This window comes from Fictibacillus barbaricus, from assembly GCF_014635025.1.
GTDB classification, from domain to species: domain Bacteria; phylum Bacillota; class Bacilli; order Bacillales; family Fictibacillaceae; genus Fictibacillus; species Fictibacillus barbaricus.
The window spans coordinates 115343-230685 of sequence record NZ_BMCE01000002.1; the positions used below are offsets into that span (position 1 = coordinate 115343).

Consider the following 115343-nt stretch of genomic DNA (forward strand, 5'->3'; position numbering starts at 1 on the left):
TTTTGACCTACCTGAAAATCGTATACTTATAGGTTTATGCCGTGACAAGCCTTTCAAGTTTTACATATGGATAACTACTTGATAATAAACAGAAAGGCGATTCTATGAAAATTCTTTTCCTTGAAAGTCATCCTATGTGGATTTATGGTTTACCATATGGTTTAAAAGAGCTTGGTCACACGGTAATTATTTCAGGTCCAGTTAGCCGAGAGAATATTTTAGATATGATTGCTAAATATGAACCTGATTTGATTCTATCTATGGGATGGACACCTGAGCATTCAAAAGAAAAACAACCTTGGATACGTGATGCCGCTAGGTCTGCAGATATACCTTTAGTTTACTGGTCCACTGAAGACCCCCTTCACACAAAGAACTTTACCTTGCCTCTAATTTGTACCATGCAGCCTGATTTTGTGTTTACGGTCACGCGTACTTTATGTGAAACGTATGAAACATTAGGAATTAAAGCAGCACACCTCGATTTTGGTTTTCATCCAAGAGTTCATAACCATGCGGGAACATATAGTAAATACACTGCTGATATTGCGGTTGTTGCAAACGCATATCCTGATTACCTTGAACAAAATCCTGATGTATTTCGTTCTGCTTCATTTAAAAATCTGATCTTGCCTCTATTAGAGAAGAAGATCCGAGTAGATTTTTGGGGCAATCATTGGCAGCAATTGTGTAGTCAATTAGGAATGCGTATCCCTTCAGATTGGTTCCATGGTTATCTCAATTATACGAAAGCTAGAAAAGTGTATAGCTCATCTAAAATCATTATAGGTTTGCAAAATTGTACAGACCAATTGTCTCAAAGAACTTTTGAGGTTCTCGGTTCAGGAGGTTGTCTCCTAACATCGGACACGGAAGCAGTTCGAGAAAAATTTGTTCCTGGACGTGATTTGATCGTCTCTTCCACACCAGAAGAAACGATCAAGAAAGTTAAATATTATTTAAATAACTCAAAACAAAGAGAAGCCATTCGAAAAAATGGAATGACTGCTGTTAAACCACACTCTTACAAACATAGAGCTGAAGAAATGATTCAAGTATTAATCAACAGAGGAATAATCAGCTCTAGACTAGAGTCAGAAGATACCGGTAAGTTAATTCATTACACGGAGGTACTTGAGAGAAGGTACAATCTTCATTATGTTCGTTTTGGGGATACGTTAGGACAAATCTCTAAAAGATATAAAATTCCCTTACAACAGATCATGAAGATTAACAAATTTACATCTGATCAAATTTATGCTGGCCAATTAATAAAAATCAATAAGAAATAAGCTAATAAAAAAAACAGACCGCTTTACAAACGGCCTGTTTTTTTTACTTTTTCTTCAAATATCTTCTGATTATTAATCAATCTCAAATCGTGAGGGAAATAGTTTAAAGCGATTTTATTATGTTCACAAGCCTTCTTAAAGTCTCTTATTTTATAATAACAAACAGTTAATTGCAGATGTGGAAGCCACGTCCAAGAAGGTATATGATAATGGCCCATACAATTTTGATCCCATTTTAATTTAGAAGCATATTCATACCAATAAACAGCTTTCTTAAGTTCATTCTTTTTATAAAAATGATTTCCTAACCTGCAGCAAATATCTGCACGTGGACGGTCATAGTGAAACGATTTATAGAGTATCTCCTTTTCTTTTTCAAGATTACCCGTCATTCCATAACAATCTGCTAATTTACCACAAGCAATTATTTTGTCTTCCTTCCATCCTTCTTTATGATTTAAATATAAAGTATAGAATGTAATGGCTTTTTGAATGTCATGATGACAAAGAAGCTCGTTTGCATAATAAAAGAGATCTCTTGGTGTAAATATTTCGCCTTTTTCTAACTGTTTTTCGTAAATAAATAGATTGCGCTTTGATGTATCCGTTCTATCTTTAACATGATGAATGCTGATATCACTGTGGAAAATAGGACCATTTACTTCTAAATATTCATGAACTGCCCCATTCCATTTAAATTGACAATTGGTTTTAACTAACCTATTTCTTTTTATGATAAAAGAAGGATTATTCATTGAATCTGGGTTTACTAGATATTTCATGGTAACGGAATTTGTATTTTGTCTTAATTTTCCTTTCAGCTGTTTTAATAACATCCTGTTTTGTGTATTTATCACATCGTCGGCATCTAACCACATTGTATATTGTTTAGTAGCGAACCCAAAAGAGTAATTACGGGCAGAACTAAAATGATCTGCCCATTTATAATCATAAATTTTATCTGTAAATTGACTAGCAATACGCTTGGTTTTGTCATTTGAACCGGTGTCGACGATTATTATTTCATCCATTAAATCGTGTATAGAAGTTAAACATCTACCAATTGTGTCTTCTTCATTTTTTACAATCATACATAAGCTAATGGTGATCAAGAACGATACCCCTTTCAAAGGTATATCAAATTATAAAGAAATGATCGATGGAATATAATAACCCTTAGGTGAACTAAGTCTCTTAGGATACCCTTTAACACGAAAAACAGGAATAGCTGCTTTTGCTGGTTTCTTTCTGCGCGTGGGTGCATAATCTCCGTTTTGCACAAAACGACCACTGAATTCATAGTCTCCAGTTGGAACAAATCCGCCCGTACCGCCAGTCTGTTCAAAATCTCCAGTTGGTACGTAATAGCCTATTAAATCAAAGTCTCCAGTTGGTACACATCCACCAGTCGAAACATAGTATCCTGTCCATTTATTTTCTCCAGAAGCTACGTATCCTCCAGTTGGTACATAATCCCCGGTTAAAATGTAACCTGGGATCTCATTACTATCAGTTGCGAGGTTTTCTTCTAATGGGTTAATAAATCTCTTTCCCAGGGTTCTTTCTTTTTTACTTTTATTACTTTTCACTTATTCACTTCCTATTTAATGAGCTTGTATTACATTACTAACATATGAGCTTAACAAAAAATTTGTTCCGAAGTATAATCTTTTCTTTCAAAAAAAGAGCTTCCACATAACAATGTGGAAGCCCTTTCTTTATCTATTACTGAGGATGTACAACTTCTTTTTGAGTTTTTTGCAGCTGTGGCACTGTAACTTTCGCTGCTCTGGCGTTAAAAAGCAGATTCAACAGAATAGCCATCAAACTGCCTGCTACTATCCCGTTTTCTGTCAAGATTTGAACACTTTCAGGAAGTTTGCTGAATAGTTCTGGCTCTACCGTTACACCTAAACCCATTCCAACTGAACAAGCAATAATTAATAGGTTTTCTTGCTTAGCAAGGTTCACTTCACTAAGCATTTTAATACCTGAGGCAAAAACCATACCAAACATCGCAACCATTGCCCCGCCCATTACAGGAGTTGGAATTAAGGTTGTTAGAGCTGCAACCTTTGGAATCAAACCGAGAAATACTAACATACCTCCTGCTACATATATGACTTGTTTCGACTTAACACCAGAAAGTTGAACAAGTCCCACGTTTTGTGAATAAGTCGTGTATGGAAAAGCGTTAAATATTCCGCCCAGTATGATGGCTAGTCCTTCTCCACGGTACCCTTTTGTTAAATCTTTAGGTGTCAGGCTGCGGTCACATATTTTTCCGAGAGCCATGAAAACACCTGTAGATTCGATTAAGCTCACAGTCGAAACCAGAATCATCGTAAGTATAGCGCCTGCCTCAAATGTAGGTACTCCGAAGTAAAACGGCTTTGGCATGTGTACCCAAGAAGCTTTCAAAACAGGTGTAAAATCAACTAATCCCATTGATGCAGATGCAACAGTACCTGCAATTAATCCGATTAAAATGGATACTGAACGAATAAAGCCTTTAGAAAAACGGTAAAGAAAAAGAATAAAACCAAGAACACCAAAAGACAAAAGCAGGTTTTGAGCAGAGCCGAAGGTTTCACTCCCCGCACCGCCAGCCATATCTTTAATGGCTACTGGAATTAATGTGATTCCAATAATGGTAACAACAGTTCCGGTCACGATCGGAGGAAACAGCTTAAGTATTTTTCCGAATGCACCAGCAAAAATGACAACAAAAAGGCCTGCAGCAATAATAGCACCATAAATAGCGCTCATTCCATATTGACCGCCAATGGCGATCATCGGTCCTACTGCCGTAAACGTACATCCTAATACAACCGGTAGACCAACCCCGAAGAAGCGGTTTTGCCAAACTTGAAGAATTGTAGCTAATCCACAGGTTAAGAGGTCGATTGCCACTAAATAAGCAAGCTGTTCAGGTGATAACTTAAGTGCTCCACCTACGATCAATGGAACGATGACGGCTCCGGCATACATAGCTAGAACATGCTGTATACCGAGTGAAAATACTTTACCTTTTTTCATGAAGACATCACCTCGCTTTGAATAAATGTAATCCCGTTTGTGTTCATCTCTTTGACTCTTGCGAGGGATTCAACTCGGTAACCTTTTTCTTCAAGCTTTTTCCGGCCTTCCTGAAACGATTTTTCAATAACAATCCCAAACCCAGAAATGTGGGCATTTGCTTTTATTACGAGATCTGCAAGTCCGAGTGCTGCTTCCCCATGTGCTAAGAAATCATCAATGATCAAAACTTTTTCGCCTGGATGCATAAATTTTTCTGCAATCGAAATCTCGTTCTGTTCTTGTTTTGTAAAAGAATAGACTTTCGAAGTTAACAAGCCTTCTGTTAATGTTAAGGATTTTTTCTTTCGAGCAAAAACAACTGGGACACCTAGTTCCAATCCCGCAAATACGGCTGGGGCAATGCCGGATGATTCAATGGTCAATATTTTAGTAATTCTATCAGATTTATATCGATTTGCTATTTCAATCCCGATCAATTTCATAAACTCAGGGTCGATCTGATGGTTTAAGAAAGAATCTACTTTCAATACAGATGAAGATAATACCAAACCTTCATCACATATTTTCTGTTCTAAAAAATTCATTGGTCCACCTCTTAATGTTTTTTAAAATAAAAAAACCGGAGAACCACTTCTCTCTGTTCGAGTGAAGCAATTCTCCGGTATCGTAAACGGAATAAAAACAAGCCAATACACCCTATGAAAAAGGGCGATTGAAATTTTGCGTCACTCGTAGTCAAACCCTTAACGGGGGTTTGGTAGAAACTTGCAGGCCATATCCCTGCGATTATACGAGCTTATGAAGTTAATTCACATTATACGGTAAAGCAAACAAAAAGAAAACCTCTTTAAGCAGCTTTACTATCATTACTTTTCTTAACTGTATATTTATTAAAGATCGGATACACAATAAATCCTAAGAAAAACAAACCAATTCCTAAAGTGAATGTTTTCGCATCCGATGTACCTGAAATAATAACCCAACTCGAGTAGATGAGAGCAAATAATGCAATCGCTCCGTCTCTTACACGTGATCCTTTGATCTGATCATATGTTTCACCTTTATACACAAGCTTTAAGAAATAAAGAGCTGAGATCAGATACGGTATCAAATAAGCAAGTGTAGCTGAAGTGGTTAGGAACGCGTAAGCTTCGCCGATTGTACCTGAAATCGTAGAAAAGATAAAAATCTGCGACATGATATTCGTGACAGATAAAGCATTAACAGGACTGCCATTCTTATTAACTTTGCCAAAGAATGCTGGAAAAACACCAGATTTTGCAGCTTGATAAGGTACCTCAGAGCTTAACAGAATCCAACCGAGGGTAGAACCGAATAAAGATATAACAGCTAATAGACCCATGAATGAAGCACCCGTGCTTCCAATTAATTCAGATAGTACATCGACAAATGGTTTGTCTGACGTCATTAATACTTCTCTTGGAAGTACATTCATCGTTAATAAAGTAGTGATCATATAAATGCTTAAGGCAATAAGTAAACCAATGATTGTTGCCTTTTTCACGTCTCTTTGAGATGAAGCTCTGCCTGACAAGACAACAGCTGACTCAATACCTACAAAGGCCCATAGTGTTGCAATAGCGGCCATGTTGATTTGACTTCCAATTCCGTGTGAAACACCTGCGTCATCCACTACTGGGAAATAAGCATCGGCAAATAAGGAAGATTCCACCGCGAATAATGCAGCAACAATAAACAACATAAATCCGATTACTTTTGAAGCGGTCGCAACGAAGTTCAGCTTCCCTGCTCCATTAATACTTTTAACTAGAATAAAATGAGTAAACCAAAGCAATACAGTACAAACAATAAATGTAATCAGTTTTCCAAGCTGAATTTCTTGATTTAATACGTTTCCTACTACTTGTGTACTTTGCATCATTGGGAAAAAGGTTGATAAATATCCTGCAAAACTCGTGATGATTGCAACGTTGCTTATCCAGTTTGCTACCCAATATCCCCATACCATACTAAAACCAGCTACATTCCCTTTTTTACGGTCCGAGAATAGTGCTCTAGCATAACTTTGCGGACCTGCAGTGAGCTCTGGTTTTCTGATAGATAAAGAACCAAAAACCAGTGCTATCATCAAAACGCCAAATCCAGTAACAGCCCAAGCTGCGGTTACTCCTAAAGGGCTTGCTGTTTGAGCTAAAGTATTTGGCAGCATAAATATACCTGATCCTACCATGTTGCCAACAACAAATGCGGTTAAGAGCCATACGCTCCAATTGTTTTTTTTCATGATGAAAAACCTCCTGTTGATTTTAAGCCAATAAAAAAACACGCATGGATAAGCCCATACGTGTTATAATCAGCTCCCCACAATAATCCCTGATAGCTCAACGCAGAAAATTCTGCGACAGTTCTGCACCTATTAAATGCAGCCCCAACGAATTCTTATAGTGGACAAGAATCCATTTCGGCATCAATTCCTTTCAAACTGTTCTCATAAGCACCACTTGCCTCTTACAGTTTTACTCTTAATCAACGCGACCTCTACCTCACCGAGATTTATGTGAGGACTTTATATTAAATTCATTCCGAGTTGTAGAATACCAAAAACATTAGATTACGTCAAATGGAAACTTATACCTTTATTCTTATTTGTAATCAGAATTTTGTTTTAAGGTGTTATATACTCTCTCTCCGATTAACGCATACCCTTTTTCGTTTGGATGCAGTTTATCAGAAAAATAGACCTGCTTGTTCTTTTGGATGAATAAATCATCTGTACGAATAAATGCTGTGTTCTTGTGCTTTTTTGTTACTTCTATCGTTGATCGATTCCAATTTAAAACCGCTTCATTGACAGGGTTCTTATCATTTACTTTGGGATTATATATTCCTAGAATATAAATGGTTTTGGGATTTTTTCGATTTTGTAGTTTACTAATAATTTGGTTCAAGTTTTTTTTATATATTTCCTCATTTTTATCAAGCTCTTCTTGATTAAATTTTGTTAAATGATCTGTACTTTTTAGAAAATCGTTAGTCCCTATGTTGATAAAAATAATATCCGACCGTTTAGCTTTTACTGCAATTTCATTGTTTTTTAAGCGTCCAAGTAAATCTGTGCTTGTATCATTAGGGACACCATAATCATGAACAATTAATTCTTTATCTGTATCAGTTTCATAGCGATGCTGTACGTCTCCTATATATCCATTATCATTTGTGTCACCTAATCCGTAAGCTAGTGAGTCACCAAGAGCTGTTACTACCATTTCTTTTTGATTATACGAATATAAAAATAAACCGGCTAATAAAATTGTTAAACACACTGCAATTTGTAATGAACTTTTTTTCATACTCCTAACCACCAGCTTTCCTGTTGATAAACTAAGCATGTTTAAGTGCAGTTTTTATAGTATTTTGTAATCATACCTGTTTTACAGAACTTCAAAACCTCGTGAGAAGCTCGTGTAGTCTCTGGTGGGTTCGATTCCCACACGGTCCCGCCAACCCTTATACTTTAAAGAATATATATTTCTTAACTACTTTGTTGGTCTCCTTCTTGTTAAACATAAAAAAGAGCCCCCCACTTTTCAGGAGAGCCGTTTTAAATAGTGATCGTTTAACCATAAGGTTGCCACAGCAATAAATTTTTCTGCTGCCGGAGGCAGATGTTTCAAGGTTAAACTGCCAATACCAATCCACACAGATTCTTCATCAACAGCCAGAGGTAAAATTTTTACTCCTTTAGGTATGCTATGCAGAGCTATCTCAGGAAGGATCGCCACTCCCATTCCATTTTTTGCCATCGAAATAATGGCCTGTTCGTCTTCTAAATGGAAGGCTACATCAGGTGTCAATTTCTTCCCTTTAAAAAGTTTATACATGATCTCACGTGTGGAATTTTGCAGTAGGATCTTCTCATCCTTTAACAGCTCAATATATATACTATCTTCTTCACTAAGTGGATGAGATTCAGCCATCACACAGAAAAATAGCTCCCTTTTTAAATGAAGAACTTCGAAGCTTTCGGCAGCAGGCAATAACATAAAACTAAAATCCACTATACCCTGTGTAATCCATTGTCCCAGTTCTTCCTGCTTTCCTTCCATTATTTCGACTGTAATATGTGGATATTGCTCCATGAATTTTTTTGCAATACCTGGAAGCCAGACAGCTGATACTGAAGAAAAACTGCCCAGCCTTACTATGCCAATTTCCAGCCCTTTGATTTCCCCAGCTTCCTGCCGCATTTTCTCGTTTATGTATAGAATATCTCTTATGTATAAAAGCATTCTTTCTCCGTTAACCGTGAGCTTGATGCCTGTTTTGTTACGTGATAACAAAGAAAAGCCCATTTCTTTTTCCAGACTGGAAATGGCATGGCTGACACCCGATTGAGATATATTTAGAGCAGCACTTGCTTTTGTCAGGCTCCCAAGCTCCACCACTGTATGGAAAATTTCGTACTTCCCAATAGACAAACTCATCCCTCTTCACATTACTTTTTTTCATAATATAACATAAAACATGAATAATTTTCATTAGTCGACATATATACACAAAGTTCTGTTTCTTGTCTGTTGATTTCGACTCCTTGCACTCGCTTTCCGCGTAGGTCAGGGAGACTCCTAGGGGTTATACACCTGCAGGGTCTCCCTTTACCCGCTTTTCCCGCAGGGGTCTAGCGCCTGCAACGAAGATCAACATCTAATGACCTTTAATAGCCATATACAAAAAAAGAGGACTGCAGCCCGCAGCCTCTCTCCTTCTATTTAGGGTAAATGATTTCATCGATTATACCATATTCTTTCGCTTCTTCTGCACTCATGAAAAATAAAAAGCAGCAGAATAAAGAATTCTGCTGCTTACAACTACGTTAATTTTTTTGAAATTAAGTTTGCGACCAGGATATATCGTTCGGGTGATGCTCCAATGAAATCAAACGGATAGCAAGTCGAAACCGTTAATGTTGCTCGTGGTTTTGGAACAATAACCGTCCGGTCATCTTTATCGACAATTCGAACATTCTTAACTCTATAGGTAAATGTTCCAGTAGAAGTCTCGACAATTAAAAGATCCCCTTTTCCAACTTCACCAAGTTTGCGGAAGACCGTATCCCGATGTCCTGAAAGTACAGAATTATCCTCTTCCCCTGGTAATACGCTTTGTGCATAATGACCTACGCCTTTTTCCAGTTCTTCTTCATCGGTTCCATGAAAGATTGGGAGTGATGCATCCAGCTTAGGAATGATTAGCTTACCTATATTTTCACCCTTTGTCGGGCGGTTTAGATAAAGAATTTCCTTTGATTCATCTGGTTCTTGTTCAACAGGTTTTTTGTGAATCTCTTTTGCCTCAATCTGTCCGCTTTTGAAAATCAAATACCCTTTTATAAACTTAAAAGCATTAGTGCTGCTAAACCAAGCTCCAAAAAGAATAAAAGCGATAGAAAATGTTAGAAGAACAATCCGCAGTTTACTTCTTCGTTTCATTAGATGTTTTTCACTCTCAATCGTCTAAACAGGAAGAAACCGGCTGCTACAACCCCAATTCCAACGATCATATTTTCAACGTAATCTGTAGACGTTTTAGGCAGTTCTCCACCTTTTATCGTTTTTACTGGTGGTTTTGCTGAAGTTGGCATTTCTTTTACAATCTTTTCAACTTCTTGAATGTCTTTCCCTGTTTCTTGAATCATCTCTGACCCAATCATCTCTGCTGTGATACGAAGATCAGCTAGCAGTTCACCATTTATGTTGTAGATTTCCATGATTAAGTCATTACCATTTGTAGTTTCCATTGTCATCAATGCTTCCATTGAAAGTGGCTGTTTTTGACCGTCCACTACAAGATAATATTTAGTCTCAATTTGTAAAAGCTGCTTCATTTCTGAAAAAATGTCAAATATCTCAGCAATTTGTTCAGCAGAAAGTTCCTCGGCTGTTTCAAATTCCTCAAACGCCATCATTCTCTCACTAAGCGCCATCATTTGGTCAAGAAAAGCTGGGTCTTCCCAGTTGAGAGATTCGAAATGGGCAAAAAGCTTTTCCATCTCTTCCTCAGTTAGATCAATTTGAGTAAACAAGTCTGAAATTTCTTCTTCGATGTTTTCTTCACCGTTAATATAAAAATCAACAGCCCACTCCAGATCTTCAATATACTCATAATTTTCTAGCGCATCATCATTTTCTTTTAATAACGCCTCTAAATCTTCGATTGATCCTAAGTTATAGTCTTTTAACAATTGTTGAAGATTCTCGTCATTTATAGGAGTACCTTCCCAATCGTCACCATTAATATAAAGATCTACAGCCCACTCAAGATCCTCAATGTATTCATAGTTATCAATTGCATCGTCGTTCTCTTTTAATAAAGTTTCTAATTCTTCAATAGAACCTAAGTTATAATCATTTAATAATTGCTGAAGATTTTCATCATTTATTGGAGTACCAATATATAAATCAAGAGCTTCTCTTAACTCTTCTTCAAAAATTAGCCATGACCCGTCTAGAACGTCTTGTCCTTCTTCGATATCTCCGTATTCCACAAGCAATTCATTTAATTCTTCACGGCTTAAGTCAAATTCTTGCATAACAGATTTTACACCTTCTTCTGTTAACGGTGTTCCTAATTCATCAACAGATACAAAATCCCCTAATGACCAATCTTTGCTTTTTAAGTAATCCTCATAATCTTTAGATTCCCAGCCGATCTCTTTCAAGAACGCTTGATAATCCTTGTTAATTGGCTTTATTGCAAACGCTGACACTGGCAGCATGCCAAGGCTAATCGTGATAGCCAATAGAAGTGATAGTAACTTTTTCATCCCTGACCCCCAAAGGTGTTTTAATATAATTTCTAGAAAATTATACTTCCAAGATCTTCTTTTGCATACAGTTTTTTTTTACCTTTATTTAATCATGGTAGAATATTGTTCAAATAAATAATTTTCGTTTATAAATTCGTGTGAATAAACGATTTTATTCAAAAATGTTCAATATTTCTTCATTGTAAAAACATCTAATTTTGTATACGATACTAGTAACTTCTTTTTATATAGTAAAAATTCTATGAGGTGAAAAATGGGTAAACAAAAAAAGAAAAATGCAAAAGCCGTATCAACAAAGAAAAAGAAAAGTTCGTCCCCTGTTTGGCTGTTTTGGACAATTGGAATTTTAACGATTGGGTTAATTGTATTTATGTTTAGTGGAATGCTTGATAAAGATTCCTCAAATACTGCGATTTCTTATGCTAATCAGCCTTACTTAGGAAAAGAAGAGGCACCGGTGAATATTATTGAGTTTGGAGATTATAAATGCCCAATATGTAAGGACTTTAATGAGTCGTTTTTCCCTTTAATCGATCAAGAACTTATACAAACAGGTAAGGTTAAATTTTATTTTCTAAACTATCCTTTTATAAACGTTGACTCAGAAAGATCAGCTCTATTTGGTGAAACAGTATACAAAGAACTAGGTAACGACACGTTCTGGAAGTTTCATAAACTTCTTTATGAAAAACAGCCAGAAGACCAAAGCCTTGAACGGAAAGATATCTTCACAGAAAAATTCTTGCTTGAGACTTTAGGTGAAACAACTACCGAGGAAAACGTAAAAAAAGTCAGCGGACAATTAGAAAACAATGAAAGTGAAGAAGCTGTAGAAACAGATGAAGCGCTTGTAAGTGATTTAGGGGTAACTGGAACTCCTACCCTTTTTGTTAACGGCAAAAAGTTTGAGGGTTCTTCCATTGAAGACCTTAAGATGATGGTTGATGAAGCTGAGAAGGAAGTAAATAAAGGTGACAAATAAACCTATTTTGATCGCCTGGTTAGCCGCGATCGTTTCTACACTAGGAAGTCTGTTTTTTAGTGAGGTCTTAAAATTTATTCCATGTACGTTTTGTTGGTATCAGCGAATTCTTATGTACCCTTTAGTCATTTTGCTTGGAATTGCTTTTTATCATCAAGATGATAAAATAACCCGCTACGTCCTCCCGTTTTCTATACTTGGAATTCTAGTTTCAGGTTATCACTATGCCTTGCAGAAAATACCTGCACTAAAGGCGTTTGAGATGTGTACATCAGGTGTGCCATGTTCTGGACAATATATTAACTGGCTGGGTTTTGTTACAATTCCACTGCTAGCGTTCATTGGATTTACAACGATCACTTTATGTATGATATTCATTAGAAAGCAGCCGAATTAAACGGTTGCTTTTTTCTATTAAAACATTGTTGTTATTTAACCGGAAAGAGAGAAGTGGTTGAATTTCAGCTCCAGGATGCTTGCTTTCCGCGGGGCAGGCGGTGAACCTCCTCGACTCTCTGCGCCTACGTCCCACCAGTCCCGCTGCTCCCGCAGGAGTCTCGCACCTTTCGCTCCTATCAACTTCTTGCACATCAGGTTGCTTTTACAAAACCTACTAAAAAGACACATCCTTAGAAAAGAGCAAAATTAAAAAAGCAGACCCGTTTAACGGACCTGCTTCTTCTTTACTCTCCTAAATCTACGTTGTGATAGACTTGTTGAACGTCTTCTAGATCTTCTAAAGCATCGATTAGTTTTTCAAACTGAACTTGCGCATCTTCTGGAAGTTCCAAATCATTTTGTGCTAGCATTGTTAGTTCAGCTACAGTAAATTCTGTAATTCCTGCATTCTTGAATGCTTCTTGTACCGCATGAAATTGGTCTGGCTCAGCATAAACGATTACTGAATCATCTTCTTCAATAACATCACGTACATCTAAGTCTGCTTCCATAAGCAACTCTAGTACTTCATCTGCTGATTTGCCCTCAAGTCCGATTACAGCTGTTGCATCAAACATATACGCAACTGCCCCGGATACACCCATATTTCCGTTGTTTTTATTAAAAGCAGAACGAACCTCTGCGACCGTACGGTTTACATTATTTGTTAGTGTATCTACAATAATCATCGAGCCGTTCGGACCAAATCCTTCATAGCGAAGCTCGTCGTAGTTTTCCTCTGAGCCGCCTTTTGCTTTTTCAATTGCACGGTCAATGATAGTTTTAGGTACACTGTACGTTTTTGCCCGTTCAAGAACTACTTTCAATGATTGGTTTGATTCTGGATCTGGTTCACCTTGTTTAGCGGCTACATATATTTCGCGTCCGAATTTTGCATAAATACGACTTGTATTTGCGTCTTTGGATGCTTTTTTTTCTTTAATATTGTTCCATTTACGTCCCATTACGTTCACTCTCTTTCAACATTAAATCTATGTAAGTTATTATACATCAAACACAGCGGGTGTTACGAGTATAATAGCCAAAATGAAAAGCAATCCTTCTTCAAGAAGAATTGCTAAGGAACACACTTCTTAATTCTTTCAATTTTTAACCATTGCCATATTTATAGATTCTTTCAGGCCTGCCTACGCCACCATACGATATGTCAGCTGTAGCTTTTTGTTCTGAAACTAAGTATTCTAAATAACGTCTTGCGGTCGTTCGGCTAGTACCAATTCGTTCACCGAGAACTTCAGCAGTATACCCTTTTTTGTATTGAGTCAGCATCGATATCACCTTCTCTAATGTAATGGGATCAATGCCTTTTGGCAGATAAGACGGTTCGATCTCTGCCTTTTCACGTTTCAGTATAGAATCAATCAGGTTTTGGTTGATCTCTTTGTCAGCCGAAAGTTGAAGAATAGACTTTTTATATTCATGAAAATTCAATAATGTGTCCTTAAATCTCTGAAAGATAACAGGTTTTACAATGTAATCGAATACACCGTCTGAAAGTGCATGTTTAAGCGTATCCACCTCGGTTGCAGCTGTTACCATTATAACCTCTATCCCGCGAAATTCGCTCCTGATCCAGCGTAAAAAATCCAATCCGTTCATATCAGGAAAAAATATATCCAATAGGACCAAGTCAGGTTTAAGGATAGCGATTTGCTCTTTTGCTTCATCTTCATTCAGAGCAATACCGCATACTGAAAATCCTGGTACTTTTTCTACAAATTTTCGGTTGATCTCAGCGATTCTGATGTCATCTTCTACGATAAAAACTTCCCATGAGTGCATGATTCTTTAAACCTCTATTCTTTCGGGATGATAACTGTAAAGAGTGTTGTATCCGCTTTTGTTCTTTCATAAAAAAGTTCTCCGTTTAACAGTTCGACCGATTGCTTAATTAAATATAAGCCATAACCACGATCTGGACCTTTTGTAGAGAATCCCTTTTGATATAATTTATTAGCGATTGAGTCACGAATTCCTCCCCCTGTATCTTCAACTTCTATAATGAGCTGGTTGCCAAAATCCGAAAGGCAAACCTTTACTGTTTTTTCTTTATGGGTGCATTCAGCTACCTCATCAATCGCGTTATCCACGAGATTACCGATGATGGTAACCAATAATTGTCGGTCAACCTCTCCTCGTAAATTCCTAAAATGACTTGAAGGCTCTATAATTAATTCAACTTGCATCTCTTTAGACCGATTAAACTTACCTATTAAGAGGCCGCCGATAAAAGGATCCGAAATCCGTTTCATGATAAATTGTGTGAAATTCTGATGAACGTTAGACTCTATTGCTATTACATCTAATGCTTCTTGATACGATCCTAACTGAATTAACCCAGATATCAAGTACAATTTATTAGAGAATTCATGTGTTTGTGCGCGAAGTCCCTCACTATAGCCCTTTACTTGGGCTAATTCTTCATTCAGCCTATAAAGTTCATGTCTGTTTCTAAATGTCGCAACGGCTCCAATAACCTTACCGTGATCATCCAGTATCGGGACACGATTTGCTACTACTTTTGTATTGCCTAATTTCATCTGTTCGTCAAATTCACTCTTACCTGAGGCGATCACATCTACTAATCTCGTATTAGGGATGGCTTTTAAAACATTATTTCCGATTAGTGCATCATTCTCTGTCTCTAGCATCTGAAGAGCTGTTTGATTAGCAAGCGTAATGTCACCCTCACGATTGACGGCAATAACCCCTTCTCTTATTGCTTCTAGAATTGCGCTCTTTTCTTTATAAAGTAATCCGATCTCTTTGGGTTCTAACCCATGAGTGGCCCTTTTTACTCCATTAGCTATCAGTACAGACCCGATGATTCCTAGGATAAGTGTTGAAATACCAATAATTAATATCTTTAATTTATATGGCCATATATCCTCGTTAATACGATCAGTTAAGAAGCCGACCGATACCAATCCTATAATTTCCCCATCATTATTAATAATGGGTGATTTGCCTCTAACAGCTGGACCTAGTGATCCTGTTGCTTCTGTGATACTTGGTTTACCAGATAAAGCTAACTGATTATCTCCACCAACCATCTTTTTCCCTATCCGTTCTTCTAACGGATGAGAATATCTGACCCCCTCCTTGTTTCCTACTACAATATAATGAGCTCCTGTTTTCTTTCTGATCTCCTCCGCATAAGGCTGAATCCATTTTGAAGGATTTTCTGTTTTAAATGCATCTATAACGAGTGGATTATTGCTTACAGCATATGAAACACTCAGCGCTCTTTCGCCCATCTCGTTCTTCATTGTTTCTTCAAACATTCCTTGAAAAAGAACGGCTAAAATGGTGATCACTAAAAAGATAAGGGAACAGCTGATGAGAATTAATTTTGTTTGCAGTTTCATAGTTTCCCTCCAAGACAATAGAAAAGACTTTCCTAAATTGAAAGTCTTCTCTGCCAAGCTTTATTTATCCTTCAATATTAACTACAACATTTTTACCTTTTAACCTTAGAATAAATGGCACTAAGATCCATAACAGAGAACATACTAGGAAAAATGCTGAGATCGGCTGTTGAATAAATACCGTAAAATCACCATTTGATGTTGTTAATGCACGGCGCATATTGTTTTCAATCATCGGTCCCAATACAAGACCAAGTACAAGAGGTGCGAGCGGATAATCGTTCTGTGCTAATAAATATCCAGCTAAACCAAACCCTATTAAAAGAAATAGATCAAATGTTGTAGCTTGAACAGCATAGACTCCAAAAACGGATATGGCAATAATGATTGGCAATAAATATTTTGCTGGTGTTTCAATAATTTTGGCAAAGATTTTAACGAGTGGCATATTTAAGATGAGCAGCATCAGGTTTCCGATAAACATAGAGGCGATTAAGCCCCAGGCAACATCAGGATGATCGCTGAATAATAATGGACCTGGCTGAACATTGTACATAATTAGAGCACCCATTAAGATTGCTGTAGTACCAGAGCCAGGGATTCCAAGAGTTAAGAGCGGGATCATAGCTCCGCCGGAAGCTGCATTGTTAGCGGATTCTGGAGCTGCTACCCCTTCAATGGCTCCTTTCCCAAATTTCTCCGGGTTTTTACTTAACTTCTTCTCCGCTATATAAGAAAAAAATGAGGCGAGCGTTGCACCCGCGCCAGGTAAGACACCAATAAAAAAACCAAGTAAAGATCCGCGGGCAATAGGTGCAGCGCTTTGCTTTAAATCAGACCTTGTCGGAACGACTCTGCCCACTTTTGCTATTTTTTCTCCATCCTCTTCTTTGTGAAGAATGGTTTTAAACACTTCTCCTAGTGCAAACAAACCTACAGCAACGGTTAAAAACTCGAGTCCTCCAAAAAGGACGGGAATATCATATGTGAAACGGGCAACTCCTGAAACAGCATCAATTCCAATTGTAGCGAGCAAAAGACCTGTTGCAGTCATCATCCATGCTTTTGTGATCGAGCCGCCTGCAAGGCCGCTGACAGCCGCCAGTCCTAACAGCATTAACGAAAAATATTCAGCTGGTCCAAACTTTAAGGCCATTTCAGAAAGCGGTTCTGCTAGCAGCACCAAGCCCGCGATAGACACAATTCCTGCAAAAAAAGAACCGATCGCTGCGATTGATAAGGCTGAACCTGCCCTGCCTTGCTTTGCCATCTGGTAGCCATCAATTGTTGTTACAACTGAAGAAGATTCACCGGGTGTGTTCAGCAGAATGGAGGTGGTTGATCCACCATACATAGCTCCGTAGTATACACCTGCTAAAAGGATAATCGAACTAGTTGCAGCTGCTGATGGATCCATTCCTCCAGTTAGTGTTGCTGTTACGGGTATTAATAGAGCGACACCGCTCATTGGTCCGATCCCTGGCAATACCCCAACTGCTGTCCCGATTAACACACCGATAAAGGCAAAAAATAAATTCTGCGGCTGAATAGCTGTTTGAAATCCTTGTATTAAAAAATCCATTACTCCCATGCTTTTCCCTCCTAACTAAACCATACTGGCAATCCTGGCAATGAGCCTTTTAAAACAACTACAAACAAGTAATATACACAGAATGAGAATGAAGCAGCAACAATGCTATTTTTAATCCAGTTTCCTTTTTCCATAGCTTGAAACGAAATAAACAAAAATAAGAAGGTACTGATTAAGTAACCGAACATCCCTAAAAAAGCTGCATAGAGAATACTTGAGACCAAGATGATCAAAAACCTTTTGATCTGTAATGGGTTCTGAGCATTTGGTTGTTTTTGAACGGTCTTTACTGTTTCTAAAAATAATTTCACACTTAATAAGATCAGAATTAGTCCTAATAAGAAAGGAAAAACATTGGGACCAATTTCACTGCCATATGCACTGTCTGCAATGTTTCGGCTTTCTAATAAGAAAACCGCACCGAGAAGTGCAAAAAGAATACTTGCATATCGGTCAAAACTTCCTGTTCGCACGATGCCCCACTCCTTTAACAACATTATTTATTTTAAAAAATGGAGAAGTAGTTTTTACTCCTCCATCTTGACTCTATTTATTCATGTCTAATGACTTTAATAAGTCTTCTACCTGTTTTTCTTGTTCCTTTAGGAAAGATTCGAATTCTTTACCATCTTTAAACTCAGATTCCCAGCCGTTTCGTTTTAATTCATCCTGCCATTCCTGACTATCATTTAATTTCTTTAATGTCTTCTCCCAATACGATTTAGCACTATCTGACATTTCTTTAGGGCCAAAAATACCTCTCCATATCGTGAAATCTGCATCAATTCCTTCTTCTTTAAAAGTCGGAATGTCTGCCAGGTCACCTTTTAAACGCTCAGTCGAAGAAATACCAAGTACCTTTACTTTCCCAGCTTTTAAATATTCTCCAACCGCAGAAGCGTCTGTAGCAATATAATCTGCATTTCCACCTAATAAAGCAGCAATGGCTTCCCCGCCGCCATCATAGGAGACATATTTAACTGACTTTGGATCAATATCTGATTTGAAAGCGGGTAAAACGGCTACTAGATGATCCATAGAACCTGGTGCAGATCCTCCGGCAGCAGTTACTGACTTTGGATCCTTTTTTACTGCATCCATCAATTCTTTAAGGTTGTTATATTTTGAATCAGCTTTTACAACGATTGCACCAAAATCCTTGGTTAACTGTGCAAGCGGTGTAGTGTCTTGATATCCGTATGGACTGTTTCCTTCCTTCTTAAGATTATTGATTAAAATTGGAGGGGAGTTGACGTATAGTTTATAATCATCCTTTTTGTGCTGTGTTGCGTATTCTGCTAAATAAACAGCTCCTCCTCCACCTGGTTTGTTCTCAACAGTTAGTGTCTGATCCACTAATTTTGCTTCCCCGAGCACTTTCGTTAAGGAACGAGCAGTTAGATCCCACCCGCCACCAGCTCCAGATGGTGCAACAACTGTTATCGCTTTTTTGGGATAATCAGAATCCCCTGTATTGGTTCCTCCAGATCCTGAAGTACTGCAAGCGGTTAATGAAGTCATTAATACGCCAGCTAATAACCAATTTTTCCATTTTACGTTCTTCATCATGTACCTCCCATTAATTAAATGATAGCGCTTTCACAATCCTTTTTATCATCCTATCACCCTTGTACGAAATTGGAAGATTAACCACATAAAGAGCGTTTTGTTCATAAAGTTCATGAAAAAAGACCCCTGAATATTCAATATTCAGAGGTCGTACACATCTTATAGGTGATTTGGAGGATTAATATTTCTACCATAGAAGATTTCATCCATTTCCGCTTTTATTCGTTTAGAAATTTGCTTTGCGCTTTCGGTGTCTAGTGAATCTTTTGTGTAACCAAATAAATAATTATTAAGTTCAAAATCCTTTAACCTGCATTTTGTGTGAAAAATATTTTCTTGATAGATATTCGTATCAATCATGTCGTAAGTATTTTTAATATCGTCAGAAAGATAATTTTGTATGGAATTAATATCATGATCGATAAATAACTTTTGGCCTTTAATATCGCGTGTAAACCCTCTTACTCTATAATCCATTGTTACGATATCCATATCAAATGAATTGATTAGGTGATTTAATGCTTTTAGTGGCGAGATCTCACCGCATGTAGATACATCAATATCTGCTCGAAACGTACTGATTCCTTCCTCTGGATGAAATTCGGGATACGTATGTACAGTAAGATGACTTTTATCAAGCTGCATAACAACGGATTCCGGCATTGCTGTAGCTGAGTCTTCGAATGAATCTGTTGGTACTTCCACAATGGGCCCTTCAGAAACAAGAACGGTTACACTAGCTCCCTGTGGCACATAATCTTGTTTGGCAACGTTTAAAACATGAGCCCCTATAGTATCAGAAACAGTCTGCAGAATATTAGTAAGCCTTTCTGCGTTATACTGTTCATCAATATATTCGATGTATGCTTCCCGTTCTTCTTTTGTTTTTGTAAAGCATACATCATACAAATTAAAGCTTAAAGACTTTGTCAGGTTATTAAATCCGTGTAATGTAATACGTTGGTCTCGTGAAATGGTCATATCTGATTCCCCTTATGATTAGACGTACGTGATCAGTATTCGAAACTTAAATATTTCTATAATACCCATATCCGCTTTATAAAAAACGGGTGATCGTATAACAGAAATCAAAATGAATGAAAAAAACAGCAGGAAGAGTCTCCAGCTGTTTTTTAGGATTTTTGTAGCTCTGTTGGCGGTACAGATCTTTGTCTGATCATTGGCAGCATCGTTAGAATACCAAGGGCAAATAATAATGCAGCCCCTTCAAACATTACAACAAGTGAGAATGTTTCTTTTAGCCATCCGCTTATGGACATTGTTATAACCATAGCCCCCATAAACAGAGGATTTAATATCCCGTTCACACGCCCAATGAATTTTGATTCCGTACTCTGCAAAATTAAGGTATTGATACCAATGTGAATGCATGGCATGAATAGACCGCTTAGAAATTCTGCTGATAGTGTTAACCAGAATTGATTAGAGATCCCCATGATCATAAATCCTAATGCACTTGCACCCATACCAAGTGCCAGCAGAAGCTGAGGCTTCACCTTGCTTGCAATCCCGATCGTTAATCCCCCACCCAAGATCATTCCTGCACCAAAAGCAGCCATAAGCCATTGCAATTGTTCTTTAGGAAGTCCAAGCTGTTCTGTAACTAAAAAGACAGTTAACGGCTGTGTTAAGCCTAATGCTAATCCGGCTACAGCAAAACATGCCCCAAGAAGAGTCAATGATCTTCTGCTGAGCACGTAACTGAATCCTTGTTTCATCTCCGCCCAGATGGAGGTTTTTTCCTCGGTTTTCTCTACTTCTTCATCTGGTGGGAGGAACATGAGGATAACAGCTGATAATACGAAAGCTATTCCCATGATTCCGATTGCTGCATTGATGCCAAATTGCTGATATACGTAAGTACCAACGATAGGACCGAGAATCATGAATATAGCGAATAGTGTTTGATACATAGACATCCCGAGCTGGACCATCTCTTCAGGAACATGAATCTTGAACAGCTTCATACCGCTCGGCTGTGAGAATTGAGATAAGATCGACGATACAAGTGTGGCAAAAAATATTACTTTCCAGCTTCCAAACAAGAGGGTTAATAGTACAACAAAAATGGAAGCTCCACTCAATAGATCACACCAGATCATCGTTTTCTTTGGTTTCCATCTGTCAGCAAACGTGCCCCCTATAAAAGAGAACAGAAAAATTGGGGCAAACTCTGCTACTGATATTAAAGATACAGCGATTGGATCTTCGTTGGTTTTCTCAATAACGTACAAAAGAATCGAATAGTTACGCACCCAGATTCCAATTTGTAAAAAGAATACCGAAAAAAGAATCGTTCTGATCACTTTGTTTTGAAATAGCTCCCCCATTGATATTTTGGATTTACTTTGTTCTGCTTCCACCTAAAAATTCCTCCCTTTACGATGAGGTGCTTACTTCCATTCACCAAACCAAATATTCCATCTATTTAAAAGTATATCCTTTAATGGTGGATTTTCCATTCCTTTTTGTTTTTTAAATTCATTATAACTAGCAAAACCGATCAGTAAGATTCCGGTCAATAGCAGATAAACCCACCATGGCATTTTGCCCCAATATGGACGAGTTTGAATCAGAACATTCAAGAGTAAAACGATCAAACCTGTAAAGAAGTAACTCTTCTGTTTTGAGATAAACCCATAAATAATACTAATAAATGATAAGGTGCCAAGTATGATGGCATCCATAACTTGATAACTTTGCATTGCATCGATCATTAATGTAATTCCAATCATTCCAAGCAAGAAATATTGAATTATATTAGCTGTTCGCTCAGGCAGTTCCCATGTTTTTCTTGTAATCACATAACTTAAAGCAATCCAAGGCAGTACATTGAGCTCTGTTTGAATAATCTCTGCTATTTCAAACTGATCCATAAACGAATAATAGGCGAAAAGAACAAACAAACTTGATAGAGTTTGAAGTATTCTTTTTCCAATTGGCACATCCTTGAATCGTCTTGCATGCACATAAAAAAGTACAGCAATCAGAATTAAACCGATTGTTGCTATCATGTATTCAGAACGGCTCAGTCCGGTAAATACATAAATAATACCGAATACAGCAAAAAAATCAATCTGAACAATAAAAGACTTGAAATAAAGTTGTTTAAAATAATAAATTCCTGCAAGCGATATCAATATCCCTGCCATAAACCAAATAATTGAATTAAGATCTTGAGAGATTCTGTATACGATTAACATCTCGTCTAGATCAATCATCAAGTAACCTAGAATCATGACAGATGCATATTTCCAGTACCCCTTTAATGACTGATAGAAAAGAATAAAACCTACTAAGATAGCAGCATGTAAAAGTAGATAAAGATCATTCGTGACACGGCTCGTCATATATTCTCCAAGGAAAATCAGTGAAAACGGAACGACATAAAGTTGCAGCCGCTGCTTCCACTCTTTATTCAATAGGAAATATAGACCGACAAGAATAACGCTGTAAATCACTGGTCCTTCGTTTGAAAGCCATTCTTTTATCGCATAATGGAAACCTATAGCTAACAGTGTTAATCCTGCGTAATAATTAAATCTAATTTCATATTCTATACGTGTACGGAACATGTAGAGGCCATACAGAAAAGCAATAAGTAAATATGGTATAGCTGCTCCAGTAATCAATAAACAATAAATAAACGTTAATAAAATAACTAAATGAGACACAGCTTTAATAGGGTATTCACTTTTATAATCAATCCGCTGAAAAACTTCCCCACTCACAAACAACATATATGAAATCAAGATATACACATATGTAGATGGCTCTTCTGTTAATAAAAGACCAAGTAGCTGTGCGGTATAGTACAATGCAAAAAACAATCCAATCTGAATTCCTGCATACCCTGCTTTTAGTTTGAAGTGCTGAGTGAAAAACCATAAAACTACCATTAATAAAACAGACGATAACAATTTAACCCATGTTATATCTCCACCGAATGAGATATCAAGAAAATTTAAGACTGTCGTTACAGTTGCGGTTGAAATAAAAGTTGCAGAGAATCGCTCACGTTTCTTTTGCCAAATATAGATGACTAATAATGTAATGCACCCTGCTATCATTGATAATGATAAAGTGGGTTCTGGCAGAAACTTCATTCCTAAAAAGAAGATCGAAAAAAATAAAAACGAAGGAATCAGCCAAGCTGTAATCTGTTTTTCTTTTACACTTCCTATTAAGAAATGACGAATAGAAAGTACGGTTAAGATGACAGAAACTACACTTGCCTGCCCATAGTGTTCAGTTAAAGAGGTTAATAGAAAACTAAGCAGTGCACATCCGCCTCCAACAAAAAGACTGGATCTGTGCAAAGGATTAAGGAATTGCCCAATCGTATAAGAAAGAACGGCTGATATCCCAATCGCTAAACTAATATAGTCTACATAGGTTTTACTCATCAAATGATACACTTCCATAAATGCACATATGAGATAAAAAGGAGCCAAGTATTTAAAGAATGAAAATGTTGAGTGGTAACTTAAATAAATAAAATTGGATGCTAGCACCAAGTAACCTAGCAGAAGCCATACACTGCCTTCTCCTATGGATAACAGGATACCCTCGAAAGTTATATATAAGAATGCAAGAATCGAAATGGCCCCATTGGCCATTTGGTAATAAGAATGCAGCTTTTGATCCGAAAACTTTCCAACCAGAAGTAAAACAAGTGGTACGATAACGACTAGTAATAAATGATATTCAATTAATATAGAGTTTTGAATCAGTTGATACAGTCCGTATGTGATAAATCCAATAAATAATAGCTCGTATTCTTTTCTTTGATTAACCATCCTCATCGCTAAATATAAAACAGCAGTTAAAATGATATTGAAACTTTGATAAAGTTGGTTTTCAAAGATAATAAGAATAAAAACAGTTGATAGAATAAGATTCGCTTGTATAAACACAGGTAATATTTTTAAAAATATGTTTTGACTTTTAGTTCTTTTAACGTGATATAGAACAATAAACGCTACATTTCCTAAGGCATAGACAAAATAAAAAGTTTCTTTTGTCAAACTAAATGACAATATTAAATACGCATACCCAATCGCACTTGCAATAAAAGTTAACCAACTAAATAACCTTGACTGAAAGTACGTGCCAAAACAAAAATAAATCGGAATACAAACTACTGTTGTAAGGACACCTAAAACATATCTTCCCTCACCGTAAAAACTGAGCCATACACCAAATAACTGAAAAAACCCTGCTGAAAGAACAGTTATAGGGATGAACAGTGCAAACAGAACAAAGAATGTAAAAGCCGTTTTTCTTATTTGAAGTATTCTCTCGGAAAGCGCACCTAAACCCCCGAATAAAATAGCGATACCTCCAACAAGCATCGTTTTGGTTAACGAACTAAAAACTTCCCAATTGCTTGTTGCAAGAGTAAGCCCTCCTAACAAAAGAAGGATTACTCCCGCTGCCATGAGTGTTGTAATATTTCTCTCTCTTCTTTGTTCAGGAGTTATTTCGACTCTTGGTTTCGGTACTATTACAGGTTTTACAGGCTTTGGCTTTGGTTCTGGAATAATTGTTTCTGTCAGTTCCATTGCTTCTATTATCTCTTTTCTCCGCAGATCATCTCTAAATCTGTAATAGCCATCAAGAACGGTAATGTAATCTTTTTCTTTTACATATCCACCATCTTTTAACTCGTTTAGATCTCTTATAAATCTGGACTGGTCCATTCTATAGCCTCCTAGAAAAACCCCTCTGTTGAATGTATGTAACAAAAAGAAAAGAGATAACATGCGTTACCTCTTTCTAATAACTCATTTATCATAGTAATAATTTTACATTAATTCCAATTATCTGTCACTACAACACTGGTAAAAAATAACTTGCAAGGCCATCTTTCATTTTGGAAAAACAAATTTATGTGAATACTGTTAGAGCAAAAATGTTCTCATGAAGGTGGGTCAAAAATGGATCGGATCTACTCCGTTGACTATATTAAATTTTACGCCATTTTTGCTGTAGTTGTTATACATGTCTTTCCTTTAGATGGATTTACCGGTTATTTTGTTATCGATAATATGGCTAGGTTTGCTGTTCCATTTTTCTTTGCTGCTTCTGGCTATTTTTTTGCTCTAAAGATACAACGGGAGGAGGTCCCTTTTCTTTATTTTAAAAACTTTATAATAAAGCTGGTGAAACTATATGTTGTTTGGCTTATTTTTTATGTGAGCTATGATGTTTTGTTCATCCTATTAGATAGTGTTAATGTTCAGGAGAAACTAATCACATATTTTAAACAAATTACATTCCTAAACCTTCTTTATTATGGAAAAGGAACTAGCGGATATCAGTTGTGGTTTCTAACAGCACTGATTTGGTCTATGATCACAGTTTTTATATTTATAAAGTTAAAACAAATCAATGTATTATTTTTCATTAGTTTTGTTTTAAACCTACTTGGACTTTTCGGACAAGCGTACACGATGTTTTATAAATTTCCCATTAGCAGCACACGTGATGCAGCATATTTTGGTTTGTTCTATACAACACTGGGTGTATTGTTTGCGCTAAATAGTCGTCTTAGCAGCCTGAATAAATTAAGCGGACGCATTTTTTTAGGGTTAGCCCTTATCGGTCTATTTGTACAAGCCATGGAAGGGTTTATCTTGGATAAGATTCTATCCGGGAGTCATGGTGAATACTACTTCTCAACGATTCTTTTAACTGCTTTTCTGTTTTTGTTTGCACTAAATTATAAGAAGTTAGGAAAAGGCTTATACATAACAAAAGTAGGTGCTAATGCTTTAGGCATATACATCATTCATGTGTTTTACTTAGATCTGTTTAATAAGTTCATTAAATTTATAGACTTGAAACATCTGTCAGAGAACTTTATTTGGAATGTGGGTTATTCCATTTTCTTATTCACCATTTCTTACTTAACATATGATTATCTTCAAAAAATAAAACGCGGCATACTACAGTAAAAGTTCCTCTCACCCCTTCTTTTTCTCATCATATCCTGTATTACATGACGAAAGGGCTAATCACCCATTTCACAGGGGAGGAATACAGATGGGCGTTGAATTAACAGCGCTGCATTGGATTTATGTTGTGTTTATCGGTTTGATCATAGGTTTTATGGTGAAAAGACGCGATACTACTTTGATCTGTATCGTTGGTATCTTTTTGATCGCCATAACTGCCACAGGTTCATTAAGTGGTTCGGTAAGCAGTATTTTTAATAGTTTCATTTATGCCATTACAGAGCTTCTTCCTACGATTCTCGTTATCTCTATTATCGTTGCCATGAGCAGAACACTAACAATTACAGGAATCAATGACGTGATGATCTCACCATTTTCAAAACTTATACGTACACCTGCACTTGCTTATTGGACGATAGGTATTGTGATGATGGTGATTTCCTGGTTTTTTTGGCCTTCTCCAGCAGTGGCACTTATGGGTGCGGTACTTCTTCCAGTAGCCATTCGAGTTGGTCTTCCCGCGTTGGGAGTGGCTATGGCCATGAACTTGTTTGGCCATGGAATAGCCCTATCAGGCGATTATATTATTCAAGCTGCTCCAAAATTAACAGCTGATGCTGCTGGGCTTAAAGTGGGTGAAGTAATTGATGCTAGTATTCCGCTCGTATTTGTGATGGGATTAGTGACAACAGCAGCTGCTTTCTACTTTTTAAAGCGGGATATGAAGTCTGGGAAGTTGAATGCTACTACTGGTTTAACAGCAGAACCGGTAAAGCAAAATACTGAACAAGAATTAGGTTTGTTGTCACAGGGGCAAAAGCGTTTCTTTGCACTTTTTATTCCGCTGATGTTTGCGCTTGATGTAGCTGCCATGTACATTCTTAATCTGCAAGGCGGAGATGCGACAGCGCTTATTGGAGGAACGTCAGTTTTTATCCTTTTAATAATTACGATGGTCAGTCATAAGAATAAGGGATTGGAAAAAGCAACTTCTTATATGATTGATGGTTTTCAGTTTGGGTTTAGAGTTTTCGGACCTGTAATCCCGATCGCTGCATTCTTTTATCTTGGTGACTCAGGTTTTACTAAGATTATTGGTGAGTTCCTTCCGAAAACTTCCCATGGAATCGTAAATGATCTTGGTGTTGCATTAGCTTCTGTTGTGCCGTTGAGCAAGGAGATCGGTCCGGTAACATTAACAGTCGTAGGAGCGATCACTGGTCTTGATGGATCTGGTTTTTCAGGAATCTCGCTAGCAGGCTCTGTTGCGAATATATTTGGAACGGCCATTGGAGCGGGAGCTGCTACTTTAACAGCATTAGGTCAAATTTCAGCCATATGGGTTGGTGGAGGAACATTGGTGCCATGGGCATTGATTCCAGCAGCAGCGATTTGTGGAGTTGATCCATTTGAACTTGCAAGAAGAAACTTAAAGCCGGTTGCCATTGGCTTGGTTGTAACGACGATTGTAGCGATTTTCTTGATTTAATAAAAAGAGGAGTGTGGCATATTGCCTCACTCCTTTTTATGTTTCAACCATTTTAAAATTTTTCTTATTTTTGTCCGATCAGATGTTATTCACTAGATTTTGGCTAGCGAATTCAACGAATCTAAACATATCTTCCTTTGTAGAGAAGCCAGCTTGAGCTGATTTATCACTTCCGCCGCCTTTTCCGTTAAAAGAACAGAGGTGTTCTTTAAAAAACTTACCGCAAGAAATGTTATTCGTCCCGTTATGGATCAAAATGATACGATTTTCAGTTATTGCCGCAAATAAAATCAATAGATTGTTTTCATTTGCTACTTTTATTGCAAGCTCTTTTGTATCATCAAATGATTTTCCTTCAAACATGTAAGAAAGGTATCCGTCTTTTTCATGTAAAAGCAGGTCTTTTGCTAAATAGGTATTATTTTCTTCTTTAAGCAGTTTAACTTCAGCTTCCAATTCTCTTTGTTCAGTTTCCCACTTTTCAATTCGATTCAAAATTTCACTACGACTCGTATTAAATTTAGAAGAGATCAATCCAAGAATTTTTAAACTATCATTATAATCAAGAAGTGCACGTTGTCCGCACTTAAAATATAAACGTACAGCTCCTTTTTGTTTTTCGGCCTTTAGAAGTTTAATTATACCGATTTCAGCGGTTGATCGAACATGAGTACCTCCGCAAGCATTGTGTTCAATGCCTTCTATTTCAACAATCCGGATATTTTCCGTTACCTTTGGCATTTTTAATAAAGCTAATTGCTGAAGTTCTTCGTGAATTACAAATGAGGTATGTACCTTTCTGTTCATATAAATCTCTGCATTAACTGCTTGTTCGATCGTATCCATTTGATTTTGGTCTAGCGCACCCATCTCGATATCAATCGTAGAGTAATCCTGTCCTAAATGAAAGCTTATCGTGCGTGCTTCGTATAAGGAATAACAAACAGCGGATAAAAGATGCTGTCCAGTATGTTGCTGCATGTGATCAAACCTTCTGTTCCAGTCTAACTCACAGTTCACGGATGAAGTTTCAGGTAACCTCTCTAATTGGTGAACCACTTCATCATTATCAGTAAATACATCTAAGACCTTTATTCCGTCTATCGTTCCTGCATCAAACGGCTGGCCACCTCCTGTTGGATAAAAGGCGGTTTCCTCTAAAATAACAAAGTATTGGTCCTCCCTTTGAAATGTTTTTCTAATGCTTGTTTCCCATTTCGTTATATAAGGTGAAGAATAATACATTTTTTCATTCATAACCGTTCATCCTTTCTTTCTCTGTGCATTTAGTGTAAACCAACATGAGTAATGACGAAACAAAAAAGAGATAACCATATACGGTTACCCCTTTTAACTGACCTTCATTTAAGTTTACTTCTTCATGCCCGTATAAATGTGGATAGCATCTCTTAAGAATTCTGCCGTTCCTGGTTGTTCTTTATCATAATAAGCGGTGAATCGTTCATCATCCACATACATTTGTGCAAGACCCGCGTGAGCTTCCTTGCTATATTCATTCCAATAGAACGTCAGCCACTGTTTATGAAGATCTGCTGCTTTTTGAGCTAGATCACCAGATGGATCCCCTGTTTTAAAGGCTTCTGCTAGAGTAGTGTGAATATCCTCTGCGAGCTTCGTTACTTCATCATGCTCTTCCTGAGACATATTCAATACTTTTTCGTTTGATTTATTTACAGTGTTGTCTCCGTATTTTTCACGAATCTCTTTTCCGTATTTTTGTTCATTCTCTTCTACCAATTGCTTTTTAAATCCTTCAAATTTCTCTTTATCAGTCATCGTTATTCTCCCTTCGTTAGCAGCAATCGTCTGATCCACATTCGCGATTAGACGGTCCAACTGTTTTCGTTTGTTCAGGAGCTTTTCACGGTGTTCTTGGAGCGCATCTGCAGCATTAAATATTGGTGATGTTATGATTTCCTTTATTTGATCAAGTGGAAGCCCGAGTTCTTTGTAAAATAAAATTTGCTGTAGTCTGTCAACTTCTTCCCGGCCATATATACGATACCCTGACGAGTTTATTCTTGCCGGCTTAAGAATGTCAATCTCATCATAATATCGCAATGTTCTAGTACTTACTCCAGCTAACAGACTAAGCTTTTGAATGGTGTATTCCATGTGATCACCTCCTGACAATTCTCACTTTACACCTTTACGCAACGTGAAGGTCAATGGGTATTCGTTAATATTTTATATTTTTTTCTATTGTTGATTATTATGATGCCTCTGATATGAGATCAGAGAGATTGGCAGCTCGTGTTTTATATCCATCGTTTTCTATGTATTTGAATGGTTTACAGAGAGACAAAGACATAAACAATAAAAAAACCACATGCAGATTCTACTTGTGGTTTAAATAATTCATTTTTATTATTGTTAACTCATTTTAAATCGCCTTTTCGTTTTAAATGCGGCAACAGCTGCTATTAACAGGGCTCCTGCCGTATCAGCCAGCAAATCTACCATCGTATCAAAATTCCCTCCGCCTTGTAGGGTCATAGCGAAGAATTGATCCATACTGAATTCATAGATCTCCCATACAACTCCGCCGAATACCGAAAAGGCTAGCACGAATAAAAATACCAGCCAGTATGAGATATCACTTCTTGCGTGTTGGTGTGTCATTCGTTCATAAAGAGCGATCGCTACAAATGCCAATAGTGCTCCACTTAAAAGATGTAAGAATGTATCCCACCAACCTAGATGGTAAAAGCCCAAAATAGACCCTAGATACTGTGAAGCAAAGAGAAAAGCAAAATAGGAGATCATGATCGGCATGTTAAATTTTATTTTCGTAAAAAGAATTAAGCATAAAGGAACAAGTCCACAAAAAATTGCGCCAAAGGCTACCTGATACCTATGTGTTTCACCTTTAGTAAAATAATAAAAACAAAGGTAAGCCATAAATATGACATATGCAGCACTTAGAATCAGCAGAAATTTACGTTTCAATATATGGTCACCTCAGTTTTGATAAGAAATTACAGTTTATGATTGTTGATCGCTCTTTTTTCTATTCAAAAAGACCAAGTGTTTTTGTCCGAAAAAATTCGTAATCGTGTACAGACCTGCTCCAAATAATACAGATGCCTCTTGATGCGTAATAAGCATCAAGTTTACAGGCTTAAGCAAACCACTCCATATCAGATCACTCATACCATAAGAAGCAAAATAAGATAGCATAATGACAGCTATAAAACGCAAGCCGCTCCCGCCCAAAGAAGCTTTGCTTTTAAAGGTGAAGTTACGGTTTAATATAAAGCTTATTACAGCACCACATGCGTTTCCTATACATGTAGACAGCCAATAGCTCATGCCAAATCCGTTCATCATGATAAAAATAATGGACAGCCCCATACATGTATTAACGATGCCAACTAACAAAAAGCGGATTAAGGAATTAGTTGGTTTCAGGAAGTTTTCGAAGGTTGAGATTATATGATTCATCTTTTGCTCGCTGTGTATTGGTTAATGGAAGCGGCTTTGTATACGTCTTTGAATCCATTTCTACAATGTATTTTGGACGTCGTTTAGATTCTTTGTATATTTTGCCAATATATTCTCCAATCAAGCCGATCCCTATTAATTGAAGTCCGCCAATTAGCCAAATAGAAGTAATAAGGGAGGTCCATCCTGTCTCCGTTTCTCCGATAAATTTTAAGGAGAAAAAGTAGGCACCGAACAATAAGCTGACAAAGAAGGAAACAAGACCTGTTAAAAGAACAAAACGAATGGGTGTGACAGAGAATGAAGTAATACCATCAAAAGCGAAATAAAGCATCTTTTTTAGCGGGTATTTTGTTTCTCCTGCCAAGCGTTCTTTTCGGTCGTAAAAAACAGATGTTGATCTATAGCCAATTAGTGGGACAATTCCTCTTAAAAACATATTTACTTCCTCAAACTTCTCTAGCTCCTGTAAAGCTCTCTTGCTCATCAATCGAAAATCCGCATGGTTATAAACCAGGTTTACTCCCATTTTATTCATTAGCGTATAGAAGAACTCTGCTGTTCGCCGTTTAAAAAATGTATCACAGTCCCGTTTTTTTCTTACACCATAGACGATGTCATGTCCTTTTTTAAACTTTTCGATAAAATTGGGAATTACGTTAATATCATCTTGAAGATCTGCATCAATGGATAATACACAATCGGAAGAGTCTTTAGCAGTAAATAGTCCTGCTAATAAAGCGTTCTGGTGACCAACATTTCTGGAGAGCTTTAGGCCGCTAACATGATTATCCTTTAAACTTCTTTTGTGTATGATTGTCCATGTTTGGTCCTTGCTGCCGTCATCGACAAATAATAAATGACTTTCTTTTGAAATCTGTTCATCAGCAATCATGGTTATTAAAAGCTCATGAAGAGAATCAATTGTTGTAGGCAGCACTTCTTCTTCGTTGTAACAAGGAACAACGATCGTCAAAACAGGTTGTTTCATATATAGTACCTCCTGGCTGTTTACATCGCCTTGTATAAATGAATTTTCCACACTGATGAATCAGATTCAAAAACCCTTTCAAGCTGCAAGCCGATCTCCTTGGCATTATCAATCGGAAGAGCTGAAAATATGTATTCTCCCCCAAGCTCTTTAAAAGGTTTTACGCTTAGCTGCAGGTTATTCAGTCTTTCTTTTGAATTCTTTTTAAACATATAATGTTTGCCGAGCTGATCGGTAAAGATATAGCAGCGTCCTCCCCATTCATCATAATACGTGCGCAGGCTCTTATTTTTCAGTAGCTCTTTCTCCATTATTTCCCGAAAGGCGTATTTGTATGTTAACGGATAGAAATTGTTATACGTATCAAGCGTATAGAAACCGTTATATTGTGCAATTGCCGGATGAATGCCGATGCTTGCAACACGATAGCTCTCTAAAGGCTTTGCAATGTAGTCTTCAATATCTTGAAACAAGCTTTCAGCATAAAATTCTTTTACAGACGGTTTTTTTCTATAAATGATCTCATCGTTAAACAAACATAAAATGACTATTTGACCCAAAATAAAGTATGGAATGGTACTCTTTAATGCTTGACTTTGATCCAAGATAATTTTCAAGCCAAGCGCAAAACCCATGTAAATTACGAGCGGCCTCAAAAAATGAAACCTGGCAAAATTAAAGGTATCCAGAAAATGAAAACGTTCTGTTAACGGAAGCCAGCCTTTATAGAACCAAAATGCATACCACGCTGATAATGCAAAATTTAATACAAACAAGAACACAAACACTTTTTCTTGTTTCCAGATCTTTTTAAAGATGACTAAACATAGAGCAAGAATGGTTACAAGAAGAACAAATAGACCATGAACTGTCATAACATGTGTGTGACCGAGTACAAAGTTCTTAAAAGTAAGTCTTGTTACCCACCAGAACGGTAATCTCGCATGAAAATATTCATCTCTTGTATTCGGCTCATCATCGAAGATAAAAGAATAGACGAGACGATATTCAACTAATAGAAAAACAGAAGTCATAAAGGCGATTGATGTGAAGAAACGCCAATTCCACCCTTTTCCTCGAATAACATCCACTAGCCAGAATATCCCTAAAGCAAATAAGAAAAAGAAAAAACCTAATACAAAGCTTGAATAAAACGGAAGCAGTGCGAGAACTAAATAGTTTCTCCACCCGCTTTCTCCATCTCGTATATTTAAGAATGCCCACAAAGCTAAAGGCATTCCAAGTGTACTGAGCATTCCAGAAGGCCAGAATGGAGTAAGTGCAAAAGCCAGTGCTGTACCAACTGTGATCAACATATACTTGGGCTCACGAAGATAATGTTTCTTTAATAGTAAATACATACCTATAAAGGCAAAGAATCGGGTAATCCCTTGACTGATCACATAAGCGGTCATCGTGGGGAAGATGGCATGCAGCCAAACAATGCCACTAAATTCTGTCCCGAGTGCGTTTCTCGGAAGGCCGTTGATAATTTGAGGTATAGTTGAATTTACGCTTCCAAATAACATATTGCTCTCATCTAATACTTTGTACCAGGCAAGATTAGAATCAAGGTTATCATGGACACGAATATGAGCATTCTCACCCAATAGGAATAAGGGTGATAAATAAAGAAGGATGATAGACAACGCAATATATAAACATTTACATTCGATTGCATCTACATTTTTTAAGAACAATAACAACACCCCATCTTGTAAATAGAGTCGATTATAAGGGTTCACAAATAAAAAAGAATGTATACCCGAATTTCACCCAATAAAAAAAGACACCAAAAAAAGTTCTCTTACAATATGATGACTTCTTATTTTTAAATACATATTAGGCATTAATCCTCTTTAATTCCAAATATTACAAAAGTAAAATGATTGTGAAAAATTAATTGAATGAGGTGAAAGGAAAATGAAAAAGCTTATCTATTTGTGTGCATTTCTTGCTCTGATCGGTTCTGTTCATTTTTCTGTACAAGCTCAGACATCGAAAAATCAACAGAAAATGAAAATGAAAGAACAAGATGTGGAGAAGTCTTTTGGAACAATTGAGGGTACCTTTCTCATTAAAGATGTTAAAACAGGTAAAACATTTATTTATAACCGTAAAAGAGCAAATGAAAGGTTTACTCCTGAATCTACATTTAAGTTACCTAATGCCCTAATCGGCTTGCAAACAGATGCAGTTCGTGATGAATATGATGTAAAACGCTGGGATGGAATTGTTCGTCAATTCGAAACATGGAATCGAGACCACACGCTAGGATCTGCTATGCGAGAATCGGCTATCTGGTATTATCAGGAAATGGCGCGAGATATCGGGGAAACACAAATGAAGGATTGGGTAAGTCGTTTAAACTATGGTAATAAGGATATCAGCGGCGGTATCGATCATTTTTGGCTTGACAGTACGCTAAAAATCACTCCATTCGAGCAACTGAATTTTATTGAAAAATTATATAATGAGGAACTCCCTTTAGATCATAACGTTATAAAAACCGTTAAGCGAATGATGATTCAGGAAGAAGGAGACAGTTTTACTCTTTACGGAAAATCAGGAACACGTTTATCTGATTTAGGATTAGGATGGTATGTAGGTTTTATAAAAACAAACAAACAGGATTTTATATTCGTGACAAATGTTCAAGGTCCTGGTTCACAAGCTAAAGCGATAACAGTTGACATTTTAAAGGATTATCAAATCATGAATTACTAAAATGAGGAGGTGAATCTTCTGTAGGTTCACCTTTCCCCATATCCGTACATTAAGCTAATGGAGGAAAAAATGAATATATTTAGAATCGTTATTACCCTAATCGGGATCATATTTAGTTTGCACCTCTTAAGAACTATGGGGCTTGTAACTTCCCTTTTATTCTTAACAGGGTATCTACTGATATTTTATAATAAATCTCTCCTACACAGAAAAAGAGTAGTCTCATTAGGACTCCTCTTCATGGTACTTTCTTTTCTTTTACCCATCATTTTGTTTATGCATTAATTTATATCTTTTATAAAAGCAATTAAACGATTTGCCTCTTTAAAACCTACACTAGTGTGAAAGTGATAACTGGTATCATTGGATAGTTCAATATCGGATCCAATTTGTTTACACCCTTTAGATTTTAACCAGTTCTCACCCTCGACGATTAGATTCTTTGATACGCCTTCCCTTCTGTAATCAGTCTTGACATAGATTCCTTCTACAAAGCCGGTAGGACTTGATTTCGATCCCTCTACGTAGTCGCTTCTGATTGAAACATGAATAAATGCAATCGGCTCTGCATCATTTAAACACAAGAGCACTTTGTCTTTCATAGACAAAAGCAGTGCGGCAAACTCTTCACGGAGCTCATTAAAATTATTCTCTGGCCATAGTTCCACGCCCATTTTTGTTAATTGATCAAGATATTGTTCGCTTGCTTCAACAAATGATTTCATATGTAGACTCTCCCCTATTGTATGTTCTAGATAGTATAGGTTCAAACAAAAACAAAGATATCCTTCTGTTTGGTTAAAACAAGTGAGTGCATCTTGTTTTATTTTTTCTGCCGATTGCTTTATAGTCTAATTAGTTCATAGGATTTTATTGGAAAGTGAGGGAAGGGATATGAAGTACGGACTAAAGCTTATCTTTTTTCTTATTGGTTTAATTATTTTTAGTTATGGTATCGCTATTGCCATACAGGTTAAATATCTCGGAGTTAGCCCATGGGATGTTCTCAATATCGCTTTATATGAAAAGTTCGGGTTTACGATTGGCACATGGAACATTATCGTGGGTCTCCTATTGATCACAGCTACACTTTTTATTAATAGAAAGTACATAAATATCGGAACTTTCTTGAATGCTGTCCTTGTTGGTGTTTTAGTGGATTTATTCTTGTTTTTTCAAATACTTCCTCGTTCAGTGAATGTATATTTTGATATTTTTATATTATTTGCCGGAATTATTTTGATGGGAATCGGTGGAGGAATGTATTCAGCTGCAGGGATTGGAGCTGGTCCAAGAGATGGATTTATGCTTTCTATTTCTGAAAAAACAGGATTATCCATTAGCAGGGTAAGAATATGCATGGAATGTTTCGTGCTTCTAATCGGTTTAATTATTGGTGGGCCAGTATTTATTTTCACGTTTATCTATACGTTCATACAAAGTCCGATCTATCAAAAGTCCTTTTTATTATGTAAAGAATGGATAAATAAGTTATTGTGTTCTTTAAAGGAAAAAAAGAAAATAGCAAGCTAATTATTCATTATGAAGAAGGTATTATAAATGATCAGTTTTTCAAAAATAAAGGCACGTCAACTATTCTTGACTTTAATTACCGCCTTTATAGGTGGTGTTATCTTTAACTATTTGAACTGGCCAATTCCTTGGCTTTTAGGTTCGATGACTGCTGTGTTAATTATAAACCAGCTGGGCTGGATAACATTGTACTGGCCAGTCGCGTTAAGAAATACAGGTTTAATCATAGTAGGTTATTCTATAGGAATAACATTTACAAAGGAAACACTTATCATTATGGGAACTATGCTTCCTTCCATGGCATTCATGACCATGCTGCTCTTAACAATATGTGCTGGGATGGCATTCATCATTTCACGTGTAACAAATATTAATTTTCCAACAGCACTAACAAGTTCTATCCCTGGGGGTTTATCGCAAATTATAACCTTTGCAGAAGAAACGAAAGGCATAGACATTACGACCGTTACTTTTTTCCAAGTAACCCGGCTTATTGTCATTATCTTTGCTGTCCCCTTTCTTATTTTTAGTCCATTTTTTTCTAAAGAAGGAATATACCCTGTACCAGATGTAATTACTCAAGGTGTACAGAACTCATTTTTTCCTCAAATTGTTTTCTTCGCAGTATTTTCTATCTTAATGGCCGTTATCGGAAAAAAGATAAAACTACCTACTGCATACCTTTTAGGTCCTATTTTAGGAATTGCTGTTTTGAATATTTCTGGTTATTCAGGACCACCTATTCCAGGTTCGATCCTGGATATCTCCCAATTTTTGATTGGTGGTTATATTGGATTATTGCTTAAGCCCGATAAGTTGAGAAGTAAAATAAGAATAGTTCCTATCGCTTTGATAAGTGGAATGATGTTGGTCGGGATTTCATTTGCGTTAAGTCTTGTATTAATCCACCAATACCAATCCCCCCCTGTCACTAGTTTCTTAAGTCTTGCTCCTGGTGGTGCTGATCAAATGGGGATTATTGGCCATGAATTAGAAGCAGATGTTACCATGATTACAGGTTATCAATTATTTCGGATTTTGTTTATCTTTTTCGCAGTTCCCCCACTATTAAAATGGATTTTGCTTAATCGTTTCATAAAAGAGGCAGCTAATAATGAGAAATAGTTCACTTCGTTAAATATCTAATAACCCAATGAAATAATCATTGGGTTATTTATTTTCTAATGCGTCCAACTTGTCCACCATTTATTTGTACCATTTCTTCTACATTCATTTTTATTAAAGAATAGGGAGACCCTCCTCCTGTATAAATACATTTAAGTTCTGCCACTTTCGAATCAATTAAAAAACTGGCTTCAAACCCAAACGAAGGTACTCCTCCTGCTGGGAAACCTGTATGTCTTAATACTTCCTCTTCAGTAGCTAAACGAGGGCGATCAATTTTAAGTACCTTCCCAACACGTGATGTACTTGCACGGTCTTTTCCTTTTACAACAGCTACAATCAATCGGCCTTCCGAATCTACCATACAAATATTCTTTACAAATTCATCGATTGAGGCATTTATTGCCTTTGCAGCTTCTTCTACTGAGTGACAGGATTCTGCCAATACAATTTGTGAAGCATTTATGTTGTTCTCTTTAAGAAATCCCTTAATCACCTTGTGGTAGTTTTCCAACGGATAGACCCCTTTCTGTTCATATAATATTGAAAGTACGTCACCAACAGCCTGAATCCGGCTTTCTGGAACTTTTAGGAATTGCTATAAGACCTGTCATCTTAAATTTATATGTTTCCACGTTTCTGCTAATGTATCGCTGATCTCATTGATCACTTCTTTTGTATTAAAATAATAATTATGGGAAAGTGGTGTAATGCTGCTGATAAAGTTCCCGCTGTTCATCTCAACATCATCAGTTACTGCTTCCTTATAAGAATCATTCAGTGTTTTTAACGGATAACCGAACACATCATCTTTGTCATAGATATTGACCCATTTTCCTCGTACTTTAGGATATAATTTTTTAAAATAAGGTGATGGGACATGAATGGGCAAGTCAAAATCGGCATACCTTAGGCTCCACAAAGCAAGCGGACTACCTAAGGAATAAAAACCAGTCAATGTTTCTCCTCTTTCAAGCGGCGTTTCATTTATATTCTTCTTTATACCTTCAGGGATACGATCTCGAATATATTGCAGATCATAAAAGTAATTGCTTGTAATTACAGTTCCTAAACTATGTGCAATAACAAACAACGGAACATCTTCACCTGCTTTTTGACTTAATTTTTGAAGACCTTTTGCATACACTTCATGGACTTTTATATAATTTGGGTTGTAATTCACTGCTGGTTGATAGGCGATCGCATCACCAAAAAAGTGAATAACAAACTGCCTTAACTTTTTAAAGTCTAAGTTTGTTCCTTCAGTTAGTCTTTGCCACAGTACTTTTTCCTTTTCGTTAAAGACAATTCCCCAATAAATCGGCTGTATGATTAGTTCTTTTTCAGGTGTTGGATAGTAAGGTTTTATTTGTTGCGAAAAACGTTTTACTACCATCTCAGAAAACAGATCAGAAAAATCTTCCTTTTGATCTCCAATTCCATGAAGTATTGCTACAGCAATTTTCTTTGTCATCATGTTTTCACATCCTTTTTAATATTTAGGGGGATGAATAAAACAACGTATATGCCCCTTTAAAAACATCAATACTAAAGACAGATTGTGAGGGATCGTTATTGAAAAGAATTCATGTTTTTCTATTATTGGCTGTAACAGGATTTTTTGTATGGTCTTGCGTTAAGCCTGCATACTATCCTGTTTGGGTCTTAGAAGTCGGCCCATCTGTAATTGCATTAGTCATTGTTATTTATCTTTACAACAGGACAAGACTGACTACTCTTTCATACGTCATTATAGCCATATCGACAATACTAACTTTTATTGGGGGACATTACACGTATGATGATGTTCCGCTCTTTGACTGGCTGCAAAAAACATATGATCTAAAAAGAAACCATTACGATCGATTTGGTCATCTAATCAAAGGTTTACTATTTATTGTTTTTCGAGAAATTCTAATCATAAAGACAGCATTACCCGTTGGCAGATGGGTACAGTTTCTCGCATTCTGTATATCCTTATCTGTTGCAGCAATCTATGAGATTGTGGAATGGCTAGCAAGCAAAATCGGAAACCGCGAAACAAAGGATTTTATGGGAGCTCAAGGTGATATGTGGGATTCACAATGGGACATGTCCCTTACTCTTATAGGTTCAGTTCTGGCTTTAGTTCTATTAACACGGTGGCATAATCGGTTAATTGCTAACCTGAAAGAAAAAGATTGGTCTTGAATTAATATTTGATAACATCACCGTAAACCCTTTTTTTGTGTCTTTCCTCTTCTATAATTTTTAGACTTATGACAAATAATAGACAGAGGTGATATGATGCTGCGAAAGGTTTCTATACTCTGTATCTTCTTTATATCTGGGGTTCTTCTCTTTTTTACATGGTCCGGATATGTAGAGAGGGAATTTCATGTTGTTGAATATCGTGGTCAGGTGATTAAAAAACATAAAACGGAACATGTATTAGATATTGGAACTTCATTGCGTACTCAGCCGAGTTATAAAATTGTCTTTTCAAACGGCAAGGAGCTAGAGGTTCCTTACAGTGTTTATCAACAGATTAATAAAGGCAGATATACAGTGATAATGAAGCAAGAAGATCATATGGTTATCTCAAAATAAAAAGGCTTAACATGATTTGTTAAGCCTTTTAGTCATTTGAAAATCTTACATCTGTATCAGGCAATAATGGAAAATAGGTAGAGAACTTATAGCTTAGTGCTATCATGAGTATAAAGTAACTTAAAAATATAAAATCAAATTTTGTGAATCCCACATGATAATAAAAGGTTCTCTTCTTGGTTGAATCAAACCTTTTCGCTTCCATTGCAACTGCGATTCGAAATGCTCTGCGTATACTTTGGGATAACAAAGGGATTGCCAATGCGTGCATTCTGTGAATTTTTTCAATGATTTTCCCGCTTCTTTTCGCACCTCTAACTTTTTGAGCATTACGAATGGTATGAAACTCTTCTATCATGACAGGAATTAAACGAATAGCAGCCATAAAACTATAAGCATATTTAGACGGAAGTTTAAGCTGCTGCATCAAAGAATAGAAAAGTTTAACAGGTTTTGTCGTTAAGGCAAAAATTAGTCCAAGCATAGCAAAAGTTAGTGCTCTAAACCCTAAATGGATACCTCTTAGTAAGCTTTCTTCTGTAATATGCACATACCCCCATTTGAACAAAGTCGTTACTCCTTTTCCGAACAAAATCATCGAGGAAGATGTTGATACGAAAATAAGTATAAAAGGGAGTGAAAACAAAAGGATATGCTTTAATGAGTGACCTGTACCAAAAAGAAACAATAACAGGACAACTGATGAAAATGCGACCATAAGATTTAGTTGATGTATCGTGATTGCAAATATAAATAAACACGTAATCGTAAACAATTTTAACGATGGATTTATTTTGTGAAGCCAGGTCTCTCTTCCATTAAAGAATGTGTTCATACCATTTTTCCTCCGAAAGCTTGTTGTTGCCTATTTGACGATCTACCGCCACTTCACCATGTTTCACTTCCCATACCCTTGTTGCAAATTGCTGAACGATATTGGAATCATGGGTTACCATTATGATGATGGTTCCTTTTTGTCTTTCGTAATCTAACCATTCAAGGATCTTGAACGTATTTTGCGAATCTTGACCAAACGTTGGTTCATCAAGTAACAATACTTTTGGTTTTTGTACGAATGCCGAAGCAACACTTAATCGCCTTTTCTGTCCGACAGAAAGATGAAAAGGATGCTGATTTTGCTTATCTATTAGACCAAAGGTTGTAAGAACTTCCTCTGCTCGACCAGCTATCTCTAGGTCGTTATTTAATTCATACGTAACTTCACCGTATACTGAATTTGTAACAAATTGATATTCGGGATTTTGAAAAACTAAATAAACATTTCCATATAGGTCATTTATATTTTTAACCGTTTTTTCATTAATTTGATAGCTTCCAGCTGTCCTTAACAATTGCATTAAAGACAGCAACAGAGTGCTCTTACCTGCTCCGTTCTCCCCAACTACGGTTATCCATTCTCCTGATTGAACGGTTGTTCTTTCTAAGAATATCTTGATTTTCTTGTTATGAAACCCTTTAAAGTTCTCTACAAACAATGTGTTTTTTTGAATGATTTCGTTAGGAGTGGAAGGAGCTTTCTTATAATCTTTCCATGCACCAGGATACCAGATTCCGTACTGCTTCAATTCTTCTTTAAAATGAGAGAAAATATACGAAGGATCCCCATCCGCCAGAATTTCTCCTCCGGGAGTAAAAACAATAATACGGTCAACAAAATCAATGATCTGCTCAATCTTGTGCTCTACGATAATTAAGGTTTTGTTCTTCCAAATATTCTTCACAGTTTCCCATATTTGTTTTGTCCCCTTCTCATCTATGAGGGCAGTTGGTTCATCTAAAAAAATGACATCGGGATCTAGTGCCAACACAGATGAGATGGCTAACCGCTGTTTCATTCCGCCAGAGAGCGTTTTAATGGATGTGTGTATGTTATTGAGTTGTAATCCAACTGAATTTAAAAGCTCCTCGATTTTGCTTCTCATCTCTACTCTGGGTACTTGTAAGTTCTCCAGCACAAATGCAAGTTCTTCATCAGCATAAGGCATACAAAATTGTGTATCTGGATCTTGAAACACAAACCCCCATTTGTCGGGGATTTGTATCTCATCACTTTTGATGGGAATGTCAATAGAATTGGGAATCAATCCAGAGAGAACTTGTAGCAACGTGGACTTACCGCAACCAGAAGGACCAAGTAATAGTACTTTTTCTCCTTGTCGAATAGATACACTTAAGTCCTTAAACAATAATTTATCTTCATCTGGAAACTTTACTCTTAACTTTTTAACAGATGATACGTCATTCATTTAAGTTCACCACCTCAGTTATTGATTTAAAGCCTCATAATCTTCCTTAGATGAGGGGCGTACCAGTTTCGTAACACCAGTAGCTTCAAGTGCTTTAACAAGTGAAACAGCGAATAATCCTGTAAAGAGAATAGATCCAATAATCCTTAACGCAATAAACAAGGTCAGGTTCCAAGTGGTAAGGTCGCCTATATATCCTTTATAAAAGTCCATTATCAAGGATCCTACGCACGAGCTTATCCCTGCTAACGAGACAACGACCAAGTCAAAACGTTTATACCGAAAGGCTGCTATCGCACCTTCTGCAAACAACCCTTGTACAACACCGTATAATAATACCTCTAGACCGAATTCAGATCCCATTAAAAATTCCCCTGAGGATGCAGCAATTTCCGCTAAAAGAGCAACGCCTGGCTTGCGAATGATAAGGAAAGCAACTGTGGCAGCCATGAACCACATTCCATAGATCAACTGATCAATATGGAGTCCGAGTGGTTTAACTGCATAGTATAAAGGTCCCCAAATTTTATAGAGAATTCCAAACCCAATTGAAATGACAATAGTTACAAGAATATCAGTTAATTTTAATCCTCTAGACATTTTCAGCTTTCCTTTCTAATTCAGTCTGACTGGTTTCAACAGGCCATTTTTCTAACGTATAGGCCATTTCCCAGAATGAATATTCGTATTGACAGCTAATCAGGAAATGCTGTGTCATCTTTTTCTTTTCCTCTTCACTTGCTCTCTCTGCAAGTTGATCTAATCGATTGATCTGCTCCTGAACAAGTTGTGAAAACCACTCACCGCCATAAGCAGCAATCCACTCCTGATAGATGGGTTCTTGAGGTGTCGCTCCTTTAAACGTTTCTCCGATTTCTTGATAAATCCAATAACATGGAAGAATAGCAGCGATTATTTCTCCTAAGCTTCCAGACTCTGCGACTCTGTATAAATGTGAAGTGTAATGATAAGCAGTAGGAGCAGGCTGAAATGCTTCCAATTCTTCTTCTGATACTTGCAGCTGCTTGATAAATGTTTCATGCAGAGATAACTCTGCATCGTTAGTTCCTTGGGCATGTGCTGCCATTCTTGAAGTGGTGTGTAAATCTTCAGCTCTTGCAGCGCCCATCGCTTGGATTCTGGCAAAATGAGATAGATAGTATGAATCTTGTAAAACATAGTATTTGAAGCACTCTAAAGATAGATCACCTTTCGCGATCCCTTGCACAAAAGGATGTTGAAGATTTGCCTCCCAGATGGGATTGGCTTTTTCTCGCAGAACTTCTGTAAATGTTTTCATATAAATCCTCCTTTAATTTTTCCAACAAAAAAACCACTTTCAGCAAGAAAGTGGTTGTATAAGGAGAATTAATTCTATGAATAAACGTCTCCGCAACACCACTTCCCTACGCTGGTATAATCCAGATCAGGTTCTAAGAGTCTCAAAGTCACACTTCGATCTCAGCCTTATGAAAGGCACCCCTAGTGGTTTTAAATGATTTAGTTGGTTGTATGCTTTAAATAATAGCAGGCCATATTTAATTGTCAACCATTTTTGTGGATGTCTGAATCAGAGGACGAAAGGAATTTTTTACGTGATTCCCTGCTTTTTTCCGTGATTATGCTCCTTTTTTCCGTGAATTTACACCGTTTTCTGTGAAGACGGTCTCATATTTTTTAGGTTATTACCCCTGTTGTATTCCTGTAATAGAATATAAAAAAAGGCATACCTTTTTTCTTCAGGTACACCTTTTCAATCAAAAATTATTTGCTCATTGCTTCCGTTAACACCGGCACGATTTGCTTTTTACGAGAAACAACACCTTTTAATACAGCTGTGTTGTTTTCTAATTTAACATTGTACGCATCTTCAACAGATTGCGCTCTTTTCCCAAGTGCTAATGCTGTTGAGTCGTTTGTTAGGATGTCGGTTACGACGAACATAAACAGATCTAATCCTTTTTCGTCGATTACTTTTGAAATCGAACGCTCAAGGTCTTCCTGATGCTTCAATACATCATTTGCATCAACTGTATTAACTTGTGCTACCTCAACTTTGCTTGCTCCAATATTAAACTCTTTAGCATCTAGAGAAATAAGTTCTTCTACGGACTTGTCGCTTAGATCTGCTCCAGCTTTTAGCATTTCTAAGCCATACTTCTCAGCATCTACGCCTGCAATCTCAGCAAGTTCACGTGCCGCTTCAACATCTTCTTCTGTGCAAGTTGGTGATTTGAACAAAAGAGAATCAGAGATAATGGCAGAAAGCATTAGTCCAGCAATGTTCTTCTCTACTTCAATTCCTTTTTCTTTGTACATTTTGTTTAAAATAGTTGCTGTACAGCCAACAGGCTCAGCACGATAGTATAATGGATCACTTGTTTCAAAGTTTGCGATTCGGTGGTGATCAATAACTTCAAGTACACGAACTTTATCAATATCATTAGCACTTTGCTGACGCTCGTTATGGTCAACTAAAATAACAGTTTTTGTTTCAGCAGAAACATGTTCAACTAGACGTGGAAGTTCAGCTTTAAAGTAATCAAGAGCAAATTTTGTTTCACCATTGATTTCACCTAAGCGAACAGGTTCTACGTTTTGTCCCAATTTAGACTTGAGATCAGCGTAAACAATCGCTGACGTAATCGTGTCCGTATCTGGATTCTTGTGTCCAAAAATAAGTACTTTTTCCATGCTTCTACTCCTTATTCATAAAAAAATTATTTTGATAGCCAAGCCTTATTTTATCATATTTAAACAGCTTTTGGCTTTTAGAGTATTGTAGCATGGAAAAAAGCTTTAAGGCAAAACCGTGCTTCCCATCAATGACAGATCCACTTGGCGAGCACAATCACGACCTTCTTGAATGGCCCAGACGATCAAACTTTGTCCGCGTCTTGAATCACCAGCTGCAAAAACTCCATCGACATTTGTTCTGTAATCACCATGTTTAGCATCGATTCTATTGTTCTTTGAATCTACCCCGAATTTTTCCAGGACAGGATGCTCTGTTCCTACAAAACCAATCGCAATAAAAACTAAATCAGCTGGCCAAACTTTTTCTGTACCTGGGATTTCCTCAAATACGATATTACCTGCATCATCAGATGTTCTCTTCATTTGAATAGTATGAAGTTCTTTTATATTACCTTCTTCATCAGCAACGATTTTCTTAGTTTGTACAGAGTATTCTCTTGGATCATGACCGAATTGAGATGTTGCCTCTTCATAAGCATAGTCCATCGTAAAAATATTAGGTTGTTCAGGCCACATGTTTTCCTTGCTTCTTGCATTTGGCAGTTTAGGGTGTTTGCCAAATTGAACAACGCTTTTACATTTTTGACGGAGAGCCGTAGCTACACAATCCGCACCTGTGTCACCGCCGCCAATAACAATAACATCTTTGCCTTCTGCATCAATCAATGGTTCATTAACTTCAATATTTAACAATCGCTTCGTAGATTGTGTCAAATAGTTCATGGCAAAATGAACCCCTTTTGACTCTCTTCCCTCAAGTATTAGATCTCTTTGTTTTTGTGCACCTGTACAAAGAATAATGGAATCATATTGTTCTTTTAATTCTTCAGGTAAAATGTCCTTGCCGACTTCAGTGTTAAGAACAAAGTCAATTCCTTCTTGTCTTAAAAGCGTTATTCTTCTTTCAACAATTTCTTTATCAAGCTTCATATTTGGAATTCCGTAAGTCAAGAGTCCGCCTGCCCTATCAGATCTTTCATACACGGTGACTGAATGGCCGGCTTGGTTCAACTGATCTGCTGCTGCAAGTCCCGCTGGTCCTGAACCTACGATAGCCACACGTTTACCCGTTCGTTTCTGGGGAATTCTAGGCTGAATCCATCCGTTTTCAAAACCTTTATCTATAATCGCTCGCTCAATATTTTTAATGGTAACCGCTGGACCTGCAAGTTCGACCGTACAAGATCCTTCACATGGAGCCGGGCAAACCCTTCCAGTGAATTCAGGAAAATTGTTTGTTTTCATCAAACGATCAAGGGCTTCTTTCCATTTCCCTCGATAAACTAGATCGTTCCATTCAGGAATCAGATTGTTAATGGGGCAGCCAGCAGCTGCCCCGTTGATCTCCAGTCCGATATGGCAAAAAGGTGTACCGCAATCCATACATCTTGCACCTTGTCTTTTTAACATATCTTCAGGTTGTTTCTCTGTATACTCTTTCCAATCTTTAAGACGGTGGAGAGGTTTTCTCTCTATAGTTTCTTCGCGCGGGAATTCCAAAAATCCGGTAGGTTTGCCCATGTATAATCTCTCCTTTCAACACATCTTATTTTAGAATTAATTTTGTAGGTCCGGGTCTCCCAGCTGCCCTTTCGGAAACAGAACCTGCTTCAAAAGCATTCATGATCGCTTCTTGCTCGGTTAATCCAGCCTTTTTCTCTTCATCGATTCTCTTAATCATTTCTTTGTAATCTTTTGGGATCACTTTAACGAAATGAGACTGTGCGTTTTTCCAATCTTGTAAGATTGACGCAGCTTTCCTACTTTGTGTATATGAAAAATGATTGATGATAAGTTGTTTCACAGTTTCTGTTTCTTCTAGATCAATCAATCTTTCAAATTCAATGCCTTCTTTATTGCATAAACGCTTAAACAAAAGAGGTTGGTGAGTGTAAATATAAGCGATACCTCCGCTCATACCTGCAGCGAAATTCTTTCCAACCTCACCTAGAACCACTACACGGCCGCCTGTCATGTACTCACAGCCATGGTCGCCAATCCCTTCTACAACAATGTCAGCTCCACTGTTTCTAACGGCAAACCTTTCTCCTGCAAGACCGTTGATAAATGCTTCACCGCTCGTTGCCCCGTAAAAAGCGACGTTTCCGACGATTACATTATCATCTGCCAGGTATTCAGATGTCTTAGAAGGTGCAACGATCATCTTGCCTCCTGAGAGTCCTTTGCCAAAGTAGTCATTGCTATCTCCGTTCAGATACATAGTCATGCCTCGTGGAATGAAAGCTCCAAAGCTTTGACCAGCAGAGCCGGAAAAAGTGAGTGTTACAGTATCTTCAGGAAGTCCTTCCTCTCCAAATTGTTTTGTGATCTCACTGCCTGCAATCGTTCCAACGACACGGTTCGTATTTTTGATCGGAAGGTTCAATGAAACAGTTTTCTTTTCTTCCAGTGCAGGACCCAGCTGCGGAAGAATCTCCTTCATATCGAGTGACTCTTCGATCTTATGATTTTGCGAAGTCTGACGGGTTCGAACTCCATCAGGCTGATAGAGCAGTCTCGATAGATCAAGATGCTTTGCTTTCCAGTGGTTTTTTGCCTTCTCTCCCACTGTTAAAACATCAGTGCGTCCTACCATTTCTTCCATTGTTCTAAAACCTAATTCAGCCATGATCTCACGGATTTCTTCTGCAACAAATCTCATGTAATTTACTACATGATCTGGGTCGCCCATAAACTTCTTTCTTAGCTCCGGATTTTGTGTTGCCACTCCTACAGGACAAGTATCCAAATGACAAGCACGCATCATCACGCAACCTAATACTACGAGAGGAGCAGTTGCGAAGCCGTATTCTTCAGCGCCTAATAAAGCGGCAAGCACAACATCTTTTCCTGTCATGAGCTTTCCGTCAGTCTCAAGCGTTACACGTTCACGTAATCCATTAAGCATCAGAGTTTGGTGAGTTTCAGCTAGACCAAGCTCCCATGGAAGTCCAGTGTGCTTGATACTTGTTTTTGGTGAGGCACCAGTTCCGCCATCATAACCACTGATCACAATAACATCTGCTGCACCTTTTGCAACACCAGCTGCAATCGTACCAACGCCTGATTTTGCAACTAGTTTTACGCTGATTCTTGCGTCTCGGTTTGCATTTTTTAAGTCATGGATCAATTGAGCCATATCTTCAATGGAATAGATATCATGATGCGGCGGAGGTGAAATAAGACCAACGCCTGGTGTCGATCCGCGAACATCCGCAACCGAAGGGTATACTTTGTTCCCAGGAAGCTGTCCGCCTTCTCCCGGTTTAGCACCTTGTGCCATTTTGATCTGAAGTTCATCAGCATTTACGAGATAATGGCTTTTTACTCCAAATCTGCCTGATGCTACTTGTTTGATGCTGCTTCTTCTGTTATTTCCGAGTTCGTCAGGAATAAATCGTGCAGGATCTTCCCCGCCTTCTCCGCTGTTGCTTTTTCCGCCTAAACGGTTCATCGCAATAGCTAGTGATTCGTGTGCTTCTTGACTTAATGATCCAAAAGACATAGCTCCAGTTTTGAATCGCTTTACAATATCTTGAACGGATTCAACTTCTTCTAAAGGAATGCTTTTTGATTTTGAGTTAAATGAGAAGAGGTTCCTTAAAAAGGTTGTTCGCTCTTCATCTGCAAGCTTTGAAAATGTCTTAAATAGTGAATAGTCATTCTTTCGGCAAGCCCATTGCAAGGTATGGATCGTTTTTGGATTAAAAGCATGATGTTCGCCAGACTTTCGCCACTGAAAGTCGCTGCCTGAATCCAATGTATCTTCAATTGCATCTGTGTAACCCTGCTGGTGTCTTAATCGAGCTTCTTTTTCAATTTCAGCAAGTGTTATTCCATCAATTTGTGAGGCTGTAGCGGTAAAATAACGGTCAATTACTTCTTTGCCAATTCCCACCGCTTCATAAATTTGGGCGCCTCGGTAGCTTTGAACGGTTGAGATTCCCATTTTAGACATCACTTTAACAATTCCATCAGTGATCCCTTTTTTGTATTTCATAATTGTCTTGGTAAGTGACAAATGAATATGTTCTTCCTGGATTGCTTCTTCGAATGTTTTGTATGTTAGATAGGGATAGATGGCATCTGCTCCATATCCAATTAAAGCTGCAAAATGGTGCACTTCCCTTACCTCACCTGCTTCTACAATCAAACTGACTTTTGTACGCAGCCCCTTATTAACTAGATGATGGTGTAAAGAACTTACAGCAAGCAGGATAGGGATAGGTATTCCTGTTTCGCTCATTTCTCGATCGGTTAAGATTAATAGACTTGCTCCCTCAGAAATCACTTCTTCTGCTTTTTGGAATAGAGAATTTAAACCACTTTTCAAATCTTCTGTAAATAGAGTGTGCAAAGTAGCTGTCTTAAAATCGGAAATATTGATTTCTTTAATTTGCTTAAATTCATTCGTAGTTAGAACTGGCGAATTCAGTTGTATTCTTTTTGCATTTTGTGGACCCGGGTGCAAAAGATTTCCTTCTGCTCCAAGCAGGGTCATCGTTGAAGTGACTACTTTCTCACGGATCGCATCGATTGGCGGATTCGTCACTTGTGCAAATAGTTGTTTGAAGTAATTGAATAAAGACTGAGGATTATCCGATAAAACGGCCAATGGTGTGTCGTTCCCCATCGAACCGATTGGATCCTTGCCTTCTGTAATAACAGGAATTAAATACTTATGGATATCTTCATAGGTATATCCAAATGATCTTTGCATGTTTCTGATATTTTCTAACTGAACACTTGTCTCTTCCCCTTCTTGATTAAGATGGTGAAGTCCATTTGTCAGCCACACATCATAAGGATGCTCACTTGCCATTTCTGTTTTAATCTCATTGTCAGTGATAATACGTCCTTCTTCTAAATCAATAAGAAGCATTCGTCCAGGACTTAATCGTTCCTTGTATAGAACGTTCTCTTCCTCAACATCTATTACGCCAACTTCAGATGAAAAGATGATATAGTCATCCTTTGTTACGTAATATCTGGCAGGTCGTAACCCGTTTCGATCCAAAATTGCGCCTATCTGTCTGCCATTTGTAAACGAGATCGCTGTTGGACCATCCCATGGCTCCATTAAGCAGCTATGATATTCATAAAAAGCTCTTCTTTCTTCTTCCAGGTGAGGATTCTCACTCCAAGGTTCAGGGATCAGCATCATTGCAGTATGGGATGGCTTTCTACCTGCAAGTACAAAGAACTCGAATGCCTGATCCAATATGGAGGAGTCACTTCCATCAGCGTCTAAGATTGGGAGCAATTTATGAATGTCTTCTCCAAACGCTTCAGATACAAACTGTTTTTCACGTGCTTTCATCCAGTTCATATTGCCATGCAGCGTATTGATTTCACCGTTATGAATAATGTAACGGTTCGGATGAGCACGCTCCCAAGTCGGAAACGTATTCGTGCTAAAACGGGAATGCACTAAAGCGAAAGGGGACACGAAATCCTCATCCTGCAAGTCCAGATAAAAGTTGTCTACTTGTTCTGGTGTTAAAAGCCCTTTATAGACAATAGTTTGTGAAGATAAACTTGCAAAATACGTTTGTAGTCCATGTTCTCTTGCCCAATGTTCTGCTTGTTTACGAATTACAAAAAGTTTCCGTTCAAATACTAGATCGTCAGTGATAGAATCATTGCAAGCAATGAAGACTTGTTTAATTACTGGACAAGTCTCCTGAGCCTTTTCGCCAATCTTATCCACATTAACTGGAACAGTTCTCCAGCCTAGCAAATTTTGTTGTTCTTGTTCAATATAACTATTAATCTGATTTTCAAGTTTTTCTTGAGCCGCTTCATCATTTGGGAAAAAAATCATTCCAACACCATATCGTCCTTTTTCAGGTAAAGGAAAGTTTGTTACCTTTTTAAAAAAATGATGAGGAATTTTAGTCATTAAGCCTGCTCCATCACCAGTATGAGGATCACTTCCTTGTCCTCCACGGTGATCAAGCTGGCATAGCATATGAAGTCCTTTTTTTACAATCTGATGGGTAGCATGCCCTTTTAAATGAGCATATAGACCAATTCCACAAGCATCATGTTCATTTTTCGGACTATATAACCCTTGTGGTGCTGGAAATTGACTGTAGGTCATTATTTACTCCCCCTTAACGTTTTCAACAAAATGTTCAAAACTTTCTTTCATTTAGTTTAGGTTTTATAATTAATCGAAACAATATATAATTTAGATTAAAACTATCTCAAATTGAGAACGATTGGTTGTGACAACAAAATGGAGATTAGACAATTACAGTATTTTATCGAGGTAGCTGAACGTGAACATGTATCTGAAGCAGCTCTGGCACTGCATGTTGCACAATCTGCTGTAAGTCGTCAGATAGCCAACCTAGAGTCGGAATTAGGAGTAGAACTATTTGAACGGGAAGGCAGAAATATTAAACTCTCTCCAGTAGGAAGGCTGTTTTTAACACACGCTAAGACGGCAATGAAAGCGATCGAACATGCTAAAAAACAGATTGATGAATATCTGGACCCTGAAAGAGGTACGATCAAGATTGGATTTCCTACAAGTTTAGCAGGTCACCTTCTGCCTACAGTTGTTTCAGCATTCAAACGGGAGCATCCAAATATTGCTTTCCATTTAAGACAAGGATCATATCGCTTCTTAACGGAAAGTGTAAAAAGCGGTGATATTGATCTTGCTTTTCTAGGACCCGTTCCAGCAAACGATCCTGATATAGAAGGCCATATACTCTTCACAGAGAAAATTTCTGCGTTATTGCCTGAACAACATGATTTATCCGAAAAAAGAAGTTTGTTATTAAGTGATTTAAGAAATGATAATTTTGTTCTATTTCCTGATGGGTATATCTTACGAGATGTAGTTGTGAATGCTTGTAAAGAATCAGGCTTCATCCCTAAGATTGCCTGTGAAGGTGAAGACTTAGATGCAATAAAAGGCCTAGTGACTGCAGGTATGGGTGTTACACTTTTACCCGATAGTTCGTTTTATGAAACGAAACCTCGATTCACAGTGAAAATACCGGTTGAAATTCCTGATGTTAAGCGTACTGTTGGGATTATTACACCGAGGAGCCGTGAATTAGCTCCCGCCGAACAAGTATTTTATGAATTTGTCATTAAATTTTTCTCAGTGCTTGAGCAATACCAATAAATGAGGTTGTTTTACAAAAAGTCAACATTACCCTTTTTGTAGAATCCGCAGATTTTAGTTGGTGATTTTGGGGCGTGTACGTTTGGAGTGAACAAAATTGGGTTTGCTTTAACTTTTCAGTGATAGATGCAATTTTTTCCGTGATCACTCATCATTTTTCCGTGATTCATGCCAAACGTGTCCATACTACGGAAAATCACCTCAAATATCCTCGCTAAAAAAAAGCTTGGCACAACGCCAAGCTTCTTGTTTATTCTACATTTAATTCATTGAATATTGTTCTGTTGGTTAATGGTGTTTAATAATGGAACGAACCGTTCGATCCAGATGGGAATACTAAGGGAGAGTTCTTTTGAAATTAACTAGGCACATGAGACTGGCCGCTATCCTTTCTGATATTTCGTATATTAATACGAATTAGTAATGAGATGGAAAGTGCGACTACAAATGCTCCTGTAAAGATATAGAGTGTTAACGAATAGCTGTTTGTTGATTCGCGAATCCATGAAACCACGAGCGGTCCAACAAGGCCCGCAGCAGCCCAAGCTGTTAAGATATAACCGTGAATCGCCCCCAGCTGTTTCGTTCCAAAAAGATCACCGATATATGCCGGGATTGAGGCAAATCCTCCACCATAACAAGTTAGGATCACATACACTAGTAACTGAAAGAAAAAAGCGTTAGTCACATTCGGTAATAACAAAAAGGCTACCGTTTGTAATACAAAGAACGTAGTATATACATTTGGCCGGCCAATATAATCAGAGACAGAAGCCCATCCTATTCGGCCAAATCCATTAAATAATCCCATTATGCCTACCATTGTGGCCGCAGCACCTGCACTTAAGCCAGCAATATCCTGTGCCATCGGAGACGCTACTGAAATGATCGCGATTCCGCACGTTACATTAATAAAAAGCATGGTCCACAGCGCCCAGAAGCGAATGGTTTTCACTGCTTCGTTTGCTGTTAATTGTGCAAGGTCCTTCGTTTGTTTTTCATTCTTATCGTTTTCTTCCCTCATCCCTTCAGGCTTCCAGTCTTTAGGGGGTGGAGATAGATAAATGGAAGAAAGAAACATTATGACGAAGTAAACAGCTCCTAATAAATAGAATGTGTTTGAGATTCCGATACCAGATATCAATCTTGCAATGACAGGGCTCGCAATAAGGGAAGCGAATCCGAAACCCATTATGGCAAGTCCTGTTGCTAGGCCTCTTCTATCTGGAAACCACTTCACTAGTGAAGAAACGGGAGTAATATAGCCGATGCCAAGTCCGATTCCTCCCAAAGTTCCATAGAAAAAGTAAAGCAAATACATTGAACCGATACGATCAGCAAAACCTGCTCCCAATAGTCAACACCAAAACAAATTGAAGCGATGAAACCTGAGGTGCGTGGTCCAAAACGTTCTACAAAATGCCCCATAAAAGCTGCTGATAGACCTAAAAACAAGATTGCAATGCTGAATGTTAATGAAATCTCACTTAGTCCCCAATCATGCTTTTCGCGGAGGGGATTCGTAAATACACTCCAGGAATAAACCGAACCAATGGAAATGTGTATCCCTACAGCAGCTGCAGCAATTAACCAGCGGTTCTTTACCTTATTTGCCATCCTTTTTTCTCCTCTGTACAATTTTTACTCTAACGTTTTATCTTTAGTCTGATTAACGCGCTTTTGAGGTGTATCTTGGGTGGTTTTCTCATATGGTTCTGTTTCTTGTCCCATCCCTTTTAAGAACTGCATTAATATCGTTACGGCTTTATTAATTTCAGGATCTTTTAAGGAGCGAACAAGATCAAAGTAACTTGTTTTCTCTTCTGTATCTTTGTATTCTGCAACACGAGCAATACCTGCATCGATCTTTAATAAAAAAGGTTCAAGCTGTTTCACGTTAATCATGCCAAGTGTTCCAAGAAGCAGTAATAAGTTTTTCAAAGTATTTGTATTCTCGGGTTTGTCCATTGCTTTAACGGCAATATCCAGCACTTTGTCACCTTGACCAAATAAACCGTTCAACAGTGCAAGAAGGCCCTTGTCTTGCATATGATTCATAATCTCCAGTGTTTGCAAGATCGCTGTCTTGTTGTGTATCAGTGCATCTTCTACCTCTCTTAAATCGTGGGAACGTTTTTCTTCTTCGGTTAACGTTAGTTTATGAACTTTATTGATTGCTTTAGCCATGTTGATTTCGCTCCTTTTTTACAACATCCCCAGGAAAGATGTAATCTTTTCTTGCCCATTTCTTCTCAACTGCAACTCCAATTTGCGGCTGCGGATTCCCGTAGCGGAAGTTTGTCTTTGGAAGCGGATTAACTCCTTCTTCTTTCAGGACCTCAAGCTTGGCACTTGTCTCTTTATAAGCAGGAGTATCTGTATCTTTATCTGAATAACTGCTGGTCAATAAATTGATAGCTGCTTCACCGCTATCATTCATCGGCAGATAAACTTCTTTGCCTTTTACTCTCTCTGTGATTAGACAATGCACTTTTACACTTCCATATGGCGAAGATAATCTTACTAGAGTGCCGTCTTTCAGCCCTCTTTCATTGGCAAGTTCATGTGAAACTTCTAAAAAAGTATTAGGAGTCTTAGAGGTGATCCCTTCTGATCGATAGGTCATGTTCCCTTCATGAAAGTGTTCCAGCAGTCTTCCATTGTTCACATGTATGTCGTACTCTTCCCCGAACTCCTTTGGTTCTGTCCAATCTACAGGGAACAGCCTAGCCTTTTTATCTTCGAATGGAAAACCATCTGTAAAGAGGATAGGAGTATCAGTACCATCTTCTGCAACAGGCCATTGAAGACTATTGTAACCTTCTAATCTTTCATAAGACACTCCTGCAAAAAGAGGTGCCAATTGAGCAGCTTCCGTCATAATGTCACTAGGGTGAGTATATTCCCATCCTGCTCCTAAATGATTTGCAATATCCCGGATGATTTCCCAATCAGGTTTGGAATCACCTAGCGGTTCCAAGACTTGATAAAGACGCTGTATTCTTCTTTCAGTGTTTGTAAATGTTCCTTCCTTTTCTAGACTTGGACTTGCAGGCAACACCACATCAGCAAACTGAGCAGTCCGAGTTAAAAACAAGTCCTGCACCACGAAAAAGTCTAGTTTCTCGTATGCGGCATGAACATGGTTAATGTTTGAGTCAACAATGCCCATGTCCTCACCTTTTAAGTACATCGCCTTGACATGTCCATCATGTATGCCCTGAACCATTTCGTGATTGTTCAGTCCTGGTTCTTCAGGGATTTTTACACCCCATGCTTGTTCATATTTCGCTCTTACTTTTTCGTCAGCCACTTTTTCATAAGAAGGCAACCGATCCGGCATACTTCCAAAGTCACTAGCACCTTGAACGTTGTTGTGTCCACGAAGCGGATATGAACCTACACCTGGACGTCCATAGTTTCCTGTTACCAGCAGTAGATTTGATATGGCTGTACTTGTGTCACTGCCACCCATATGCTGCGTAACACCCATTGCCCAAAGTACACATACACTTTTTGATTGTGAGATGGTTTCAGCTACTTGTATAAGTGTTTCTTTGGAAAGTCCTGTTGCACTGACTGCAAAATCTAATGTGAACTTTTCAAGATTCTGTTTGAACATCTCTAAACCATTTACATTTTTTTGAAGGAAGTCGTAATCAGCCAATCCCTCATCTAAAATGTATTTGGTGACCGCAGATAGCCAGACCAAATCTGAACCTGCTCGCGGCTGAATAAACAGATCGGCCCTGTCAGCCATTTCATGTTTTCGAAGATCAGCTACGATTAGTTTTTGATTGTGCAGTTTATGAGAACGTTTAACTCGAGTAGCTAATACAGGATGTGATTCAGATGTGTTCGATCCGATTACGATAACGAGCTCTGACTTTTCAATGTCTTTTATGGAGCCAGAGTCTCCGCCGTGTCCTACCGTTCTGAATAAACCCATCGTCGCTGGAGTTTGGCAATAGCGGGAACAGTTATCGATGTTGTTCGTTCCGATTACACCACGAGCTAATTTTTGCATCAAGTAAGATTCTTCATTTGTGCATTTAGATGAACTGATAAAGGTTAATGCCTGTGATCCATGTTGTTGTTTAATGTCAGTAAACTTAGAAGCGATTAGGTTATAAGCTTCTTCCCATGAAGCTTCTCTAAAAGCATCACCTTCCCGGATTAAAGGTTTAGTTAAGCGTTCATCACTGTTAACGAAATCCCAGCCGAATTTACCTTTAATACAAGTGGAAATTCCATTTGCAGGTGCTTCAATCTGCGGATCTACCTTAAGGATCTCCCTGCCTTTTGTCCATACATCGAAACTGCATCCTACACCGCAATATGTGCACACCGTCTTTGTTTTTTTAATTCTTTGTTGCCGCATGGCCGCTTCCATATCTGAAATCGCTAGTATCGAACCATATCCTGTTTCGACGCTTTTAGTAATCTCAATCATTGGGCGAAGGGTTTCACGGTTTATGCCTGTCATATAACCGGCTTCCCCTTCCATACCCTTTTCCATCATGGCATTACATGGACATACCGTGGAACAGTGTCCACATGATACACATGAAGACTCATTGATTGGAACATCTTTATCCCAGATCACACGTGGTCTTTCACGTTCCCAATCTATTGAAAGTGTCTCAGTTACCTGAACATCTTGACAGGCTTCCACACATCGGCCGCATAATATACATTGATCCGGATCGTATCTGTAAAAAGGATTAGATTGATCGACAGCATACGGTTTATGATCAAATGGAATGCTTTGATGGTTAATTTTCATTTCTTTTACCGTGTTATGTACTTCGCATCCCCCATTGTTGTAATCACAAACCGTACAATAGAGCTCATGGTTAAAAAGGATACGATCCATACCGATAACTTGAGCTTCCTTCACTTCGTCTGAACTTGTATCAATAACGTCTCCTTCATGAACAGTAGTTGAACAGGCTCTAACAAATTCTCCATTTACTTTTACGATACAAGTATCACACGTTTCGAGCGGGCCAAGGCTAGGATGATAACAAACATGGGGTACCTGATCAGGACGATCGGCAAGCATATTTAGAATAGTCTGTTCTTTGTTAGCCTTAACTTCTGTTCCATTTACCTTAATATTGAAATCTGACAAATGATCTTCACCCTTTCATAAAGAAATTAACTTACAAAATATTCTGTTATTTCAAATTTTCGTTTCCCTAATCGGTATCTCCTTAAACAAATCGCGATATTCAAATTAGAATAATTTGTTGAATATCTCATGTAAAAAGACACTCGAAAAGAGTGTCTATTCTTAATCATCAAGATCAATTTCTATAAGGTCATAGGACGTTACAATCCCCAAAGGTTTTTCATTCTCACTTCCGTTAAGAGTGATTATAATGGCTTCAAGCTTTTTTCCTTCTCTGTGAAAATTCTCAAATATTTCTTCTGCTTTAAATATACTTGATGTTTTAGAAATAAAAGCAACGAGTTGTTTATGTTCTTTGTTAGCAATGTCCGAGATCCGGGCATTATTTAAATCAATAACCTGGTCGGCTAAGTGGTCCGTCAACCAGTTTAAAAGGTAAGTTGCCGTTAACAGCCAAAGGTATTCTCCTTTTTCGTTATATACAGGAAACCGGGAATATGATGTTTTTCGAATACAGCTTAGAACATCTTCAAGACGATCATTTTCTTTAAAACGGTGGACTTTCTTTGTAGCAATATTTAACGCAGTTTCTGGCTTCATAAAATAGGCAGCAATTTTTTCAATACGTTCTACGATCTCTAAGTGAGGTTCTGCGATGTAGTAATCATGGTCCACTTTTTCGTGGACAATCGCGTTTCTCAGTTTTGCAAACTGAAATAACTCATTATAAAATGACCGAATAAGGGAGTGCTTTTTCATACCTGTTTCCACTAAATTTTTAAATCTGTCATCACTGGTGTCTTTCACCTTATCTATCAAACATTTATGAATTTGATTAAAGGCAATCTCAAACCGTTCTGAAAGACTTTTTTCTTTATTTGATTGTATATGAGTGACGGTCATCTTCTATCTCTCCTTCTATCGCACTACCCAATTACTACCCTTTATGGTTTGTATCTTAAACAAAAAACGAACCCATTTTTGGGTCCGTTCATCTACTTATTCGTTTTCGGGAAACGCTGGTAAAGGATCATACATTGTTTCCCACTTTATATTCTTCATTTCCTCATCAGTTAACAAACAACGATCTAAGTCCGTTATGGTTTTTTCCTTATCAATATGAATGCCTATTAACACCAATTCAGTTATTCGGTCACCGTATACATCATCCCAGTTTAAATTGTGATTCATTTCTTCTACTAACATCTCTTCTTGTTCGTGTGGAGATAATGCTGCAATCCATTGACCAGCCGGTTGAAAAATAATACTTGTTCCTGCTTGGCTTAGAAGAATGGCCCAATCATTACGTGAGGCTACCCAAATAAAGCCTTTTGCTCTAACAATCTCAGCAGGCCAATTCTCTAAATATCTGTAAAGTCTTTCTGGATGGAATGGTCTTTTCTTTCGATAAACGACAGAAGATATTCCATATTCATCTGTTTCTGGGATATGTTCAGTTTCCAGTTCTTTTATCCATCCTGCTGATTGACTAGCGATTTCAAAATTAAATAAGCCGGTAGAAAGAATTTCTTTTGGATGAATTCTTCCAAATTCTGTTTCAAGCAATTTTGCTTGAGGCTGTAATGTTTTGAGCACTCTTTTTAGCTCTTCTCGTTCATCTTCCGCTAACAGATCACATTTGTTTAAAATTAATACATCACAAAATTCAATCTGATCGATAAGTAAGTCAACCACTTCTCTTGTATCGAATTCATCGAGTCCTTCTTTACGATCTAATAAGCTTTCGCCTGATGCAAAGTCACTCCAAAATCGGTTAGCATCAACAACAGTAACCATCGTATCCAATTTACAATAGGAAGCAAGGTCGACACCAGATGCCTCATCTGAATAAGTAAAGGTTTGGGCTACAGGGATGGGTTCACTTATCCCCGTAGATTCAATAAGAATATAATCAATATCACCGTTTTTAACGATGCGTTCCACTTCGATTAATAAATCTTCTCGCAAAGTACAACAGATGCAGCCGTTTGTCATCTCTATAAGCTTCTCTTCTGTTCTGGATAGTTTCGTTTCATTCTTAATTAAAGAAGCGTCAATGTTAATCTCACTCATGTCATTAACAATCACAGCAACTTTTAATTCGTCCCGATTAGATAATATGTGATTCAGTAAAGTTGTCTTTCCTGCTCCAAGATAACCGCTCAATACGGTTACAGGCACTCTTTTATTTAGTGTATGTATCATGCGTGACTCCTTTTTAAATCGAAATGATTACGATTAATATAATAAATCACCTGGTTTCTGGTGTCAACAAAGAAAAACCTGTTCCTTTTCTAGAACAGGTTTTAGCGCTTTATTGTTTTATATAATAGTAACAAACAAAAGATTCTGTTTTGTAAAAGTCTTCTTGTTCGTAAAGTCTTGCTGCTCGAATTCATTAAGTTTTAGGTAACATCATCATCAAACAGAAACTGCCTGGGCGTTTGTAAATTAAATTAATTATAAGAAATTTTCCGAAAATTGAGCATAAAAAAAGATGCGCATCACTTCACACATCTTTGTCTTTAGCAATCTTTCCATTCAATTTTTCCGCATTTGTTATCTGGATCAAGTTCAATCTCAAAATCATGCTTTTGATAAAAATGAACGAGGCGATCTACATGCCCCCAGTCTCTTGTAGCGATATCCCCTTTTATAGTGGGGATGTTTTTATCAGATGCAGTCTCTTTTAAGTATTGCATGCAAATAGAGCCGTATCCTTTATTGGCTGGTCCTTTAATATCACCAATATGAAGTGTGTTTTCATCTTCATAAATAGCATCAATGGAAAAATCCCAGCCATCGTATCTAGACTCACAATCATTGATCATTATCTTACATTGATCAAGCTGTTCAGATTTATAAACAATTACAATGTTATCTTCTTTTGTTTGGTCAACTCCAATAACATCATAATTCTTTGCAATCTGCTTCATGTCATTCTGTAGTCGTAATAACTGAAATTCAAGCTCATTTCTGTCAATTTTATTTTCTTTTTTCTGTTCTTTCTCAAGTAATAACATATACAATCCCCCTTCCTCTGCACAATAGGCAGACACACACAGTTTCCCATTGTACAAGAGGTCAGGAAATATATCAAATGTAACTTATTAACAATCTGAATGAATAAGATAAAACTCAGTTTGCCTTTCTGTAAAATAACACATCTCATTGTCTTTTAAAGAAACCGTTTCTTCCAGATAGATCGGAATATCTTTGTTCCATTCAGGAATAAATTTCCTGATGTTAAACTCCAATGCGTAACAGGTGTGTTCTTCTAGAGGCAACTCACCTCGAAAAGAAATTGGCTCTTGTTTATCATATAAGCCAATAATGGGACCTGCTCCATGACAGTGATATCCGATAGGATGAGAATAAAGCATTGCTGTAATGCCTTTATTTGTAGCATTTTCAATTACTTTTGAAAAAACATCATTACCTGACATCCCTTTTTTGCTCGTTTCAAAAAAGATATCTTCAAAAATAGCGGCTGTATGTAAAGCACTTCTTAATCCGGCAGGTACTTCTGTCTCACCCGTTTTTAGGACATATGCCAATTGTTGAGTGTCTGTACAGAGACCTAAATATTCAATTCCAAAATCAAGATGAAGAATATCCCCTGGTAAGATTGTACCTTCCATCCTGTCTGCATCTGCATCTTTTCTTTGTATATCAAGAGTAGGATAAAAGGATGTTTTGATCCCAAGATCCACAACCCTTTGACGAATCCAAGCTACTACATCATAAGTTGAAGAAACGTTTGGTTTAATAACTTGGTTTGTAAAAGTCTCTTCGACGATTGTTTTTGTTATACTGACAAGCTCTTTATATGCATCCAGTTCAGATTCAGTGCGGGTTTGAAGCCAATCAATGGCAAGGTTTTCAGATGAAACTAGTTTTGAAAAATGTGTTTCTCTTATGGAATGTTTTAAAATCTCATGGAAAGATTGAGTTAATCCATCACAGAAAGCATAATGTTTTGAAGTATTCACAGCAATCGCTCTAGGGCTGTAGTCATCCATTATTCGATTTAATACATCGAAAGAATCCTCACCATTTTTAGGTGGATAACATGTATAGAAGGGCTCAAATTTCTTATTCGATGAAACAACATATCTTGTTATTGTTTCTGAGTTCTTCTCCTTTACAAAGGCAAAGATCGTCAACCTTCTGGAACTATCGATGGATGACGGGAAAAATGTTACACCGATAGGATCTTCATGATATTCCTTTCCAATCGTAACCCACATATCAATATTATGTTTTTTCATTAAGGAAGGTAATAATTGATCAAGCCTCTGTAGAAGCCACTCATCCATTGTTCTTTCTTGATCAGTTAATTTCCTAATAATAGGTGGTTGTTTTTTTGTATGTAATGTCAAAGATTCTCTCTCCTTACTATGCGGTATCTTAATCTTTCTCGTTAAAAGTTTAAAATCCTTCGAGGTCTTGTTTCATTTTTTCTGCATATGAATAGGAGGACAACGTGTACAAGGAGATGCACCATGTATGAATATATTCTTTCGAGGAGTATTGCTGCTTGCCGCAGCGGCATTGGTAGGTGAAAGCTTAGAATTTATTGTAAATATGATATTAGCAAGACAGCTTGGAGAGTTAGGATTAGGGCACTATATGTCGATCTTTCCAACAGTAATTTTAATTATTATCATTGCCAGCCTTGAGCTGCCTATTTCAATCTCAAAATTTGTAGCTGAAAAAGAAGAAAAACAACATTACAGCATGCTAAAACATGCTACAAAGCTGACATTAATACTAACGCTTGCCATGATCGTAATTGCTGTTGTTGTTCTGCCCTTCATCCCGGTATTCAATAGCTACCACCCATTAGTCAGATGGTTGATGGTCATTTTAATTCCACTCATATCGCTCACCTCTATCGCAAGAGGTTTTTTTATGGGCAAACAGCAGATGGGCAAACTTGCTTTCTCAAATTTGTTTCGAAAACTGGCTCAGCTTATCTTATTAACAGGAATCTACCAGCTTTTTTCGTTTGACCAGGAAACAGCAATCCTTGTTGCCTTAGCGACATTTGTAGGAAGTGAATTAGTGGTTTTTGTTTACCTGTTTACTGCCTATCTGCTTCAGTATAGAAGGATGAATTCATCTGCCAACGAGCGTTTAAGCGGAAGTGAAGTGACTAAAAGCTTAATGGCTGTAACGATCCCAACGACTGGGCTGCGTCTTTTCCATGCAGTTACAAATGCTATTCAGCCATTTCTGATTAAATATTCTCTTTCACTTACGGGTCTGTCGGATGCAGCTGCAACTGAACAGTTTGGATTATTAGCAGGTGTAGCTATATCAATTGGATTTTTCCCAGCCTTTATTGCCCATTCTCTATTGGTTGTTTTGATTCCAACAGTTTCAGAAGCGACAGCAAAAAAAGATGTTGAAAAATTAAAGATGCTTCTCATTCGTGTTATGGGAATTACGGCATTATATGGTTTTCCAGCAGTCACCATATTTCTTTTGTTTTCTGAAAAGTTAACCATGATGTTCTTTCATTCTCAATCCGCAGCCACTTATTTAGAATTATTGTGGCCTAGCTTTTTGTTTACTTTTTTTCTGATACCCTTACAGGCCTATTTAATTGGTTTAGGATTAATCACAACTGCTTTTATCCAGTCGGTATGGTCGACAACCTTGTCCTTTGCTCTTATGTATATACTTGGTTCTCAACCCTCACTGGGAATGCATGGAATTATCATTGGAATGAACGCAGGCTCTGTTCTGTTAATGCTTCTTCATTATTTTTCAGTCTGTAAAGCAATTGGAATAAATACGTGGTTCAGTGCAAGAAACTATTATCAAGATTAAAAAAGCGCCTTATGGGATTTCTCCTGTAAGGCGCTTTTTTTAAACGTTCTGTTTTGTTTGAGAGAGGACCGCGCGATAGTTATACCTATCGTTATCTTGTTTTGTAAATTTCCATTGTAAAGGGATTTTAGCTAGGAGAAAGTCAAGTTGTTCTTGTGTTAATGTGAGGTCAATAAATGATTCACCCATCACGAAGTCATTATTTTCTTTTAAAGAGAATTTAGTTCGAATCAAGTTCGTCAATCCACGTATAGTAAGAAATTTTATTGTATAACCGCTGTTTATGGCAGAAACAATGGTATCCCAATTCTGCTCAGCGTATTCAAAAAAATTTGACCAGCTTTTTTCCTCCTTGCCGATATGTCGTAATGCTTCCATGTTTTTTGTTCTGATAACCTCTACTAATTGATTACCCGCAACTCCACCAGCGATTGCTGCTTCAATTAATAAAGCGACAGGCATTGATAATTTAACCATTGTTCTGATCTCCTCTCAACCCTATATAGTTTAAATTATTATTTCATTGTTTGTAGGTCTCTTCAATATTTTATTGCTCTCCAGATACTTTGCGGATATTTTGACAGTTTTCTTTCCGTTCAATGGCCAGGCATTTATTACTAGTGTGACTAAGTTGAGGTAAACTCTATTTTCGCAGATATTTGTAGACCACCTCATGGGGTAACCTGCTACATATATACCCGGGTCAGGATGAATGATGAGGAAAAGGCAATCTTATCCAGATTGCCTTTCATATTAGCTGCTAAAAGCTTGTGTTCCGATATCTGCTTCACGCTTAAATAGTCTGCTGTATACTCCGTTTACAGACTGCAGCAATTCATCATGTTTACCTTGTTCGATCATCTTGCCATTCTCTATAACAATAATTCGGTTTGCAGCCAAAACAGTTGAAAGTCTGTGAGAGATGATAAAAACCGTTTGCTTAGATTTTCTTTTATTAATAGCTTCATTCACTTGAACTTCAGTGATTGGGTCAAGAGCTGAACTTGCTTCATCAAGTATGAGAATAGCAGCGTCTTTTACTAGAGCACGTGCAAGAGATAATCTTTGTTTTTGTCCCCCAGATAACAAGCTCCCTCTTTCTCCAACTAATGTATTTAATCCTTGCGGAAGGGTTTCTATAAAATCTCCTAGCCCACTGTCTTGAAGAGCTTTAAGTAATTCTTCGTCTGTCGCTTCTGGTTTTGCAATACGCAAGTTGTCAGCAAGTGATCCATTACGCAGCTGAACGTCTTGGGAAACGATAGCAATCTGAGATCGAAGCCAGCCTGCATCAATTGATGAAATATCTTTTCCGTCTACAAATATCGATCCGCTCTCCGGCTCGTATAGACGAAGCAACAAATCGACGACCGTTGATTTTCCGGATCCGCTCGGGCCCACAAGAGCTATAGCTTCTCCAGGATTTACAGAAAAAGATAACCCTTTTAGTACTTTTTCATCTTTCTCCGGATAACCGAAGGCTACATCTCTTAACTCTATCGATCCTTCTATTTCAGGAAGTGTGATCCCTTTTTCTGTTTCAGCAAGAGATACTTTTTCACTCAATAAAAGTTCAGAACGATCTAGAGCAGGCCCGGTTCTTCTTACAGAAAGCCAGTTTCTTAACATTCTTTGCATCTCGTTTGCTGCGATCGCAACAAGTCCTGCAGCTGTCAGCATTTCACCGGTGGTTAATTTATCGTTCCAAATGAGATAAGAGCTTAACCAGTAGACAACAGCTAAGCCTAATCCATTGTAGCTTCCTATTACTACAATAGACTGCATCCTTGCTTTTAACTCATAACGTGATTCTTTAATAAAAGATTTTCTTATTTCAGCAACACTCGCTACTTCCCCATCCGAAACGCCTAAAACTCTGGATAGATGAATACCAGTTACAGATTCACGGAGTCTTTCAAGGTACCGTGATGCTTCTTTTCTAGAATTCGCAGATGCCTGACGAGTTCGTTGTCCTACCGCATTGGATGTTAAGTAAAAGATTACGCCTAATACGACACTAGTTATCATCAAGTACGGGTGGATCCAAAGCAGAACGATGCTATAAAGAATAACTCCTTGAACCGACGCCATAAACGTCGACCCTTCCCAAGCCAGGAAGTTATGAAGGGTATCTGGGTCATCTGAAACACGAGCCATCATCTCACCAGATTGATTGTTTTGATAAAAAGAGAACGGTAAAATCTGCAAATGTTTAAAAAGTCTTAACTTCTGCCAGTTGGTCACCGTTTTGGCAACTTGATGACAAAAATACTCATCTATTACCATTAAGATCAAGTCCGCAACGGCAGCAAAGATTAGAAGCCACATCAAGCCCCATAAAAGTTTGTTAGAATCTCCAGGTAAAATGGTATCAACAAGCCAGCCAAGAGCTAGGGTCGGAATAAGAGCTGAAAATACTTGGGAGATCGCAATAACGAAAGCATCTGCGTAGACCCAGTTCTTATGCGGTTTTAAAAAAGCAAGAACGCGTCTGCCATCACGATTTTTTTGTTTTACAACAGTTTGGCTCATATCGCTCTCTCCTTTTCTAACTCGCTATACTGTGCCATATATAGTTCGTAGTATGGACCTCTTCTTGCAAGCAGTTCATCGTGAGTTCCTTCCTCAGCTACCACTCCTTTATCAAGAAGCAAAATCTTATCAGCATCACGGACTGTAATAAGTCTATGAGCAATTGTAATCGTTGTTCTGCCAGGTATAAGTGTCTCAAGAGCTGCTTGAACGCGTTCTTCTGTTTCCCCGTCCAGTGAAGATGTAGCTTCATCAAAGATTAATAGTGCAGGATGACGAAGAATGGCTCTTGCAAGAGCAACGCGCTGTCTTTGGCCTCCAGATAATTTTAGACCCCGCTCACCAACAACCGTTTCGTAACCATCTGGCAGCGCTGCGATAAATTCAGTCAACCCGGAAGCTTCACACGCCGCTTCCAAGTCTTGCTGTGTAGCATTTTTTCTTCCATATAATAAGTTCATGCGAAGCGTGTTATTTAGTAGGAAGGTTTCTTGGGATACTACACCAACTTGCTGACGGAACGAATTTCGATTGTAATGATATAAATTTTGCTGATCTACGTGAATGGTACCTGCTTCTGGTTCATAAAGACCAAGGAGCAGCTGGATAAGCGTTGATTTTCCCCCGCCGCTAGTTCCGACGATTCCTATATGCTGTCCAGCTTTCAAATTTAGTGATACACCTTTTAGTACATATTCCTCATTGCCAGGATAACGGAACCAAAGATTATCAACATCGATGTCCCCGCGAATGGGTTGCATGTTTGGAAGGTTATCGGCATGTTCAACTGGCAGATCGAAATATTCATAGATTCGCTGCAAAGCAGGAATGGCTTGCTGAATGATCAAAGCATTCTCAGCAAGAGAGCGAATCGGAAAAAACATGGTAGGAATAAAACCAAGACATGCCACAAGCGTTCCGACCGTAATGGTGTTGTTCCAAACAGCAAGACCACCAACCAGCATGACTACACCAGGTGTAGCAATATTGAAAAGGTTGCCAAGTCGCCAGTTCACTTTCCCAATCAAGGCTGCACGAATGGAATAGTTCTTCCAATCTGTCAGCTTTTTGTCCTGTGTATGTACTTCTCGTTCCTGGGTTTGGAATGTGCGAACTAATCTTGTTGATTCAATGCTTTCTTGAAGATGATGATAGATATCTGCTCTCATATCACGCTGAACAGCACTCATTTTCCTCATGGTTGTACCAAGTTTAAATGATGGGTACAGGTAGATAGCGAAAACACAAAACATAACGATCGCAACAGGCCAATATAAAGCAAAAACGGCAATAAACGCAGCAATTGCACTCACTACTTGCTGAACGAACCTTGGTACAACTGTATTGTTTAAATTTTGGACTGCTTCTACATCGTGGGTAAGACGATACAACATGTCTCCCCGAGGCGTGGTTGTAAAAAATGACATTGGAGTTTTATGCAAACGACCGAATGCTCTCATTTGCATATCTGTTATTACATCTAAACCGATTTGGATTTGAATAAATTCTTGAAGTGATTCAAAGATGACTTTCAATAAAAAAGAAAATAATACCCCCGCAACTAGCCAGCCGACCATATCGGTCATTTGGTCCGGCAGCACTTCATCCACTAGCTTACCTGCTAAAATGGGTGGAATGACCGTAAAGGCTCCCCCTATCAATGAACATGCAAAGGCTAATAGAAGCCCCCTCCAATAAGGCTTAAAGTGCTTAAGTGTTTCTCTGAAAAGCTTCATTTCTAGTTCCCCCTCTCGCCCTTAAGCACTTTATTTTATACTAAATTCAAAAAATTATCATTATTTTTACTTGTTATTTTTTTGAAATTATAAAGAAATTTCTGGGAGGGATAGGTGCTAAATGAACTTACACAAATAGATACACAAAAATCCAATTTCTTTGATCCACGAAAACGCTCCTTAATTTCACGTTATAACAATATATCCGCGTTTATATGTAGACAGGTGTTGTCAAAAGACATTAAAAAACTCATAAGGTTCAATTCGAACCATTATGAGTCATATCAACACTTTCTATTGCAGTTCTACCCGTTTAAGCGGTTTTATTGCAGGCCCTTCTACTACTTCCCCATCATAAGAAAAGCGCGAACCGTGACACGGACAATCCCAAGTTCTGTCACCGCTGTTCCATTCCGTTTCACATCCTAGATGCGTACAGGTGGTATCAACGATATGAAGTTCCCCTTTTTGGTCTCTGTAAGCCCCACAACGTTCTCCGTTAACAGTAACAGCGCAGCCTTCATCTTTCTCTAAGCTTCGAGGATGTTTAGAAGGTTTTTCTAATTTTCCGGATACAAAATGCTTTGCAACATCAGCATTTTCTTTTACAAATTGCTTGATATCGGATGGATCTGCTTGAAACCGCTGAGGCGTATAAAGATCAGCGAATTCATTCTCTTTGCCTAGAACATAATCTCTTATGATTAACGCGGCAAGTGTTCCTGTAGTCATTCCCCATTTTTTATAACCAGTTGCTACAAAAATATGGTCATGTTTATGAGTAAGCTTTCCGATAAAAGGAACTTTATCGAGTGTAATTAAGTCCTGGGCTGACCAGCGGTACAACACTTTATCCAGATTTAATGATTTTTTAGCTTCCTTCAATAAAGCTTCATAATGCTGATGTGTTGGAATTCCTTGACCGGTTTGATGACTCTCCCCGCCAAGAAGCACAATTTTCTCGCCATCTTGTAAAATAGAACGATAAGAACGAGATGTCTCATCTACACTTAAATACATCCCAGACGGGAATTCATCTTTTGTTTTTACAGCTAAAACGTAAGAACGATCTGCCATCATTCTAGTAAAATAAAAGCCCAACCCGTCAAAGAACGGAAAATGTGTGCAGCATGCCACATAGTCAGCTTTAACTTTATGACCATTGCTTGTTGCCACTATAGCTTTATTATCACCATTATTCTCTTCAATATCAGTTGCTGTCGTGTTTTCAAATACCTTAACACCTAAAGTATCCATTTCTTTTAATAGTGCAGCTAAGTATTTAACTGGGTGAAAATGAGCTTGGTTTCTCATCACAAGCGCTTTTTTGTGTGGAACATTAAAGGGAAGATGATCAACCAGTTCCCCATTAATCTCTAATTTTTGATAAGCTTCTGCTTCTTGATCCAGCTTTGTTACACCTTGATCTGTGTTGGCATAAAGATATGCATCATGGTGTTCATAGTTACAATGAATATCATGTTCTTTAATGAGATCACGAATAAATTTACCAGCATATTCATTAGAACGATAATATTGATGAGCTCTTTCTAACCCAAAGTGCGAGATCAGGCGGTCATAGATGACATCATGCTGTGCAGTGATTTTGGCTGTAGTATGACCTGTTGTACCATTTAACACTTTTCCTGCTTCAAGTAAAGTTACTTGCAAACCCTCTTTTGCAAGAAGATAAGCTGTTGTTATTCCGCTTATGCCTCCTCCAACTACAACGACTTCTGACTGATGATCTTCACTTAATGAAGAATAGGATGGTAAATCTAAATTTTGTTTCCAAATCGGCTCCGGAAACTGGGGCATGTTATATTCGTAGTTACTCACAAAATACCTCCTGTTGATAAACGTTTTACAACCATTATTCCCCATAGGTGCAGACTGCAATCAGAAATCAAAAAAACAGGCTAAAATAGCCTGCTTTTTCATTGGTTCTCTAATCATTTTCTTGAATTTGTTCGTTTTTCAAGAGCATAATCGAAGCTCCCATTGTAAGTTTCTAACTTTCCTTCTTCCAGCCAGATTGTCCGCTCAAAGAGTTTGTTCATAAAGTATCTATCATGTGATACAGATAGAATCGTACCCTCATATTCTTCTAATGCTGCTTCAAGTGCTTCGCGTGCATCAATGTCTAAGTGGTTAGTAGGTTCATCAAGTATCAAGAAGTTTAATCCTTCATATACGAGTTGTGCAAGTCGTAAACGGGTTCTTTCCCCACCACTTAAATCATTTGCCTTTTTAAAGACTGATGCTCCATAGAATAAGAATTTTGCCAGATGGTGCCTTGCTTCTCCTTCATCCATCTCCACTTTTTCACGAAAGATATCAAGTACCGTTTGTTTAGGGTCAGCTATCAGACCTTTTTGAGATAAATATCCGATTGAAACAGATGAGCCCAGTTTTATGGATCCGCTTGAACAATCGTTCGTTTGAAGGGATTGTAATAATGTTGTTTTGCCGGACCCGTTTTTACCGACTAGCGCTACTTTTTCACCATATCTTATTTGTAGATTAATATTATCTAGGATGGTGCTCCCTTCTATTGATTTGCTAACTTGTTCGACAACTGCTACATCCTGGCCGCTTCTTTTATTTATTGAGAATTCGAATGCTGCCTTTTTACGTTCAAGCTTCGGACGTTTCATATTCTGGATACGAGTTAGTGCTTTTTCCATGTTTCTTGCTCTTCTAAAAAACTTTTCATTACCAGAACGGGCTCCCCAATCACGCAATTGTTTGATAGATTCTTTAATCTTTTTAACTTTCTTCTGTTGTTCTTGATATTTTTCAAATTCTAATAAAAGATTGTTCTCTTTTTCTTTTATAAAACCCGAGTAGTTGTGGTTGTAAGTCTTGCATTCTCCGTCTTCTAGGTCGATTGTCTTTGTTGTTACTTTGTCTAGAAAATACCGGTCATGACTTATGATAATAACTGCGCCCTTATATTTTTGCAGATAGCTCTCCAGCCAGTTCATCGTCTCAATGTCGAGGTGGTTTGTTGGTTCATCTAAAAGGAGAAGATCCGGCTCTTTTAGTAACAAACAAGCTAACCCTACCTTAGTCTGTTCCCCACCGCTTAATTGTTTAAAATGATGATGGGATAGTTGTGCGATACCTAAACCAGCTAAGACGCCATTCATTTTAGACTCAATCGTATAACCACCAAGATTCTCAAATTCTTCTTGAAGCCGGTACAATTTATTAAGGTTCTTCTCCAATCGGTGACTTTGATTGGGGTCACTTAATAATAGATTGACTTCTTGAATTCGGTTTTCAATTTGTTTTATTTCAATAAATGTCTCTGATATTACATCAACGACCGTCATATTCTCGTTATGATCAGGCATTTGTGACAAATAACCAATTTCAGCATCCTTTTTAAGAAAGATTGAGCCTGAATCTGGATGATCGAGCCTGCTTAATAGCTTAAATAAAGTTGTTTTGCCGGAACCATTCTGACCGACGATTCCGACACGATCTTGTTCATGTATCTCAAAAGATATATTTTTTAATATTTCGTTTCCGCCGTACATTTTTTTTACATTTTGAACAGTGCAAATAATCATCTTTCATTTCTCCTTTTATATAAATGCCACTGTCCTTTTTTTATAAAAAAAACCCATGAGCAAACATACCTGCCCATGGGTTCACGTCTATTAAAAAGGATAGGGGTAAGGTTACTTAGCGATGTACGTTATGTGATTAACTGGAAATGGACAGACTCCACCAATTTTTAAAAACTTGTACGTAATTGCGCGGAAAACGACCAACCAGTTAAACATTTGTACACCTTTAAGCATGCCTTACACCTCCTTTTTTTATGATTTTGAATTTAGAAAATATTCTAGTTATATTATATGCTAACCTATCGTATTGTGCAAATAGGAAAAATATTTTAAGAATCCGTTAGAAAGCAGGTAAACTTGCTATTTTTGTCGAAATAGTTTTAAATATTTATATAATTCTGAAAAAAAGGGTGTGTCACATGAAGGTAAAATCCAACTATCTCTCCAAATCTAAAGTAATGTATGTAACAGAAAATATGTCGATCAGCGAGGCTCGCTATACGATTATACAGTCAGGCTATCGCTGTATACCCGTGTTGGATGAAAAAGAAGAAAAGTTTGTAGGCCTGCTCTTTAAAGAAACTACATCAGATTATATCATTGATAATGTGGGTTCTGTAAAAGATTATGTTAGTAGAATTGTAGAAGAAAAAGACGCTTATATTCATGAGAATACGGCTTACTTTAAGGTTCTCTTCTCTATCCGCCGCTTGCCTTTTATGGCGGTTGTAGATGACAATCACCATTTCTTAGGTATTATCACACATTCTAAAGTAATGGATATTTTAGAAGACTCCTATGGAATTAAAAAAGGCGGCTACTCTTTAACGGTATCTACAACTGAAGGAAAAGGATCATTAAGGAAGTTGTTTACCGCACTTCATGAAGATTACAATATTGAAGGTGTTTTCACACAGGATGCGGGTAAGCAGTTTTTACGACGTGTTGTTATTACATTCAATGAAAGTGTCTCCCGTAAAGAGATTGATGAGATTGTACACCGTGTAGAGGCAAACGGATTTAAAGTAGCAGACATTGAAGATTTAAGAACATTTACAAGCGTCCAATAACATACAAAAACGTTCCCTGCTACCGGGAACGTTTTTTTTGTTTTACTTCACTTCTTGCGGAACTGATAAACCCAGACCTTCTGCAACACGAGTTCCGTATTCAGGGTCTGCTTTATAAAAATGTTGAATTTGACGGAGTTTGATCTCAACACTATCAACAGGCTTCATTGCCCCAACGATCGTCTCTACAAGACGTGTTTGTTCTTCTTCGCTCAATAAGCGGTATAGATCTCCAGGCTGTGTATAATGATCGTTATGATCATAGCCTGCGCTATCGGCAACCCCTGAAACAAGGAATGCTGCTTGTTTATGTTCGTGAGATTCTTTTGGTCCCTCGTAGCTATTCGGCTCGTAATAAACAGAGTTCCCTCCATTATTGTCAAATCTCATCTGGCCATCACGCTGGTAATTGTTTACTTCGTTACGCGGACGATTTATCGGCAATGCCTGGTGGTTGGCACCTACTCTGTATCGGTGAGCGTCGTGATAAGCAAATAAACGGCCCTGAAGCATTTTATCAGGGGACACATCGATTCCTGGTACCAATGTTCCCGGAGAGAACGTAGCTTGTTCTACTTCGGCAAAATAATTTTCAGGATTTTTATCTAATACCATTCGGCCAACTTCAATAAGCGGATAATCTTTTTGAGACCAGACTTTTGTTACATCGAATGGATCGAATCGATAGGTGTTCGCATCTTTTAGCGGCATGATTTGTACGTATAACTTCCAAGCCGGAAAATCTCCTTTTTCGATGGCGTTAAAAAGATCTTCTGTATGATAATCTGGGTTTTCACCTGCGATCTTTGCAGCTAATTCATTTGAAAGATTTTGTACTCCTTGTTCTGTTTTAAAGTGATACTTTACCCATACGCCATCTCCTTCAGCATTTACCCATTTAAACGTATGGCTGCCGAATCCGTGCATGTGACGGAAAGTAGCCGGAATTCCCCGATCAGACATTAAAATTGTAACTTGATGAAGTGATTCAGGTGATAATGACCAGAAGTCCCAAATCGCATTAGGGTTTTTCAAATGAGTTTGTGGATGCCTCTTTTGTGTATGGATAAAATCTGGGAACTTAATCGCATCCCTTATAAAGAACACAGGCGTATTATTTCCTACTAGGTCGTAGTTTCCTTCTTCTGTATAAAATTTTACAGCAAATCCCCGTGGATCACGCACAGTATCAGCCGAACCATTTTCTCCAGCAACGGTAGAAAAACGAACAAACAATGGTGTTCTTTTGCCTACTTCTGATAAGAAGTTTGCTTTTGTATATTTTTTTATGTCATTTGTTACTTCAAAATAACCGTGTGCTCCTGCCCCTTTTGCGTGAACTACCCGTTCAGGCACACGCTCTCTGTTAAAATGGGCAAGCTTTTCCAAAAGGTGAACATCTTGAATTAATGTTGGTCCGCGTGATCCAGCAGTCATGGAGTTCTGGTTGTCCCCTACAGGAGCACCCCAACTTGTTGTAAGTTTAATTTTCTCGTTACTCATACGAATCACCTCATATTCTTTTTTAAGTACATTTTTAATGATATCACTTCTCAATGTATAATCAATACTTTTTTATAATAATTCTAATATGAAAAATGTTATAATCTGTCGAACTGTGAAATGTACATAAAAAAGCCTGCATTTTATATGCAGACTTTCAAAGGTATTCTTTTAATATAAATTCTCTTGATTATGCTTGAGATAGTTTATTGAGCTGATCAAAAAAAGACGGATAAGACACAGCGATAGCTTCACTTCTTGAGAGTGTTGTTTCCCCTTCTGCTATACATGCAGCAATACTCAGCATCATTCCGATTCGGTGATCTCCATAACTTTGTACAGAAGCACCTTTTAATAAGGATTTTCCATTGATGATCATCCCATCCTCAGTTGCTTCAATATCTGCTCCCATTTTCTTCAGTTCGTTGACGACTGTTGCAATACGGTCTGTTTCCTTCACACGCAGTTCATGTGCATCCTTTATTATGGTCTCTCCCTCTGCTTGTGTGGCTGCAAGGGCAATGATCGGAATCTCATCGATCAAACGTGGAATAAGATCTCCTTCTATGACAGCCCCTTTTAAGGAAGACGTTTTTATGATTAAATCTCCATACGGCTCTGACGCTTCATCATTGACATTTTGATACGTAATATCAGCACCCATATCTCTTAAGACATCTAAAATTCCTGTACGTGTTGGATTTAATCCGACCTTCTTTAACGTAATAACGCTATTTGGAATGATTGCACCTGCTACTAGGAAAAAGGCAGCTGATGAAATATCCCCAGGCACCTCAACATGTGTTCCTTTTAGTTCCTGTCCGCCTGCAACCGAAACTGTTAAACCCTTCTCATCTACTTCAACACCAAACGCTTCAAGCATTCGTTCTGTGTGATCTCTAGACTTTGAAGGTTCTGTTACATAGGTCGTTCCTTCCGCTTTCAGACCTGCTAGAAGAATGGCAGATTTCACTTGTGCACTTGCAATCGGTGACGGATAATGAATGCCTTTCGTTCTTCCGCCTTGGATGTGGAGGGGAACTTTATTGCCAGAATCATTCCCCTCAATCAAAGCTCCTATCTGTTTTAATGGTTTTGTAACGCGGTTCATCGGTCTTTTTGCAATGGACTCATCGCCAGTAAGTACTGAACGAAATGTTGTATTAGCTAATATTCCCATCATAAGCCGAATCGTTGTACCTGAATTCCCAACATAAAGTTCTTCAGATGATGGCTGTAAACCTGTGATCCCTTTTCCTTCTACGGTTACTTTATCATTATCTTGCTGAATGTTTACACCTAGCTTCCTGAAACAAGAAATGGTGCTTAAACAATCCTCACCAGTCAGGAAACCATTTATTGTAGTCTTACCATCTGCAATTGAACCAAACATGACAGCTCTATGAGAGATCGATTTATCTCCAGGCACTTTGATTGCTCCAGTTAAACTTTTTATAGGAGTTAAATGTTTTTCCATGACGAGTGCCTCCTTCTATAACGTAATTTGAGTTAAAAAATTTTCATTCTTTAATATATCTTGGGCTTTGTCCCGGTCGTCTTCGTCCTGAAAACTTAATCGTAGAACCCCATATAGACCTTCTCGAACTTCTAGGATCGTAAGGTTTATAATGCTGATCTGTGACTCAGCTAATACGGCGGTGACATGTGATAGAGCTCCAACTCGATCTTGGATATCAACATATAGGTCTGAAAAAGGGTGAATGGCCCCTTTCAACCGTACAGGTAATTGATCACGAAACGCTTTGGCTCCATCAAAGTATTCGAAAAGTTCTAATGGGTCTCCCTTTTCTACAAACCGAATCACTTCATCCATTTCGTCCTTCCACTCATTCAACAGAAGGAGAAGATGTGATTTGTTCTGACTAACGATATCACTCCACATTTTGGGGGAACTTGAAGCAATCCTCGTTATATCTCGAAAACCGCCTGCTGCAAGCTGCTGGATCAATGGATTTTTAACAGCGTGATTCTGAGCCAGTCTTACAAGGCTAGATGCAATCAAATGCGGAAAATGACTTACGATCCCAGTCAGAAAATCATGCTCGTCCGGGTCAGCGACTAAAAATTTTGCACGCGTTCCTCTTAGCCAGTTCTTAGTTTCATCAATATCTATTTCTGAAGTAATTGAGTTTGGAGTCAGAAAATAAAAGGCATTTTCAATCAGATGTGCTTTTGCACTTTCTACACCCGTTTTATGTGATCCAGCCATTGGATGACCGCCAATAAAACGAATACTTTGTTTAGCCATGTTTTCTGCCTCATTCATTATCGCTTTTTTGGTACTGCCTACATCCATCACGAGAGCTTTTATAGTGGGCCGGATGGAAGCTAGACGCTTCATGACCTTTAGCGTTTCTTCTACCGGTGTTGCAATGATGATAAGGTCAACGGTACTTGCTATCTGGGAAAAATCAGTTACAGCCTCATCAATAACACCTAAGTTTACAGCTGTTTGTGTGTTATCAGCATAAACGTCATACCCAAAGATCGTTGCTTCGTGTTCTTTTTTTATGGCTAGAGCGATTGAACCGCCGATCAATCCAACTCCAATAAGTAAGACGTTTTTCATGTAATAAAGCTCCTTTTTACTTCTCTTCAAAAAAACAAGTTAATTTCTCTTCTAATTCTTCTGCCTCATAGGATGATAGATACGGCTTTTCTAGTCTATCTAAGAGAACCATTTGTATGGTTCCTTTTTCAGCTTTTTTATCTTTCTTCATTCGGTTGATAAGCGAAGGGATGGATAAATGCTTTGGCAGCGGTGGATATCCTAGTGTATTCAACCACTTCTTTAATTCAATGGCGATGTGAGCTGTTTCTTTCTTTAAAGATAGTGCAAAAAGCATGCCGTGAGCTACCGCTTCACCATGTGTGATCCCTTTGTATCGAACTTCACTTTCAATGGCATGGCCAAGTGTATGACCAAAGTTTAAATAAGCCCTAATGCCTTTTTCTTTTTCATCTTCTGTAACGATATTGTTTTTTATCTCAATTCCTCTAATAAGGGCTTGAAGCAAGTGCTCACCTTTTAAATCATCGATCGTGCAGATGTTTTTACGAAGCATTTTGTATAGATTTTGATCTGCTATCAGTGCATGCTTGATCACTTCTGCAAACCCTGATCTCTTTTCATGTTCAGGCAAGGTTGATAGGTACTCAGTTGAGTAGATGACTGCTTCAGGCTGGTGGAAAACACCTATCATATTCTTGCCTTCCGGGTGATTGATGCCAGTCTTCCCACCGACTGCACTATCATGAGCGAGAATAGTAGTTGGTATTTGGATAAAGCGTATACCTCTCATGTAAGTGCCAGCTACAAAGCCTGCCAAATCACCTATCATACCGCCGCCGAGAGCCAATATAACAGATGTACGATCGAGCCCTTTTGCTAGGGCAAAACTCTGACACGCAAAATAGTTTTCAAACGATTTTTGATCATCACCTGCTTGAATTTGTATAACCTCATAAGGGTAAGAACTTTCGATGGCTTGTTGAACGTCATCGAGATATAGTGCCCCTACATTTTCATCCGTGATGATTAATAGGTTCTTAGGTGATGGTTTTAGATTTCGCAAAACACTATGAAGCTTATTAATTGCGTTTGGACCTACAAAAACAGGATAGTTTTTTGAAGGTGTTGTAATTTGAATTGTATTCATTTAAAACACCCTTGCACGCTGTTGGTGCTGAATGATATTCTTCTTGATCACTTCCATGTTATCTTGGCCGAATTGACTGACAAGTGCTCGTGCTAGCTCCCATGCAACGACTGATTCAGCTACTACACTAGCTGCTGGTACTGCACAGCTATCAGATCGTTCAATACTCGCTGCAAAGGCTTCTTTTGTTTCAATATCAACACTTTGAAGCGGCTTATAGAGTGTTGGGATCGGCTTCATCACACCGCGCACTACGACCGGCATTCCTGTTGTCATTCCGCCTTCAAATCCACCTGCGTTATTCGTTTTTCGTGTATAGCCGTTTTCAATGTCCCACGCTATCTCATCGTGTACTTCGCTTCCTGGCTTTCTAGCAGCCTCAAAACCAATGCCGATCTCAGCGCCTTTAAATGCGTTGATGCTCATGATGGCCGCAGCTAGTTTGGCATCAAGTTTGTTATCGTAATGCGTGTAGCTTCCTACTCCAACAGGCATACCTTCTGCAATAACTTCAACAATTCCACCAATAGAATCACCGTTTTCTTTTGCAGTGTCAATCGCTTCCATCATGATTTTCTCTGCTTTTTGATCCAGACATCTAACCGGCGACGCTTCTGTTTTTTCACGAAGTTCGTTTAAGGACTCATATGTGAGGTGCTCTGCTTTAACACCGCCAATCTCAAGAACATGTCCTCCCATTTCGATACCAAGTTCTTTTAAAATCTTTTTTGCTACTGCCCCAGCTGCTACTCTTACAGTTGTTTCACGTGCTGACGATCGTTCTAGAACATTTCTCATATCCCGGTGATTGTATTTAATCGCTCCGTTCAAATCTGCATGCCCTGGGCGAGGTCTTGAGATGACACGTTTTACTTCAGCGTTCTCATCCTCGAGGGGGTCAGCTCCCATAATTTTTGTCCAATGGGTAAAGTCTTTGTTTTCAACTACGAGTGTGATGGGTGATCCAAGTGTCACTCCATGACGTACACCGCTTAAGATCTGAACCTGATCTTTTTCAATCTGCATTCGGCGTCCTCTTCCATGTCCTTTTTGTCTTCTGGCAAGCTCTTCGTTTATGTCTTCAGCTACTAGAGGCAAACCTGCTGGTACACCTTCAATGATTGTTGTAAGTTGAGGGCCGTGCGATTCCCCCGCGGTTAAGTATCTCATTTTCTATTCCTCCTGTTTGCCTGTTTTGTTGTACAAAAAAATCCCTGCTAATAAGCAGGGACGAATTGATTCGCGGTACCACCCTGACAGCAAAGACTAAAGCTTTGCCACCTTCATTGTCATAACGGAAATTATCCGGCTTTTATAAAAAAGCATGCTCAAGAATTGTAATTCGTGAATGGCTGTGTACTGATTTGCACCACCATCAGCTCTCTAATAACAGGGAACCATTCCACTACTGTTGTTCTCTCATTGCGATTTAAATTATAAAGTTATAGACAGTTTTAACACGTTGAAGTGCTATTGTAAAGGAAATTCATTCATTTTTCTTAAAATTTACAATACCTACATCTATATGTCAAAAATGCGAAAAAAGGAGTCGAAATTATTTAAAAACTTTTTTTGAATAAGTACTTGACATTCTTTTGAAATCCCTTTAAAGTTACAAACAATACTTTATGAGACACACGCTTTAAAGCGCGAAAGTGTCTATGTGCTTATGTATATAAAAAGCCTATGAGCGGCGGCGAGATAGGAACTAATGACGCTAGTACAATTTGGGGAGGAACCGCACATGTCAAACGAGTTAGAAGTATTACGAAAGCAGATGGATGAAATTTCTTTAAAGATTTTGGAGCTATTAAATGAGCGAGGCAATGTCGCACAGCAAATTGGGAAGCTAAAAGAAATGCAAGGAGTAAAACGATTTGACCCTGTAAGAGAAAGAGAGCTGTTAGATCTAATTGCTTCTCACAATGATGGTCCTTTTGAAACTTCAACTGTACAGCATATCTTCAAGCAAATTTTCAAAGCAAGTTTAGAACTGCAAAAAGATGATAATCGAAAAGCGTTGCTGGTATCTCGTAAAAAGAAACCAGAAGATACAATTGTAAATGTAAAAGGTGAAAAAATTGGTGATGGCAATCCTCACTTCATCATGGGACCTTGTGCAGTGGAAAGCTATGAACAAGTGAAACAAGTTGCAGAAGTTATTGCAGAAAAAGGGTTAACTTTAATCCGAGGCGGAGCATTTAAACCGCGTACGTCTCCTTACGATTTCCAAGGACTAGGCCTAGAAGGATTAAAAATATTGCGTAAAGCTGCTGATGAACATCAGCTTGCGGTAGTAAGTGAGATTCTAAATCCAAACGATATTGAAATGGCTTTAGATTATGTGGATGTAATTCAGATTGGTGCACGTAATATGCAGAACTTTGATCTATTAAAAGCAGCTGGTGCTGTAAACAAACCCGTATTGCTGAAACGCGGACTAGCCGCTACGATTGAAGAATTCATGTACGCTGCTGAATACATTCTGGCTCAAGGCAACTCTCAAGTTATTCTTTGCGAACGCGGTATCCGTACTTATGAGAGAGCAACCCGTAATACACTTGATATCTCAGCGGTTCCTATTCTTAAAAAAGAAACACATCTGCCAGTAGTTGTTGACGTAACACATTCAACCGGAAGAAAAGATCTTCTCCTCCCTGCCGCTAAAGCAGCGATGGCGATCGGTGCTGATGCGGTCATGGCTGAAGTTCACCCTGACCCAGCTGTAGCGTTATCCGACTCTGCACAGCAGATGAACATTCCGGAATTCCATGAATTCATGGACGCGCTGTTAAATAAAGAAAAAAAGAAAATACATTCTTAATAAATAGTGAAAGTTATTTAAGCCTGGCTCTTAGAGTCAGGCTTTCTGTGTTTCTGCTTAGCCTTCGAAATACTCTTTGTAGTACCCGCCTACTTTACCCGTGTTATCAATAACGAAATAAAACTCTTCAGTTTCATTTTTTAACTCGTATGTTTTACCCGTAGTTAATGCTCGGTTAACCAAATATTTTTTTGCTTCTGTATGTACACATTTAATTTCGCGGATCGTTGGTCTGTTCGCCCACTCTAAATGAATCATGATGTCTCTCTCCTTCTCTTTACAGATTCTATTTGTTAAATCATAATGTCTCACCATGTTTTATGTCAAATTCATTTTTTATGCGAGATGCTTCTCTAGTATTCCGTCAATTCTATGGGTTACTATGATATGGAACATTATTTTCTTAGAAATGGAGATCTACATATATGAAAGCATTAGTATTTAATACGTTTGGCGGACCAGAAGTATTGGAATACCGTGAAATTAATGACCCTGTGTTTGGGCCACGCGATATTTTGTTAGAAATGAAAGCAATTGGCTTAAACTTTGCTGACATTTATAGAAGAAAAGGAAACTATCATCTAGAAGGACAGCCACCCTACATTCTTGGATATGAAGGTGCTGGAATTGTAAAAGAAGTTGGAAGTCATGTAGAAGGCGTGTCAGTTGGAGATCGAATCGCTTTTGCAGATGTGCCAGCTGCTAACGCAGAGCTGGTTGTTGTGCCTAGTGATAAAGCAATCCCTATTCCTGAAGGTGTGACTTTTGAATCAGCAGCTTCCCTCTTGTTACAAGGTCTTACGGCACACTATTTAACAAAAGACAGTTTTTCAATTAAAAATGGTGATGTTGTACTTGTTCATGCTGCCGCTGGCGGTGTAGGACAGCTATTGATTCAAATCATCAAGTTGTTAGGCGGTGATGTTATCGGATTGACTTCCTCTGAAGAAAAACGTCAAACAGCACTTTCGGTCGGTGCTGATTCGGTATATCTCTATAATAATAATTGGAAAGAGTCCATAATGGAATTTACATCAGGAAAAGGTGTAGATGTTGTTTATGAATCAGTGGGTTCTACAATAATGGATAGTTTTGATGTAACACGAATCGGAGGAACGGTGGTATTTTTCGGCATGGCAGGCGGAGATCCTGTAAAAATTGATCCTCGGATGTTAATGGATACGTCTAAAACGTTAACTGGCGGCGACTTATGGAATGTGCTAACCTCTCTTGAGGAACGTGTAAACCGTTCGCGTGAGTTGTTTCAATGGATTAAGGACGGCCATTTGAGGATTGCTCATACTTTGTTTCCGTTGAGTGAAGGCGCAAAGGCCCATGAATTCCTCGAGAGCAGAAAAAGCACAGGGAAGATTTTGCTGATTCCTTCATGATAGAATTTGGGGTGGCTGCAAGTTGCAGCTGCTTTTTTTGCAAAATAGTTGTAAAGTGCAAATAATATACGTTCGGATTTGTTAGTTTTCACAAGTATAATTATTTGCAAAATGCAAGTATAGGAGTTTAAAGTAAGCTGGCAATGGTTACACTCCCAAAAGCGAGCCAATCGTTTATTTGATTAGAATAATATTATGTTAAGTCGTTTGAGTGACCTATTTAGGAAGCGGGATTTGGTAGGCTGCTGAATTTGTAGTTCGGAGTGGGCTTTATATCCATAGATTTTAAGATTTTTTTCATTGTGGTAGAAGAATCTAGGTGTAAGAACTTTCTTAGGTCACGGTTTTTAACCTTAACATCAAACAAGAGCGCGTAATCTTGAATCGCCTTCACATGAGCTTCTTTTGATTTCTTAAAGCATGATGTGCAAAACCATGTTCCTCTTTTACGAATCATCGGCAAGTGATCGCAGAATGGATAAATAACTCCCGTCTGTATATCGGCCGAATGAAGGTGGTCCCTTGACGTACGCCAAGATTCCGATTCATCATTACAATCACCCCGCCAGCGACACTTCCACAACAAATCAAAAAACACCCCCTGCCACAGCAGGAGGTGTATCAAACTACATCATTAACTCATTAACCTTCTAAAAGAAGTGACTCTGGATCTTCAAGAAGTTGCTTAACTGTCGTTAAGAAGCTTACTGCTTCTTTTCCGTCGACGATACGGTGATCGTAAGAAAGCGCGATGTACATCATTGGACGATTTTCCATGCGCTCTTTATCGATGGCAACCGGTCTCCATTGGATCGTATGCATTCCTAAAATCCCAACTTGAGGAGCGTTTAGGATTGGTGTAGAAAGCATTGAACCAAAGATTCCGCCATTCGTGATTGTGAATGATCCGCCTTGAAGATCTTCTAATGACAACTTCTTAGAACGTGCCTTCTCAGCTAAGTTTCCAATCTCTTTTTCGATGCCAGCAAAGCTTAGACGATCAGCGTTTCGGACAACCGGTACGACTAGTCCTTCTTCAGCGCCTACTGCGATACCGATATCGTAGAACTTCTTAAGAACCATCTCATCGCCTTGAATTTCTGCGTTAATCGCTGGGAATTTCTTTAACGCGCCAACTACAGCTTTGGTAAAGAACGACATGTATCCTAATTTAACACCATTTTGTTCATAGAACTTGTCCTTGCGGCGAGCGCGGACTTCGTTGATCGCAGTCATATCCACTTCGTTGAACGTTGTTAACATCGCAGCTGTTTGTTGAGCTTCAACTAAACGTTTAGCGATCGTTTGACGTCTGCGGGACATCTTTACACGCTCAACTGGCTTTTCAGGGTTAACCACTTCAACAGAAGCAGCCGGCTTAGAAGCTGGTGCTGCTGGCTTAGTAGAGCTTACAGCTTTCTCACTGCTTCCACCTTCGGCATGACGCTTCACATCTTCCGTACGAACGCGTCCAAGAGGATCGCGTGCGCTTACTTCAGAAAGGTCGATGCCTTTTTCACGAGCAAGCTTGCGTGCAGCTGGAGAAGCGATCGGACGATCAGAAGCTTTTACTTCTTCTTCTGCGGAAGCTTTTTCTGTAACTTGCTCTTGTTTTTGTGCTTCTGGAGCAGCTTTTTCCTCTGTTTTTTCTTCTGCAGCTGGCTCAGAAGCCTCAGAAGCATCACCATCAACGATTGAGGCGATGATATCTCCAACAGAAACTGTATCGCCAGGCTCAACTTTGATGTTCTTTAAAATACCATCACGTTCAGCGCTGATCTCGATGTTTACTTTATCAGTTTCAAGTTCTACTAGATCTTCACCTTTAACAACTGCTTCGCCTTCTTTTTTAAGCCACTGTGCTACTGTACCTTCTGAAATAGATTCGGCTAATTCCGGAACTTTAACGTCAAACATGTTCACGGCCTCCCTCTCGCGATTGAATGTCTAGTGCTAATGATGTTTGGATAATTTGTTCTTGTTCTTTTTTGTAGATGTCTGGCTCCCCACCAGCTGTACTTGAACGTTCTTGTCTGCCGATATATGAAACATGTGCTCCTTTTGGTGCAACAGCACGAAGTTTCGGTTCGATATACAGCCATGAACCCATGTTTTTCGGTTCTTCTTGTACCCAGATCAAGTCTTCTACGTTTGGATATTCTTTAATCAGAGCTGTCATCTCTTCTTCAGGGAACGGATAGATCTGTTCAACACGTACAATATGCAATTCCGTTCTTTCGATTTGATCTTGCTCTAATGCTTTTTCAAGATCGATCGCAATTTTACCTGAGCATAAAAGAAGCTTCTTCACTTTTTCTTTGTCCTTGCCAAGACCAGGCTGCTCTAATAATGGCATAAAATGGTCGCTCTCAAATGCTTCCGGTAATGATGCGACTTTCGCATCACGAAGCAGGCTCTTTGGTGTCATAACAACCAACGGACGAACTTCATCCATGGAAAGAAGTTTTGCCTGGCGTCTTAACAAGTGGAAGTATTGTGATGCTGTACTTACGTTCGCTACTGTCCAGTTGTTTTCTGCCCCAAGCTGCAAGAATCTTTCTAAACGTGCACTCGAGTGTTCAGGTCCTTGACCTTCATATCCATGTGGCAGAAGCATAACCATACCGGATTTTTGGCCCCACTTTGCGCGTCCTGCTGATAAGAATTGATCGAACAGAACTTGAGCAACGTTTGCAAAATCACCGTATTGTGCTTCCCATATAACTAGCGTTTCAGGTGCGAACACATTATAGCCGTATTCAAAGCCAACGACTGATGATTCTGAAAGAGGACTGTTATGAATCGCAAAAGAAACATCAATATCATCCATCGCGTGCAATGGAGAGAACTTCTTGCCGCTTTCGCTGTCATTCAAAACAAGGTGTCTTTGCGCAAAAGTACCACGCTCAGAGTCTTGCCCTGTTATACGAATCGGTGTTCCATCTTTAAGAATGGAAGCAAAAGCTAATGATTCAGCCATGCCCCAGTCGATCTTTTCACCCTGGAATGCTTTGCGTCTGCGCTCTAGAATTCTTTGGATCTTAGGGTATACATTAAAGTCTGCTGGGAACTTCAGCATGTTTTCCGTAAGCTCCTGAAGATCGGTCACAGAAATTGTGGTATCGATATCAGGAAGGGCTTTTGATAAAGGATCCGGAAGTCTAGTGTCTTCCAGTTTGAATTTCTCTTTACGGCCATGTACTTTTTCATACTCAGTTTGATGTTTTGTTAAAACATCTTCCTCAATGGCAGTAACTTCTTTTTCTGTAATTACGCCTTCTTTAACAAGCTGTTTAGCATAAACAGTTCGGACCGTAGGATGGCTGTTTACTTGCTTATACAATTTAGGCTGTGTTGCAGAAGGATCGTCCATCTCGTTATGTCCGAAACGGCGATAGCCAATAAGATCGATTAGTACGTCTTTTTGGAACTTTTTACGATATTCATAAGCTAGGTGAACCGCTGCGATACAAGCTTCAGGATCATCAGCATTTACGTGAATGATCGGAATCTCAAATCCTTTTGCAAGGTCACTCGCATACTTAGTTGAACGGGAATCTCCGCTGTCTGTTGTAAATCCTACTAAGTTGTTTGCGATGATATGAAGTGTTCCGCCTGTCTGATAGCCTCTAAGTCGGCTTAAATTCAATGTTTCTGCAACAATTCCTTCACCAGGAAAAGCCGCATCCCCATGGATCAGAATTGCGAATGCCTTTGATGTGTCTTGAACAGGATAGCCTTTGCTGTCGCGAGTTTCTTGAGCAGCTCTTGTATATCCTTCAACAACTGGATCCACATACTCTAAGTGACTTGGATTGTTCGCTAATGAAATTTTGATCTTGTGTGTTTGATCTGTTTCCACTAGACGACTTGCACCAAGGTGGTATTTTACATCCCCAGTCCAGCCAAAGTTAATTCCTCTAGAACCTTCAGAAGGAATTAGCTCTTTATTTGGAGAATGGTGAAATTCAGAGAAAATCAATTCGTACGGTTTACCAAGGACATGAGCAAGAACATTTAAACGTCCTCGGTGAGCCATTCCGATAAGAGCATGTTCAGCTCCATCGCGGCATCCTTCTTTCGCAGCTTCATCGAGCATCGGTACAAGCATGTCAACGCCTTCAATGGAAAAACGCTTTTGTCCGACAAACGTTTTGTGAAGGAATTTCTCGAACCCTTCTACTTCTGAAAGTCGGGTTAAAAGGTTCTTCTTGTCTTCTGCTGAAAACTTAGGATAATGCTGGCTTGTTTCCACCATGGTGTTCAACCATTGGCGCTCCTCAGTCTCATGAACATGACTAAACTCATAAGCTATCGTCTTCGTATACACTTCCTGCAGCATTTGAATCGCTTGCCAGCCATCTTTTACGCTTGATGGCGCCTCTTTCCAAATAAAGGAAGGTGGTATCGCTTTCAAATCTTCAATCGATAAATTAAATTCTTTCGGGTCAATATGGTGGTTGTCTTTAGGAAATTCCCCAACTGGGTATAAGTTAGCTGCTAAGTGACCGTAAGTGCGAATATTTTCTGCTAGTTTCAATGCAGCCGCCAATTTCTCTAAATCCATTCCATCAATGCTCTGTGCAGTACGTTGATTTGATTCAGAACCCTCACTTGGAGGACCCCAAGCATCAAATTTTTCTTTGAATGAACTGTCAACAGATTCCGGATCCACGCTATATTGATCATATAGTTCAAGGACATAAGCCAAGTTTGGACCGCTCAGTCCTTGCCAAGGATTTTCTGATTTGGAACGTTGATGACTCATCTTTTGTTCCCTCCTGCTTCCCTTTGTAAGTATTGTGCTGTTGCTGTTAACAGGTGATTCATTATTTCTCGCCCTTGTAAATTCCCTATTTAAAGCGCTCTCAAACAATGAATGAAAAGAACCTTATCATTGATAAGGTTTCAACTGTAAGCAATGGTCATTGCCATTATACTATATTTTTGCAGAAAGTGAATTTTGTTTTTTACGATTTATGATATAATTTGCCCATTTTGTTCTACTGAAGGTAAAAATAAGGAGTGCAATCCAGATTAAAGTAAAAGAAATGATGTGTATCGTGCTAAATGTTTCATGGTACATAAAAACGCCTAAAAATAGCATGATGGTTGGTGCTATATATTGAAGAAAGCCGATCATCGTCATGGAGATCCGTTTAACTCCTTGTGCAAAACAAACTAAAGGTACTGCTGTGACCAACCCCGCTCCCCACAAAAGTAAAGTAGTAGCAGTGCCTCCTGAAACAAATGAAGCATCTCCGTTCCCTTGAAGAATAACTAAGTAGATAAATGCGAACGGAACAACAAACATAGTCTCAAAGGTAAGTCCAGATAACGAGTCAAAACTGCCCAGTTTTTTTGCAAGTCCGTATAGGCCAAACGAAAGAGCCAATAGAACAGCTACCCAAGGAAAATCCCCATACTGCCAAGTTAAAAGAAGAACACCTAAGGCTGCAATTATAAAGGAAATGATCTGCCAGCTGTTTAGTTTCTCTTTTAATACAACCATTCCTAAGATAACGCTCACAAGAGGGTTGATATAATACCCTAAACTTGCTTCAACAACGTGATCGGTGTTAACAGCCCAAATATAGATAAGCCAGTTACCACTAATTAATAATGAGGCTGCAAACACAGATAAAAACTGTTTTTTATCAGAAAGAAGTATTTTAAAATCTCTTTTCAAGGCTTCCTGACGTTTTAAAATAACCATAACAGCCGACATAAGCAAGAAAGACCAAAAAATGCGATGCGCTAAGATTTCTCCTGAACCAACCGAATCGAGGGGTTTCCAATAAAGAGGAAGGAAACCCCATATTAAATAAGAAATAGCTGCATACCAAACACCTTTTGTATGTTCATTGTTTTTCTCCATTGTTAGCTCCCCGATTCCCTTAATAAGTTGAAGTTATAAGATTATATAACGGAACCGTAAACATTTACCACTAAGAGAACTTCAATTTATAAGAAAAATAACTACATTCGTTTTGGGGTTTGTATCCCTAATAATCGTAAGCCTTCTTTCAACACGGTCTGAATAGATGCACATAGAGCCAATCTTTGATTTGTCTCAGCACTATTTAAGATCTTTACGCTTGCATAATAGTGATTAAATTTATGGGAAAGCTTTAAAACATACTTTGATATTACAGAAGGTTCTTTGCGCTTAAATGCTTGTTCAACAACTCCTGGAAAATCATTTAAAACAGATAGTAGTTCCCAGCTTTCATCTCCAATAGAGAATTTAGCAGGCAGGTTCCACTCAAAGTTCCCTTTTTTAAGTAATGTCTCTATTCTGGCAGCTGTATATTGGACGTATGGTCCTGTATCTCCTTCAAATTTAAGCATCTGTTCAAGGGAAAATTCTACATCGTTTCCTTTTTCGTTTTTAAGATCATGAAAGATTACAGCACCTACCCCGACTTGTCGTGCTACTTCCTCGACACCGCTAAGTTCTGGGTTTTTTTCTTTAATATTCTGTTCAGCGAGCTGGATAGCTTCTAATAGAACGGTTTCAAGAAGTACGGTTCTTCCTTTACGAGTGCTCATCTTTTTCCCGTTCTGCAATATAAGTCCGAATGGCACATGGTGCATGTGATCAGACCATTCATATCCCATCTTGTATAAAACTCGTTTAACTTGTTCAAAATGCAGGGATTGTTCATGGCCCACTACATAGAATGCTTGATCAAATGAGTAAGTGTTCATTCTATAGATAGCGGCAGTAAGGTCGCGTGTAGCATAAAGAGTTGCCCCATCAGTCTTTTTGATCAAACATGGAGGCAGATCTTCTCCCACTTTAACAATTTGTGCACCTTCAGATGTTTCTAACAAATTCTTTTCCTGAAGTTCTTGAACGGTTGCGTCCATTTTGTCGTTAAAAAAAGCTTCACCGTTATATGAATCAAAGTGTACATCGAGCAGATCATAAATCTTTTGAAAGGCTTTTAATGATGCATCCTTAAACCAGATCCAAAGTTCTGTTGCTTGAGGGTCATGGTCTTCTAATTTTTTAAACCACAATCGTCCCTCACCGTTTAAGGAAGTATCTTTATCTGCTTCCTCATGAAAACGAACATATAGCTTTGTCAGCTCTTCAATAGGATTAGCTCTTACCTTTTCTTCTTCTCCCCATTTTAAATAGGCACAGATTAATTTCCCAAACTGTGTTCCCCAATCTCCGATGTAATTGATCTTCACCGTGTTGTAGCCGCATTTTTCGCTAATGGCTGCTAATGAGGAACCAATAACAGTTGAGCGCAAATGACCCATTGAGAATGGTTTAGCAATGTTTGGTGAAGAAAGATCAAATACGATAGTTTTTTCATTTCCAAAAGGATGATTCGCATAATTCTCTTTCTCATTTAATATCTTCAGTAAGAGTTCTGATGCAGCTGAATTTTTGTTGAAGAAGATGTTTACATAACCGCCAGCCGGTTCCATCCTCTCAAATTGGTCAGGAAGAGTGCCTGATGAAAGCTCTTTAGCAATTTCATGCGGTGCTTTTTTATAGATTTTGGCCAACTGGAAACAAGGAAACGCTAAATCACCTTGCTTTAATTGCTTTGGTTTTTCGATTAACCCTTCAATTTGTTCTAACGTTAACTCGTTTCCGATTTTTTTATTAAGAAAAGCAGCAAATTCTTTTTTCCCTTTCAATTTTTTCCCTCCCTAAATAAAAAAACCGTCTCTTCTAATTATAGAAGAGACGGATTAATACCGCGGTACCACTCTCATTGCCCTAAATAGGCCGCTTGATCTGTTAACGGGAAGCCCCGGTTTGCCCTACTCGAATTCAAGCAAACATTTCCAAAGTGCGCTTCGTCTGAAAGTTGGACCGGGCTCTCACCAACCCCCAGCTCGCTAAACCATACTAAACAGAGTACTCTCTTTTTCATAAATGTTCATTCATTTAGTTTTTCCATATTATATGAGGGCAATAAAGAAAAGTCAACTTATTCCTTATTATCTAAATCCAAGTAATCTCTCATTTTTTTAATATACCGTTTTAAACGGAACAACGTTTCTGTTCGAAGATATTTTGATGTGAATGCTGCTGAAATAGCAGCGACTGAAACAAATACCCCATGATCTGAGACTCTTACTGGAATAATTCCTGTAAAAATGGTTTCACCGCTGCTTTTATATAGAAGTTCAGTTGAAACAAGTACTATTTTTTCATCTGTTCGCTCCCCGGGCAGCACTGACTGAACTTCAAATAGAAATTGTACGCTCATAGTTTCTCCTTTACGTTAGTCTCATAGATTTTATGATATAATGCATTAGCTTGATTTGTCAGTACAAACCATAAAGGAAGTATGCAAATGATACAGACACATTCATTAAAAAGTAAATACAAAAACTTTCTGCGGTTAGTCGTTCCCGTTCTTATTACACAATTAGGATTGTACGCGATGAACTTTCTCGACACGGTGATGAGCGGTCGCTCGGGGGCGGATCAGCTTGCAGGAGTTGCCATTGGATCGAGTTTATGGGTTCCTGTTTTCACAGGTTTAAATGGAATACTAATGGCACTGACACCTATTGTTTCACAGCTTGAGGGAGCAAAAAATACAAAAAGCGTTCCAAAGTCCGTCATGCAGGCTGTTTATCTGTCAGTTATGATTTCAGTAATTGTCATATTACTAGGTTCATTGGTGTTAAATCCGATCTTAGAAGCCATGTCTCTGGACGCGGAAGTTGAAAAAGTAGCCAGAGGATATTTAATCGCTTTATCTTTTGGAATATTTCCACTTTTTTTATATGGTGCACTCCGATCCTTTATCGATGCCCTTGGTCAAACAAGGATAACAATGTTTATCACTTTGATCGGGTTGCCTGTCAATGCTCTATTCAACTACTTGTTCATCTTTGGTAAAGGCGGGTTTCCAGAACTAGGCGGTGTAGGTGCAGGTATCGCAACAGCCATTACGTATTGGGTAACTGCGATCATAACCGTACTTATCGTTTGTAACATGAACCCATTTAGAAGATATAAACTTTTCCGGACATTCTATAGGCCTTCCTTGAAAGCTTGGAAGGAGCAATTGAAAATTGGTATCCCGATTGGACTTGCCATCTTTTTCGAAGTGAGTATCTTTGCAGCTGTTACACTCTTAATGAGTGATTTCAATACGATCACCATTGCTGCTCACCAAGCTGCGTTGAATTTTGCCTCCTTTCTATACATGCTGCCGCTAAGTATTTCTTTTGCACTGACCATTGCTGTTGGATTTGAAGTTGGAGCTAAGCGATATAAAGATGCTGCACAATATAGTTATATAGGAATCATTACTGCTGTAGGTTTTGCATTAATACTCTCATCGCTTCTTATAATCTTTAATGAACAAGTAGCAAGTATTTATTCAAATGAGCCTGAAGTGATTAAGCTAACAACTTCTTTCTTATGGTATGCCGTGTTTTTCCAGCTAGCAGATGCCATTGGAGCTCCCATTCAAGGTGCTCTTAGAGGGTATAAAGATGTAAATGTGACTTTCATGCTTTCTTTTGTATCTTACTGGGTTCTTGGGCTTCCAGTTGGCTATTATCTAGCCAACTTTACTTCATTAGGTGCTTATGGTTATTGGATCGGTCTTATTTCAGGCCTAACTGCTGGAGCAGTAATCTTATTTGCCCGATTAAGATACATCCAATCACATTCCTATACCACTATAGAACAAAAATAAACCAGCCATCGGCTGGTTTATTTGCTTTCAAACAGAGCTAGATACTCTCCATATCCTTTTTCTTTTAATTGATCTTTTGGAATGAAGCGGAGTGCAGCAGAATTAATGCAATAGCGCAGTCCCCCTCTGTCCCTCGGGCCATCTGTAAACACATGTCCTAAATGAGAGTCGGCTTCTTTACTTCTTACTTCTGTACGAATCATACCATGTGACAGGTCTTCTTTTTCTTCAACTGTTGAGGAACGGACAGGTTTTGTAAAGCTTGGCCAGCCACAGCTGCTGTCGAACTTATCACGTGAGCTAAAGAGTGGTTCACCTGATACGATATCCACATAAATTCCTTCTTCTTTATGATCCCAAAACTCATTTTGAAAGGGCGGTTCTGTTGCATCGTTCTGGGTGACATTATACTGCATCGGACTGAGTGATCTAAGAATTTCTTGCTTTTGTTCTTCATCTTCCCAATGTGTTTTTATAAAGTTATCACGACCTGATCCTTGTCTATAACGTTTGTAATGAAAAGAATTCTTTTTATGATAGTCTTGATGATATTCTTCTGCTGCATAGAAGGTATCAGCAGGTAGAATCAACGTTGCAATAGGTTTGTTGAAGCGTCCGCTCTCCTCTAGCTCTTTTTTAGATTGTTCAGCTATAGCTTTTTGCTTTTCATCGTGATAAAAAATAGCTGTACGATAAGAGTCGCCACGGTCATAGAATTGCCCGCCTGGATCAGTCGGATCAATCTGTTTCCAATAAACAGACACAATTTTTTCATAAGATATGATCGAGGGATCAAAAGTAATCTGAACCGCTTCAAAATGTCCTGTTGTTTCACTGCACACTTCTTTATAGGTAGGATTTTCTTTGTGTCCGCCTGTATAGCCTGATTCAACTTTTATGATGCCGGGCCATTCTTCAAATGGTGTTACCATACACCAGAAGCAGCCTCCGGCAAAAGTAGCAATCTCATAGTTACTCATGAAATCAAACTCCTTTTTTACTATTTGTTTCATCATATAAGAATGTGAGCTAAATGCATAGGAAAAGGCACTTCTATCCTTATTCAGCCTTTTTTCATGATAGGACCTGCTGTCACAGGATTCTTTATCGGAGCTAATGGTTTATCCTTCTTTTGTTTACGGGTATTTTGCAGAAAGTAATAAAGTCCCGTTAAGACGATGGCACCGCCAAGCCATTGGGTAAATGATAAAGTTTCACCAATTAATAAGTATGCAAGCAAGGATGCTCCAACTGGTTCCCCTAATATGGCCATGGATATAGTCGCAGCTGTCACGTATTTCAACAGCCAATTGAATAGAACATGTCCAAATACGGTTGGAATGATGGCAAGCAATAAGAATATACCCCATTCTTTATCAGGATATCCGGTCATAGGTATTTCTAAAAAAATATTATATACTGCAAAAACAATGACTGCTGTTAGAAATACGATAAAACTGTAAAGAGTAGCCGGCAAAGTTTTTAAAAGTTTTTGGCCGATCAGCATATGAACAGCGACTACAATTGTTCCTAAGATGGATAATATGTCTCCTTGTATATGTTGGATGGAAATTCCTATGTCACCCCAGCCGATCATGATTGCGCCTGTTATAGCAACTATCATCCCGTTCATGGCAGCCTTTGACGTTTTTTCACGAAATGCTATATAGGCACCCACCATTACAAAAACAGGCTGAAGAGACAGAAGGATCGTTGAACTTGCAACGGTAGTTAATTTTAATGACCCCATCCAAAATAAAAAATGAAGAGCTAAAAACGTACCAGATAAAAATAATAGCACTGCATCTTTGTTTGAGATTTTTCTCATATAAGCAAATTGCTTCCACACAAAAGGAAGCATCAATAGCAATGTGAACAGTAGACGGTACATACCCTGTACGGATACTGGGGCTTGTGACCACTTAACAAAAATCGAAGAAAATGAAACAGCGATAATACCAATTACTAAAGGAATAAAAATAGGCATTTTTAGGGAATCGTTTTTCAAGTTGTCACCCTTCACTTTCTAGGCATATTTATGATATTATCAATAGTTATTAACAGACATTTTGCAATTAAAAGTTAAATTTAAGAAGGAGGATAAATATGAAAAAAAGATATCTCATATCCTTGCTTCTTTTGCTTATGGTGATTGGCACAGCCGGATGGTACTACTACCCACAGTATAAGATAAATCAGATTAAGAAAGAATCTGTTATAGATAAAAGAAGCAATGAAAAATCAAAACAGATCACATATCTAGATTATATAAAAAATAGCCCTGAATCTACTTATAATCATTTGGTCTTAGGCGATTCAGTCGCACAAGGCAGAGGATCTGAAGAAGGTGGATTCGCAAAAAAAGTTAATGAAAATCTGCAAAATTTAACAGGAAAAACTTTTATCCTCGAAAACCAAGGTGTTTCAGGTGCCACGAGCCAAGGATTAGTAAATCAACTCGAAATTCGAGCTGTTCAGGAATCCTTAAAAAAAGCAGATATTATTTCTATCAATATTGGCGGAAATGATATTGTCCAAATAGCAAAAGAAGAAGGTCCACTTAAAGCTATTCAAAGTTATGATGAAGTTAAAACCGATTATCAACAAAACTTGAATGATATTTTTGAAACTATCCGTACACATAACCCGGATGCCATTCTTGTTTTAAATGAACTATATAACGTTGTTCACTCAGAACAAAAATATTATCCTGCGACCGAAAAGCTTCTAAACGACTGGAACTTAATCGCATATGAAACAGCCCTTTCTTACAAACCAGCTCTTGTTGTACCCGTGAGCGAAGCTCTGCAAACAGAAGATATAGACAAATGGCTGTATGACTCCATCCACCCTAATGATGAAGGGTATACAAGAATTGCTGATAAGACCATCACTACTTTTCAAAATCAATCTTATAAAGAAGCACAATAAGCATCTGAGGAGCTGCAAAGTCTTTGCAGCTTTTCTATATTCCCGTTCCAATGGTTGATCTGAGGCAAAAAGTAAAAGGTAGTCGCTTCGTTTAGATTATTTAACATTCCGTTCGGATCATATAAGATAACCTGCTTCATATTTCCAAGCGCAATACCCATTTCTGTATGACAACCTTTTCCGCCAGGCAGAATGACAATGACTACGTCAGATTCCAAGACTGCTTCGTACTCTTTCACGCCAATTGTACATAAGTCTTCTTTGGTGACTGCTCTTTCATTTTGGGTCCAATCATAGGTAAGCTCCCACTCTAATTTTTCTTGAATTTCATATGTTAAATCTTTAACTACATCTTTGTTCTGAAAACCAGAGGCAATGTAAAATTTCATGTGAAGTACTCCCTTTTTTGACTTATGTAAAAATCATATTACAATCCGGTAATATTGAATATATAAACTTGCATCTTATTGTGAACATGTTAACATAGTACTTTCTATAAACGTAAAAAATTGAAAGAGGGGTTGCATGTTAAAATACAAAAACATAGCATTCATTGGAGCAGGATCTATGGCAGAAGCAATGGTGTCAGGATTAATTAACAAAGCAGAAATGTCGCCAGATCGTATTACTGCTGTGAACCATACCAATGAAGAACGAAGAATTGAACTTAGTAGTAAATACAAAATTCAGACTGTAGCTTTTGAAGAAATATCTTTAAGAAACAAAGATGTGATTATTCTTGCGGTAAAACCAAAACAAGCGGAAGCTGTTCTGCAGCGATTAAAATCCGTTCTTCAGGATCATCATGTAATTTTATCAGTACTAGCAGGGATATCTACTCGTTATATTGAGGAGATCCTTGAAAAACCTTTCCCAGTTATTCGCGTTATGCCGAATACATCAAGTATGATTGGTGAATCCATTACTGGAATTAGTGCCGGTAAGTATGTAGAAAATGATGATTTGGATTTAGCTCAAGAATTATCGAAAGCCATCGGTAAGGTAAAAATTATTTCTGAAAAGCAGATGGATGTTTTCACCGGCATAGCTGGAAGTGGTCCTGCCTACTTCTATTACCTCCTAGAACATATGGAGGATGCAGCAGTTGAATATGGTTTAGATCGTGAATTGGCGAGGGATATTGCTGCGCAAACATTGTATGGTGCAAGCAAAATGGTTATGGAATCCGACGATTCTCCAGCAGAGCTTCGGAAGAAAGTGACTTCTCCAAATGGTACAACAGCGGCTGGACTACAAGCCCTTAAAGAAAATGGAGGCGGAGATGCTATTGAAAAGGCTGTTAAAAATGCAGCTAGACGTTCAAGATCGCTGCGTAAAGAATTCGAGAAAGTACCCGCTTTATAATAAAGAGAGCACAAGCCTAAAAAGGCTTGTGCTTTTTTATTCTATTTCCTTAAAACCTAGTTCGAAAAGTGAGACCGCTATCACTTGATAGCCTCTTTTATTGGGATGGATCGTATCAAAACATACGAGCTCCTTTTCTCTACCCTTAAACACATCATAAAGATCTGCCACTTTAACATTAGGCATTCTTTCATAACTTTTTATATGTTCGTTAAACAGGTTAACCCACTTATTAGCTTTACTCCATCTAAAATAGGGATTATAAAGGGTACATATTCGTATAATAAAGGAATCCTTAGTATTTTTCTTGATTTTGAAGATTACCTTAAAAATTTTGGCAAGATTTTTTTTACACTGATCGAGTGCCTGATAAATAGGTTCCTCTTTTGAGGTTAGCATAAATTTAAATGCTGCTTGTATTAGGTCATTTCCGCCAGCAGTGATTAATATAATTTTAGATTTTTTTATAGATTTCCTTACTTGTTTATCTTTTAGAGAGTATAAAATCTCTTCAGAAGTCGTTCCAGTGACTGCATAATTATTTACAATGATTTGATTATTAAAAATATCCTGTGTAAACCCTACATATCTTCCTACATATCCTTTGCCAAAAACAGGTGCCCCTACTCCAACGGTTAAGGAATCACCTATTGCAGTTAATAGCCAATCGTATGACGTCTGGAACTCTGACATACATCCCTTATCCTCCTTTTCGGCACACACTCTATTTATAAAATATGATGTGAGAAAAATTTGGACAGGGCGTTTTCATCACTTCCTGTTAAGGATTATGTCCCTTTTTAGATAGTTGAATATATATATATGGAAACTATTTTGAGGTGATTTTTTTTGAAAGACAAATCTGTAAGAATGTTCCCCTACGGCGGATACGATCCATTTTCAACTCCTTCTACTAAGGGATATGCTGCTAGTCAGATAATGCCTGACAGACCGCCATACGCGCCTGCAACTCCTGCCCCAATGACGCAGCATCAATATTCACAAGGGTTTAACCAACCCTTCATGCCATATATGATGCCGATGATGCCACCGGGAGCTGTACCGCATCCAATAATGCCAGGTATGCCTTTGAATCAGATACATGGCCAAGGAAATCAAGGTATGCCCATGCATCCAAACAACCAGGGTTCTGCACTGGATTTCGGTAAAGTGATGGGCGGGGCAAACCAGTTTATGGGGCTTGCACAGCAAATGGGAAACATCCTTTCCTTCTTTAAATAGAAGCCTTTACTAAAGGTTTCTATTTTTTTTGTATAACCGATAATATTTTTTTATTAGATACGCCGATTCAATCTTGTGTAGGCCAGCCCAATAAGATAACCAAATGGGAGCAGCAGGTTTCACTGTTAATTTCATTTTTTGAAGCGTCATATCGTTTTCATTAAACCAATCAGATGAAAAAAAAGGTCCGTTATAATTTTGTTCCCATAATTGATCAAGATAAGGACTATATACTTTTTGATTCGATTTTGTTTTAAAAAAAGAAAGTTTTTCTTTTAAGTGTTCATTGTTCATTGGTTTTATAATAGTGAAAATATTTTTGTCATAATCAGTACGTGAACCAGTATGGGGATGCATTTGTGCAAAGTGGTAGACGGAATGGAAATTTGTAGATTTAAAGAGCAGTGCATATAAGTGTTGCCCCAACTGAATCCTTTGTTCTAGATTCTCGAATTTTTTCATCTTTTTTCCCACTGTGTACTTTAAAGGCAAGATAGGAAAAATGATTTGTGAGAGTTCAAGCCATTCTTGTATTCGATACGTAATTTTACCTAAAAGTCTTTTATACTCTATTGTCTGTACTAAGTTTTTCTCAATATGATTTTGTTCATTAATAATTTGGGCCACTGGCAATAATGGAGTATGATCACCTTGGAAAAACAACTCCCAAACACCTTCCATAAAAGCTGATACGTGAAAGTATCTACATAAATGAAACAATGATACTCCTCTTTTTTTGCTTTCTTCATACAGAAGTAATTGGGGGAACGCATCTTCAAAAATCATACTGTTCCCTTTTTCAAGCATAAGGTATAAGGCTTCTGAAAAAGTATCTTCAAGAATATGTGGCAAAAATTCTCCTTTAAGATCAGTCATAAAATATCCTGCATTTCTTGAGACCATGTGGGCTAAGAAAGACCATTCAATTTCTGGATGTTTATTAAAGAACGCTAAATAGGCGGCAGTTCGAGTAAGGTTATTCTTATTCTGCAATTGTGTTTCGGATTTAATCTTTTGTATTAACTCTTTATCTTTGTAGAAGCTGATAGAAATTCCTTTAGAGCGGCTAAAAATTTGCTTCCACTGAATTTGAAGTCTCCTTTTCTGATCCTCACTGACCTGCCATATTAAACGTTTCTTGCTTACTAAAAGAAAGGGGCGGAATAATAGTTCAACCGGAATGAGTGTTAATTTTGTAAATAACCTTTTTGAAGCTTGCAATGTTAACACCATCCTTTATCTCAATGTATGAAAACGAATAGGTTATAACACAAAAAAACACCCTTATTAAGTAAGGGTGTTCAAATAACTTATTTTGTTGCGACGCCACCAGACAATAAGAATTTCATAGCCTCTTCTGGTTTTATATCCAGCACCTTTACTCGATCCTTTGGCACTAAAAATGTAAAGCCTGCGATCTGAAAAGTTTGTGGGATATAGACCGCGACGTGATCAGATAACTCGTCACCTAGACTCCTTATGTCTTCTGTTGTTATAAAACCGATGCTTTTCATATTCAGTTCTGGATATTCGATCATTACAACGGTTGAAAACGATCTTTTTTCACCAAAAAGAGAATGAATGGTGTCTTTAATAACAGTATAGACCGTTTTAACAAACGGAGTTTTTTCTAAGATACGATCGATAAGTCTGAAGATCTTTCCTGAGATGTATTGGGTTGACATCCACCCTAAAACGGTAATAAGTACAATCGTTGTGATGAGACCGATTCCTGGAATATAGTCTTCTTTTAGTACATCCTTTAAAAGGTCGCCAAGTATGCTATCTAAGAAGCCGAAGATTTTATAGATGATGTAGACCGCTAAAACGATTGGCAGGATCGTCAACAATCCATTAATAAAGTATTTAAGTAACGTTTTCATGTTTTCCTCTATGATTCATTATGATCTTAATGCGGTTGTATTCTTTTCAATCTGTAATTTAAAGTTCTCTTGAAGCTTTAATGTTACTGGGCCAATCTGATAATTTTGTTCTTGAGTTCCTAGTAATCGAACAACAGGTGCTACTTCCATGGTTGTACTTGTAATAAATACTTCATCAGCATTCAATAGTTCCTCAACAGAAAACGATTTTTCCTCCACAGGAATTTGAAGTCTGTCTGCAATTTTTAAAACGATCTGTCTTGTGATTCCATTTAAGATCAAGTTTGTAGCAGGGTGTGTTTTAAGTGTTCCGTTCTTCACGATAAATACGTTTGAAGAAGAGCCTTCTGTTACAGTGCCATCTCTGTGCTGAATGGCTTCTTGACAATCATAGTCTGCTGCCTTTCTTTTTGCCATAACATTTCCAAGTAAATTAAGACTTTTAATATCGCAGCGCAGCCAGCGAATATCTTCTGTCAAGTACGTTTGAATGCCTTTTGATTGAGACTCTAGAATAGAATCTAAAGCAACAGATTTAGCGAATCCAGTAACTACGCTCTGCATATTGCGTTCATATAAATGGTTCCGAGGCGCTACCCCTCGAGTCATCTGGATATAAACCATACCATTTACCATGTTGTTCTTATGAATTAGTTCATCCATAAGGTTTTTAAATGTTGCGATATCATATGGCATAGAAAGCTCTAATTTTTTTGAGCTTTGCACGAAACGATCAAAATGTTCCTGAAATGCGAATGGTTTTTTGTTATAAACGAATACCACTTCATAAATTCCATCACCGAATAAATACCCTCTGTCTTCAGGATCTACTGGTATGGACCCGCTTTTAATGATTTGATCGTGATATAAAACATATGAATTTTCCATGATTTTACCACCCCATCTTTATAATATGTATGCAATTGAGCTTTCATCTACTTTAAATGAAAAAGTGACTCCGTTCAAGAGTCACTTTTTAAAAGAATTTAATTTATTTTTGTTTAACCGATTTCACAACTTTATTATCTTTTACAGTTACCATATAAAATTCATCGTCCATTTCAATCAGAAAATCTTCGTCATATTGCTCTTTAAGTTCTTCTTCGATCTTAAATGGTTTTTTGAAATGGTCATCAATTACATTTAGGCGATCTTTTCGTGTACTTTCCCGATTGATCGTATCGTAAACAAAAAAAGCTAAAAATACAATTCCTACTGAAATAATGATTTTTGCAGTTTTACTCAAGACATATATCCCCTTCCCCTTAATTCCAAGAACAAGTATAACCTAAAATATAAAAAACAAAAACACCTGGTTTACCCAGGTGCTTCTCCTTACTTCCACCATGTGTCATGGATAGAGGCAGCAAAATTTCTTTTATGCATGGTTTGCAAGTAGCGTTTTTCAATCTTTTCTTTAGAAGAAGGTGAGACTACTTTTCCTTCTAAATAATCGTCAATTTCCTCATACGAAACTCCCAATGCTGTTTCATCAGGGATAAGCGGCTTATCGTCTTCTAAATCAGCTGTAGGGACCTTTAAATAGATCCGTTCTTCTGCCCCTAATTCTTTAAGCAGTTCTCTGCCCTGCCTTTTATTCAATCCGTATAAAGGTACAATATCGCATGCCCCATCTCCATGTTTTGTGAAGAAACCAGTGATCGCTTCTGCTGCATGATCAGTCCCGATAACAAGACATTGGTAGGCACCACCGATATCATACTGCACTTTCATTCTTTCACGAGCTTTCGTGTTTCCTTTTAAAAAGTTGGATAGATCCTTATCAGTCGCTTCATGAAAACTTTGTACAGAAGCATCTACTGCTGACTTAATATTTACAGTCAGGGAAACATCAGGCATGATAAACGATAAGGCGCGTTGAGCATCTTCTTCATCTTTTTGAATCCCGTATGGCAGTCTGACGGCAATAAACTTATAGTCGTCTCCTGTTTCTTCACGCAGCTCTTCCATGGCAACTTGAGCTAATTTGCCAGCTAAACTGGAATCCTGCCCGCCGCTAATACCTAGAACATATCCTTTCATCCCTGATTTTATCACATATTCTTTTAGGAATTGAACCCGTTCTTGGATCTCATTTTTTGCGTTGATTTCTGGTTTAACTTGTAATTCTTTAATGATTTGTTGTTGAAGATCCATTTTAATCGCCACCTTTACTCTGTTGTTATTTCCTTACCACAACACACGGTTTCTTAATCAAGTTTATAATCTTTTTTGAGCTGATATAGACATTGTAACGAACGATTTGCCCAATCGCTGTTATCTTCTTTTAGTTTTTCTATGTATTGAAGTAGAGCATCTCGTAACGAATCTTGATAGGTTGGAAGCTCGCCCTGATATTCTTTTACTGTATGTGATGGTACCCATGCTCTTTCACTATAACTTAATGCTCTTCTTTCTTGGAAAAAAGGAACATCAGCTTGTTTAGGATGATGCAGATCTCCTTGCCAAGGGTGAGATTTTACAGCAAGAATTTGAACTAAAACCATCTGGTTTCTTTCATCTTCTGCTATTCCTATATATTGCCCGGTTTTATAACTTGCGAGTACATACTTCTCCGTTCGTGTCATTTTTTTGCCTCCCGCATAGCTTCTATTTCTTGTGAAACAACAAAAGCTAGATCTTCGTTGCCGAATAATGATAAAACTTGTAGAAGTGTATCATTGCTGATAGGCTCTGCTTCTTCTGCGGAAACCGTTTGTTCTAACATATGCATAACATATTCATTTTTCGTTTGGTCTGGATAAGCTTTAAGGTATACCTTTTTAGGATCAAGCGCATTATTCACACACCATTGAGCATAAATAATGATCATCATGCCCTCGTCTTTTTGATAATTATTGATGACCTTTTCTGAAATTTCGTTTGCCCTGTTCATCCATGTATCCCCCCTTATGTTATTCATCATTACCGTTTACTTTAAAACAGGGTAATAAAAAAAGCCAGTATAATTACTGGCTTCATCTATCTAAACAGATTGTTGTTCTTTACGTTCTGTTTCGTAGCGATTACGGGGATGTTCTAAACATTCTTTTGAACAAGAACGCTTATGTTTTACTTCGCAATCAGTACAACAAACATGCTGTTTGTTACATTCTGGGTTTGCACAGTTAACGTATCGATCTTCTGTTTTACCGCAATAATAACACTTAGCAATGATCACATCTTCTTCTGTGCGGTTAACAGGTACTGAGATACGCTCATCAAACACATAGAGTTTTCCGTCCCAAAGCTTTCCTTGAACTTCTTCATCTTTACCGTAAGTTACAATGCCACCTTCAAGCTGTGAAACGTCCTTGAATCCTTCTTTTAAAAGAAATCCTGAGAATTTTTCACATCTGATGCCGCCTGTACAGTATGTGAGAACTTTTTTATCTTTAAATTGGCTGATGTTTTCTCGAACCCATTTAGGGAAGTCTCTGGATGCTTTAACATCTGGACGGATCGCCCCACGGAAGTGGCCAATTTCATATTCATAATCATTACGCCCATCAATGACGATTACGTCTTCATCTTGTAAGGCTTCATAGAATTCTTTTGGAGATAGCCGTTTACCTGATAGTTGGTTCGGATCAACATCTTCTTCAAAACGCCAAGTAACAAGTTCTTTCTTATGTCGAACAAACATCTTTTTAAATGTATGTTCTTCAACATCATCTATTTTAAAAACAATATCTTCAAATCGTGGATCTGCTTTCAGATGATCCATATAGATCTGAGTTTGTTCATACGTTCCTGATACAGTCCCGTTTATACCTTCTGGAGCTACAATAATTCTCCCTAAAAGGCCTAAATCCTTACAAAACTTTAAGTGTTCATCTTTAAAGCTTTCTGGATCATCGATCGGAACATACTTGTAATACAATAGTACTCTCATTTTTTCTGACACAATTAATCACCAACCTGCAACGTTAGTTTTTTTATGACGCCAAATAAAAAACCACCGGTCCCAATTTCCCTAATCCCCGTGGTGAGTACCGGATAACCGATATTCAAGATATTAAATTGGAAGTGGCGCGCCCACCAGGATTCGAACCCAGAATACGAGAGCCGAAATCTCGTGTGATATCCATTTCACTATAGGCGCTCATTTACGTCACGAATAATATCATAACCAATATCTCAAAATAAAACAAGTCTTTTTTACAACAATTAAATAACAGTACCTTAATTTACCAAAAATCGAGAATCTACTTTTTCTTCGGAACTTTCATAAACAGTAATGACAGGCTCTTCAGGATGCCATTTGAATACCCCTTTTTCACCATTTAAAATAGCAGGAAAATGCAGTGTTGAAGAAAAAGCATCTTCAAACCAAACACCGTGGGATAAAATATTTGCAATGAATATTTCAGCCTCTAGCTCCATATATTGAATTTTTTTTTCCCAAGCTGCTTTTTCTTCAGCATTCAATTGGGACTCAATCTGCTGAAATGATTCATACCAAAGATCAAATTCCCTTTGCAGATTATGTAAAGAATCGAACTCTTTTGAGAGAACAGGAAGCAATTGATTGGCTTCTTCTAATGTATAACGCTTCATCACTTAGATCTCCTTCATCTTCATGTCCGTATTATAACAAATGAAAAATAGTTTGCACACAAAAATGAAAAGAAGAAAACCTCTTGGTTTCCCAAAAGGTTAAATGGTAAGGCATATTTCTTTTTTCGGATTCTTTAGGTCCAGATAGAAACTCCTAACCGTTTCATCTTCAAGAAGTTCAGGGAAATCCCTTCTATACTCTGAACTGATTAAAATTTGTTCAACAAAATCAACTGAACCTTTTCTAAGCAGCAACCTCAATGTCAGCCATTTATCCCTTTTGGATTTCAGATGGAACTTCGTAATAAAAAGCATAATTCTATCATCACTTGAGAACGTTTTTTCCTTTTCTTTTCGTAAATTAATATGAGATACAGTTTTCATAGAGAAACACCCTCCTTTAATTTGCGAGCTCTTAATACCATTATTATTCAGTTTTTTCTGAAATATACTTGTCCATTTCAGAAATCTAGTTTTTTTATGGACGGGTATTAATAGAAAAGCCAGCATTTGCCTCATTAGATTTTATTTGATTAAATGTTTTTATAAGCAATTACTAGGAGCTGTGTTCAATGAAAAAACATCAAAAAGAAATAGAACTTGGAAATTTTCATACTATTCTATCTGAATCAAACACATGGAAAATAGGAGGTTTTCCACTTCCGGACGGATCATTCCATGAATTCAGAGAGCCGGAAGCGGTCGTCATCGTAAGAAACGACGAGCTTTACGTACGTGTAAATCCTTTTACAAAATCACACCCTTCCGTTCAATTTTTAGATAATGCAAAACACATGTATTACTCAAGTGAACCTATAAAAGTGCCTGAGGACGGAACCATCTCCTTTCAGTGGAAAATGCGCTCACGCCCAATCGGTACTCAACCTAATGATTTATACGATGGATTTGTTTCTGTAAATTTATTAGATTTCACTACTGGCGCAGCGCTCGATTTTTTTGCTGGTAACGATCAATATGCAAGTGTATATGCCATATTGCCGTTTCCAGGTGTTCAGGTCCCTGAAACGAAAAAAACAAGGTATTTCTGCATTTTCAAAGAAGAAAAATCATTTAACAAAAGAGAATGGAACGAATATCAAATCACTTACAACCGGACAGCGGACGAAGTCGTATTTGCAGTGAATGGAGAGGTTGTAAGAACTGAAAACGATGTTCCGATTAAATTTAATGAGTTTACAGTTGCACTCGGACTTATGACAGAAAAAGATTTATCCCCTGAAGGCAGCACTTCTCTTCATGGTCAAGGCATTATTGGAGAATGGACTCCGATGAAAGTAAAAATTGAAAATGAATACAAAAATCGGCTTTAAATCTTAAAGGTCTGCATGATGCGGGGCCTTTTTTTATTTATTCTAGGAATACTAAGAAAATTCCTTTTTTTGTGACAGTTTTATATAATATGTATTGAGTAAATAAGAGAGGATGCGGCAAAATGTCACAAAAAAATGTGTTGCAGATTGAGGAAATGACACTAAATCAGTTGCATGTTCATTTTGAGAATGGCGAATTAACTTCTTTCGACCTGGTTAAACATTATTTGGATCGAATTTCTAAATATGATAAAGACGGACCAAAGATAAATTCCGTTCTAGAAGTAAACCCTGATGCTTTATTTATTGCAAGAAATTTGGATCGCGAACGAGAAAACGGCAAAGTTCGTGGGCCGTTACATGGAGTGCCGGTCATTATAAAAGATAATATAGATACTTGTGATCAGATGCATACGAGCGCTGGGTCATTAGCACTTCAGAACCATTATGCGAAAAATGATGCATTTATCACGAAAAAACTTAGAGAAGCTGGAGCTGTCATTCTTGGTAAAGCCAATATGACAGAATGGGCTAACTTTATGGCATATAACATGTCAAATGGTTATAGTTCAAGAGGCGGGCAAGTCTTGAATCCATATGGACCTGGTGAACTGGATGTAAGTGGTTCAAGTTCTGGATCTGCAGCAGCAGTTGCTTGCAATTTTACTATGCTAGCAGTTGGAACAGAAACATCGGGCTCTATATTATGTCCTGCTGGAAATAACAATATTGTTGGAATTAAACCGACTGTGGGTCTTGTATCCAGAACGGGTATCATACCGATTTCAATCAGTCAGGATACAGCGGGTCCGATGGCCAGAAACGTGAGAGATGCTGCTATCTTGCTGGAGACACTAGCAGGATATGATCCAGAAGATGCAGCTACACATTATGCACCTGAAGTTTCATCCTATATTGATTCACTTGATAAAGCATCCTTAAAGGGAAAAAGATTTGGCGTTGCTTATGAATTCTGTGTTCGATACTTAAATGAACAACAAAAGTCTGTATTTGATGAATCACTCGAGATTCTTAAGCGCCAAGGTGCAGAGGTTGTTTATTTAGAAAAGATTTCACCTATAGAAAATGAAAAATTTGATTATAATGTCCTTTTGTATGAATTTAAGTCAGGCATTAATCACTATTTAAAATCGGTATCCCCTTCTATCGGAATTTCAACACTATCTGATATTATCGCTTATAACGAAGCAAATAAGGAAGAGTGTCTAAAGTACAATCAAGAATTGCTTATAGAGAGTAACGAGACTGATGGCACTTTAACAACACCTGAGTATCTACAATCTAGATTGAATGATCTTGAAAAGACACAGAACAAAGGTATTGATCTGGTTATGGAAGAAAATAAGCTCGATGTCCTTATCAGTCCTAATGATGTATGGTATGGTATACCGGCAAAAGCAGGGTACCCTTCCATTTCTGTTCCCTCGGGATTCGATGATAACGGTATGCCCTTGAGTGTGGTCTTAACTGGAGAGGCATTCACAGAGAAAAAGCTTATTGAGATTGCATATGCCTTTGAACAAGTTTCGCAGAAAAGAGTATCGATTGAATTAAAATAAAAAACCAGGGAGTGATCCCCGGTTTTTTATATAACTTTTTTTAACGCTGAAATGGCTTGTTCGATATCTTGAAAACTGACATCATAATGTGTAGTAAGTCTGATCTGACCTTCACCAAATGAGACTGCAAGAACACCTTCTCTTTTTAGATTTTCGAGAAACTCATCATTCGTTTGATTAGTATTCTCAATATTTATAAGGACGATGTTCGTGTCTGGTCTGTTAACGAGTGTTAACCCTTTTATTTCTTCGATTGCTTCTGCAAGTCGTAATGCTTTTTCATGGTCTTCTCTTAATCGATCCACCATCTCAGTCAGCGAAATAATACCGCTTGCAGCTAAGAAACCCGCTTGTCTCATACCCCCGCCAAGACGCTTTCTCCATTTTCTTGCTTTTTGAATGACTTCTTTTTTTCCTGCTAAAAGGGAACCGACTGGTGACCCAAGACCTTTTGATAAACAAATTTGTACAGAATCACAGTACTGCGTAAAATCGGTTACTTTCTTATTGGAGGCAACTGCAGCATTAAAGAGTCTTGCTCCATCTATATGAACAGGAATGCCTGCGTTTTGGGCAATATCATAAATGGCACTCATGTTTTCTGTTGAAACCACTGAACCTCCGGAACGATTATGAGTATTTTCAAGGCAAATTAATGAAGTATCTGGAAAATGAATATCTTCAGAACGTAGAGCACTCTTTACTGCAGCTGGATTCATCTCTCCTTTTATGCCTTGAACGGCTCTTGGCTGAACACCTGCTAATGCTGATATGGCCCCACCTTCATAAAAGAAAATATGTGACTCAGATTCAACTATAACCTCATCACCAGGTGAACAATATGCTAGAACTGCCAGTTGGTTTCCTTGTGTACCGCTTGTAACGAAAACCGCCGATTCTTTGCCTAACATCTCTGCAGCTAATTCTTCTAATCTGTTAATTGTGGGATCTTCCCCGTATACATCATCGCCTACTGTCGCTTGAAATATGGCTTCTCTCATTCTTTTTGTTGGCTGTGTTAGAGTATCACTTCTTAAATCAATCATTCTCTCACCTCATATTTATTATAAATGATAAAAGCTCCTCAACCAATGAGGAGCTATAAAGATTGACCCGCAAATGTACTTTTATGGATGTAGACATTCTTTTTTACTTATTTTTTTGAATAAATCCATACAAGAAACTAGCATTTCTTTTCATGATCGTAAATCCTAGTTCTTCAAATTTACTGCTCGTTCTATTATCTTTCAAGACAACTCTTTTTGAAGCGACTCTTATTGCTTCTCTTATGGTTTCTTCTGTAAGTTCTCGATAATCAGCACTGCCTTTTAATCCTTGAATTCCAGGAGATGCAATCGTTGATTCAAACATGGGATCAAAATATACTACATCGTAGCTGTTTGAAGGCTGATTCAGTAGAAATTCATAGTGGTCGATTGTTTTAACGTTAATTCTCTTCATGGCTGCATCCATTTCCGGCAGTTTGGTTTCCCATACTTTTAATCCGCTCTTAACGACAAAGGAAATAGCCTTACTGCTTTCGATTCCCGTTATTGATCCTTCTTTCCCAGTAATTAGACTTGCTACGATAGCATCAGAGGCTAATCCAAGTGTGCAATCCAGTAATTTCATACCTTCTTTAAGTTTGGCAGCTTCTATAAATGGATCCTTTTCACCTCTGAGTAATTGTTTTACCCTGAACATGGAAGAATTGGGATGAAAGAAAAAAGGTGTTCCTCCTTCTTTTGGGTGATAAGAAATTTTATCTACACCGATCATCAATACATCTTGGTTATACTCTTTTATCAAAGCCGATATAGAACGACTCTCTCTGTTAATAAATTGACTGTCAAGCGTAACGGCTATTTCTTTCGCTTTCGTTTGTAATCTTGATACGTTCTTTCCTGCAGTTGTAACTATCATCTTTTTCACCTGTCTGTTTAAAAATATAACAATGTAATCCTCGTTTTATTTGCATATATCTAGGAACAAACCTAAAATATGGGAAGATATATGTATGAGGAGGCATCATTATGAAAAAAAGGTCCCCGTTCCTTGCCTTAGGAAGATTTACATACCGATTTCGTATTCTTATTATAACATTCTGGGCTTTAACTACCATTTTATTAGGCTTTTTTGCCGTTAAACTTCCTTCTATTTTAGCAGGAAGCGGTTTTGAAATGGATGGTTCATTCTCGAAAGTAGAAAATATTCTGCAGGATAAATTTGACCAGCCAAAGTCTTCGGTAATGCTAGTTTTTGATTCGGATCAGAAACGTCCACAAGATGATGAATATAAATCCTTTGTACAAATAGCAATCGAGCAAATGGATGATGTTCAAGACGTTGTTGGTGTTCAAAGTCCTTATGATGCCCCTGATAAGATGATTCAAGAAAACGTATCCTTTGCTTCAGTTCAGTTTGATAAAAGCTTTGGTGATTTAAAAACATCCATTGAACAAATAAGAGAAAGGCTGCCTGAAGACAAAGAGATATCAGTCTCTTTAACAGGGGGACCAGTTATTGCTGAAGATATGAATACGGCAAGTCAGCAAGATTTAGCAAGAGCAGAAGCTATAGGTTTACCAGCAGCTCTTATCATCCTTTTACTTGCGTTTGGAGGTTTAATTGCAGCCGGGCTGCCAATCATAGTAGGACTTATCTCTGTGGTCAGTTCGCTTGGTCTGCTTTATTTTTATGGCCAAGAAGAAAATGTTAGTATTTTCTTACTTAACGTTGTTCCAATGATTGGACTAGCTCTTGGAATTGATTTTGCGTTGCTCCTTGTTAATCGTTTTCGTGAGGAACTTCATCAAGGAATCGAAAAAGCTACCATGATATCTGTCCAGACTGCGGGTCGATCCATAGCATTTTCAGGTCTTTGTGTTTTTTTAGGATTGTCCGGTATGCTTCTTATTGATATTGACATCTTTAAAACAGTAGCGATCGGCGGTATGGTAGTCGTTATTCTTTCGGTTCTTAATGCTGTAACCTTTTTGCCCGCCTTGTTAGCCGTTCTTGGCAGCAGGGTAAATGCATTGAAATTGTTTAAACCAAGTGAGAACAGAAATTCAGTATGGCACTCTTTCGCAGCTTTTGTGATGAAACGTCCTGTTATTATGGCTATAACTGCTGCATGTTTACTAGGGTTATCCGTTACACCTGTTAAAGATATGAAACTCTCTATCCCAGAAGCCGAAGCCCTTCCTCCAGACTATGAATCAAGAACCGCATTCGAAAAATTTGAAAAGACTTTTGGTGAAGATGAATTATATCCTGTTCTTATTGTTGCTGAATCTGAAGATGCCTATTTGACGAATGAAGATTCTTTACTTGCATTAGAGAAGTTAGTGAAGGATCTTGAGGATGAAAAAGAGGTAATGAGAACGGAATCTATATTTAATTTCACCGATCAACTAAATGGAGCTGAACTTTATCAAGTTCTGCAGACAGAGCAAGGAAAACAGCAGTTATCCCCTGCAATTGAACCTTTTATCAACAATAAGACAGCAGTGATCAGAGCATATCTATCCGTAAATGTTACGGGTGATGCAGCAAAGCAATTTGTGAAGGAATGGGAACGGGAATATGACAATCTTTCGTTAACCATTGGTGGAGTTACTAAGTTTAATCAAGAGATTTTTGATGAAATTATAGAAAAGGCACCATATGGATTATACATTGTACTGATTACTACTCTATTCATTCTAATGATCGCCTTTCGGTCGGTATTTATACCTATAAAAGCGATTTTCATGAATATGCTTAGTTTGGCAGCAACATTTGGAATTCTCGTTTGGATTTTTCAAAGTGGTGCAATCATGGAACCGGTCGAGATCGGATTGATGATACCTGTATTTACTTTCGGTATAGTGTTTGGGTTAAGTATGGATTATGAAGTATTCTTAATCTCTAGGATACAAGAAATCTATGAGAAGAAAGGTAATAATGATGAGGCAACTTTAGTTGGCTTAACCTCTACATCTAAAATCATTACATCTGCAGCAGCAATCATGATTGTCATTACCGGTTCTTTTGCATTTACTGATGTGATGCCTGTTAAACAAATTGGTATCGCCATAGCACTTGCTATATTTATTGATGCAACGATCGTAAGGATGATATTCGTTCCATCTCTTATGAAGCTGCTTGGAGACTGGAACTGGTGGATGCCATTTACAAAGGATAAACATAAAAGACGCGGCACACCTTCATAAGGGGTGCCGTTTTTTTAAAGTAATAGTGGGAAAGCATATCGTTATATCCTATAATAAGAAATAGCTAGTCTTATTTTAGGGGTGATTATATGGGTGAAATTATTTTAATTATTCTTCTTTCCTATTTGCTAGGCTCTATCCCCTTTGCACTTTTAGTAGGAAAAATCGGTTATGGCATTGATATTAGGCAGCATGGAAGCGGAAATTTAGGCGGGACTAATACATTCAGGACATTAGGAAAAAAAGCAGGATTGATTGTTTCAGCAGCAGACGTATTAAAAGGCACACTCGCTGCAAGTTTGCCCGTTCTATTAGACATCGATCTTCATCCGTTTATAGCAGGTATCCCAGCAGTTATTGGCCATTGCTATCCAATCTTTGCGAAATTTAAAGGTGGTAAAGCTGTTGCGACTTCTGGTGGAGTCCTGTTATTTGCAGAACCTCTTTTGTTTTTACTTGTTTTACTGACATTCTTTTTAACTTTATACATAAGTAAATATGTTTCTCTTTCTTCCATAGTGGCTGGCATTGGATCAGTCGTCCTTAGTTGGCTGCTTGCTGATGATCTAATCACCACTTATATATTGATTGGTTTTACACTTTTTTTAGTGTACAGACACAGGCAAAACATTGTCAGAATCGCAAAAAAAACAGAGCCGAAAGTAAAATGGATTTAAAGATCGTTCCTCTAAAGGGACGGTCTTTTTTTAATGTAAAAGAAAAAATAGGCTCTTCTCCTAAAAAAGTACAGGCGATTTCACCAAAAACTCCGCATCTGTCCGTGTCGGTTTAGATGCTTCGGTCATATGGTGTAATGTGACGTTGACCTAGACTTAAATATTTGGAGGGACTGAAATGGAAAATAAGAAAATGAATATGCCTTATGGTGACAATATGAATATCGGTATGAAGCCTATCGCCAATATGCCGCTTCATGGTGGATATGGCGGTGGGTATGGTGACCACGGATACGGACATGGCTGTGGTTTTCTAATTATTGTTGTTCTGTTCATCCTATTAATCATTATCGGTGCTACAGCGTTCCACTGTAAAGATGATGACTGCGATTTTGATGAGTCTTCATCATCATCTTCTCATTAATGTAATTATTTTATAATAAACAAAGAGAGAAGCTGAACAGCTTCTCTCTTTGTTATTTGATTATTTGGATATATACTGGAAATACGGAGTTAACAATGCTGATCATAAGCACCAAGCAAGTTTTCAAGAATTTCCTCAGGCGCATGATTTTCAATGTTATGGCGATGGATAAAATGAACGACTTTACCGTCTTTTAAAAGAGCCATTGACGGAGAAGATGGCGGGATATCACCAAAGAACTCTCTCATCTGTGCTGTTGCTTCTTTGTCTTGACCAGCGAAAACGGTCACGAATTGATTTGGTTTTACATGATGGTTTAAAGACGCAACGGCAACAGGTCGTGCAAGTCCTGCAGCACATCCACAGACAGAATTAATCACAACAAGTGCAGTGCCTTCTGTTTCCTGCATAAAATAATTTACTTCTTCTGGTGTTTTTAATTCTTCAAATCCAGCACGTGTTAATTCATCTCTCATTGGCTGGGCCATTTGTTTCATATATTCTTCATAGGCATTCATTATTTATTCCTCCTGAAAACGATTCATTTACATACAATGTTATTATAACGTAAACAAGCTTTCAATTTAACTGTTTCTGCTTATCTCTTGAATCCCCTTATTTTCGATTATAGTTAATTTTTGTGCTTCAGGTTTAAAATTTTCATTTATTATCGCTCTGGCAACGGCACTCGCTTCAACAGGCTGATATTTTTTGGGATAAAGAAAAGGTAATGCATAATATAACTTCTCAGCAAATCTTTCACCAAATCTGAATTCTTCCCGTTCTCCAATTAATAATGAAGGCCTGACAATCGTAAGGTGCGGAAAGTTCATGGCGATCAATTGTGATTCCATTTCCCCTTTCACTCTATTGTAAAAAAAAGCTGATTTTGCATAGGCACCCATTGCTGAAATAACGGAGACATCTGCAATGCCTAATGTTTTAGCTAGTTTCCCTAACTTTACTGGAATATGCAGGTCGACTTCTTTAAATGCTTCTTTCGTTTTGGCAATTTTCATTGTGGTTCCTATACAGATGAACATGGCATCCGGCTGAATGTTTTCTAGCTTATATTCCTGTGCAGAGAAATCAAACATAATTTCCTTTACTTTTTCATGTTGTATTTGTGCGGATCTTCTAACTAGCAGAATCATTTCTTTACACATTGGTTCGTTCAGTAACTGTTTAACGACTTCTTTTCCAACTAATCCACTTGATCCTGCAATAATTACAGTTTTTTTGTTCATCTCTATATGATTCCTTTCTACTTGTAAAACACGGTTAAAAAATTTGGAACGGCAGGTGCATGTTAATGAAACATACTTATTTTATCACTGGTTATCCAGGTTTTATAGCTTCTAAGCTTTTAACAGCTCTTCAAAAAGAATTTCCCGCTTCTTCCTTTTACCTTTTGGTCTTAGAAAAGGAACTTCAACTAGCGGAAAAGAAGCTGGGAAACCAACAAAATAATATACATCTATTAAAAGGTGATATTACGAAAAATGATCTTGGTCTCTCATCCATCGATATTAATGAACTATCTGATCATGTTACGCACTGTATTCATTTAGCCGCCCTGTATGATCTAACAATTCCTTATTTACCTGCGTATTCTTGCAATGTTGTTGGCACAGGACATGTGCTATCTTTTGTCAGAAAATGCAAGAATATTAAAAGATTTTGTTATTACAGCACAGCATATGTCTCTGGAAATGAAAATGGCCAGATCCTTGAAAAAGATCTGAGCAAGCCTAAAAATTTTCGGAATTATTATGAACAAACTAAACATGAAGCAGAAATAATTGTTAGAGCTTCCCTAAACGAGATACCTACTACGATTATTAGACCTGGAATTATTGTGGGTGATTCGGAAACAGGAGAGACACTTAAGTTTGATGGCCCATATTTTATGATGCAATTCTTAAAACGATTAGCGAAATTACCTATACCTTTTATAGGTAAATCCAATTCTAAAATACATCTTGTTCCGGTAGATTTTATTGTTAAAGCATCTGTATACTTGATGCACCATTGCCGGGGTGAATCTAAAACGTATCATCTCCTTAGTCCAGATTCCCCTTCCATCCAGGATGCCTACACGTTATTAAGTCAAGAGCTGACCGGTAAAAAGCCAAGCTGGTATCTTCCAAGGTCCGTTGCTGATCGAGTATTGACCTTCCCTTTTATATCAAGATGGCTTGGTGTACCTCAGGAAACACTTTCTTATTTTTCGCATGAAGCAGAATACGATACTTCTCAACTGGTACAAGATCTTGAAGGGTCAGGAATTACTTGTCCCACATTTGACCAATATGCCGGTGCGTTGGTTCGATTTTACAAAGTGAATGCCAATGATCTTTCACTAAAAAGATATTAAAGGGATGACTTGTTTAAAGTCATCCCTCATTATTTATACTAAGCTATTGTTCTTGCTGATTACTTTTGCCCCAAGTGTATTCTTGAAATGAGATAATGCCCATTCATGTCCAGGTTGACTAAAACTTTGAACAGCATCTTCATGAACCACTATTGAAAATCCTTTATTATATGCATCAACAGCAGTATGTAATACACAAATATCCGTACACACTCCTGTCAGATGTACCTCTTGAATGTTTCGTTCCCTCAATTTTATTTCCAAATCTGTACCCGCAAAAGCACTATAACGAGTTTTATCCATCCAGTGGATCTGTTTTTCTAAATCAGTATAATTTGCTATATACACATCATTTAACTTTCCATATAGCTCTCTGCCTTCAGTATTCCTGATATTATGAGGGGGAAACAATTTACTTTCCGGATGATAATGATCGTTCTCCTCATGTACATCGACTGCAAAAATGACATAATCTCCATTATTCAGAAAATCTTCTGTAAGTGAAACTATTCTGTCTTCAATAGACTGACCTGGATTGCCGCAGGTCAGCTTACCTTCATCGGCGATAAAATCATTTGTATAATCAATTACTAGTAATGCTTTTTTCATATAATCCTCCATTAACCGAGTGTTTCAATTTCCACACTGCGTATTCCTTCAATTTTTTTTACATCATCATAAAGATCTGTTGTATACCTTTTTTCATAAATCGAAGCGGCCATCTCCATTTTTTTGTTGTCATTCTCTAGATCTTTAATTCTTACATTTACTATTTTGACCTTTTGTTCGTTAATCTGTTTCATGACATCGCTCATGTTAGTGTCCGGGTTAACAACTAACTTTAACTTAATGTCGATTTGTCTTAAAGCTTTTGGACCAATCCATTTCATGATCAAAGGGATTAATTCGACGCTGATCAAGATTAAAAGAGCTCCTGCTGCGGCTTCTTTATAAAATCCTGCACCGGCTGCTATCCCTAAACCAGAAGCACCCCATATCATGGCAGCAGTTGTAAGTCCTGATATCACATCGTTGCTTCGCCTTAAGATCACACCTGCTCCAAGAAAACCGATACCACTTACAATTTGAGCTGCAAGTCGCATAGGGTCCATTACAGTTTGACTAGAAACAAGAGAAAACTGTTTCGCAGATTCTATGCTTACAATTGTGAGCAAACAACTGCTTATGGAGATTACAAGGCTAGTTTTAAGTCCAACTGGTTTATTTTTTAATTCCCGTTCTATGCCGATGATTAGACCAAAAAATGCTGACATTCCAAGTTTTACTAAGACAACGCTCATGATGTTTACACCTCTCCAGTTTTTTCCCTTATTTAATAATACGCAAATGATAAGAATAAATCCTTCTAAAGTTAGAGTCGATTACGTTGAAGACTATAGTTTTTCAGTTTATAATAGAAACTGTTATTATCTGAAAATATAAACTATTCAGTAAAAGGAGGGTGCTTATTCTTATTCTTTTCATTTGAAAACTAAATAAGAGGAGGAAGTTTATTGTTACCTAAAAGACAGCAAAACTTTGAACACATAAGGTATAGCAAAGTCGTTGAATCCACTCAATTCAAGCAATTAATGGAAGAGAA

102 protein-coding genes, 1 tRNA gene, 3 pseudogenes, 3 riboswitches and 2 other annotated features (1 of these 111 cut by a window edge) are annotated in these 115343 nt (G+C 37.9%); of the genes and pseudogenes, 26 read left to right on the top strand and 80 right to left on the bottom strand.

Features of this window, described 5'->3' with window-relative positions:
- The first annotated feature begins 104 nt into the window (after positions 1-104).
- Positions 105-1292 (top strand): DUF3880 domain-containing protein, encoded by a 1188-nt coding sequence (locus IEV52_RS09950; protein ID WP_188402411.1) that lies wholly within the window; start codon positions 105-107, stop codon positions 1290-1292.
- A 23-nt stretch (positions 1293-1315) separates the two neighbouring features.
- Here the strand turns inward: IEV52_RS09950 and IEV52_RS09955 are convergent, their stop codons facing one another.
- The 10 genes and pseudogenes from IEV52_RS09955 to IEV52_RS10000 form a co-directional block, all read right to left on the bottom strand.
- The gene (locus IEV52_RS09955; protein WP_188402412.1) at positions 1316-2404 is read right to left on the bottom strand and encodes a tetratricopeptide repeat-containing glycosyltransferase family 2 protein; all 1089 of its coding nucleotides are present in this window, start codon (positions 2402-2404) and stop codon (positions 1316-1318) included.
- Positions 2405-2434: 30 nt separating this feature from the next.
- Positions 2435-2881, bottom strand: a complete 447-nt coding sequence (locus IEV52_RS09960; protein WP_188402413.1) for a hypothetical protein — start codon at positions 2879-2881, stop codon at positions 2435-2437.
- Positions 2882-3017: 136 nt separating this feature from the next.
- Complete coding sequence (locus tag IEV52_RS09965; RefSeq protein WP_188402414.1) at positions 3018-4331, bottom strand: nucleobase:cation symporter-2 family protein; 1314 nt, start codon at positions 4329-4331, stop codon at positions 3018-3020.
- Positions 4328-4918: a xanthine phosphoribosyltransferase gene (locus IEV52_RS09970; RefSeq protein WP_188402415.1), complete on the bottom strand. Its 591-nt coding sequence runs from the start codon at positions 4916-4918 to the stop codon at positions 4328-4330. Before IEV52_RS09970 ends, IEV52_RS09965 begins: the two co-directional genes overlap by 4 nt.
- Before the next feature lie 128 nt (positions 4919-5046).
- Positions 5047-5148, bottom strand: a riboswitch (purine riboswitch).
- A 33-nt stretch (positions 5149-5181) separates the two neighbouring features.
- Positions 5182-6603: an amino acid permease gene (locus IEV52_RS09975; RefSeq protein ID WP_373869430.1), complete on the bottom strand. Its 1422-nt coding sequence runs from the start codon at positions 6601-6603 to the stop codon at positions 5182-5184.
- 82 nt (positions 6604-6685) lie between these two features.
- Positions 6686-6865, bottom strand: a riboswitch (Lysine riboswitch).
- Positions 6866-6958: 93 nt separating this feature from the next.
- A complete protein-coding gene (locus IEV52_RS09980; protein WP_188402417.1) occupies positions 6959-7666 on the bottom strand; it encodes a GDSL-type esterase/lipase family protein in 708 nt (235 codons plus the stop codon).
- A gap of 237 nt (positions 7667-7903) precedes the next feature.
- A complete protein-coding gene (locus tag IEV52_RS09985; protein ID WP_188402418.1) occupies positions 7904-8794 on the bottom strand; it encodes a LysR family transcriptional regulator in 891 nt (296 codons plus the stop codon).
- A gap of 287 nt (positions 8795-9081) precedes the next feature.
- Positions 9082-9147: pseudogene (locus tag IEV52_RS22765) on the bottom strand (ATP-dependent Clp protease proteolytic subunit); the annotation flags it as partial.
- 37 nt (positions 9148-9184) lie between these two features.
- On the bottom strand, positions 9185-9805 hold the full coding sequence (locus tag IEV52_RS09995; RefSeq protein ID WP_188402419.1) for a class D sortase: 621 nt from the start codon (positions 9803-9805) through the stop codon (positions 9185-9187).
- Positions 9805-11139, bottom strand: a complete 1335-nt coding sequence (locus IEV52_RS10000) for a processed acidic surface protein (protein ID WP_188402420.1) — start codon at positions 11137-11139, stop codon at positions 9805-9807. Before IEV52_RS10000 ends, IEV52_RS09995 begins: the two co-directional genes overlap by 1 nt.
- 256 nt (positions 11140-11395) lie before the next feature.
- On the opposite strand from IEV52_RS10000, the gene IEV52_RS10005 reads away from it, so the two are divergent.
- Both IEV52_RS10005 and IEV52_RS10010 read left to right on the top strand, forming a co-directional pair.
- Positions 11396-12124 (top strand): DsbA family protein, encoded by a 729-nt coding sequence (locus tag IEV52_RS10005; RefSeq protein ID WP_188402421.1) that lies wholly within the window; start codon positions 11396-11398, stop codon positions 12122-12124.
- Positions 12114-12521 (top strand): disulfide oxidoreductase, encoded by a 408-nt coding sequence (locus IEV52_RS10010; RefSeq protein ID WP_188402422.1) that lies wholly within the window; start codon positions 12114-12116, stop codon positions 12519-12521. The genes IEV52_RS10005 and IEV52_RS10010 overlap by 11 nt, the downstream gene beginning before the upstream one ends.
- A 286-nt stretch (positions 12522-12807) precedes the next feature.
- On the opposite strand, the gene IEV52_RS10015 is transcribed toward IEV52_RS10010, so the two are convergent.
- The 9 genes from IEV52_RS10015 to IEV52_RS10055 form a co-directional block, all read right to left on the bottom strand.
- Positions 12808-13527 carry a YebC/PmpR family DNA-binding transcriptional regulator gene (locus tag IEV52_RS10015; protein WP_188402423.1) on the bottom strand — a complete coding sequence of 240 codons (720 nt, stop codon included), beginning with the start codon at positions 13525-13527 and terminating at the stop codon, positions 12808-12810.
- Between the two features lie 145 nt (positions 13528-13672).
- Positions 13673-14365, bottom strand: a complete 693-nt coding sequence (locus tag IEV52_RS10020; RefSeq protein ID WP_188402424.1) for a response regulator — start codon at positions 14363-14365, stop codon at positions 13673-13675.
- A gap of 14 nt (positions 14366-14379) precedes the next feature.
- Positions 14380-15951, bottom strand: a complete 1572-nt coding sequence (locus IEV52_RS10025) for an ATP-binding protein (RefSeq protein ID WP_188402425.1) — start codon at positions 15949-15951, stop codon at positions 14380-14382.
- A 64-nt stretch (positions 15952-16015) separates the two neighbouring features.
- The gene (locus IEV52_RS10030; RefSeq protein WP_188402426.1) at positions 16016-17542 is read right to left on the bottom strand and encodes a tripartite tricarboxylate transporter permease; all 1527 of its coding nucleotides are present in this window, start codon (positions 17540-17542) and stop codon (positions 16016-16018) included.
- A gap of 11 nt (positions 17543-17553) precedes the next feature.
- Positions 17554-18039, bottom strand: a complete 486-nt coding sequence (locus IEV52_RS10035; protein ID WP_188402427.1) for a tripartite tricarboxylate transporter TctB family protein — start codon at positions 18037-18039, stop codon at positions 17554-17556.
- Between the two features lie 49 nt (positions 18040-18088).
- Positions 18089-19108 carry a tripartite tricarboxylate transporter substrate binding protein gene (locus tag IEV52_RS10040; RefSeq protein WP_188402428.1) on the bottom strand — a complete coding sequence of 340 codons (1020 nt, stop codon included), beginning with the start codon at positions 19106-19108 and terminating at the stop codon, positions 18089-18091.
- Between the two features lie 162 nt (positions 19109-19270).
- Positions 19271-20092, bottom strand: a complete 822-nt coding sequence (speD, locus tag IEV52_RS10045) for an adenosylmethionine decarboxylase (RefSeq protein ID WP_188402429.1) — start codon at positions 20090-20092, stop codon at positions 19271-19273.
- A gap of 152 nt (positions 20093-20244) precedes the next feature.
- Positions 20245-21462 (bottom strand): MFS transporter, encoded by a 1218-nt coding sequence (locus IEV52_RS10050; RefSeq protein WP_188403867.1) that lies wholly within the window; start codon positions 21460-21462, stop codon positions 20245-20247.
- Positions 21463-21525: 63 nt separating this feature from the next.
- Positions 21526-24834 carry a hypothetical protein gene (locus IEV52_RS10055; RefSeq protein WP_188402430.1) on the bottom strand — a complete coding sequence of 1103 codons (3309 nt, stop codon included), beginning with the start codon at positions 24832-24834 and terminating at the stop codon, positions 21526-21528.
- Between the two features lie 237 nt (positions 24835-25071).
- On the opposite strand from IEV52_RS10055, the gene IEV52_RS10060 reads away from it, so the two are divergent.
- Both IEV52_RS10060 and IEV52_RS10065 read left to right on the top strand, forming a co-directional pair.
- Entirely contained in the window at positions 25072-26091 is a 1020-nt protein-coding gene (locus IEV52_RS10060; protein ID WP_188402431.1) for an acyltransferase family protein, read from the top strand.
- 88 nt (positions 26092-26179) lie between these two features.
- Complete coding sequence (locus tag IEV52_RS10065; RefSeq protein WP_188402432.1) at positions 26180-27580, top strand: hypothetical protein; 1401 nt, start codon at positions 26180-26182, stop codon at positions 27578-27580.
- A gap of 78 nt (positions 27581-27658) precedes the next feature.
- On the opposite strand, the gene IEV52_RS10070 is transcribed toward IEV52_RS10065, so the two are convergent.
- The 6 genes from IEV52_RS10070 to IEV52_RS10095 all read right to left on the bottom strand — a co-directional run bounded on the left by IEV52_RS10070 (position 27659) and on the right by IEV52_RS10095 (position 33691).
- Complete coding sequence (locus IEV52_RS10070) at positions 27659-28837, bottom strand: alanyl-tRNA editing protein (protein WP_188402433.1); 1179 nt, start codon at positions 28835-28837, stop codon at positions 27659-27661.
- A 114-nt stretch (positions 28838-28951) separates the two neighbouring features.
- The gene (locus IEV52_RS10075; RefSeq protein WP_188402434.1) at positions 28952-29716 is read right to left on the bottom strand and encodes a MerR family transcriptional regulator; all 765 of its coding nucleotides are present in this window, start codon (positions 29714-29716) and stop codon (positions 28952-28954) included.
- A 258-nt stretch (positions 29717-29974) separates the two neighbouring features.
- Complete coding sequence (locus tag IEV52_RS10080; protein WP_188402435.1) at positions 29975-30550, bottom strand: DUF2238 domain-containing protein; 576 nt, start codon at positions 30548-30550, stop codon at positions 29975-29977.
- Positions 30551-30586: 36 nt separating this feature from the next.
- On the bottom strand, positions 30587-31045 hold the full coding sequence (locus tag IEV52_RS10085) for a GtrA family protein (RefSeq protein WP_229754255.1): 459 nt from the start codon (positions 31043-31045) through the stop codon (positions 30587-30589).
- Complete coding sequence (locus IEV52_RS10090) at positions 30999-32036, bottom strand: glycosyltransferase (RefSeq protein WP_188402436.1); 1038 nt, start codon at positions 32034-32036, stop codon at positions 30999-31001. Before IEV52_RS10090 ends, IEV52_RS10085 begins: the two co-directional genes overlap by 47 nt.
- A 20-nt stretch (positions 32037-32056) precedes the next feature.
- Entirely contained in the window at positions 32057-33691 is a 1635-nt protein-coding gene (locus IEV52_RS10095) for a DUF6044 family protein (RefSeq protein ID WP_188403869.1), read from the bottom strand.
- 268 nt (positions 33692-33959) lie between these two features.
- On the opposite strand from IEV52_RS10095, the gene blaOXA reads away from it, so the two are divergent.
- Positions 33960-34763 carry a class D beta-lactamase gene (gene blaOXA, locus IEV52_RS10100; protein WP_188402437.1) on the top strand — a complete coding sequence of 268 codons (804 nt, stop codon included), beginning with the start codon at positions 33960-33962 and terminating at the stop codon, positions 34761-34763.
- A 281-nt stretch (positions 34764-35044) separates the two neighbouring features.
- On the opposite strand, the gene aac(6') is transcribed toward blaOXA, so the two are convergent.
- Positions 35045-35488 (bottom strand): aminoglycoside 6'-N-acetyltransferase, encoded by a 444-nt coding sequence (gene aac(6'), locus IEV52_RS10105; protein ID WP_188402438.1) that lies wholly within the window; start codon positions 35486-35488, stop codon positions 35045-35047.
- A gap of 169 nt (positions 35489-35657) precedes the next feature.
- Here aac(6') and IEV52_RS10110 point away from each other — a divergent pair, with 169 nt between their 5' ends.
- Both IEV52_RS10110 and IEV52_RS10115 read left to right on the top strand, forming a co-directional pair.
- Positions 35658-36296, top strand: coding sequence for a YczE/YyaS/YitT family protein (locus IEV52_RS10110; RefSeq protein ID WP_188402439.1), 639 nt, complete (start codon positions 35658-35660; stop codon positions 36294-36296).
- A gap of 27 nt (positions 36297-36323) precedes the next feature.
- Positions 36324-37421, top strand: a complete 1098-nt coding sequence (locus tag IEV52_RS10115; protein WP_188402440.1) for an AbrB family transcriptional regulator — start codon at positions 36324-36326, stop codon at positions 37419-37421.
- Positions 37422-37470: 49 nt separating this feature from the next.
- On the opposite strand, the gene IEV52_RS10120 is transcribed toward IEV52_RS10115, so the two are convergent.
- Together IEV52_RS10120 and IEV52_RS10125 are read right to left on the bottom strand one after the other, a co-directional pair.
- Positions 37471-37935 carry an aminoacyl-tRNA deacylase gene (locus IEV52_RS10120; RefSeq protein ID WP_188402441.1) on the bottom strand — a complete coding sequence of 155 codons (465 nt, stop codon included), beginning with the start codon at positions 37933-37935 and terminating at the stop codon, positions 37471-37473.
- 96 nt (positions 37936-38031) lie between these two features.
- Complete coding sequence (locus IEV52_RS10125) at positions 38032-38898, bottom strand: chemotaxis protein (protein WP_188402442.1); 867 nt, start codon at positions 38896-38898, stop codon at positions 38032-38034.
- A 98-nt stretch (positions 38899-38996) separates the two neighbouring features.
- Here IEV52_RS10125 and IEV52_RS10130 point away from each other — a divergent pair, with 98 nt between their 5' ends.
- Both IEV52_RS10130 and IEV52_RS10135 read left to right on the top strand, forming a co-directional pair.
- On the top strand, positions 38997-39611 hold the full coding sequence (locus IEV52_RS10130) for a DUF2238 domain-containing protein (protein ID WP_229754256.1): 615 nt from the start codon (positions 38997-38999) through the stop codon (positions 39609-39611).
- 93 nt (positions 39612-39704) lie between these two features.
- Positions 39705-40010 carry a hypothetical protein gene (locus tag IEV52_RS10135; RefSeq protein ID WP_229754257.1) on the top strand — a complete coding sequence of 102 codons (306 nt, stop codon included), beginning with the start codon at positions 39705-39707 and terminating at the stop codon, positions 40008-40010.
- A gap of 28 nt (positions 40011-40038) precedes the next feature.
- Here IEV52_RS10135 and IEV52_RS10140 read toward each other — a convergent pair whose 3' ends face one another.
- The 7 genes from IEV52_RS10140 to gltB form a co-directional block, all read right to left on the bottom strand.
- Positions 40039-40845: an energy-coupling factor transporter transmembrane component T family protein gene (locus tag IEV52_RS10140; protein WP_188402444.1), complete on the bottom strand. Its 807-nt coding sequence runs from the start codon at positions 40843-40845 to the stop codon at positions 40039-40041.
- Positions 40829-42277, bottom strand: a complete 1449-nt coding sequence (locus tag IEV52_RS10145) for an ABC transporter ATP-binding protein (RefSeq protein ID WP_188402445.1) — start codon at positions 42275-42277, stop codon at positions 40829-40831. The genes IEV52_RS10140 and IEV52_RS10145 overlap by 17 nt, the downstream gene beginning before the upstream one ends.
- Before the next feature lie 18 nt (positions 42278-42295).
- Complete coding sequence (locus IEV52_RS10150) at positions 42296-42877, bottom strand: ECF transporter S component (RefSeq protein ID WP_188402446.1); 582 nt, start codon at positions 42875-42877, stop codon at positions 42296-42298.
- Positions 42870-43577 carry a thiaminase II gene (gene tenA, locus IEV52_RS10155; RefSeq protein ID WP_188402447.1) on the bottom strand — a complete coding sequence of 236 codons (708 nt, stop codon included), beginning with the start codon at positions 43575-43577 and terminating at the stop codon, positions 42870-42872. Before tenA ends, IEV52_RS10150 begins: the two co-directional genes overlap by 8 nt.
- 86 nt (positions 43578-43663) lie before the next feature.
- Positions 43664-43771, bottom strand: a riboswitch (TPP riboswitch).
- A 270-nt stretch (positions 43772-44041) separates the two neighbouring features.
- A complete protein-coding gene (locus tag IEV52_RS10160; RefSeq protein ID WP_188402448.1) occupies positions 44042-44971 on the bottom strand; it encodes a manganese-dependent inorganic pyrophosphatase in 930 nt (309 codons plus the stop codon).
- A 105-nt stretch (positions 44972-45076) separates the two neighbouring features.
- On the bottom strand, positions 45077-46555 hold the full coding sequence (locus tag IEV52_RS10165; protein ID WP_188402449.1) for a glutamate synthase subunit beta: 1479 nt from the start codon (positions 46553-46555) through the stop codon (positions 45077-45079).
- Between the two features lie 25 nt (positions 46556-46580).
- The gene (gltB, locus tag IEV52_RS10170) at positions 46581-51137 is read right to left on the bottom strand and encodes a glutamate synthase large subunit (protein ID WP_188402450.1); all 4557 of its coding nucleotides are present in this window, start codon (positions 51135-51137) and stop codon (positions 46581-46583) included.
- Between the two features lie 138 nt (positions 51138-51275).
- Here gltB and gltC point away from each other — a divergent pair, with 138 nt between their 5' ends.
- Positions 51276-52178, top strand: coding sequence for a glutamate biosynthesis transcriptional regulator GltC (gene gltC, locus IEV52_RS10175; RefSeq protein ID WP_188402451.1), 903 nt, complete (start codon positions 51276-51278; stop codon positions 52176-52178).
- 358 nt (positions 52179-52536) lie between these two features.
- On the opposite strand, the pseudogene IEV52_RS10180 reads toward gltC, so the two are convergent.
- The 7 genes and pseudogenes from IEV52_RS10180 to IEV52_RS10210 all read right to left on the bottom strand — a co-directional run bounded on the left by IEV52_RS10180 (position 52537) and on the right by IEV52_RS10210 (position 61694).
- A pseudogene (locus tag IEV52_RS10180) lies at positions 52537-53795 on the bottom strand (L-lactate MFS transporter).
- A 24-nt stretch (positions 53796-53819) separates the two neighbouring features.
- On the bottom strand, positions 53820-54365 hold the full coding sequence (locus IEV52_RS10185; RefSeq protein WP_188402452.1) for a helical membrane plugin domain-containing protein: 546 nt from the start codon (positions 54363-54365) through the stop codon (positions 53820-53822).
- The gene (gene fdhF / locus IEV52_RS10190) at positions 54358-57312 is read right to left on the bottom strand and encodes a formate dehydrogenase subunit alpha (RefSeq protein WP_188402453.1); all 2955 of its coding nucleotides are present in this window, start codon (positions 57310-57312) and stop codon (positions 54358-54360) included. Before fdhF ends, IEV52_RS10185 begins: the two co-directional genes overlap by 8 nt.
- A 162-nt stretch (positions 57313-57474) precedes the next feature.
- Entirely contained in the window at positions 57475-58215 is a 741-nt protein-coding gene (locus IEV52_RS10195; protein WP_188402454.1) for a CBS domain-containing protein, read from the bottom strand.
- 96 nt (positions 58216-58311) lie between these two features.
- Positions 58312-59517, bottom strand: a complete 1206-nt coding sequence (locus tag IEV52_RS10200) for a GTP-binding protein (protein ID WP_188402455.1) — start codon at positions 59515-59517, stop codon at positions 58312-58314.
- Between the two features lie 320 nt (positions 59518-59837).
- Positions 59838-60335, bottom strand: coding sequence for a hypothetical protein (locus IEV52_RS10205; protein WP_188402456.1), 498 nt, complete (start codon positions 60333-60335; stop codon positions 59838-59840).
- Between the two features lie 87 nt (positions 60336-60422).
- Positions 60423-61694: a M24 family metallopeptidase gene (locus IEV52_RS10210; protein ID WP_188402457.1), complete on the bottom strand. Its 1272-nt coding sequence runs from the start codon at positions 61692-61694 to the stop codon at positions 60423-60425.
- A 127-nt stretch (positions 61695-61821) separates the two neighbouring features.
- Here IEV52_RS10210 and IEV52_RS10215 point away from each other — a divergent pair, with 127 nt between their 5' ends.
- A complete protein-coding gene (locus tag IEV52_RS10215; protein WP_188402458.1) occupies positions 61822-63150 on the top strand; it encodes an oligosaccharide flippase family protein in 1329 nt (442 codons plus the stop codon).
- 39 nt (positions 63151-63189) lie between these two features.
- Here IEV52_RS10215 and IEV52_RS10220 read toward each other — a convergent pair whose 3' ends face one another.
- The 5 genes from IEV52_RS10220 to abc-f form a co-directional block, all read right to left on the bottom strand.
- The gene (locus tag IEV52_RS10220; protein WP_188402459.1) at positions 63190-63627 is read right to left on the bottom strand and encodes a hypothetical protein; all 438 of its coding nucleotides are present in this window, start codon (positions 63625-63627) and stop codon (positions 63190-63192) included.
- Between the two features lie 276 nt (positions 63628-63903).
- On the bottom strand, positions 63904-65682 hold the full coding sequence (locus IEV52_RS10225) for an ABC transporter ATP-binding protein (RefSeq protein WP_188402460.1): 1779 nt from the start codon (positions 65680-65682) through the stop codon (positions 63904-63906).
- Positions 65679-67418 (bottom strand): ABC transporter ATP-binding protein, encoded by a 1740-nt coding sequence (locus IEV52_RS10230; protein ID WP_188402461.1) that lies wholly within the window; start codon positions 67416-67418, stop codon positions 65679-65681. The genes IEV52_RS10225 and IEV52_RS10230 overlap by 4 nt, the downstream gene beginning before the upstream one ends.
- A 294-nt stretch (positions 67419-67712) precedes the next feature.
- Entirely contained in the window at positions 67713-69236 is a 1524-nt protein-coding gene (locus IEV52_RS10235) for an FAD-dependent oxidoreductase (protein ID WP_188403871.1), read from the bottom strand.
- Positions 69237-69370: 134 nt separating this feature from the next.
- Positions 69371-70996 (bottom strand): ribosomal protection-like ABC-F family protein, encoded by a 1626-nt coding sequence (abc-f, locus tag IEV52_RS10240; protein WP_188402462.1) that lies wholly within the window; start codon positions 70994-70996, stop codon positions 69371-69373.
- Between the two features lie 419 nt (positions 70997-71415).
- Here abc-f and cbpA point away from each other — a divergent pair, with 419 nt between their 5' ends.
- Positions 71416-72066, top strand: a complete 651-nt coding sequence (gene cbpA, locus IEV52_RS10245) for a cyclic di-AMP binding protein CbpA (protein WP_188402463.1) — start codon at positions 71416-71418, stop codon at positions 72064-72066.
- A gap of 42 nt (positions 72067-72108) precedes the next feature.
- Here cbpA and katA read toward each other — a convergent pair whose 3' ends face one another.
- The 5 genes from katA to aroC form a co-directional block, all read right to left on the bottom strand.
- On the bottom strand, positions 72109-73569 hold the full coding sequence (gene katA, locus IEV52_RS10250) for a catalase KatA (RefSeq protein WP_188402464.1): 1461 nt from the start codon (positions 73567-73569) through the stop codon (positions 72109-72111).
- A 190-nt stretch (positions 73570-73759) separates the two neighbouring features.
- Entirely contained in the window at positions 73760-75046 is a 1287-nt protein-coding gene (gene aroA, locus IEV52_RS10255) for a 3-phosphoshikimate 1-carboxyvinyltransferase (protein ID WP_188402465.1), read from the bottom strand.
- Between the two features lie 15 nt (positions 75047-75061).
- Positions 75062-76159: a prephenate dehydrogenase gene (locus IEV52_RS10260; RefSeq protein WP_188402466.1), complete on the bottom strand. Its 1098-nt coding sequence runs from the start codon at positions 76157-76159 to the stop codon at positions 75062-75064.
- A gap of 16 nt (positions 76160-76175) precedes the next feature.
- Positions 76176-77249 carry a 3-dehydroquinate synthase gene (aroB, locus tag IEV52_RS10265; RefSeq protein ID WP_188402467.1) on the bottom strand — a complete coding sequence of 358 codons (1074 nt, stop codon included), beginning with the start codon at positions 77247-77249 and terminating at the stop codon, positions 76176-76178.
- Positions 77250-78419 carry a chorismate synthase gene (aroC, locus tag IEV52_RS10270; RefSeq protein WP_188402468.1) on the bottom strand — a complete coding sequence of 390 codons (1170 nt, stop codon included), beginning with the start codon at positions 78417-78419 and terminating at the stop codon, positions 77250-77252.
- Positions 78420-78472: 53 nt separating this feature from the next.
- Positions 78473-78681, bottom strand: a binding site (T-box leader).
- A gap of 312 nt (positions 78682-78993) precedes the next feature.
- Here aroC and IEV52_RS10275 point away from each other — a divergent pair.
- Positions 78994-80073, top strand: coding sequence for a bifunctional 3-deoxy-7-phosphoheptulonate synthase/chorismate mutase (locus IEV52_RS10275; RefSeq protein WP_188402469.1), 1080 nt, complete (start codon positions 78994-78996; stop codon positions 80071-80073).
- 57 nt (positions 80074-80130) lie between these two features.
- Here the strand turns inward: IEV52_RS10275 and IEV52_RS10280 are convergent, their stop codons facing one another.
- Positions 80131-80331, bottom strand: a complete 201-nt coding sequence (locus IEV52_RS10280) for a DUF6501 family protein (protein ID WP_188402470.1) — start codon at positions 80329-80331, stop codon at positions 80131-80133.
- Positions 80332-80498: 167 nt separating this feature from the next.
- Between IEV52_RS10280 and IEV52_RS10285 the strand changes: the two genes are divergently transcribed.
- A complete protein-coding gene (locus IEV52_RS10285; RefSeq protein WP_188402471.1) occupies positions 80499-81464 on the top strand; it encodes a quinone oxidoreductase family protein in 966 nt (321 codons plus the stop codon).
- A 220-nt stretch (positions 81465-81684) separates the two neighbouring features.
- Here IEV52_RS10285 and IEV52_RS10290 read toward each other — a convergent pair whose 3' ends face one another.
- The 6 genes from IEV52_RS10290 to IEV52_RS10315 form a co-directional block, all read right to left on the bottom strand.
- Complete coding sequence (locus IEV52_RS10290) at positions 81685-82050, bottom strand: hypothetical protein (RefSeq protein ID WP_188402472.1); 366 nt, start codon at positions 82048-82050, stop codon at positions 81685-81687.
- A gap of 56 nt (positions 82051-82106) precedes the next feature.
- A complete protein-coding gene (gene odhB / locus IEV52_RS10295; protein ID WP_188402473.1) occupies positions 82107-83381 on the bottom strand; it encodes a 2-oxoglutarate dehydrogenase complex dihydrolipoyllysine-residue succinyltransferase in 1275 nt (424 codons plus the stop codon).
- Positions 83374-86232: a 2-oxoglutarate dehydrogenase E1 component gene (locus tag IEV52_RS10300; RefSeq protein ID WP_188402474.1), complete on the bottom strand. Its 2859-nt coding sequence runs from the start codon at positions 86230-86232 to the stop codon at positions 83374-83376. The genes odhB and IEV52_RS10300 overlap by 8 nt, the downstream gene beginning before the upstream one ends.
- Positions 86233-86403: 171 nt before the next feature.
- On the bottom strand, positions 86404-87342 hold the full coding sequence (gene rarD / locus IEV52_RS10305; RefSeq protein ID WP_188402475.1) for an EamA family transporter RarD: 939 nt from the start codon (positions 87340-87342) through the stop codon (positions 86404-86406).
- A gap of 101 nt (positions 87343-87443) precedes the next feature.
- Positions 87444-89126 carry an arginine--tRNA ligase gene (argS, locus tag IEV52_RS10310; protein ID WP_188402476.1) on the bottom strand — a complete coding sequence of 561 codons (1683 nt, stop codon included), beginning with the start codon at positions 89124-89126 and terminating at the stop codon, positions 87444-87446.
- 42 nt (positions 89127-89168) lie between these two features.
- Positions 89169-89374, bottom strand: a binding site (T-box leader).
- Positions 89375-89422: 48 nt separating this feature from the next.
- Entirely contained in the window at positions 89423-89704 is a 282-nt protein-coding gene (locus tag IEV52_RS10315) for a hypothetical protein (RefSeq protein WP_188402477.1), read from the bottom strand.
- 87 nt (positions 89705-89791) lie between these two features.
- On the opposite strand from IEV52_RS10315, the gene IEV52_RS10320 reads away from it, so the two are divergent.
- A complete protein-coding gene (locus IEV52_RS10320) occupies positions 89792-91153 on the top strand; it encodes an MATE family efflux transporter (RefSeq protein ID WP_188402478.1) in 1362 nt (453 codons plus the stop codon).
- A gap of 17 nt (positions 91154-91170) precedes the next feature.
- Here the strand turns inward: IEV52_RS10320 and msrB are convergent, their stop codons facing one another.
- Together msrB and IEV52_RS10330 are read right to left on the bottom strand one after the other, a co-directional pair.
- Positions 91171-92133: a peptide-methionine (R)-S-oxide reductase MsrB gene (msrB, locus tag IEV52_RS10325; RefSeq protein ID WP_188402479.1), complete on the bottom strand. Its 963-nt coding sequence runs from the start codon at positions 92131-92133 to the stop codon at positions 91171-91173.
- Between the two features lie 83 nt (positions 92134-92216).
- Complete coding sequence (locus IEV52_RS10330) at positions 92217-93140, bottom strand: DMT family transporter (RefSeq protein ID WP_188402480.1); 924 nt, start codon at positions 93138-93140, stop codon at positions 92217-92219.
- A gap of 119 nt (positions 93141-93259) precedes the next feature.
- Between IEV52_RS10330 and IEV52_RS10335 the strand changes: the two genes are divergently transcribed.
- Complete coding sequence (locus tag IEV52_RS10335) at positions 93260-94084, top strand: GDSL-type esterase/lipase family protein (protein ID WP_188402481.1); 825 nt, start codon at positions 93260-93262, stop codon at positions 94082-94084.
- Here the strand turns inward: IEV52_RS10335 and IEV52_RS10340 are convergent.
- Positions 94066-94473, bottom strand: coding sequence for a group-specific protein (locus IEV52_RS10340; RefSeq protein ID WP_188402482.1), 408 nt, complete (start codon positions 94471-94473; stop codon positions 94066-94068). The two genes, IEV52_RS10335 and IEV52_RS10340, sit on opposite strands and share 19 nt — an antisense overlap.
- A gap of 136 nt (positions 94474-94609) precedes the next feature.
- Between IEV52_RS10340 and proC the strand changes: the two genes are divergently transcribed.
- Positions 94610-95449: a pyrroline-5-carboxylate reductase gene (proC, locus tag IEV52_RS10345; protein ID WP_188402483.1), complete on the top strand. Its 840-nt coding sequence runs from the start codon at positions 94610-94612 to the stop codon at positions 95447-95449.
- Positions 95450-95485: 36 nt separating this feature from the next.
- On the opposite strand, the gene IEV52_RS10350 is transcribed toward proC, so the two are convergent.
- Positions 95486-96142, bottom strand: a complete 657-nt coding sequence (locus IEV52_RS10350; protein WP_188402484.1) for a GDSL-type esterase/lipase family protein — start codon at positions 96140-96142, stop codon at positions 95486-95488.
- 156 nt (positions 96143-96298) lie between these two features.
- Here IEV52_RS10350 and IEV52_RS10355 point away from each other — a divergent pair, with 156 nt between their 5' ends.
- Entirely contained in the window at positions 96299-96691 is a 393-nt protein-coding gene (locus IEV52_RS10355; protein ID WP_188402485.1) for a hypothetical protein, read from the top strand.
- Positions 96692-96700: 9 nt separating this feature from the next.
- Here IEV52_RS10355 and IEV52_RS10360 read toward each other — a convergent pair whose 3' ends face one another.
- The 11 genes from IEV52_RS10360 to IEV52_RS10410 form a co-directional block, all read right to left on the bottom strand.
- Positions 96701-97912, bottom strand: coding sequence for a DUF2515 family protein (locus IEV52_RS10360; RefSeq protein ID WP_188402486.1), 1212 nt, complete (start codon positions 97910-97912; stop codon positions 96701-96703).
- 89 nt (positions 97913-98001) lie between these two features.
- Positions 98002-98574, bottom strand: a complete 573-nt coding sequence (locus IEV52_RS10365) for a DUF502 domain-containing protein (RefSeq protein WP_188402487.1) — start codon at positions 98572-98574, stop codon at positions 98002-98004.
- A gap of 18 nt (positions 98575-98592) precedes the next feature.
- Entirely contained in the window at positions 98593-99462 is an 870-nt protein-coding gene (gene dat / locus IEV52_RS10370; protein ID WP_188402488.1) for a D-amino-acid transaminase, read from the bottom strand.
- A 103-nt stretch (positions 99463-99565) separates the two neighbouring features.
- Positions 99566-99820: a hypothetical protein gene (locus IEV52_RS10375; RefSeq protein ID WP_188402489.1), complete on the bottom strand. Its 255-nt coding sequence runs from the start codon at positions 99818-99820 to the stop codon at positions 99566-99568.
- Between the two features lie 89 nt (positions 99821-99909).
- Positions 99910-100731, bottom strand: a complete 822-nt coding sequence (gene nadE, locus IEV52_RS10380) for an ammonia-dependent NAD(+) synthetase (protein ID WP_188402490.1) — start codon at positions 100729-100731, stop codon at positions 99910-99912.
- A gap of 53 nt (positions 100732-100784) precedes the next feature.
- Positions 100785-101162 (bottom strand): kinase-associated lipoprotein KapB, encoded by a 378-nt coding sequence (kapB, locus tag IEV52_RS10385; RefSeq protein WP_188402491.1) that lies wholly within the window; start codon positions 101160-101162, stop codon positions 100785-100787.
- Positions 101159-101470 carry a hypothetical protein gene (locus IEV52_RS10390; RefSeq protein ID WP_188402492.1) on the bottom strand — a complete coding sequence of 104 codons (312 nt, stop codon included), beginning with the start codon at positions 101468-101470 and terminating at the stop codon, positions 101159-101161. The genes kapB and IEV52_RS10390 overlap by 4 nt, the downstream gene beginning before the upstream one ends.
- A gap of 90 nt (positions 101471-101560) precedes the next feature.
- Positions 101561-102469 carry an oxygen-dependent tRNA uridine(34) hydroxylase TrhO gene (trhO, locus tag IEV52_RS10395; RefSeq protein WP_188403872.1) on the bottom strand — a complete coding sequence of 303 codons (909 nt, stop codon included), beginning with the start codon at positions 102467-102469 and terminating at the stop codon, positions 101561-101563.
- A 135-nt stretch (positions 102470-102604) separates the two neighbouring features.
- A tRNA-Arg gene (locus IEV52_RS10400) sits at positions 102605-102679 on the bottom strand.
- 80 nt (positions 102680-102759) lie between these two features.
- Positions 102760-103134 carry a DUF2203 domain-containing protein gene (locus tag IEV52_RS10405; RefSeq protein ID WP_188402493.1) on the bottom strand — a complete coding sequence of 125 codons (375 nt, stop codon included), beginning with the start codon at positions 103132-103134 and terminating at the stop codon, positions 102760-102762.
- Positions 103135-103233: 99 nt separating this feature from the next.
- A complete protein-coding gene (locus IEV52_RS10410) occupies positions 103234-103518 on the bottom strand; it encodes a hypothetical protein (RefSeq protein ID WP_188402494.1) in 285 nt (94 codons plus the stop codon).
- Between the two features lie 188 nt (positions 103519-103706).
- On the opposite strand from IEV52_RS10410, the gene IEV52_RS10415 reads away from it, so the two are divergent.
- Both IEV52_RS10415 and IEV52_RS10420 read left to right on the top strand, forming a co-directional pair.
- Positions 103707-104465: a DUF6081 family protein gene (locus tag IEV52_RS10415; protein ID WP_188402495.1), complete on the top strand. Its 759-nt coding sequence runs from the start codon at positions 103707-103709 to the stop codon at positions 104463-104465.
- Between the two features lie 122 nt (positions 104466-104587).
- A complete protein-coding gene (locus tag IEV52_RS10420) occupies positions 104588-106045 on the top strand; it encodes an amidase family protein (protein WP_188402496.1) in 1458 nt (485 codons plus the stop codon).
- Between the two features lie 26 nt (positions 106046-106071).
- Here IEV52_RS10420 and ltaE read toward each other — a convergent pair whose 3' ends face one another.
- Positions 106072-107091 (bottom strand): low-specificity L-threonine aldolase, encoded by a 1020-nt coding sequence (gene ltaE, locus IEV52_RS10425; protein ID WP_188402497.1) that lies wholly within the window; start codon positions 107089-107091, stop codon positions 106072-106074.
- Positions 107092-107194: 103 nt separating this feature from the next.
- Positions 107195-107968: a class I SAM-dependent methyltransferase gene (locus IEV52_RS10430; protein WP_188402498.1), complete on the bottom strand. Its 774-nt coding sequence runs from the start codon at positions 107966-107968 to the stop codon at positions 107195-107197.
- 110 nt (positions 107969-108078) lie between these two features.
- Here IEV52_RS10430 and IEV52_RS10435 point away from each other — a divergent pair, with 110 nt between their 5' ends.
- From IEV52_RS10435 to IEV52_RS22770, 3 genes and pseudogenes are all read left to right on the top strand, one after another.
- Positions 108079-110262 carry an MMPL family transporter gene (locus IEV52_RS10435; RefSeq protein ID WP_188402499.1) on the top strand — a complete coding sequence of 728 codons (2184 nt, stop codon included), beginning with the start codon at positions 108079-108081 and terminating at the stop codon, positions 110260-110262.
- An 89-nt stretch (positions 110263-110351) separates the two neighbouring features.
- Positions 110352-110939: a glycerol-3-phosphate 1-O-acyltransferase PlsY gene (plsY, locus tag IEV52_RS10440; protein ID WP_188402500.1), complete on the top strand. Its 588-nt coding sequence runs from the start codon at positions 110352-110354 to the stop codon at positions 110937-110939.
- 247 nt (positions 110940-111186) lie between these two features.
- Positions 111187-111300: pseudogene (locus IEV52_RS22770) on the top strand (YjcZ family sporulation protein); the annotation flags it as partial.
- A gap of 152 nt (positions 111301-111452) precedes the next feature.
- On the opposite strand, the gene IEV52_RS10450 reads toward IEV52_RS22770, so the two are convergent.
- Both IEV52_RS10450 and IEV52_RS10455 read right to left on the bottom strand, forming a co-directional pair.
- Complete coding sequence (locus tag IEV52_RS10450; protein WP_188403874.1) at positions 111453-111884, bottom strand: BrxA/BrxB family bacilliredoxin; 432 nt, start codon at positions 111882-111884, stop codon at positions 111453-111455.
- Between the two features lie 63 nt (positions 111885-111947).
- Positions 111948-112610, bottom strand: a complete 663-nt coding sequence (locus IEV52_RS10455) for an NAD-dependent epimerase/dehydratase family protein (protein WP_188402501.1) — start codon at positions 112608-112610, stop codon at positions 111948-111950.
- A 65-nt stretch (positions 112611-112675) separates the two neighbouring features.
- Here IEV52_RS10455 and IEV52_RS10460 point away from each other — a divergent pair, with 65 nt between their 5' ends.
- Entirely contained in the window at positions 112676-113740 is a 1065-nt protein-coding gene (locus IEV52_RS10460) for an SDR family oxidoreductase (RefSeq protein WP_188402502.1), read from the top strand.
- Between the two features lie 33 nt (positions 113741-113773).
- Here IEV52_RS10460 and IEV52_RS10465 read toward each other — a convergent pair whose 3' ends face one another.
- Together IEV52_RS10465 and IEV52_RS10470 are read right to left on the bottom strand one after the other, a co-directional pair.
- Complete coding sequence (locus IEV52_RS10465; RefSeq protein ID WP_188402503.1) at positions 113774-114349, bottom strand: cysteine hydrolase family protein; 576 nt, start codon at positions 114347-114349, stop codon at positions 113774-113776.
- Positions 114350-114360: 11 nt separating this feature from the next.
- Entirely contained in the window at positions 114361-115041 is a 681-nt protein-coding gene (locus IEV52_RS10470; RefSeq protein WP_188402504.1) for an MgtC/SapB family protein, read from the bottom strand.
- Between the two features lie 213 nt (positions 115042-115254).
- On the opposite strand from IEV52_RS10470, the gene IEV52_RS10475 reads away from it, so the two are divergent.
- Positions 115255-115343 carry the start of a DUF485 domain-containing protein gene (locus IEV52_RS10475; protein ID WP_268234767.1) on the top strand. It continues 247 nt past the right edge of the window, so 89 of the gene's 336 nt are visible here — the first part of the coding sequence; its start codon is at positions 115255-115257; its stop codon lies off the right edge, out of view.

Excerpts from the sequence above, each read along its gene's own strand:
- blaOXA (WP_188402437.1), top strand. The coding sequence starts at position 33,960 with ATGAAAAAGCTTATCTATTTGTGTGCATTTCTTGCTCTGATCGGTTCT.
- IEV52_RS10020 (WP_188402424.1), bottom strand. The coding sequence starts at position 14,365 with ATGCACTCATGGGAAGTTTTTATCGTAGAAGATGACATCAGAATCGCT.
- IEV52_RS10000 (WP_188402420.1), bottom strand. The coding sequence starts at position 11,139 with ATGAAAAAGTTACTATCACTTCTATTGGCTATCACGATTAGCCTTGGC.
- IEV52_RS10125 (WP_188402442.1), bottom strand. The coding sequence starts at position 38,898 with ATGATGACAAAGAAAATTGCTGTAGCAATACTTCATGGAATTGGAGAT.
- IEV52_RS10455 (WP_188402501.1), bottom strand. The coding sequence starts at position 112,610 with ATGAACAAAAAAACTGTAATTATTGCAGGATCAAGTGGATTAGTTGGA.
- IEV52_RS10055 (WP_188402430.1), bottom strand. The coding sequence starts at position 24,834 with ATGGACCAGTCCAGATTTATAAGAGATCTAAACGAGTTAAAAGATGGT.
- IEV52_RS10145 (WP_188402445.1), bottom strand. The coding sequence starts at position 42,277 with ATGAATGACGTATCATCTGTTAAAAAGTTAAGAGTAAAGTTTCCAGAT.
- IEV52_RS10330 (WP_188402480.1), bottom strand. The coding sequence starts at position 93,140 with ATGCCTATTTTTATTCCTTTAGTAATTGGTATTATCGCTGTTTCATTT.
- IEV52_RS10140 (WP_188402444.1), bottom strand. The coding sequence starts at position 40,845 with ATGAACACATTCTTTAATGGAAGAGAGACCTGGCTTCACAAAATAAAT.
- IEV52_RS10260 (WP_188402466.1), bottom strand. The coding sequence starts at position 76,159 with ATGAAAAACGTCTTACTTATTGGAGTTGGATTGATCGGCGGTTCAATC.
- IEV52_RS10235 (WP_188403871.1), bottom strand. The coding sequence starts at position 69,236 with ATGCCCCAGTTTCCGGAGCCGATTTGGAAACAAAATTTAGATTTACCA.
- kapB (WP_188402491.1), bottom strand. The coding sequence starts at position 101,162 with ATGACACGAACGGAGAAGTATGTACTCGCAAGTTATAAAACCGGGCAA.
- katA (WP_188402464.1), bottom strand. The coding sequence starts at position 73,569 with ATGAGTAACGAGAAAATTAAACTTACAACAAGTTGGGGTGCTCCTGTA.
- IEV52_RS10090 (WP_188402436.1), bottom strand. The coding sequence starts at position 32,036 with ATGAAACAACCTGTTTTGACGATCGTTGTTCCTTGTTACAACGAAGAA.
- IEV52_RS10115 (WP_188402440.1), top strand. The coding sequence starts at position 36,324 with ATGATCAGTTTTTCAAAAATAAAGGCACGTCAACTATTCTTGACTTTA.
- IEV52_RS10030 (WP_188402426.1), bottom strand. The coding sequence starts at position 17,542 with ATGGGAGTAATGGATTTTTTAATACAAGGATTTCAAACAGCTATTCAG.
- IEV52_RS10060 (WP_188402431.1), top strand. The coding sequence starts at position 25,072 with ATGGATCGGATCTACTCCGTTGACTATATTAAATTTTACGCCATTTTT.
- IEV52_RS10435 (WP_188402499.1), top strand. The coding sequence starts at position 108,079 with ATGAAAAAAAGGTCCCCGTTCCTTGCCTTAGGAAGATTTACATACCGA.
- cbpA (WP_188402463.1), top strand. The coding sequence starts at position 71,416 with ATGAAGGTAAAATCCAACTATCTCTCCAAATCTAAAGTAATGTATGTA.
- IEV52_RS10415 (WP_188402495.1), top strand. The coding sequence starts at position 103,707 with ATGAAAAAACATCAAAAAGAAATAGAACTTGGAAATTTTCATACTATT.
- IEV52_RS10035 (WP_188402427.1), bottom strand. The coding sequence starts at position 18,039 with ATGTTGTTAAAGGAGTGGGGCATCGTGCGAACAGGAAGTTTTGACCGA.
- IEV52_RS10390 (WP_188402492.1), bottom strand. The coding sequence starts at position 101,470 with ATGAACAGGGCAAACGAAATTTCAGAAAAGGTCATCAATAATTATCAA.
- IEV52_RS10285 (WP_188402471.1), top strand. The coding sequence starts at position 80,499 with ATGAAAGCATTAGTATTTAATACGTTTGGCGGACCAGAAGTATTGGAA.
- IEV52_RS10135 (WP_229754257.1), top strand. The coding sequence starts at position 39,705 with ATGATGCTGCGAAAGGTTTCTATACTCTGTATCTTCTTTATATCTGGG.
- IEV52_RS10410 (WP_188402494.1), bottom strand. The coding sequence starts at position 103,518 with ATGAAAACTGTATCTCATATTAATTTACGAAAAGAAAAGGAAAAAACG.
- IEV52_RS10150 (WP_188402446.1), bottom strand. The coding sequence starts at position 42,877 with ATGTCTAGAGGATTAAAATTAACTGATATTCTTGTAACTATTGTCATT.
- IEV52_RS10200 (WP_188402455.1), bottom strand. The coding sequence starts at position 59,517 with ATGATACATACACTAAATAAAAGAGTGCCTGTAACCGTATTGAGCGGT.
- ltaE (WP_188402497.1), bottom strand. The coding sequence starts at position 107,091 with ATGATTGATTTAAGAAGTGATACTCTAACACAGCCAACAAAAAGAATG.
- IEV52_RS10160 (WP_188402448.1), bottom strand. The coding sequence starts at position 44,971 with ATGGAAAAAGTACTTATTTTTGGACACAAGAATCCAGATACGGACACG.
- IEV52_RS10050 (WP_188403867.1), bottom strand. The coding sequence starts at position 21,462 with ATGGGGGAGCTATTTCAAAACAAAGTGATCAGAACGATTCTTTTTTCG.
- IEV52_RS10185 (WP_188402452.1), bottom strand. The coding sequence starts at position 54,365 with ATGGCTAAAGCAATCAATAAAGTTCATAAACTAACGTTAACCGAAGAA.
- IEV52_RS10085 (WP_229754255.1), bottom strand. The coding sequence starts at position 31,045 with ATGAATCATATAATCTCAACCTTCGAAAACTTCCTGAAACCAACTAAT.
- trhO (WP_188403872.1), bottom strand. The coding sequence starts at position 102,469 with ATGAGAGTACTATTGTATTACAAGTATGTTCCGATCGATGATCCAGAA.
- IEV52_RS10275 (WP_188402469.1), top strand. The coding sequence starts at position 78,994 with ATGTCAAACGAGTTAGAAGTATTACGAAAGCAGATGGATGAAATTTCT.
- proC (WP_188402483.1), top strand. The coding sequence starts at position 94,610 with ATGTTAAAATACAAAAACATAGCATTCATTGGAGCAGGATCTATGGCA.
- plsY (WP_188402500.1), top strand. The coding sequence starts at position 110,352 with ATGGGTGAAATTATTTTAATTATTCTTCTTTCCTATTTGCTAGGCTCT.
- IEV52_RS09965 (WP_188402414.1), bottom strand. The coding sequence starts at position 4,331 with ATGAAAAAAGGTAAAGTATTTTCACTCGGTATACAGCATGTTCTAGCT.
- IEV52_RS09970 (WP_188402415.1), bottom strand. The coding sequence starts at position 4,918 with ATGAATTTTTTAGAACAGAAAATATGTGATGAAGGTTTGGTATTATCT.
- IEV52_RS10070 (WP_188402433.1), bottom strand. The coding sequence starts at position 28,837 with ATGAATGAAAAAATGTATTATTCTTCACCTTATATAACGAAATGGGAA.
- IEV52_RS10365 (WP_188402487.1), bottom strand. The coding sequence starts at position 98,574 with ATGAAAACGTTACTTAAATACTTTATTAATGGATTGTTGACGATCCTG.
- IEV52_RS10315 (WP_188402477.1), bottom strand. The coding sequence starts at position 89,704 with ATGAGCGTACAATTTCTATTTGAAGTTCAGTCAGTGCTGCCCGGGGAG.
- aroB (WP_188402467.1), bottom strand. The coding sequence starts at position 77,249 with ATGAATACAATTCAAATTACAACACCTTCAAAAAACTATCCTGTTTTT.
- IEV52_RS10420 (WP_188402496.1), top strand. The coding sequence starts at position 104,588 with ATGTCACAAAAAAATGTGTTGCAGATTGAGGAAATGACACTAAATCAG.
- IEV52_RS10280 (WP_188402470.1), bottom strand. The coding sequence starts at position 80,331 with ATGATTCATTTAGAGTGGGCGAACAGACCAACGATCCGCGAAATTAAA.
- IEV52_RS10320 (WP_188402478.1), top strand. The coding sequence starts at position 89,792 with ATGATACAGACACATTCATTAAAAAGTAAATACAAAAACTTTCTGCGG.
- nadE (WP_188402490.1), bottom strand. The coding sequence starts at position 100,731 with ATGGATCTTCAACAACAAATCATTAAAGAATTACAAGTTAAACCAGAA.
- dat (WP_188402488.1), bottom strand. The coding sequence starts at position 99,462 with ATGGAAAATTCATATGTTTTATATCACGATCAAATCATTAAAAGCGGG.
- IEV52_RS10040 (WP_188402428.1), bottom strand. The coding sequence starts at position 19,108 with ATGAAGAACGTAAAATGGAAAAATTGGTTATTAGCTGGCGTATTAATG.
- abc-f (WP_188402462.1), bottom strand. The coding sequence starts at position 70,996 with ATGATTATTTGCACTGTTCAAAATGTAAAAAAAATGTACGGCGGAAAC.
- IEV52_RS10340 (WP_188402482.1), bottom strand. The coding sequence starts at position 94,473 with ATGAAATTTTACATTGCCTCTGGTTTTCAGAACAAAGATGTAGTTAAA.
- msrB (WP_188402479.1), bottom strand. The coding sequence starts at position 92,133 with ATGAGTAACTATGAGATTGCTACTTTTGCCGGAGGCTGCTTCTGGTGT.
- speD (WP_188402429.1), bottom strand. The coding sequence starts at position 20,092 with ATGACCATTTCACGAGACCAACGTATTACATTACACGGATTTAATAAC.
- aroA (WP_188402465.1), bottom strand. The coding sequence starts at position 75,046 with ATGGAAAAACATTTAACTCCTATAAAAAGTTTAACTGGAGCAATCAAA.
- IEV52_RS10465 (WP_188402503.1), bottom strand. The coding sequence starts at position 114,349 with ATGAAAAAAGCATTACTAGTAATTGATTATACAAATGATTTTATCGCC.
- IEV52_RS10110 (WP_188402439.1), top strand. The coding sequence starts at position 35,658 with ATGAAGTACGGACTAAAGCTTATCTTTTTTCTTATTGGTTTAATTATT.
- IEV52_RS10065 (WP_188402432.1), top strand. The coding sequence starts at position 26,180 with ATGGGCGTTGAATTAACAGCGCTGCATTGGATTTATGTTGTGTTTATC.
- IEV52_RS10405 (WP_188402493.1), bottom strand. The coding sequence starts at position 103,134 with ATGAAGCGTTATACATTAGAAGAAGCCAATCAATTGCTTCCTGTTCTC.
- gltB (WP_188402450.1), bottom strand. The coding sequence starts at position 51,137 with ATGACCTACAGTCAATTTCCAGCACCACAAGGGTTATATAGTCCGAAA.
- IEV52_RS10350 (WP_188402484.1), bottom strand. The coding sequence starts at position 96,142 with ATGTCAGAGTTCCAGACGTCATACGATTGGCTATTAACTGCAATAGGT.
- IEV52_RS09980 (WP_188402417.1), bottom strand. The coding sequence starts at position 7,666 with ATGAAAAAAAGTTCATTACAAATTGCAGTGTGTTTAACAATTTTATTA.
- IEV52_RS10205 (WP_188402456.1), bottom strand. The coding sequence starts at position 60,335 with ATGTTATTACTTGAGAAAGAACAGAAAAAAGAAAATAAAATTGACAGA.
- aroC (WP_188402468.1), bottom strand. The coding sequence starts at position 78,419 with ATGAGATACTTAACCGCGGGGGAATCGCACGGCCCTCAACTTACAACA.
- IEV52_RS10075 (WP_188402434.1), bottom strand. The coding sequence starts at position 29,716 with ATGGAATACACCATTCAAAAGCTTAGTCTGTTAGCTGGAGTAAGTACT.
- IEV52_RS10015 (WP_188402423.1), bottom strand. The coding sequence starts at position 13,527 with ATGGGACGTAAATGGAACAATATTAAAGAAAAAAAAGCATCCAAAGAC.
- IEV52_RS10460 (WP_188402502.1), top strand. The coding sequence starts at position 112,676 with ATGAAACATACTTATTTTATCACTGGTTATCCAGGTTTTATAGCTTCT.
- IEV52_RS10300 (WP_188402474.1), bottom strand. The coding sequence starts at position 86,232 with ATGAGTCATCAACGTTCCAAATCAGAAAATCCTTGGCAAGGACTGAGC.
- tenA (WP_188402447.1), bottom strand. The coding sequence starts at position 43,577 with ATGAAAACATTTACAGAAGTTCTGCGAGAAAAAGCCAATCCCATCTGG.
- IEV52_RS09995 (WP_188402419.1), bottom strand. The coding sequence starts at position 9,805 with ATGAAACGAAGAAGTAAACTGCGGATTGTTCTTCTAACATTTTCTATC.
- IEV52_RS10215 (WP_188402458.1), top strand. The coding sequence starts at position 61,822 with ATGAATATATTCTTTCGAGGAGTATTGCTGCTTGCCGCAGCGGCATTG.
- odhB (WP_188402473.1), bottom strand. The coding sequence starts at position 83,381 with ATGTTTGACGTTAAAGTTCCGGAATTAGCCGAATCTATTTCAGAAGGT.
- IEV52_RS10430 (WP_188402498.1), bottom strand. The coding sequence starts at position 107,968 with ATGATAGTTACAACTGCAGGAAAGAACGTATCAAGATTACAAACGAAA.
- IEV52_RS10005 (WP_188402421.1), top strand. The coding sequence starts at position 11,396 with ATGGGTAAACAAAAAAAGAAAAATGCAAAAGCCGTATCAACAAAGAAA.
- IEV52_RS10195 (WP_188402454.1), bottom strand. The coding sequence starts at position 58,215 with ATGACCGTCACTCATATACAATCAAATAAAGAAAAAAGTCTTTCAGAA.
- IEV52_RS10165 (WP_188402449.1), bottom strand. The coding sequence starts at position 46,555 with ATGGGCAAACCTACCGGATTTTTGGAATTCCCGCGCGAAGAAACTATA.
- gltC (WP_188402451.1), top strand. The coding sequence starts at position 51,276 with ATGGAGATTAGACAATTACAGTATTTTATCGAGGTAGCTGAACGTGAA.
- IEV52_RS10220 (WP_188402459.1), bottom strand. The coding sequence starts at position 63,627 with ATGGTTAAATTATCAATGCCTGTCGCTTTATTAATTGAAGCAGCAATC.
- IEV52_RS10225 (WP_188402460.1), bottom strand. The coding sequence starts at position 65,682 with ATGAGCCAAACTGTTGTAAAACAAAAAAATCGTGATGGCAGACGCGTT.
- IEV52_RS10025 (WP_188402425.1), bottom strand. The coding sequence starts at position 15,951 with ATGAAACTGCAAACAAAATTAATTCTCATCAGCTGTTCCCTTATCTTT.
- IEV52_RS10230 (WP_188402461.1), bottom strand. The coding sequence starts at position 67,418 with ATGAAGCTTTTCAGAGAAACACTTAAGCACTTTAAGCCTTATTGGAGG.
- rarD (WP_188402475.1), bottom strand. The coding sequence starts at position 87,342 with ATGGAGAAAAACAATGAACATACAAAAGGTGTTTGGTATGCAGCTATT.
- IEV52_RS10335 (WP_188402481.1), top strand. The coding sequence starts at position 93,260 with ATGAAAAAAAGATATCTCATATCCTTGCTTCTTTTGCTTATGGTGATT.
- IEV52_RS10470 (WP_188402504.1), bottom strand. The coding sequence starts at position 115,041 with ATGAGCGTTGTCTTAGTAAAACTTGGAATGTCAGCATTTTTTGGTCTA.
- IEV52_RS09950 (WP_188402411.1), top strand. The coding sequence starts at position 105 with ATGAAAATTCTTTTCCTTGAAAGTCATCCTATGTGGATTTATGGTTTA.